Below are 81,450 nucleotides of genomic sequence, written 5' to 3'. Positions count from 1 at the left end.
CGCAACTTCCAGGCCAACTCGCAGATGATCTCGACCCAGGACCAGGTCACCCAGACGATCATCAATATTCGTTAACGGCTGGGATTGGTGATTGGGGATTGGGGATTCGTAAACGCTGGCTATTGCGACCTGGCAGAAGAGGGGCAGGGCCGGCATCCGTTTAGCGGAATACCGGCTCTTGCCAATCCCTAATCCCCAATCACCAATCCCAGCCGTTAACGAATATTGATGATCGTCTGGGTGACCTGGTCCTGGGTCGAGATCATCTGCGAGTTGGCCTGGAAGTTGCGCTGGGCCACGATCATGTTCACCAGCTGCTCGGTCAGGTCGACCGTGGACGATTCCAGCGAGCCGGATTCGATCTGGCCCAGGTCCGAGGTGTCTGGCGCACCGGTGCGGGCGGCGCCGGAGGTGTAGCTTTCGGCCCACATGTTGTTGCCCTGCGACTGCAGGCCCTGCGGGTTGACGAAGCTGCTCAGCGCAACCTGGCCCAGCGGCTTGTCGGCGCCGTTGGAGTAGCGCGCGAACACCACGCCGCTGGTGTCGATGCTGATCTCGTTGAGCTTGCCGCTGGCGTAGCCGTCCTGGCGGGTGTCGCGCAGCGCGAAGGCTTCGCCGTACTGGGTCGAGCCGCTGACATTGAGCCGCATGTTCAGCACGCCGGCACCGGTGCTGGGGGTGAACGGGTCCATCGTGATGATGCCGTTGGCCGGGGTGGTCAGCGAGCCGGTGTCGGAAAACTGCAGTGTGGTCGGCGCACCGACCGCCGCACCGTCCACGTAGTTGTGCACCTGCCATTCGTTCGGATTGGCGGTCTTGACGAAATAGGAGGTCTGCACGTGGCTGACGCCCAGCGAGTCATAGACGTTGATGCCGCCGGTGGAATGGCTGTAGGTCTTGTCGTCGGCCGGGCTGAACGGGGTCACCGTCGGTGCGGTGGCATTGCCGGGCAGGGTAAAGGCCAGGTTGACCGTGGAGGTCGACTTGGGCGGGCTGTCGGTGGTCAGCAACTGCAGGTCCGACAGGCGGCCCACGTCGAAGCCATTGCCGCTGGGGTTGGGAGCGAACACCTGCAGGCGTGCACCCTGCGGATTGACCACGTAGCCGTTGGCATCGGTCTGGAAGTTGCCGGCGCGGGTGTACATCTTGGCGCCATTGGAGGTCACGGTGAAGAAGCCTTCGCCGGAGACGGCCAGGTCCAGGCTGCGCCCGGTCGGGTCGATATTGCCCTGCGAGAACTGCTGCGCCACGTTGCTGACCCGCACGCCCGAACCCACCGCATTGCGCGACAGGCCGTAGCTGGTGCTCTGGAACATGTCGGCGAACTCGGCACGCGATTCCTTGAAACCGGTGGTGTTGACGTTGGCGATGTTGTTGGAGGTGACGTTCAGATCGGCATTGGCTGCGTTGATGCCGGACAACGAGGTATTGAAAGCCATGGATGAGTTCCTTTGAGTGTCGGTTGCCGGCTCAGCTGACGCGGAGCACGTTGGCGAGCGGGGACGTACCGAGCCCCGTCAGGTTGAGATACAGGCCGTCCGAGCCGATCGTGACGCTGTCCACCGGTGCATCGACATAGGTGGACAATTTGCTCTTGGAACCGGCGGTGTCGGTCTGGGTTGCGGTAATGCCGTACTTGCCGGCAGCCATGCGGTTGCCGTTGGCGTCGGTGCCATCCCAGGCGAACGACACCTCGCCGGCGGCGCTGGCCGGCACGCTGAGCTGCTTGACGAAGGCGCCGTTGGCATCGGTGATTTCGAAATTGACGAAGCCGGCCGAGGTCGCAGCGACCACGCCCTTGGCTGAGCCGGTGGCGTCGATCGCCACCTGCGCCGAGGGCACCAACACGTTGTGCCCGACCAGCGCCGCGCCCTTGAGCACCTGATCGCTGCTCTGCGCCGCGGAGAAGCTGCTGACCTTGGTGTTGAGATCGCCGATGCCCTGCACGGTGGAGAACTGCGCCAACTGGCCCAGAAACGCGCTGTTTTCCATCGGTTTGAGCGGATCCTGGTGTTGCAGCTGCTCGGTCATCAGCTTGAGGAAGTCGGCCTGGCCCAGGGACTCCTCCTTCTTTTTCGTGGATGCGGCGCTGCTGGTGCTCAGCCCAAGGCTGGCGTAGAGGTCACTGCCGATCGTGCTCATCTGGAATGGTCCGTTAGTAAAGGTCAGCTAGGAAGGGTCAGCGACCCATCGTGAGAGTCGCGAGCGCCAGTTCCTTGGCGGTATTGAGCATTTCCACGCCTGCCTGGTAATTGCGCGAGGCGGAAATCATGTTGACCATCTGCGAGACCGGGTCCACGTCGGGCGAGAACACGTAGCCGTCGGCATCGGCCAGCGGATGGCCGGGCTCGTAGCGACGGATCGGCGGCGCGTTGGTGGTGGTGATCTCCTTGACGTTCACCGAGGTCAGGCTGGGGTCCTGACGGTTTCGCTGGGCCTGGAAGATCGGCTCGATCGGCTTGTAGGTCGCTTCGGCAGAACCGGCCACCGAGTCGGCATTGGCCAGGTTGGAGGCGATGGTGCTCAGGCGGACCGACTGCGCGTGCAGCGCCGAGCCGGCCACATCGAAGATGGGAAGGTTGCTCATGACTTATTGGCCCGTGATCGCGGTGAGCATCGAGCGCACCTTGGATTCGAGGAAGCTCAGCGACGCGCGGTACTCCAGCGCGGCGCGGCCGTAGGCGGCGCGTTCTGCATCCGGATCGACGGTATTGCCGTCCAGGCTCGGCTGGTCGGATTCGCGGGTGATCTGGAACGGGTTGAGCCCGGCGCTGCCGCCCACTTCGTAATGCTTGGCGTCGGTGGCCTGCATCAGGCCGCCGTCCTGCACGCCCTGGGCCGATTTCAGCGCCGCTTCGAAGTTGAGATCCTTGGCCTTGTACCCGGGGGTGTCCACATTGCTCAGGTTGCTGGCAATGAGCTTCATGCGCTGCTCGCGCAGCGTCAACGCGTCGCCATGGACGCCGAGAAACGAAGAGAAGGGACTGGACACGGTGCTCTCCCGCGAAGTGTTGCCAGGGAGGAAGCAATGTTTGTGCCAATCGAGGCGGTACGGGCCGCGCAACGCGGAGAAAGATCGGCGCTGCCGACGCAGGGCAGCTGGCCGTCCGGAAGACGCGATGGACCCGTGTCCGTCACGACGGTCGCTTCAATCAAGGGTGGCAAGCCGGAAGGTCCGGCATTCCCTGGGGGACGGTCTGGCGTCGCAGGTATCGCTTCGGGCGCGCGTCGACGCACCGACGCAATTTCCGAGCCGCGGTACCCTTGCAGCCCGGCGCAGCGCCTTGTCCCTGCGATCGGCGCCGCTCCGGCGGCCGATCGACCTGCTCAGGCCGCTTCGGCGACCACTTTCAGGCGCGCCAGTACGTAATCGGCCAGTTCGTGGGCGCTGTACTTGGCCACGAAGGCGTTGGCGCCCACCTGCTCGACCATGGCGTTGTTGAACACGCCCGACAAGGAGGTATGCAGCAGCACGTACAGGCCTTGCAGGCCCGGCGTGCGCCGGATTTCCGTCGTCAGCGTGTAGCCGTCCATTGCCGGCATTTCGATATCGGAGATCACCATGGCATAGCGGTCGGCCGGGTTTTCGCCCGACGCGGCCACCTGCAGGAGGTGATCCAACGCCTGGCGGCCGTCGGACAACAAGGTCGCCGACACGCCCAACTGGTCGAGCACGCTGCGGATCTGCTGACGCGCCACCCGCGAATCGTCCACCACCAGTACCTGGAACTGGCGATCGTAGGCCACCAGCTGCAGCGATGGGTCCAGCTGCACGTCCTTGCTGACCTTGGCGATGTCGGCCAGCACGCTTTCCACGTCGATCACCTGGATCAGCTCGCCCTGGAACCGCGTTACCGCCGTCAAATAAGTGGCTTCGGCGCCAAGTTCCGGTGGCGGATGGATATCTTCCACCGCGATATTGACGATGCGCTCCACGCCGCTGACCAGAAACCCCTGGACCGAGCGGTTGAATTCGGCCACCACCAGGTAGCCGGGCCCGTTTTCCGAGTGCGAATCGCGCTCCGGATGGCCGATGGCCAGGCCCAGATCCAGTACCGGCACCGACCGCCCGCGCACGTCGGCAACGCCGGCGAACTCGGTAGGCAGGCCGGGCACCTGGAACAGCTCCGGCCGGCGCAGCACTTCCTGGACCTTGAAGACGTTGACGCCAAAAAGCTGGCGTCCGCCCAGCCGGAACAGCAGCAGCGCCAGTCGGTTGTGGCCAGCCAGTCGGGTGCGCTGGTCGATGCGGTTGAGCAGATCGTGGGTCATGGGGCAGATATCGACAGCGCCGCCGGGAAACTTGAGGACTTTGTGGTTGATCGGGGGCGCTGTCGGGATTCGGGATTCGGGAGTGGGGATTCGCTCGAGCGTCGGGATTCGGGATTCGGAAGTGGTGATTCGCTCAAGCGTCGGGATTGGGGGATTGGGGATTGGCTCAAGGGCGTGAATCAGCGCGTTGGTCAGGCCGTTGCTGCTTTTGCAGCCCTGTCGGAGACAGTTGGTCGGATAGATGCGCTGGCTGAAAGGGCCTTGGCACCGGCTAAATGCATCACCCGCGAGGCCGCTTTTACGAATCCCCAATCCCGACTCCCCAATCCCGGCAAAAAACAGGCACACCTCTTGCACTGCCTGTTCCGTCTTCCTCCGGATCTGGTCCCATGCGCCTGCTCCTGCTTGTCATCTTGTTGGCTGCCGCTCCGGCCTGGGCCCAGAGCTATCAGTCTGTCGATTCCATCCGCGCTGCGGCGCTGGCCACGGTCGGGCCGGATGCCGAAGCCGAGGCCACGCTCGATCCAGGTCTGCGCATGCCGGCCTGTCCGATCGCGCTGCAGGCCCAGCCCACCGGCACCAACACCGTCGAAGTGGCCTGCCCGCAGCCGGCCGGTTGGCGCCTGTTCGTGCCGCTGAAGGTGCGCCGCAACCAGGATGTGCTGGTGCTGCGCCGGGGCATCAGCGCTGGAGAAACCATCTCGCTGGCCGATATCAGTATCGAGAAGCGTGACGCCGCCCGCATCGTCGGTGCGGTGCTGGCCGATCCGGTGGCGGCGGTGGGCAAGACCGCCCGGCGCGTCCTGCCGGCCGGCTCGCTGCTCTCGGCCAACGATCTGGTGACGCAGCGGCTGGTCCGGCGCGGCGACACCGTCCCGCTGGTGGCGCGCAACGGCGGTCTGGAGGTGCGCATGAGCGGTCGCGCACTCTCCGATGCCGGCGAAAACGAGCGCGTTTCCGTCGAAAATTCCTCGTCCCGCCGTGTGGTGCAGGGGATTGTTGAAGCGAGCGGAACCGTTGTGGTCTCCAGGTAAAAATTCTCTATAAAGTTTTTTTTCTGGGTGCCGTTATCCCCTACGACCTGTAGAGGAGTTCCTGACATGACCCAGAAAATCGAAGGCAATCTACCGACCGCTGCCACCCTTCGTACCGCGGCCACGAGCAGCAAGATCGCTTCGGCCGGCGAAGATCGCGCGTCCCCGGTTGCCGCAACCCCGCCCACCGACAGCGTCAAGCTGACCGGCGAGGCGACCAACCTGCAGAACCTGCAGCGCGAGCTTTCGCAGTCCTCGGCGATCGACACCGGTCGCGTCCAGGCGGTGAAGGATGCGTTGCAGAACGGCAGCTACTCCATCAATCCGGATGCCATCGCCAGCCGCATGATGGATCTGAATCAGCAACTGGCGGGTTGATTCCCGACTTAAAAGGATGAACGTGAACGAGTTCCTGCAACGTCTCAGCGATGCGCTGGCCGGCGAGCGCCAGGCATTACTCGAGAACGACATCGATGGCTTGATGCGGCACACGCAGGACAAGCTGTCGGCGCTGCGCGCGCTTGAAGCAGCAATGCCCGAAGGCGAAGAAGACCGTCTGCGTGAGCTGGCCGAAGCCAACCGCGCCAATGGTGCGCTGCTGGCACGCCGCCGCCGCGAGGTGAACTGGGCGTTGCGGCACCTGGGGCGTACCGAAAGCGCGCCTTCGTACGATGCCAAGGGCCAATCCAACGTGCTGCGCGGCGGACGTTCACTGGCAGTGGCCTGAGCCAGCCATCCTGCGTCGGGCGTACGCACCGTGTGTGCTGCGCGCAGATCGATGCGGTGGCAGACGGCGATGCGGCGGTGCTGCCGTCGACAAGGCCGGCTGGTCGTCGTTGCAGTACCGACTCAGAAGAACGGCGTGGGGTGACCGCCGTGACATCACGCACGCGCGCCACTGCAGATCACTGGCCGCGCCTGCAAGTGGTGCATGAAGCCGTTTCAAAGACGGCTCTAAGACCAAGCGGCGATACGGCCGCCCAAGGGTTGGGCGTATATTGAGGCGTCCTTGCTGCCGCCCTGTCCCGTGACCGCCAAGTTTTTTCTCAATCAATCATTGTTGCCGTCTTCGACCATCCTGCGCGCATTCGGCGACCAGATGCTCGAGGGCGTGTTGCTGTTCCGCGCCGACGGGCAGCTGATCCTGGCCAACGCCGTCGCGCGTCAAAGCCTGTGCAAGGAAGATCCCGCCGACGATCGCAACCTGGGCGAGCGGATCTCGCAGGTCTTGCCGTCGGATGCACTGAATCAGGCACGCAGCAAGGGCAGTTGGACCGGCAGTCTGCCGGTGGCCGACCGGGTGGTCATCGCGCACCTGTATTACAACGAAGAGCAGGGCGTCGGCCACTTCCTCGCGTTGTTCCACAACATCGAAGGTCAGCAGGATTACGAGCGCGAGCTGCAGCAGCGTCATGCAGAATTGCGCCAGGCCTACATGCGCCTGAACGGGGCGCAGGACAAGCTGCTGCAGTCGGAAAAGATGGCCTCCATCGGCCAGCTGGCGGCCGGCGTGGCGCACGAGATCAATAACCCGATCGGCTATGTGCACTCCAATCTGGGTAGCCTGCAGGAGTACCTGCGCAGCCTGTTCACGCTGATCGAAGCCTACGAGCGCGCGCTGCAGGCGCCCGACCCCAAGGCCTTGATCCCGGAAATCGACGAAATCCGCAACCGCGCCGACATCGACTTCATCAGCCGCGATCTGCCGCAGTTGATGGCCGAATCGCGCGAAGGCATCGAGCGGGTGACCCGCATCGTGCGCGACCTCAAGGACTTCTCGTACTCGGACCGTTCCGAGTCCTGGAAGATGGTCGACCTGCACGCCGGCCTGGAATCCACGATCAACATCATCTGGAACGAGCTCAAGTACAAGGTCACCCTGGAGCGCAACTACGCCGAGCTGCCGCTGGTGGAGTGCCTGCCGTCCGAGCTCAACCAGGTCTACATGAACATGCTGCTCAACGCCGGCCAGGCGATTGTCGAGCGCGGCACGATCACCGTCACCACCGGGCGCGACGAAGCGGAAAACGTCTGGATCCAGTTCCAGGATAGCGGCGCCGGCATCGCCCCGGACCTGCTGCAGCGCATCTTCGACCCGTTCTTCACCACCAAGCCGGTCGGCAGCGGCACCGGTCTGGGCCTGTCGATCTCCTACGGCATCATCAACAAGCACCACGGCCGCATCGACGTGGAAAGCGTCCCGGGGCAGGGCGCCAGCTTCCGCATCGTGCTGCCGATCCGGCAGCCGAAGTAGCGCTGACGCGCCGGGAGTGGTTGTTCGGGATTGGGGATTGGCAAAAGCGGCCCTTGCTGTTGTTGATCGTCAATGAGCCATCTGACACAACGGCGCAGCGCCCGCTTCCAACCAATCCCGAATCCCCAATCCCTATTCCCGGCCGTTGCGCAGCTCGTCATGGGTGCGGAAGGCCTGGCGAATGTGCTCGCGCAGTTCGTCGTCGTTCCAGGGCTTGGTCAGGAAGCGGTAGATGGCGCCGCGGTTGATCGCCTCGGTCACCGTGGCCAGATCGGTGTAGCCCGACAGCACCAGGCGCACGGTGTCGGGGTAGAGCATCTTGACCCGGCCCAGGAACTCGGTGCCGCTCATATCGCTCATGCGCTGGTCCGACAGGATCACCTGCACGTCGTTGGTGGCCAGCAGGTCGAAGGCATCGCGCACGTTGCCGGCGGCCAGGATGCGGTAGCCGTCGCGGCGGAACAGGCGCACCAGCGAGCGCAGCACGTTTTCTTCGTCGTCCAGCAGCAGCAGCGTGCGGTCGGGGCGGCTTTCGGCGAACGATTCCGGGCGCAGATAACGCCGACGCAAGGCCATGCCGGCGGACTCGGCCGACATCGGTTCGCCGAACAGATAGCCCTGGAAGATGTCGCAATCGTTGCGTCGCAAGAAGCCCAGCTGCGCCTGCGATTCCACGCCATTGGCAATGACCGTCATGCCCAGCTGATGGCCCATCGCGATGATGGCGCGCGCGATCGCCGCCTCGCGGCTGCCGGCCGGCGCGCTCTTGATGAAGCTGCGGTCGATCTTCAGGCGGTCGACCGGATAGCGGACCAACGCGCTCAGGCTGGAATCGCCGGTGCCGAAGTTGTCCAGGCTCAGGCTGATGCCCTCGTTGCGCAGGTTGGCCATCGTCTCGTGGACGAAGTTGACGTTGTTGGTCAACGCGCTTTCGTTGATCTCCAGCGTCACGAACTGCGCCGGCACGCCGGCGGTCTGCAGCATCGCCATCACTTCGTTGAAGAAGCCCGGCCGCAACAACTGCAGCGTGGAGACATTGACCGCGATGCTGAAATCGTCGAAGCCCTGGTCGCGCCACAGCCGCGCCTGGCGCACTGCGTTCTGCAGTACCCATTCGCCGATCTGCACGATCACGCCCAGGCGCTCGGCGGTGCGCATGAAGCGCTCCGGCACCAGCATGCCCAGGGTGGGCGATTGCCAACGCAGCAGCGCTTCCATGCCGACGATGCGCCCGTCGCGCGCGCTGACCAGCGGTTGGTAGCGCAGGCGCAGCTCGCCATGCGGGATCGCATCGACGATCTGCCGCGCAATGATGCTTTCGCTATGCGCGTTGGTCGCGGAATTGCGCGTGTACAGGCGCACCGTGTTGCCGCCTTCGCGCGCGGCCTGGTAGCTGGCTTCCTCGGCGTAGTCGAGCAGGATCGAGAGCGAGGTCGAGTGTTCCGGACACAGGCTGATGCCGACCTTGCCGGTCATGAACAACGTGTACGGCAGCACCGACAGCGGCAATTCCAGCTGCTGGCGAATCTCTTCGGCAAAATCCTCCGGCAACGGGGTGTCGTCGCGGCGCACCGCCACGATGATCATCTCGTCGCTGCCGTGCCGCCACAGCTTGCCGCGCGTGCCCAGAAATTCCTGCAATCGGCGCGCGGCCAGCGTCAGCGCCTGATCGCCGACCTCGCCACTCATGTTCTCGTTGATCGAGGCAAAGTGGTCGATATCGACATGGAAGATCATCAACGGCTGGCCGCCGGAGGCGGCCGCGTCGACCAGGTGCAGCAATTCGGGATTGCCTGCGCCCAGGCGTGTCGGTTTGACGATTTCCAATCCGGGCGGGATTACGGGGCTCCACATGACTCAACGTCCACCATCTTCGTGGACGGACTCGCCGGCCGGGTGATAGGGCAGGCGCAACGTCACGCGCGTGCCTGCTCCGGGTGCAGAGTCTATCGCGAGCACGCCGCCGACGGTTTGCGCGCGCTCACGCATCACGATCAGCCCCAGTCCGCGCGGGCCTTCCGGCTCGAAGCCATCGCCGTCGTCGCTGACTTCCAGGCGGAAACTCTCGCTGTCGATCGACTGCAGGCTCATGCGCACTTCGCCTGCGCATGCATGCCGCAAGGCGTTGGTCAGGCTTTCCTGCGCAATCCGGAAGCAGGCCTGCTCGATCTCGTTGCCCGGGCGGACGTCGAGCGCCTGGATGTCCAGTTCCAGCCGCACCTGCGAGGCGCGGAACAGCATCGACGCCTGCCAGCGCAATGCCGCTTCCAGCCCCAGCGCGTCGAGTTGCGGCGGACGCAGCAGCATCGACAGGTTGCGCAGCTTGGTCACGGTGCTGTCGGCCAGCGACACCACTTCCAGCAGGTCTTCGCGGCGCGCGTCAGGATCCGGTTCGTCCAGCGCGGCATGCGCGGACAGCTTCATCGCCGTGATCGCCTGGCCGATATCGTCGTGCAGATCGCGCGAGATCGCGCGGCGTTCGTCTTCCTGCAGCGAGAACAGGCGCTTGGCCATGGCCTGCAGCTCGGCATTGCTCTCGGCCAGCGCGTCGCGGATGCGCTCGGGCTCGCTCAGGTCGCGCACCACCAGCAGCTTGCAGCTGCGCCCGCCATAGCGGATATCGCCGGCCGACAAGCCCGCATAGAACGTGCTGCCATCGCGACGGCGCATCGCCCGCGCACTGGACACCGGCTCATTGCGATCGCTGCCGGCGCGCAGATACTCGCGCACCACCGACAGGTCGGAATCGCCGACCAGTGTCTGCAGAGGCTCGCCCAGAATGGTTTCGCCCTGGAAGCCGAACTGGATCGAGCCGGCGGCATTGGCGTACATCACGTGTTCGTCGGCGAGGATCAGCACGCCGTCCGGCAGCACCCGCACCAGTTCGCGGAATTGTTCTTCGCGTTCGCGCAGCAGACGCCGCGACTGTTCGCGTTCGCTGACATCCTGCAAGGTGCCGTGCACATGCCGCGCGCCGCTGGGCAGGGTCACGCTCTCCGCGCGCAGATGCACGGTGCGCGGCTGCGAATCGCCGCCGGTGAGCGGCAGCAGCACATCGATCTGCACTTCTCCCCCGGTGCACATGTCTTCGATCATGCGTTCGATGCGCGTCTGGGTGGCGGTGTCGGACGCTGTCAGCAGCTCTTCCAGCCGATGTTCGCGGCGATGCATCGGCACGCTGCGCCCCAGGATGCGATAGACCGCCGACGAATAACGGCCGAGGCCGGTGGCGCGATCCAGTTGCCATGAGCCCAACCGCGCGATGCCTTGCGCCTCTTCCAGGCGCTCCAGCGCTTCGTCGCGCAGATGCTGCGCCTGGCGCTCTTCGCTGCGGTCCACCGTCACCACCAGGCGGGCAGGGCCGCTGGCCAGATGCAGCTGATTGCTGCGCACCTCGACATGCCGCAGCCCGCCGCGGGTCAGCAGATCTTCGTTCAACACGCAGGTGGTATCGCCCTTGCCGCGGATCTGCGCAATGATGTCTTCCAGCCGCGCACCATCGGCGTTGGGCCAGATCGCCTGCAGCGTCTGCTGCAGGAATTCGTCGCGCTCCCAACCGAAGAATTCCAGCGCCGCCGGATTGGCGTCGAGGATGCGCATGGTGGCCAGGTCGTAAATGAAGGCCGGGCTGGGCAGGGCCAGGAACTTGGCCTGCAGCAAGGCCTCGGACTGGGCCAATTGCGCATGCTCTTCCACGATCAAGCGCATGAAGCGCCGCAGCACCAGGTGGATCACGACGCTCGACACCAGCAGGAAGCTGGCGTCGGACCAGCGCTCCGGTACCGCCGCGCCAGCCAGGTGGAGCAATCGGTTGCCCAGCAGCAGCCACACCACGCCGATCAGCAGGTACAGCCCGGTCAGCGTCCACAGGCCTTGCTGCAGGCGTTCGGCCAGGCGAAGTCGGGAAACCGGAGGCGACGAGAACGCGGGCGCTGCGACAGGTTGGTGCATGGGTCCGCGGACGACCTCTGGAGCTGGCGATGCGGACATCTTAGCCGTAACTGATCCCGGTTCGGTCGCGCCCGAAACGCCCGCCTCAACTAATCCGCCGGGCGGCCGTTATCCATTGCGACCCCGAGGCAGGGGTCGATCCTTCGGAGTGTTCCAGAGTGGACTCAGGCGTCATTGCAAGCATGCTGCAGCACCCGCTGACCTCAGCGGTGGTGTTGTTGGATGCGCATGGCCAGCCCCTGGCGGCCAATCGCGTTGCGCAGTCCCTGGGGCTGCCGGCAACCCTTGGTGCGTATGCCGAAGTGCTGGAGAGCAGCCGCGTCCAGGTGGCCGAAAGCGGTGGCATGGCGGCCTGCGTATTGCCGGGAACCGGTGGCGGACGGCTGGAAGGCTGGCTGCGCGCGGTCTGCGACGAGCATGGCCAGATCATGGCCTTCACCCTGAGCATTCCCGAGCCGGTGGGCGCCGATGGCACCAGTCGCTGGGAAATGGGCCTGGACAGCGCCGACCACGGGTTGTGGGACTGGGATATCCCGGCCGACGTGGTCTACCGCTCCGAACGCTGGACCCGCATGCTCGGTTACTCCGAGCAGCCCCTGCCGAACAATCTCACCGCCTTGTCCGGGCTGATCCATCCCGACGACCACGCGCAGGTCAGCGCCGCCGTCCAGGCGCATCTGGACGGGCGTACCGATACCTACGTCGCCGAGTTCCGGCTGCGCCAGCACGACGGCCAATGGCGCTGGATCCTCGATCGCGGCCGCGTGGTCTCGCGTACCGCAGATGGCCGCCCGCTGCGCATGGTCGGCACCCATACCGACGTGCATCACCACAAATTACTCGAGCAGCAGCTGCGCGAGCAGCAGGCCCAGCTCGAAGAGGCCCAGCGCATCGCCAGCATGGGCAGCTGGAGCTGGGATTCGCTGAAAGACCAGCTGTGGATCTCGCAGGATTTCCTGCAGCAGCTCGGCATGACCCAACTGCGTCTGAGCGGGATTCGCGATCTGCTGCGCCTGCTCGCCCGGCCCTCGGTCGCGCAGCTGCGCGGTGCCTGGCGCAAGATCAAGCACGAAGGCCTGCCGGTGCATTTCGAGCTGGAGGTCAACGGCCTGCTCGGCGCAAATCCGCATCATCTGCGGGTCTGGGCGCAACCGGTGTTCGATGGCGACGGCAGTATGGTGCGTGTGCTGGGCCAGCTGCAGAACGTCACCGAGCAGCGGCAGACCGATGCGCTGATCCGCTGGCGTACCGAGTTGCTCAATCGCGTGTCCGCGTTGGGCAAGATCGGCGGCTGCGAAATCGAGGTCGATACCCGCCGCATGCAGTGGACCGAGGAGTGCTACCGCATCCACGGCCTGCGCAAGGAAAACATCACCCTGGAGCAGGCGCTGGCGCTGTACACCCAGGATTCGCGCGACGCCTTCGAAGCGGCGCTGCTGCGCATTTCCGATGGCGGTCTGCCCGAGCAGCTGGAACTGTGCTTCTACCGCAACTCCGGTCAGCGCATCTGGGTGCAGGTGCTGATCGAACTGGACCGTCGTGAAGGCCTGCCGCCACGATTCGTTGCCTTGTTCCGCGATGTCACCCGCGAGCGCGAAGCCAACGAACGCATCGAGCTGCTGGCGCACTACGACCGCCTGACCGGACTGCCGAACCGCTTCCTGCTGCGCGAGCAGGCAGAAAACGCCATTCGCGAAGCCCACGAGCGCGGCCAGGTGCTGGCCATGCTGCTGATCGATCTGGACGGTTTCAAGAGCATCAACGACTCGTTCGGCCATGCCACCGGCGACAATCTGCTCAAGCTCGCTTCGGCGCGCCTGCATCAGCATCTGCGCAACAGCGATCTGTTCGGCCGCTTCAGCGACGACGAATTCATCGTACTGCTGCGCGATCTCTCCGAGCCGGAGGACGCCGGCCACGTCGCGCGCAAGTTGATCAGCGCGCTGGGCGAGCCGCTACGCAAGGACCACGTCACCCTCAAGCTCGGCGCCAGCATCGGCATTGCGCTGCAGGGAGAGGGCCTGTCGGACTTCGACAGCCTGCTGCGCGCCGCCGATGCGGCGATGTACGCGGCCAAGGAATCCGGTCGCAATACCTTCCATTACTACAGCCAGGACGTGCTGCTGCGTGCGCAGCGCCGGCTGGAACTCGAGCATGCGCTGCAGGGCGCGCTCGAGCGCGAAGAGTTCACGCTGGTCTACCAGCCGCTGGTCAATACCGTGGGCGATGCGTCGCCGGCGATCGAGGCGCTGATGCGCTGGAATCGTCCTGGCCATGGTCCCTGCAGCCCGGTCGAATTCATCCCGATCGCCGAAGAGTGCGGCGAAATCGTGCGTCTGGGCGAGTGGGTGATCGGCGAAGCCTGCCGCCAGGCGGTGGTCTGGGATCGCGCCGGACTCAATTTCAGCCGCATCGCCGTCAACGTCTCGGCCGTGCAGTTGCGCGAACGCGGCTTTGCCGAGCGCGTGCTGGAAATCTGCCGCGACAACAGCTGGCCGCCATCGCGGCTGGAGCTGGAATTGACCGAATCTGCCCTGATTCGCGATTCGGATTCGCTGCGCCGTTGCTTCGAATTGTTCGAGCAGAACGGCGTGCTGCTGGCGGTGGACGACTTCGGCACCGGCTTTTCGAACCTGCATTACCTCAACCGCTTCCCGGTGCAGCGCCTGAAGATCGACCGCAGCTTCGTGCAAGGCATGCTCGACGATGCCAACACCGCCGAGGTCACCCAGGCCATCGTGCATCTTGGCCATGCGTTGGGCATGCAGGTCGTCGCCGAAGGCGTGGAGACCGTGCAGGAAGATGCCTTGCTGCGTCAGCAGGGCTGCGACGAGATCCAGGGCTATTTCTACTCGCGCCCGTTGTCGCCGCGCGACATGGCGCAGTGGCTGCGCGAGGCCGAGGCCGGCATGCGCCTGGGTGCACGCTTGGTGATCGCCAACTGAGGCGGGTCGTGCCATTGTCGGCCTGGTATCGCATCAATGATGGACTCAGCCTGCCGCACAACATGCAGATCGAATGGTCTGGGATCCGGCTGCCGCAGTTACCGAGTGGCCCGAATCGGCAAGCGGGCGGACGTTGAAATTCAGAAGAATGCCAAGTGCTGTTCAAGACTCGATGACGGCACTCTCAATGGTTCGTCCTGGATCGCGGAAGTGCTGGTAGACCAGCCGCCGGGACCAGTTCCTTGCTGCCCGGCAAGCGAACGAACCGAGCCTTTTCGCGCGGGAAACACTTGTCGGATTGGCCGGAAAAGTCGGCGTGTGCACGAGACACGTCGACTGACGACAGAACGGTTTGACCACGGACCAAAAGCAGGGCGGACACGCCGTCGCTCTCCCATGCTGATGAGTTGCCGCGCAACGACCAGGGTGCTCCCACCAATAGGGCGGCTTCTTCGTCGGTGGAATAAGGGCCAAGGATGCACACCCGATCCCATCCTCCGGGCGCGATCTGTGCCAAATCGACTTGCCCCGTCTCCGTCAGTTCAGCCTGGATCGAAGAGACAATACATCGCGATTCGCAAGCGACCAGGCAAAGCATCAACGACAGCGCAAGGCCGAAATTCTTCACGGTAAATCGATGCCTGGAATTGCACCGCGTCTCACGCCGGTGACTGGGTCGAAGAGAACTTCATCTGCCTGCAAAGGGCAGATGGAGCCGGCAAGGGCGTCGGGAGTGTTGACAAGCGGATACCGTACGCGCCCTGGTATTTATCTCACGAGGGCGTACGACGGGCACGTAGTGCATACCTGTTCGCCAGGCTCGCCTCCTTCGGCACGACGCTGCCAGAGTCAGGCTCCGTCAGCACTGCAGCCACTTGCGCGCGCCGGTGCATGATCCTTATCGCGAGCGTGCCGTGGCGGGTGCTTCCGGACCAGATCCTGGGCAAGCTGATATGGAAACGATGGGGCAGGGCATCACGCAAATGCCGGCGCTTTGACAGCCGGCATGCGTCACCATCGCACTCGTGAGGCGAGCAGGCCATAACCGACCGTCGGTGGCCTAGCGAAGTCTCGTCAGTCATAGATGCGTGCCGCACCAGTTGTACTGATTCCGTTACGTATCGCCCGCTGCAAGGCGCTGGCCGACAGCGCCATCGCCTGCTGTCTTGATTCGGAAGCAGACATGCTGCGCCGTGAAGGATCTTGCGCGCGTTGGGCACGAGGACCAGGGTGTCGTGCGGGCGGAGTGACTGGCGGGGGAACCTGAGATCGGGCAGTTCAAACAACCGGCGGGGGGCCCGCCGCGGGGGGGGTGGGGGGGGGGGGGGGGGGGGGGGAGACCCGGAGACGGGGCAGTTAAAACACCGGGGGGGGCGCCGGCGGGGGCGCGCCCCGCCGTTGACGGAGTCAGCGTGCCGACGCGCCGACGGCTGCGCCGTCCAGGCCGAGGTCCCACGCCACGGTCGCAAACAGCAGGTCGTCTTCGCTGCAATCGCGGCGCGGGTTGATCAGCGCCCTGACTTCCTCGCGTGCGGCCAGTTCCAGCCGTTCCAGTGCGGCCGGCAACCGTATCCGCCGCAGCACCGGCCTGGCCGCTTCGCTTTGCGCGATGCGCTGGGCATGGGCGGTGGCCAAGGCTGCTGCCTGCAGTGCGGCAGTGGGGTCGGCATCGGTGGTGGGGGCAAGAAGCGTCATGAGCGGAACACCGGGTCGTTACGGAACGACAAATCCCCGGAAGGCCGGGGAATGTCGGGATCAGAAGCTGCGGGGGGACATCGGTCTCAGAACAACTCGACCGTACCGGCACCCATGCCCTGCTGTGCGACCGGCTTGTGCGGCGGGCGTTCCCACTCCACACGCATGTCGCGCAGACGGCTGGACACCTTGGCCAGCGACGCAACCAGGTCGCTGTCGTACACACCGCCATTGCGATGCAGCAGCTCCTGCAGCGCCACCGCCTCGCGGTTGATCGCGGTGAGGCGATCGAGGTGGGTGTGGATCCCGCTCAAGGTCTGCGTGGCAATGTCTTCGAACTGCAGGGCACGCACCGCTTCGGCCACGCTGCCGTCGATGGACCGAGCGCACTCGGAGATTTCGCGCATGCCATCGCCCAACGAGGCGTTGATCTGAGCGACGTTCTCCAGCATGGCGGCCGATTCATGGCGCGCCTCGCGGGAGCGGTCCATATGACGCGAGGCCAGCTGCGAGACCGTTTCACGCACCTTGGCGATCGATTCCTTGGAGCTGTGGGCCAGCTTGCGGATCTGTTCGTTGAAGGTGGTGGAACGCTCGGACAGGTTGCGCACCTCGTCGGCGACCACCGCGAAGCCGCGACCGGCTTCACCGGCACGTGCTGCTTCGATGGCGGCGTTCAACGCCAGCAGGTTGGTCTGGTCGGCGATCGACTTGACGTCTTCCAGCAACGCGAAGATGCCATCCAGGTGCTGGGCCATCTCATCGATGTGATGGACGGTGTTGGTGCTCTGGCCGCTCACCTGTTCCAGCGCTTCCACCAATTGCTCCATGCGGGAGCTGGCGTGCTGGGCGAAGCGGGCGACGTCGACGCCGGCACTGCCATCGTCGCCTGCGCGGTCGACGATGCGGGCCAGTGCCTGGCTCTGCTGGCGCGACTTGCGGTTCATCGCTTCGAAGCTGCCACCAAGACCGGACACGGCCTGGCGGATCAGTTCGCGGGCACGCTCGACTTCCGAGCGCGAACCGTCGACTTCGTTGCTGACGAACGTACGCAGTTCGTTGAGCAGCTGGTCCTGCTCGCGCAGGATGCGGGTCTGGTCCGGGTTGCGCCGGAACTGGGAATACGTCACCCAGGCAGCGAAAACCAACCAACTAAGGGTCATGGTCGCCAGGATTGCCCAGCGCACCGAGGCGGGCCAGTCGAATCCGACAGCGAAGGGAAACAGCAAGGTCAGAGCCAAAGGAGCGGCTAGACGGATGAGTGGACGTGAATACATGGGCGTTCTCGGCAGAGTCACGGTTGCTGTATCGGCACTCCCCCCGTGGTCTTTAGCGACGATCGCCATCTCGTCCTGCCCATGCACTTGCGGCCAGCGAGCGCTAGCGCCCGTTGCGGGCGCCTGAAACCGCCTTGTCTGCCGCTCAGCGCAGCGCGCGGTCCACCGCTTCGCTCATCGCGCGTTTGGCAAACAGGAAGTCCCACAGGCTGCCCCCCATCTGCCGCCACAGCACCGCCGAGCGCACCGCTGCCAGCAACAATGCACGGATTTCCGCGACCACGCCTGCCTGGCCGAGGTAATGCGGGTTGCCCTGCACCATGACCTTGGGGCGCAGGTGGCTGATGGTCTGCGCGTATAGCCCGCCCAGCGAACTGAGCACATCCGGATGAGCGCTATCGTTCAGGTTCTGTGCCTGGCGGGCGGCGGACTCGATGCCGCCGGATACCGTGGAGACGGTCGTGGTGTCGCGTACGAAACGGCGCTCCAGCTGCAGCACCGCCAGCGCCAGGCGCGGCAGCACATCGTCCTGGGCCTGGTTGCGGAAATAGTTGTGCAACAGGCGCAGACCGGGCGCCACCGCCGCAGCAGAGCCGTACACGGCCTCCGGCGAGGCCGCATCCACCCGGAACACGCTGTCCATGGCGGTGCGCACGGTCGCCGCTTCCGAATGCCCGGTTTCGGCAATCCGCCGCACCTGCTGCAAGGCCTGTGCAACGCCGGCAAGCGCCAGCACACGGTGATCCATGGAAGAACTCATCAAGCCACACCCTCAAGAGGAAAAGAAGATCCCGCCAACTGGCGTTCCAGCGGCGCATCGGTGGCGGCAATGACCGCACCGCCCAGGCATTCCTCGCCGTCGTACAACACCAGCGACTGCCCGGGTGTCACCGCCCGCTGCGGTCGCTCGAAGCGTACCTGCACGCTGCCGTCGTCCTGCACATCCACCGTGCACGGCTCGTCCGGCTGCCGATAGCGGGTCTGTGCAGTGCAGCTGAAGCGGCGCGCAGGCGGTGCGCCGGTCACCCAGTGGGCCTGCTCGGATTGCAGCCAGCGCGATTGCAGCAAAGGGCTGTCGCGGTCCTGGTCCACGTACAGCACGTTGCTGGCCACATCCTTGCCGACCACGTACCAGGGCGCTGCCGCCCGGCCCCGCACGCCACCGATGTTCAGGCCTTCGCGCTGACCCAGGGTGAAATAGAACACCCCCGGATGGTCGGCGATGCGTTGCCCCTGCGGGTCGCGGATCTCGCCGCTGCGGGCGGGCAGGTAGCGCCCCAGGAACTCGCGAAAGTCGCGCTCGCCGATGAAGCAGATGCCGGTGGAATCCTTCTTGGCGTGGGTGGGCAGGCCGGCGTCCTGGGCGATGCGGCGCAATGTGCTCTTCTCCAGGTCGCCGATCGGGAACAAGGTCGCAGCCAGCTGGGTCTGCCCCAGTTGATGCAGGAAGTAGCTCTGGTCCTTGCCGCGGTCCGCCCCGCGCAACAGCCGCCAGCGTCCGCCGCGATGGGCCACCTGCGCGTAATGGCCGGTCGCGATGCGCTCGGCCCCCAGCGCCTGGGCGGCATCCAGGAAATGCTTGAACTTCACCTCGCGGTTGCACAACACGTCCGGGTTGGGTGTGCGCCCGGCGGCGTATTCGGCCAGGAAATGCTCGAACACGCCGCTCCAGTACTCGCCGGAAAAATCGCGAAAGTGGAACGGGATACCCAACACCCCGCAGACCGCCACCGCATCGCGCCGGTCATCTTCGGCGCGGCAATCGCCGCTGCCGTCGTCGGCCCAGTTCTGCATGAACAACCCGGCGATCGGCTCGCCTTGCTGCGCCAGTTTCCACGCCGCCACCGACGAATCCACGCCACCCGAGACGCCTACCACGATGCGCGGCGTACTCATGCGATGTGCCGCACCAAGGCCAGCGGGTGACGCTGCCCGGCCAGAAAGTCGGCCACCACTTCCCACACCAATGGACTGCGCAGCCGATCGGCCGCCTCGCGCAACGCATCCGGGGTCATCCACAGCGCACGCACCACCCCGGTATCCAGGCTGCGTTCCGGGTGATGGGTCACCGCCTCGCCGACGAACGCGAAGCGCAGGAAGCACTGCCCGCTTGGCGCCACCCACTGGTAGGTGCCGATGAAGTGGGTCAGCCGTACGTCCCAGCCGGTCTCTTCCAGGGTCTCGCGCACCGCCGCGTCCAGCAGGCTTTCGTTCGGCTCCAGGTGGCCGGCGGGCTGGTTCAGCAGCAGCCGGCCGGCGATGGTCTCTTCGACCTGCAGGAAGCGGCCGTCGCGCACCACCACGGTGGCCACGGTGACATCCGGGTGCCAGCGCTGTTCGGACGTGCTCATCGGTCGTGCTCCTGGGCGGGCGCGAGGCCGGCCACTGCGTCGGTCGCCGCATCGGTGCCAAGGCGACCCGCACGGCCGCGTGGTGCGGGCAGCGGCGCGCAGGCATGCCGGGATGCTGCGGAAGACGGCGCCAGTCGCAGCGCGGTCGGGGTATCGGTCATCAAGGGCCAGCCGGGGATATCGGAGACAAATTGTGCGGGCCGCGGCGCAAATCGTCCAATGCGTGCGGCGATGAACCGTATAATGGCCGGATGCCTCGGAAGACCTCTCACGAACACGATCATGGCCTCACGGTCGAAGCCAGCAAGCCTGAAGTGGCGCCACCGCCGCGTTACCAGGTGCTGCTGCTGAACGACGACTACACCCCGATGGACTTCGTGGTGACCGTGCTGCAGCAGTTTTTCAACCTCGATCTGGAGCGGGCCACCCAGGTGATGCTGCACGTCCATACCCGCGGGCGCGGGGTCTGCGGGGTCTACAGCCGCGAAGTGGCCGAATCCAAGGTGGCGCAGGTCAACGAATTTTCGCGCATGAACCAGCACCCGCTGCTGTGCACGATGGAACAGACCTGAGCGAGCCTGACGGTCGTTCCAGCAGCGCAACAGTGTGGCTGCGATCACGTGCTAACGCCGTCTGAACATGCCTATCCGATAGGGTTGTGGAAAATCCCGACAAAAGCCGCATATTGTTGGCAACAGCCGTTCGGAGTTACCAATGTTCAGCAAAGACCTAGAGCAAACAATCGGCCAGTGCTACAAGCGAGCACGCGAGGCGCGTCATGAGTTCATGACCGTCGAGCACCTGCTGCTCTCGCTGCTGGACAACCCCTCTGCGCAAGCCGTGCTCAAGGCCTGCGGGGCGGACCAGCTACGGCTGCACAACGATCTGGAACAGGCGATCGAGGCCTCGGTCTCGCGCCTGGCCGAGGACGATGGTCGCGACACCCAGCCCACCCTGGGCTTTCAGCGTGTGCTGCAGCGTGCGGTCTACCACGTCCAGTCCTCGGGCAAGAAGGAAGTCACCGGTGCCAACGTGCTGGTCGCGATCTTTGGCGAAAAAGACTCGCACGCGGTGTATTTCCTGAATCAGCAGGACATCACCCGCCTGGACATCGTCAATTACCTGTCCCACGGCATCGCCAAGCTGGGCGAGGACGGCGAGCAGCCGTCCGCGTCCGACAGCGAGCCCAAGAGCGAGGGCGGGGAGGGCGAGGCCAAGGGCGACGCGCTGGCCGAGTACGCCACCAACCTCAACGAGCAGGCGCGCAACGGCAAGATCGACCCGCTGGTCGGCCGCGCCGACGAGATCGAGCGGACCATCCAGGTCCTGTGCCGCCGCCGCAAGAACAACCCGCTGTACGTGGGCGAGGCTGGCGTGGGCAAGACCGCGATCGCCGAGGGCCTGGCCAAGCGCATCGTCGACAACGACGTGCCGGAAGTGCTCGCCGACGCGGTGATCTTCTCCCTGGACCTGGGCGCGCTGGTCGCCGGCACCAAGTACCGCGGCGACTTCGAAAAGCGCCTCAAGGGCGTGCTGACCGCGTTGAAGAAGGTGCCCAATGCGGTGCTGTTCATCGATGAGATCCACACCATCATCGGCGCCGGCTCGGCCTCGGGCGGCACCATGGACGCCTCCAACCTGATCAAGCCGGCACTTGCGTCCGGCGAGCTGCGCTGCATTGGCTCGACCACGTTCCAGGAATACCGCGGCATCTTCGAAAAAGACCGTGCATTGGCGCGTCGCTTCCAGAAGATCGACATCGTCGAGCCGACCGTCGGCGAGACCTTCGAGATCCTGCAGGGCCTCAAGCCCAAGTACGAAGCGCACCATGGCGTGACTTACGCAGACGACGCGTTGCAGGCGGCGGTGGACCTGTCGGTCAAGCATATCGGCGACCGTCTGTTGCCGGACAAGGCCATCGATGTGATGGACGAGGCCGGCGCGCGTCAGCGTCTGCTGCCCGATGGCGTGCGCAAGGAGCTGATCGACATCGAGGAGATCGAAACGATCGTGGCCAAGATGGCGCGCATTCCGGCCAAGCAGGTCAGCGCGACCGACAAGGACGTGCTGCAGCATCTGGAGCGCAACCTCAAGATGGTGATCTTCGGCCAGAACCCGGCCATCGAAACCCTGGCCGGTTCGATCAAGCTGGCACGTTCTGGCCTGGCCAATCCGGAAAAGCCGATCGGCAACTTCCTGTTTGCCGGCCCCACCGGTGTCGGCAAGACCGAGGTGACCAAGCAGCTCGCGCTGCAGCTGGGCATCGAGCTGGTGCGTTTCGACATGTCCGAGTACATGGAAGCGCATTCGATCAGCCGTCTGATCGGTGCGCCTCCGGGCTACGTCGGCTTCGATCAGGGTGGTCTGCTGACCGAGAAGATCGTCAAGACGCCACACTGCGTGCTGCTGCTGGACGAGGTGGAAAAGGCGCACCCGGACATCTTCAACATCCTGTTGCAGGTCATGGATCGCGGCATCCTCACCGACACCAACGGGCGCGAAGCCAACTTCAAGAACGTGATCCTGGTAATGACCACCAATGCCGGTGCCACGCAGGCATCGCGGCGGTCGATCGGTTTTACCAAGCAGGATCATTCCACCGATGCGATGGAGTCGATCCGCCGCGGGTTCACGCCGGAGTTCCGCAACCGTCTGGACGCGATCGTGCAGTTCCAGCCGTTGGGCTTCGACCACATCCTGCGCGTGGTGGACAAGTTCATCATCGAGCTGGAAATGCTGCTGCAGGAAAAGCACGTGTCGCTGTCGGCGACACCTACTGCGCGCGATTGGCTGGCCCAGCACGGCTTCGACCCGCTGATGGGCGCGCGCCCGATGTCGCGCGTGATCCAGGAGAAGATCAAGCGTCCGCTGGCCGACGAGCTGCTGTTCGGCAAGCTGGTGGAGGGCGGCCGGGTCAATATCGACGTCAAGGACGGCGAGCTGGTGGTGGAGGCGCATCCGGAACCGGAGCGCTTGTTGCCGGCAACGGTCGACTGATCGCTGTAACAGGCTGTTGGTTATGAAAAAGCCGCTCCGATGAGCGGCTTTTTTTATGTCTGGGCGGTCCGATGTTGTGCGAATAGCGAGTGACCGCCTGTGCCCGAACGCGCTCAGTGCAACATCCCGACTCTGCTATCAGAGGTGGCGACGCAAGATGGCCAGGGCGCGAGACAAGCAAGGCGCTGCCCGATCTGCTCAAGTCGAGCGTTTGGAGGGTTGTACCCGAGCGCGTGAGTCAGGTCGGCGCGATCGGACGTCTGTCAGCAGCCCACCGATTCCCTCTGCCCGGAGACCAAACAACGCGTTTGCCCACGCCTAGCTGGGATACGAGCCCCTCACCAAATTGCAGGCACGACAAAAAGCGGCCAATGGCCGCCTCGCGTCTCACACCAGAACCGCTTACTTCATGCGGTAGGTAATACGACCCTTGGTCAGGTCGTAGGGAGTCATCTCAACTTTGACCCGGTCGCCGGTCAGGATGCGGATGTAGTTCTTGCGCATACGGCCGGAGATATGGGCGATGATTTCATGCCCGTTTTCCAGCTTGACCCGGAACGTGGTGTTGGGAAGCGTCTCGCTGACGCTGCCTTCGAATTCAATGGAGTCGTCTTTCGACATGTAATCCTGTGCAATCAAAGCTGGCCCGGAAGGGCCGTAAGGGACGGCATTTTACGCCCCATCTCCCCGTGGTGCAAATTTTATGTTAAGCGGGCTTCACCCAACGCCGTCGCGGGCTGTTCGCCGTAGCGTTCGGACCAGCTGCCGGCCGGTTCCACCAGCGCAACCTGGCGTCGCACGTGCTGCAGAAACTCCGGGCGTGGCATGTGTTGCGCACCCAGGCTGAGCAGGTGCGGGTTTTCCACCTGCGCATCGATCAGCGGCCAACCGCGCGCATGCAGGTCGGCGGCCAGGGCGGCGAGTGCGACTTTCGAGCCGCCGCTGACTGCGCTGAACATGCTTTCCCCGAAGAACATCCGGCCGACCGCCACGCCGTAGATGCCGCCGACCAGGCGCGCGCCATCGAACACTTCCAGCGAGTGCGCGTGGCCGCGATGGTGCAGATCGACATACGCAGCCTGCATCTGCGCGGTGATCCAGGTGCCGTCCTGCCCGGGGCGCGGACTGGACGCGCAAGCGGCAATGACCTGCGTGAATGCGGTATCTGCACGCAGGGTCCAGCTGCAACTGCGCAACTGTCGCCTGAAGCGCGACGACAGGCGCACGCCATCGGTGCGAAAGACCATGCGCGGGTCCGGGCTCCACCACAGGAGCGGTTGCCCGTCCGAGAACCAGGGGAAGATGCCGTGCGCATACGCGGTGAGCAGCCGCTGCGGCTGCAGGTCACCGCCGATGGCGAGCAGGCCGTCGGGCTCGCGCAAGGCCTGTTCGACCGGTGGAAACGGACTGGCAGGGTCGGGTGACAGCAGGTGGGGCAGGGCGCGCGGCATCGGGTGAGTCTAGCGGTGCTGCGTGCGCGTGGCGCGCATCGGGTCAGTCGCGAAACGGGCTGTGGTTTGCCAGCTCGATCGCATGCCTGGCCACGGCCTCGCGCTCGTCGGCGCACCACTGCGCCAGCGGTTCACGGAAGCCGGGGTCGGCGATCCAGTGGCGGCTGCGCACCAGCGTCGGCAGAAAGCCGCGGGCAATCTTGTGCTCGCCTTGCGCGCCGGGCTCGAAGCGGGTCAGGCCCTCGCGCAGGCAGTATTCGATGCCCTGGTAATAGCAGGTTTCGAAGTGCAGCCCGGGCAGGGCGGCGCCGCCCCAGTAACGGCCATAGAGTGTGTCGCGGCCACGCAGGCACAGGGCGCCGGCAATTGCTTGCCCATCGAGGTCGGCCAGGAACATCACCAGCTGACGCGGCAGATGCTGCGCCAGGTGGCGCAGGAATTGCGGAGTCAGGGCTGGCGAATTGCCGTACTCGTTGAAGGTCTTGAGATAGAAGCCGTACATGGCCTCCAGGTCCGCCTCGCTGGCCTCATCGCCATGCACCACGCGCAGCTGCACGCCGGCGCGCTGCACCTTGCCGCGTTCCTGGCGGATGTTCTTGCGGCGCTTGTGGTCCATCGCCGCCAGAAAACTCTCGAAATCGCTCCAGCCGCTGGCGTTGTGCCAGTGGTATTGCAGGTCGTTGCGTTCCAGCCAATCGGCATCGAATGCGGCGTCTTCGTCGGCCAGATGAAAATTCACATGCGCCGAGGACAGGCTGCTGCGCTCCACCAGTTCGCGCATCGCGGCCAACAGGTCTCCGCGCCATCTGGGCGCGCCGAGCAGTCGCGGGCCGGTCACCGGCGAGTAGGGCACGCCGCACAGCCATTTGGGGAAATAGTCCTGCCCGTAGCGCGCGTAGGCATGGGCCCATGCATGGTCGAACACGAACTCGCCATGCGAATTGTTCTTCAGGTAGCCCGGCGCGGCGGCGACCAGCGTGTCGCCCTCCCAGAGGGTCAGATGCAGCGAATTCCAGCCCCAATCCGGGCGCAGGCAGCCTTCGCGTTCCAGGCCTTGCAGAAATGCAGCGCTGACGAAGGGGTGGCCGCCGTCGTGCAGCGCATCCCAGGCACCGGCAGGAAGCTCGTCCAGCCGGCGGCACCAGCGGGCCGTGACGTTCATGCGCACGGTCCACTGGTTTCGGCGCTGCCCGCACGGCGCGGCCGGCGGTCAGCAGCCACCTCAGGCGCTCTTGTCGAGGTAGCGCTCGGCATCCAGCGCGGCCATGCAGCCGAAGCCGGCCGAGGTGATCGCCTGGCGGTAGTGCTGGTCGGCGACGTCGCCGGCGGCGAACACGCCGGCCACCGAGGTTTCGGTCGCCGCGCCGTTCAGGCCGGAGCGGATTTCCAGGTAACCGTTGTTCATCGCCAGCTGGCCGTCGAACAATTGCGTGTTGGGATGATGGCCGATGGCGACAAAGAAACCGTGCGCGACGATCTCGCGGGTGCTGCCGTCGAGGGTGGACTTGACCCGCACGCCGGTGACGCCGGCGTCGTTGCCCAGCACTTCATCGATGGCGTGGTGCCAGACGGTTTCGATCTTGCCGGCGGCAACCTTGGCGAACAGCTTGTCCTGCATGATCTTTTCGGCGCGCAGCGTATCGCGGCGGTGCACCAGGTAGACCTTGCGGGCAATGTTGGACAGGTACAGCGCTTCTTCGACCGCGGTATTGCCGCCGCCGACCACCACCACGTCCTGGTCCTTGTAGAAGAAGCCGTCGCAGGTGGCGCAGGCGGACACGCCGCGGCCCTTGAAGGCTTCCTCGCTGGGGATGCCCAGGTACTTGGCGGTGGCGCCGGTGGAGATGATCAGTGCGTCGCAGGTGTACTCGGCGCTATCGCCGGTCAGCCGGAACGGGCGCTGCGACAGATCGGCGGTATGGATGTGGTCGAAGATGACCTCGGTCTCGAAGCGCTCGGCGTGCGCCTGCATGCGGTTCATCAGGTCCGGGCCCATCAGGCCGTGGGGGTCGCCCGGCCAATTGTCCACCTCGGTGGTGGTCATCAGCTGGCCGCCCTGCTGCAGGCCGGTGATCACCACCGGCTTGAGGTTGGCGCGGGCGGCGTAGACCGCGGCGGTCCAGCCGGCCGGGCCGGAGCCGAGGATCAGCAGGCGGGAATGCTTGGCAGGACTGGCAGAGGAGGCGCTCATGTATACTCGCGATCTAGGAATTGGTAGGGACGGCGCTGATTGCAGCGCCCCCGTGGCGGCATAGAGTGGCGGTCCCCACCCGGTGAATCAAGGCGGCGCGATGGAACTGCTTGAACCGCAGATGGCATGGTCCGCCCGTAACGCATGTTCGACGCCGCCTTGTGCGGCGTTTTTCGTTGGCCGCCGGGCATGCTGGCAACCGGCGCTCATTCAACTGCTGAAACCGTGGACTCAGTCGTTTATTATCAACCACTAACAGCATTTTTCTAAGGTCTGGCTACAGGTGGCAAAGCAGGTTCCCGAACGCAGCAAGCCCGCAGAGGGCAAATCGTCCTCGCGCAAGACGGCGGTGGCGGACAATCCGCGTCGGCAAAAGCTCTGGCGCGATCTGGCATTGATCGCGGTGGCGCCGTTGCTGCTGTATCTGCTGGCCAGCCTGTTCACCTACTCGGCGACAGATCCTGGCTGGTCGCGCACCGGCAATCTGGTCGCACCGATCCACAACATGGGGGGCAGATTCGGCGCGATGGCGGCGGATGTGCTGTTGCAGCTGTTCGGTTACGTGGCTTTCCTGCTGCCGGTGATCCTGGGCGCGGTGGCCTGGATCGCGCTGATCGGCGAGCGCGAGGAGCAGAGCCAGAGCGATCTCGGGCCGGCGTTGCGGCTGGTCGGCATGGTGGGCTTTCTGATCTCGTCGACCGGCTTTTTGCACTTGCGCCTGTTCCAGGGCGAGGTCGCCGAGGCTGGCGGCATTCTCGGCAAGCTGGTCAGCGGCTCGCTCAGCTCGGGCTTCGGCGCGTTGGGCGCCAATCTGTTCGTGGTGGTGCTGTTGCTGGTTTCGATCACGCTGGCGACCGGGTTGTCGTGGTTTGCGGTAATGGAGCGCATCGGTAAGTGGGTGCTTGCACTGGGCCCGTTGATGCAGCGCAAGACCCACCAGGCCACCGAGTGGCAGCAGACCCGCGTGATGCGCGAAGAGCGCGAGGAAGTGCGCAAGGTCGATGCGGTCAAGCAGGCCAAGCGCGAGCCGGTCAAGATCGAACCGCCGCCGGCACCGGTGGTGGAAAAGAGCGAGCGCGCCAAGCGCGATACGCAGATTCCGATGTTCCAGGGCGTGAGCACCGATGGCTCGGACCTGCCGCCGCTGGCCCTGCTGGACGACCCCAAGCCGCAGGCCAAGGGGTACTCGGAAGAGACGCTGGAAACGCTGTCGCGGCAGATCGAGTTCAAGCTCAAGGATTTCCGGATCGAGGCGCAGGTGGTCGGGGCCTATCCCGGTCCGGTGATCACCCGCTTCGAGATCGAGCCGGCGCCCGGCATCAAGGTCAGCCAGATCAGTTCGCTGGACAAGGACATCGCGCGCGGCCTGTCGGTCAAGTCGGTGCGCGTGGTGGACGTGATTCCGGGCAAGTCGGTGGTGGGTCTGGAGATCCCCAACGTCACCCGCGAGATGATCTTCCTGTCCGAGCTGCTGCGCTCCAAGGAATACGACAAGTCGGCCAGCCCGCTGACGCTTGCGCTGGGCAAGGACATCGCCGGGCGCCCGACCGTGGCCGACCTGGCGCGCATGCCGCACCTGCTGGTGGCCGGTACCACCGGCTCGGGCAAGTCGGTGGCGGTGAACGCAATGGTGCTGAGCCTGTTGTTCAAGGCCTCGCACAAGGAACTGCGGATGCTGATGATCGATCCCAAGATGCTCGAGCTGAGCGTTTATCAGGGCATCCCGCATCTGCTGGCGCCGGTGGTCACCGACATGAAGGAGGCCGCCAACGGCCTGCGCTGGTGCGTGGCCGAGATGGAGCGCCGCTACAAGCTGATGAGTGCGGTAGGGGTGCGCAACCTGGCCGGCTTCAACAAGAAGGTCAAGGACGCCATCGACGCCGGCCAGCCGATGATGGACCCGCTGTTCAAGCCCAACCCCGAACTGGGCGAGGCGCCGCGGCCGCTGGAGACGCTGCCGTTCATCGTGATCTTCATCGACGAATTCGCCGACATGATGATGATCGTCGGCAAGAAGGTCGAAGAGCTGATCGCGCGTCTGGCGCAGAAGGCGCGTGCGGCCGGTATCCACTTGATCCTGGCCACGCAGCGTCCGTCGGTGGACGTGATCACCGGCCTGATCAAGGCCAATATCCCGACCCGCGTGGCCTTCCAGGTCAGCTCCAAGATCGACTCGCGCACCATCCTGGACCAGTCCGGCGCCGAGGCGTTGCTGGGCAATGGCGACATGTTGTATCTGCCGCCGGGCACGGCGCTGCCGGACCGCGTGCATGGCGCCTTCGTCAGCGACGAGGAAGTGCATCGCGTGGTCGAGCATCTGAAGGCCAGCGGGCCGGTGTCGTACGTGGAAGGCGTGCTGGACGAAGTGCAGACCATGGGCGATGGCACCGTGGTGGGCGCAACCGGCTTGCCGGAGAGCAGTGGCGGCGGTGGGGATGAGTCCGACCCGCTGTACGACGAGGCGTTGCGCATCGTCACCGAAACCCGGCGCGCATCGATCTCCGGTGTGCAGCGTCGCCTGAAGATCGGCTACAACCGCGCGGCGCGCCTGATCGAGGCAATGGAAGCGGCCGGGGTGGTCAGCCAGCCTGAGCACAACGGCGATCGCACGGTATTGGCGCCGCCGCCGCCGAAGTAAGCGTCGTGGTCGACGTCGCTGCGTGGTGCGGCGGTTTGCGTTGGAATGCGGCGCAGCGGGAGCTCGGCGGTCAGCTGGGCTCGACTTGCGCAGGGTGCCCGCTTGATCGTCCTTGACCCGCTGGATTTGCCGGTGCGGGACGCCGCAAGCCGCATCTGCGTTGCGCAAATCGCCGCAACCAGCGCTGCCGTACGCACCGATGCGGCATTGTTGGAAGTCGATACCTGTCATTGCCGGGCACACCGGCTACCCTAGCTGACAAGTGCCGCTCCGGCCCGTCGTGATCGAGACCCATGCTGCGTCGTCCCTTGTTGCTGCTCGTGCTGTTGATCTGCGCTCCGCTGCTTGCCCAGGCGCAGCAGCACCCCGCGCCTGTCGCGGCGGCGCGCACCCAGGCCGATACCAATTACAGCTTCGTGCGCTATCGCGCCGACTACGAAGTGCGCGCCGATGCCAGCAGCGTGGAAACCGACGAATACGAAATCCTGCTCAAGACCAAGTCGGCGGTGGAGCAGTTCAGCCAGGTGCGGCTGAGCTATAGCGAAAAGATGGAGACGCTGGAGGTACTGGAGGCGTATACCGTCACCGCCGAAGGTCTGCGTCAGGACGTGGCGGCCGACAAGATCTACACCCAGGAAAGCTATTCCAGCGCCTCGGCGGCGATGTATGCCGACCGCAAGGTCAAGGTGGTGGTGTTCCCGAACCTGGCGCCGGGTGCGCGCATCGTCTATCGGGTGCGACGCGCGCAGAACACGCCGTATTTCCCCGGTTATTTCAGCCTTTGGGAAACCTTCAGCGTCTTCGCGCAGTACGACGATGCGGTGGTAACGTTGGTCGCGCCCAAGTCGCTGCCGATGCATCTGTCCGCGCGTGGTCTGCATGGCAGCACCAAGCCGGTGGTGCGTGGCGATCAGGCGCGATGGGAATGGCGCTACCAGCGTGCCACGCCGATGAAGAATCAGAACTGGAGTGCGGCGACCTGGGAGTTCAGCCCCACGCTGATGGCCAGCACCTTCGACAGCTGGTCGCAGATGGGTCTGGCGTACCACGTCAAGGGCGGGCGCGCCGCTGCGGTCACGCCGGCGATTCAAACCTTGGCCGACCAGGTGACCCGGGGAATCGATGAACCGCGTGCGCAGGCGGCGGCGCTCTACGCCTGGGTTGCGCGCAATATCCGTTACGTGGCGGTGTATCTGGGCAATGGCGGTCTGGAGCCCAACAGTGCCGACAGCATCCTGACCAATCATTACGGCGACTGCAAAGACCACACTGTGATTCTGGAGGCGCTGCTGGCGGCCAAGGGCATCGCCAGCACACCGGTGCTGATCGGCGCCGAAGGCGGTCCGACGCTGCCGGCAATCCCGGTGCTGGGGCGCTTCAATCACGCCATCACCTATATTCCTGCCTTCGATCTCTACGTCGATTCGACCAACCCGTACGCGCGCTTCGGCCAGCTGCCGGCCGGCGATCTTGGCGCGCCGGTCGTGCATACACGCGACGGTAAGGTCACCCAGACCCCGCCCAACGATCGCAAGGTCAACCGCTACGTTGCCCGTACCGAATACCGCTTCACGCCGCAGGGCGGCTTGCAGGGCCTGACGACCCTGGACAGCGGGCAGACCGGCGAAGTGGGGTTGCGCGCAATGTTCGTGCAACTCAATGCGCAGAACCGCAACCGCATCGAGGAATCGATCATTGCCCAGTCCGGTTTCGTCGGGACCGGGGATCTGCTGATCCAGGGCGATCCGCTGGATCTGGAGGCGCCGTTCAATTATCGCTACAGCTTCCTGGCCAACGATGCGGTGGATTTTTCGGTGGTCGGCGGGATGACCTTGCCGGACATGCCGGGTGCCGAGTCGACGCGCGGGATCTACACCACCACCTCGGCCGAAGACAACCTGACCCCGTTCTACTGCAACGACAGCGTGCGTGAGGAAACCTACGTAGTGACCTTCCCCGACACGGTGCCGATCATTGCCATCCCGCGTAGCAGCAAGTTCCGCAACGCGGCTGGCGAATACGCGGTGGACTGGTCGCGCCAGGGGCAGACGGTCACCGCGGTCCATCGTCTGCAACGTGCGGCGGTGCACGGGCCGCAGGCCTTGTGCCAGCCACAGGATTACCGTGCGTTTCGCGAGTTGTATCAGCAGGTGCGACGCGGCTTCCGCGGACAGATCGTCTACGGCGATCTGTCCAAGGTGCAGACCGCGCACTGAGCCAGGCCGCTGCCGCTGCATGAACGCGGCCGTCCGATAACGCTCGCCCATTCATCTATGAAGCTTCAGAATTGGCGTACTCCTTTCTGGAAGACCGCGATGCATCGCCAGTTCCGTTATGCCGTCCTCGCCACCGCCCTGTTCGCCGGCACCGCGTTTGCCGGTGCGCGCCAGGAGCTGGACACGTTCACCCGTGGTCTGAAGGGCCTGGATGGGCAGTTCAACCAGCAGGTCACCGATGCCAACGGACGGGTCAAGGAGCGTTCGAGCGGGCGGGTGGCATTGTCGCAACCGCGCCAGTTCCGCTGGGAATACGCCAAGCCTTACAAGCAACTGATCGTGGCCGACGGCAAGAAGGTATGGGTCTTCGATCCCGACCTGGAGCAGGTCACGGTGCGGGCGCAGGGCAACGAAGAGCAGAACAGCCCGCTGGTGGCATTGATCGACCCCGCGCGGTTGGACAAGCAATACGACGTCAGCGAAGAGGCGGCGCCGCGCGATGGCCTGCAGTGGCTGTCGCTGACGCCGAAGGTCGACACCGAAGCCAGCTTCCAGATGGCCTCGCTGGGCTTCGGCAAGGATGGCCTGGCCAGGATGGAAGTGGTCGATGCGGTGGGTCAACGCACGGCGATCAGTTTCAGTGGCTGGAAGCGCAACCCCGCATTCGCGGCCGAGACCTTCCGTTACACCCCCGCCAAGGGCGTGGATGTGGTGGGCGACGCGCAGTAACCCTGTCGTTGCGGGGCACTGATCTTTGTGTCGTCAGGCTGCGTTCCGAGCACCTTGCGCTCTGCCCGCGGACGTCACGCCTTCCTTGCGCGAAGGCGTCTGCGCGGCGCCTCCCGTGCTCCGGATGCGGTCGCCAACGCGCATCCTTGCCGCGAACGCCTCTCCGACCGTGCGAGGCCCCCGCTTGCGCGCAGCAACACATCGCTGCAATGCGATAACGCCCCGCCGCGATAGAATGCGCTGTGGCAAGAACCAGATCCACCATCGACGGTACCGCCGATCTGCTTAGCGTGGACGCCGACCATCTGCGCCCGCTCGCAGAGCGCATGCGTCCGCGGACGCTGGACGAAATGGTCGGCCAGAAGCGCCTGTTGACGCCCGACAGCGCGCTGCGTCGCGCGGTGGAATCCGGTCGTGTGCATTCGATGATCCTGTGGGGCCCACCGGGATGCGGCAAGACCACGCTCGCCTTGCTGCTGGCGCACTATGCGGATGCCGAATTCAAGGCGATTTCCGCAGTGTTGTCCGGGTTGCCCGATGTGCGCCAGGTGCTGGCCGAGGCCGCGCAGCGGTTCGCCAGCGGCCGTCGTACCGTGTTGTTCGTCGACGAGGTGCATCGCTTCAACAAGGCGCAGCAGGATGCGTTCTTGCCGCATATCGAACGCGGCACCATCCTGTTCGTCGGTGCGACCACGGAAAACCCGTCGTTCGAATTGAATTCGGCCTTGCTGTCGCGCTGCCGCGTGCACGTGCTGGAATCGGTGTCGCCGCAGGACATCGTCGAAGCGCTGCAGCGGGCCTTGCGCGACCCCGAGCGCGGGTTGGGGCAGGAGACGATCCGGGTCAGCGACGCGTCGTTGCTGGAAATCGCCAGTGCGGCCGACGGCGATGTGCGGCGTGCGTTGACCCTGCTGGAAATCGCCGCCGAACTGGCGGGCGGCGAGGGCGGGGAGATCACGCCACAGACGCTGCTGCAGGTGCTGGCCGACCGCACCCGACGTTTCGACAAGAACGGCGAGCAGTTCTACGACCAGATCTCGGCGCTGCATAAATCCGTGCGCAGCTCCAATCCGGATGCGGCGCTGTACTGGCTCACCCGCATGCTCGACGGCGGTTGCGACCCCGCGTATCTGGCGCGGCGTCTGACCCGCATGGCGATCGAGGATATCGGTCTGGCCGACCCGCGCGCGCAGAGCATGGCGCTGGAGGCCTGGGACATCTACGAGCGTCTCGGCAGCCCGGAAGGCGAGCTGGCCTTCGCACAATTGGTGCTGTACCTGGCCAGCACCGCAAAATCCAATGCCGGCTACGCAGCGTTCAATCAGGCCAAGGCCGAGGTGCGTGCGACCGGCACGCAAGAGGTGCCGCTGCATCTGCGCAATGCACCCACCAAGCTGATGAAGACGCTGGGTTACGGCCAGGACTATCAGTACGACCATGATGCCGAGGGCGGCATTGCGCTGGATCAGACCGGCTTTCCGGATGCGATGGGCGAGCGCGTGTACTACAACCCGGTGCCGCGCGGGATGGAGATCAAGCTGAAAGAAAAGCTGGATCGGCTGCGCGAGGCACGCGCGCAGGCGCGGGCTGACAAGGCCGGCAAACCCACGGCATAATCGCCCGCACAGGAGATGGCATTCCTCCTTGAACCGCACGCACTCTGCGCGCTGATGATGCCTGCCACCCCCGCCGGGGCGGCAGGTCTGTGCCCCGGCATCGCTGCTTGACTCAGGATGGATGACGCCGATGTCGCACGCTGTTTCTTCGAAGACTCTCCCCGATAGCGGGGTGCGCGCATGAATGCACCGGTGTGGTGGCAACAGCTGCTGCTGGCGATGACGGGCGGCGCGCTGGGTTCCGGTCTGCGTTTCGCGATTGGTGCATCGTTGGTCCAGCGCTTCGGTACCGGTTTTCCGTGGGGAACGCTGACGGTCAACCTGGTCGGTTCATTCGTCGCGGGTGTGTTGTTGGTCTGGCTGGATGCGCGCGGACCGTCGAGCTGGCCGCTGCGGGCCTTGTTGATCGTCGGCATGATCGGCGGGCTGACCACGTTCTCGTCGCTGATGATGGAATGCCTGGTGTTTGCGCGCACCGATCGGTCCACGATGATCGGCGTGTATCTGGCAGTGACGCTGGTGGCCGGGCTGGTGCTGGTGTTTGCGGGTGCGCGGACAGGCCAATGGCTGGTGGCGCGCTAGGCATTGGCCTGTGTTGAGGTACTGAAGGTTGCCGGCGAAGGCTTCCGGGCGGCGCATTGCGTGCGGCGGTTATCCCGGACTGTGCAACATTGCTGGCGCGGCAGTTGCCATGATGCAGCCGAGCGTTGCGGTCGCCAAAAAGGAGCGCGGTAAGGTCCAATCGGCGCACCCACTGGAGATGTCGGCTGGTGCAAGCGATTGCGCTCGCAGCGCACCTCCGGCCGACGACGGGTTGCAGTTGGGCATAAAGAAGGCGTGCTTGCGCACGCCTTCGGTCACTGCTGATCGCGTTTGCGAGATCGACACCCTGGCCGATCTCGTCAAACCCATGCTTACAGTGCTTCGATGATGCCCGCCGCGCCCATGCCGGTGCCGATGCACATGGTGACCATGCCGTACTTCTGCTGGCGGCGGCGTAGGCCGTGCACCAGCGTCGCGGCACGGATCGCGCCGGTCGCGCCCAGCGGATGGCCGAGGGCGATCGCGCCGCCCAGCGGATTGACCTTGGACGGGTCCAGTTCGCTGTCGCGGATGACCGCCAGGGCCTGCGCGGCGAAGGCTTCGTTGAGTTCGATCCAGTCGAGTTGGTCCTTGGTCAGGCCGGCCTGCTTGAGCGCTTTGGGAATGGCCGCGATCGGGCCGATGCCCATCACTTCCGGGCGCACGCCCGCGACCGAGAAGCTGACGAAACGGGCCAGCGGGGTCAGCCCGTAATCCTTGATCGCCTGCTCGGAGGCCAGCAGCACCGCACCGGCGCCGTCGCTCATCTGCGAGGAGTTACCGGCAGTGACGCTGCCGCCGAACTGGCCGTTACGGAACACCGGGCGCAGCTTGGCCAAGCCTTCGAGCGAGCTGTCCGGGCGCGGGCCTTCGTCGGTATCGACCAGCCGCTTGCGTAGCGCGATGACATTGCCTTGCAAGTCGGGCTGATGCGAAAGGATCTCGTACGGAGTGATCTCGTCGCGGAACTCGCCGGCAGCAATCGCAGCGATCGCCTTCTGATGCGAGGCCAGCGCGAAGGCATCCTGATCCTCGCGCGACACCTTCCACTCTTCTGCGACCTTCTCGGCGGTGATGCCCATGCCATAGGCGATGGCCACATGGTCGTCGGCGAACACGCTCGGCGACATGGCGACCTTATTGCCCATCATCGGCACCATCGACATCGACTCGGTACCGCCGGCCAGCATCAGGTCGGCATTGCCCAGACGGATCTGGTCGGCTGCCATCGCCACGGCCTGGATGCCGGACGAACAGAAGCGGTTGATGGTCTGGCCGGCGACGGTATTGGGCAGGCCCGCCAGCAGCACGCCGATGCGCGCCACGTTCATGCCTTGCTCGCCCTCGGGCATCGCGCAGCCGATGATGGCGTCGTCGATGCGCGACAGGTCGATGCCCGGCGCCTGCGCCACCACCGCGCGCAGTACGTGCGCCAGCATGTCGTCGGGACGGGTGTTGCGGAACACGCCCTTGGGCGCCTTGCCGACCGGCGTACGGGTGGCGGCGACGATATAGGCTTCTTGAATCTGCTTGCTCATGGCTATCTCCGATAGCCGGGATTGGGGAGTCAGGATTGGGGGTTCGCAACTGCGGATCCTGATTCCTGATGTTCCTGCCCGGCGGATGAATTTGGTGGAAGCGAGAATGTCGGAGGGCAGGGGAAGCCGCTGTTACGAATCCCCAATCCCAAATCCCAAATCTCAGTTCCTCAACGGCTTACCCGTCTTGAGCATGTGCCCAATCCGCGCCTGGGTCTTTTCCTGCTGGGCCAGTTCGACGAAGTGCTTGCGCTCCAGCTTGAGCAGCCATTCTTCGTCCACCAGCGCGCCGCGATCGACTTCGCCGCCGCAGACGACCGTGGCGATGCGGGTGGCGATTTCGTAGTCGTATTCGCTGATGAAGCGGCCTTCCAGCATGTTGACCAGCAGCATCTTGAAGGTGGCGATGCCGACGTCGCCGGCGACCTGGATGCGGCGTGCCGGCAGCGGGGCGCGGTAGCCACCCTCGGCCAGTGCGCGCGCTTCGGCCTTGGCGATGTGCAGCGCCTCGTAGCTGTTGAAGACGATCTTGTCGGTGGTGCGCAGCAGGCCCAGTTCCTGGGCGTTGACCGCCGAGTTGGAGACCTTGGCCATTGCGACGGTCTCGAAGGTCTTCTTCAGCTCGGCGAACACATCGCCGCCCGGACCTGCGGCGATCGATGCACGCACCGCGATTTCCTTCAACCCGCCGCCAGCCGGCAGCAGGCCGACGCCAGCTTCGACCAGGCCGATGTAGCTCTCCAGCGAGGCCACGGTCTTGGCGCTGTGCATCTGGAACTCGCAACCGCCGCCCAGCGCCAGCCCGCGCACGGCCGAAATCACCGGCACCTGCGCATATTTGATGCGCTGGCTGGTGGCCTGGAAGTTGGCGACCAGCGCTTCAAACGCGTCCACCTTGCCGGCCTGCAGCAGACCCAGTGCGCCGGCCAGATCGGCACCGGCGGAGAAGGGCTCCTTCTGCTGCCAGATCACCAGGCCGGCGAAGTCCTTCTCGGCGCGGCCGACGACTTCCTGCAGACCGTTGAGCACGTGGTCGGACACGGTGTTCATCTTGGTCTTGAAGCTGACCACGGCGATGTCATCGCCGTCGTGCCACATGCGCACGCCGTCGTTTTCGAACACCGTCTCGCCCGGCGAGAACGTCTCGCCCAGCAGCGGATCGGGGAAGCGCTGGCGCTTGTACACCGGCAGCGCCGAACGCGGCAGCTTGGCGTCGCGCGCCGGGCTGTAGGAGCCTTCGGCGCCATGCACGCCGTCGCGACCGTCGAACACCCAGTTCGGCAACGGGGCGCTGCTCATGCTCTTGCCGTTGGAGATGTCTTCGGCAATCCACTGCGCCACCTGCTTCCAGCCGGCGGCCTGCCAGGTCTCGAACGGGCCGAGCGACCAGCCGTAGCCCCAGCGGATCGCCAGATCCACATCGCGCGCGGTCTCGGCGATGTCGGCCAGGTGATAGGCGCTGTAGTGGAACAGGTCGCGGAACGTGGCCCACAGGAATTGCGCCTGCGGGTGCTGGCTTTCGCGTAGCTTGGCGAACTTTTCGGCCGGGTTCTTGATCTTGAGGATCTCCACCACCTCGGGGGCGGCAATGCGATCGGCGGCGCGGTAATCCTGCTTTTCCAGGTCCAGCACCACGATGTCCTTGCCCACCTTGCGGAAGATGCCGGCGCCGACCTTCTGGCCCAGCGCACCCTTGGCGATCAGCGCATCCAGCCACTTGGGCGACTTGAAATACTGGTGCCACGGGTCGTCGGGCAGGGTGTCGCCCATGGTCTTGATCACGTGCGCCATGGTGTCCAGGCCCACCACGTCGGAGGTGCGGTAGGTCGCCGACTTCGGGCGCCCGACCAGTGGGCCGGTCAGGCCGTCCACTTCATCGAAACCCAGGCCGAATTCCTGGGTGTGATGGATGGTGGACAGGATCGAGAACACGCCGATGCGGTTGCCGATGAAGTTGGGGGTGTCCTTGGCGTACACCACGCCCTTGCCGAGCGTGGTCACCAGGAAGGCTTCCAGGCCTTCGAGCACGGCCTTGTCGGTGCCCTTGGCCGGAATCAGCTCGGCCAGGTGCATGTAGCGCGGCGGGTTGAAGAAATGCACGCCGCAGAAGCGATGGCGCAATTGCTCCGGCAGTACGTCGGAGAGCTTGTTGATGCCAAGGCCGGACGTGTTGGACGCCAGCACCGCATGCTCGGACACGAACGGGGCGATCTTCTTGTACAGGTCCTGCTTCCAGTCCATCCGCTCGGCGATCGCCTCGATGATCAGGTCGCAGTCGCGCAGCTGTTCCAGGCCGCTCTCGTAGTTGGCCGGTGTGATCGCCTCGGCCAGCGCCTTGCTGGCGAGCGGGGCGGGGCTGAGCTTGCCGAGATTGGCGATGGCCTTGAGCACGACGCCGTCGGCGGGACCTTCCTTGGCAGGCAGGTCGAACAGCACGGTGTCGACGCCGGCATTGGTGAGGTGCGCGGCGATCTGCGCGCCCATGACGCCGGCACCGAGCACGGCGGCGCGACGAACTAGCAACGGATTGGACATAGCAATTAGCCTCTTGGTGGAACGTTTACGGTGTGGAATGAGCGCGGAAACCGGGTTCCGCGAAACGAATGAGTTCGCGCGCGGCCCGCGCACGGTGGTCGGCCTCGCTGACTCCTGCCGGGCGCTTGATCAGCCCGAAATCGGCCATCGCGTAGGTGAGCGCGCCGGCCAGAAAGTCCAGCCGCCAGTACAGCTCTTCCTTGCTCAGGCCCGGCACGCAACCGGCAATGGCCTTGCCGAATTCGCGCAGCACATGGCCGTAATGGTCGGACAGGAACTTGCGCAGGTTGTCGTTCTTTTCCGCATAGGCGCGGGCGATCACCCGCACGAAGGCGCCGCCGTTCTGGCGGTCCTGCGCCATCGCCAGGGCCGGCTCGACGAATGCGGCCAGCACCGCGGTGAGCTCGCCAGGCTGGGATTTCCTTGCCGCTTCCAGCTGTTGCAGTCGCGCAGCGGTCATTTCGTCCATGCGACGGCGGAACACCTCGTTGACCAGGTTTTCCTTGGAGCCGAAGTGGTAGTTGACCGCGGCGATGTTGACGTCGGCCTGGGTGGTCAGCTGCCGCAGCGAGGTGCCGGCAAACCCATGCTGGGCGAACAGCTCCTCGGCGGCACCGAGAATGCGGTCCTTGGTGGAGAAGTGGGCGGGCTTGGGCATGCGCTGGGGTCTGACTCAATCAAACGATTGTTTGAGTCTACGGGCTTGGTTGCAGGCAGGTCATGCGGCAATGCAGCACGATTCAGGGGGCGGTGTGCAAACACGCTGGCGACGAGATAGAATTGACCATCGCAAAGAAGCCTAAGCCCGCGTTTTGACGCGGGTTTTTTTCATGATAACCTCGGGCCTTCAGTGGCCCGCCCAACGGAGAATTCCCAATGGCGCTGGAGCGCACCCTGTCCATCATCAAGCCCGACGCCGTCGCCAAGAACGTCATCGGCGAAATCTACAGCCGCTTCGAGAAGGCTGGCCTGAAAGTCGTGGCCGCCAAGTACAAGCAGCTGTCGCGCCGTGAAGCCGAAGGCTTCTATGCCGTACACCGCGAGCGTCCGTTCTTCAACGCGCTGGTCGAGTTCATGATCTCCGGCCCGGTGATGATCCAGGCGCTGGAAGGCGAGAACGCCGTTGCCGCGCATCGCGACCTGCTGGGCGCGACCAATCCCAAGGACGCTGCGCCGGGTACCATCCGCGCCGACTTCGCCGATTCGATCGATGCCAATGCCGCCCACGGCTCGGACTCGGTCGAGAACGCTGCCAACGAAGTCGCTTATTTCTTCGCCGCAACAGAAGTGGTCTCGCGCTGAGGCCGAGAGAGTCGAATCGTGAATGAGGTCGTGATCCCCTCCGTGTTGCAGGACGTTCCTGTCCGTACCCCGGAACTGCGGAAGCAGAACCTGCTCGACCTCGATCGCGAGGGTCTGGAGCGCTTCTTCGCCGATACGCTCGGCGAGGCGCGCTACCGTGCCCATCAGGTGATGAAGTGGATTCACCACCGCTACGTCACCGATTTCGACCAGATGACCGACCTCGGCAAGGCATTGCGTGCGAAGCTGCACCAGCATGCCGAGGTGCTGGTTCCCAATGTCGTGTTCGACAAGCCGTCCACCGACGGAACCCACAAATGGCTGCTGGCCATGGGAACCGACGGCAAGAACGCCATCGAAACGGTCTACATCCCCGACAAGGGCCGCGGCACGCTGTGCGTGTCGTCCCAGGTCGGCTGCGGGTTGAACTGCACGTTCTGTTCGACCGCCACCCAGGGCTTCAATCGCAACCTCACTACCGCCGAAATCATCGGGCAGGTCTGGGTCGCTGCGCGCCATCTGGGTAACGTGCCGCACCAGCAGCGCCGCCTCACCAATGTGGTGATGATGGGCATGGGCGAGCCGCTGATGAATTTCGACAACGTCGTGCGCGCGATGAGCGTGATGCGTGACGACCTGGGCTACGGCCTGGCCAGCAAGCGGGTGACGCTGTCGACCTCGGGCCTGGTGCCGATGATCGACCGGCTCTCGACCGAAAGCGATGTCTCGCTGGCGGTCTCGCTGCACGCGGCCAACGACACGCTGCGCGAAAGCCTGGTGCCGTTGAACAAGAAATACCCCATCGCCGAGCTGATGGAATCCTGTGCGCGCTATCTGCGCGGCAACAAGAAGCGCGATTCGGTCACCTTCGAATACACCTTGATGAAGGGCATCAACGACCAGCCGGAGCACGCACGCCAGCTGGCCAGGTTGATGCGTCAGTTCGACAATGCGGTGCAGTCCAAGGACGCCGGCAAGGTCAACCTGATCCCGTTCAATCCGTTCCCGGGCACGCGCTACGAGCGTTCCGGAGAGACGGAGATCCGCGCATTCCAGAAGATCCTGCTCGACGCGCAGGTGCTGACGATGGTCCGCCGTACCCGTGGCGACGACATCGATGCGGCATGCGGGCAGCTCAAGGGGCAGGTCATGGACCGCACCCGTCGCCAGGCGGAATTCCGCCGCACATTGGAAGGGCAGGCCGATCGAGATGCGGCAGCGTGAACTCGCAGTAATGGCTGCCGTGGCGATCGCGCTGTGCGCGGTCGGTTGCGGTGGTCGCAATGCCAAGGCCGGGTCGGCCAAGCGCGTGGAAGAAGTCGCGCCGGTCTATTCGTTCCGCGACAACAAGGCCACCAAGGATCGTCTGGCGGTGCGGGAAAAGCTTGGCCTGGCCAGCAACCGGATGCAGACAGGCGACTATGCCGGCGCCGAAGAGCAGATCCGCGCCGCGTTGAAGAAAGATCCGCAGTCGGTGGATGCCATCGGCATGTTGGCCCTGATCCAGGGTGGTCGCGGCGATGTCGCCGGCTCCGGCGCATCCTATCGCCGTGCCGCCGAACTGGCGCCGCAACGCGGCGATGTGTTGAACAATTATGGTGCGTGGGTCTGCGCCAATGGGTCGCCTGCCGAGTCGCTGGTCTGGTTTGATCGCGCACTGGCCGACCGAACCTACGCATCGCCCGCGTCCGCACTCGGCAATGCAGGTGGTTGCGCACTCAAGGCGGGGCAGCCCGAGCGAGCGGCAAGCGATTTGCGCAAGGCGCTCGATATGGATCCGAGCAATCCTTATGCGTTGGAGTCGATGGCGCGGCTGGAGGCCGGGCGTCGCAATTATTTCGAAGCACGTGCCTTTATCGAACGCCGGCTTGCGGCTGCATCGGTAACGGCTTCCGTGTTACAACTCGCCATTCAGATTGAGCAAGGGCTAGGCGACAAGGTAGCTGCCAGCCGTTACCAACAGCGGTTGGTCAAGGAATTTCCTGACGCAGCGACCGCTAACCCCGGGGCCAATGCATTGTGATCAGTGATTCCAATCCGAACCCTTTCGAGCAGGAAAAGGGCTGCGGGCCGCAGTTGCGCGAGGCGCGCGAAGCAGCGGGTCTGAGTGTGGACGATGTCGCTGGCAAGCTACGCATGCCGGCGCACGTGGTGCGATCGCTCGAGCAGGAGGACTGGCAGCGCCTGGGCGCGCCGGTGTTCGTTCGCGGTCAGTTACGCAGTTATGCGCGGCTGTTGCAGGTGGATCTGGAGCCGTCGCTGCAACAGGCCAGCATCGCGCCGATCGAACCGGTGAAGCTGGTCAGCCATACCCATACCCCGCGTGCGCGCCGCATCCTCGAAAGCACCGCACGCAAGGCGATGTATGTCGTCATCACCGGCGTGTTCGCTGTGCCGGTCTGGTATGCGACACGCTCGCATCTGGATGGCAAGGGGCCGAATACGGTGTCGCTGGACAGCATGCCGGTCGCCGCGAAGACCGGTGCTCCCACCAACCCTGCAGCGCCGGCGGCCACGCCGCGCGAGCAGCCGGCACCGTACATCGCATCGATGACGCCGGTGCCGCGTGCAACGCCTGAGGCCGAGACAGCACCGGCAGTGGCGGACGCCGGCAAGAGTCTGTCGCTGAGTTTCAGTGGCGACAGCTGGGTGCAGATCCTGGCACCGGATGGCAGTGCAGTGGAAAAAGCACTGATCCGTGCCGGCGAGCGTCGCAGCTATTCGCCGGGGCAGGTGGGTCGCATCGTCCTGGGCAATGCGTCGGCGGTAGAGGTTCAGCAAGGCGGCAGTATCGTCGATGTGAAACCGTTCCAGCGCGCTAACGTGGCTCGTTTTGCGGTATCCTCCGACGGCTCCGTGGTACCTGCTTCCGAGTGAAGCGGACTGCGGTTTTTCATTTTTCCCTTTTGATGTTCCGCGCCTCCGGGATGACGGAGCGAGAGTACGCATGGCGATCGACGATCTGCTGGACGAACACGAACAAGGCGAACGCGTTCGTTCCTGGTTGAGAAAGAATGGCGCGGGACTGGTGGGCGGCGTCCTGCTCGGACTGGCCCTGATCCTGGGCTGGCAGTGGTGGCAGAAGCGCACCACGACCGAATTGGTCGAAGCCAACGCGCGGTACGAGGCGGTGGTGAAGTCGATCCAGGGCAAGGACCTGGACAAGGCGGCCAAGGACATCGTGGCGCTCGACGACGGCAAAGGCGGCATCTATGCCGAGCTGGCTGCGTTACGCCTCGCCAAGGCACAGGTCGATGCCGGCAAGAACGCCGAAGCGATCAAGACGCTGCGCGACGTACCTGCAGAAGGCGAGCTCAAGCACATCGTGCAACAGCGTCTGGCGCGCGTGCTGACCGAGAGCGGCAAGCCGGACGAGGCGATCAAGCTGCTGGCCGATGCGCAGGATCACGCCAGCCTGGAGATCCGTGCCGATGCACTGGTCGTCCAGGGCAAGACCGATGAAGCGCGTGCGTTGTACGCCAAGGCGTTGACCACGGTCGATGTGGCCTCGCCGCAGCGCCGGTTGCTGGAAACCAAGCTGATGGATGTGGGCGGCAAGGTGCCCGATCCGGCGGAGCAGATTTGATGAAGCAGGACACCATGTACAAGCGCATTGCGTTGATCGCCCTGATGGGCATGTCGTTGGCCGGTTGCAGCACGGTCAAGGGCTGGTTTGCCGGTAAGGATGCTGCCGCCAAGAAGGCGCAGGAACCTGCCGAGCTGGTCAAGTTCGAGCCGTCGGTCAAGGTCGACAAGATCTGGTCCACCGGCATCGGCAAGGGCGAAGGACACATCGGCGTGCGTCAGCGTCCGGCCGTTGCCGATGGCAAGGTCTATGCTGCAGCGATCACCGGCGGCGTGCAGGCGCTGGACCTGCAAACCGGCAAGCGCGTGTGGGAATACAAGCCCAAGAAAGAAGAGCGTAACGATCGCAAGTTCAAGCAGCGCCTGTCCGGTGGCCCCGGCGTCGGCGAAGGCCTGGTGGTGATCGGGACGCTGTCCGGCGACGTGATTGCGTTGAACCAGGCCGACGGCACCGAAAAGTGGCGTGCCAAGGTGCCCAACGAAGTGATCGCCGCGCCCGCCATTGCACAGAGCCTGGTGCTGGTGCGTAGCAACGACGGCCGCGTCAGCGCCTTCGATGCGGCGACTGGCGAGCGTCGCTGGTTCCATGCCGAAGAAGGCCCGACCCTGTCGGTGCGCGGCAATGCGCCGATCGTGACCGGCCCGGGCGTGGTGTTTGTGGGCAACGACAGCGGCACCTTGAGTGCGCTGGCGCTGCAGGATGGCCGCCCGTTGTGGGAACAGGCCATCGGCGTGCCGGAAGGTCGCACCGAGCTGGAGCGCATGTCCGACGTGGACGGCGCGCCGGTGCTGGATGGCACCACCCTGTACGCCACCAGCTTCAAGAACGAAACCCTTGCGCTGGAAGGCCCGAGCGGACGTCCATTATGGACGCGAGACCACGGTGGCGCTGGCGGCGTTGGTGTGTCGTCGGCCGTGGTGGTGGTGTCTGACAACGCCGGTTCGGTGTGGGGGCTGGACAAGAGCAGCGGCGCGGCGATGTGGTCGCAGGCTGCCTTGGCGCGTCGCTCGCTGACCGGTGTGGCCATCCAGGGCGACTATGCCGTGGTTGGCGATTACAAAGGATACCTGCACTGGCTGAAACTCAGCGACGGTGCACTGGCCGCGCGCGCTCGCGCTGGACGCGACACGCTGCTGGCGCAGCCGGTGGTCGTCGATGGCATTCTGCTGGTACAAAACACCGACGGCGATCTCACCGCCTTCCGGTTGGCACAATAAGGACCTTGCGATGCTGCCCCTGGTCGCCCTGGTTGGACGGCCCAATGTCGGCAAGTCCACCATCTTCAATGCGCTGACGCGCACCCGTGACGCGCTGGTCCACGACCAGCCCGGCGTCACTCGCGACCGTAACTACGGCGTCTGCCGTCTGGACGAGCAGCAACCCTTCATCGTTGTCGATACCGGTGGTATCGCCGGCGACGAGGAAGGACTGGCCGGTGCCACCGCACGTCAGGCACGTGCTGCCGCTGGCGAAGCGGATCTGGTGTTGTTCGTGGTCGATGGCCGCGAAGGCGCTTCTTCGCTGGATGACGAAATCCTGGCCTGGTTGCGCAAGTTGGCGCGGCCGACCGTGCTGGTCATCAACAAGATCGACGGCACCGACGAAGAGACCGTGCGCTCGGAATTTGCGCGCTACGGTTTCTCCGATGTGGTCGCGCTGTCTGCTGCGCACCGGCAGGGTATCGACGAACTGCTTGAGGAAGTCGGTGCACGGCTGCCAGAGGAAGGGTCCGGCGAGTTGCTGGACAACGATCCGGCGCGTGTGCGGATCGCCTTCGTGGGCCGCCCGAACGTGGGCAAGTCGACGCTGGTCAATCGCCTGCTTGGCGAGGAGCGCATGATCGCTTCGGAGGTGCCGGGCACCACCCGCGATTCGATCGCAGTGGACCTGGAACGCGATAACCGCCAGTACCGCCTGATCGATACCGCCGGCCTGCGCCGCCGCGGCAAGGTGGAAGAGGCGGTCGAGAAATTCAGTGCGTTCAAGACGCTGCAGGCGATCGAGCAATGCCAGGTCGCGGTGCTGATGCTGGACGCCACCGAAGGTGTGACCGATCAGGACGCGACGATTCTTGGCGCGATTCTGGATGCCGGCCGCGCCCTGGTGGTGGCGATCAACAAGTGGGATGGGCAGAGCGACTACCAGCGTGCGCAGGCCGAAGACCTGTTGTCGCGCAAGCTGGGCTTTGTCAGCTGGGCCGAAGCGGTACGGATTTCCGCGTTGCACGGCTCGGGTATGCGCGAGCTGTTCCAGGCGATCCATCGTGCGCATGCATCGGCCACGCATGAGTTCAGCACCAGCGAAGTGAATCAGGCGCTGGAAATCGCCTATGAGACCAATCCGCCGCCGAGCATTCGTGGCCACGTCTCCAAGCTGCGGTACGTGCATCCGGGTGGCGCAAATCCGCCGACCTTCATCGTGCATGGCACGCGCTTGAAGGTGCTGCCGGAGTCGTACAAGCGCTATCTGGAAAACTTCTTCCGCAAGCGCTTCAAGCTGGTGGGGACGCCGGTGCGATTCATCTTCCGCGAAGGTGCGAACCCTTACGAAGGCAAGAAGAATCCGCTGACCGACCGTCAGGTCGCACGCAAGCGGCGCCTGATGCGGCACGTCAAGGGCAAGTAAGCTTCTTTGACGTCTGCCACGGCGACGTGGCATCGATGGAGTGCAGCGGCATGTGCTGGGTAGCGGCGGGTGATGCGCCCGCACGCTGCATCCACCTGCAGGCCTGCAGGCAGGTGCCGGGCCGTCATGGCGCGCTGGTATCCTGCGTGCCATGAACGACTATCCCACCCGTATTGCTTACGCGCAGGCGTTGCAGATTCTGCACGCCGTCGCCGCTGCCCATCGTCCGCCCGACGAAACCATTGCCACCGCGCGTGCCGATGGCCGCATCTGCGCTGCCGACCTGATTGCGCCACTGGCCTTGCCGCCGTTCGCCAACAGTGCGATGGATGGCTTTGCGCTGCGGCATGCCGATCTGGCTGGTTCGCAGACGCGGCTGCAGCTTGTCGGCGAGCAGTTTGCCGGCGAGCACTGGGGCGGCACGCTTGCCGAGGGGCAGTGCCTGCGCATCACCACCGGTGCTCCGCTGCCGGCGGGTGCCGACACCGTGGTGCCCAAGGAGGACACCGAAGAGCGCGACGGTATGGTGACCGTTCAATCGGCGCCGAGTGCCGGTGCCTCGGTGCGCTTGGCCGGCAGCGATGTGCGTGCCGGCGATCTGGTGATCCAGACCGGACAGGTGCTGACGCCGGCGCGTATCGGTCTGGCTGCGGCGCTGGGCGTCTCGCGGCTGGCGGTGGCGCCGCGGCCGACCATCGCGGTGCTGGCGACCGGCGATGAGTTGGTGGAGCCGGGCATGCCGCTCGGCCCCGGCCAGATCTACAACAGCAATCGCGACATGCTGATGGCGCAGTTGCGGGCGCTGGGCTACGCGCCGACCGCGTGGCCGACCTTGCCGGACGATCCGCAGCGCATCCGTACCATGCTGGAAGATGCGGCCGCGGCCTTCGATGTGGTGATCACCTGCGGCGGCGTGTCGGCTGGCGAAAAGGATTACCTGCCGCGCCTGATCCAGGAGCTGGGGCGGATCCACTTCTGGCGTGTGCGCATGCGCCCGGGCATGCCGGCGGTGCTGGGGCAGATCGGTCGCTGCCTGGTGTTGGGCCTGCCAGGCAACCCGGTGTCTGTCCTGGCGACGTTGATCGCTTACGGTGTGCCGTTGCTGGACGGGCTGCAGGGGCGCAGTGAGCCGCGCCCGGTGTGGCACGCAGCCTTGGCCAGTGCCTGGGAAAAGCGCCACGAGCGCCTGGAATTCTTGCGCGGCAGGCTGGAGTGCGGCACCGACGGACGCTTGAGCGCGCAGCCGCATCGGGGCGACGCCTCGCATCTGCTGCGTGGAGCGGCCGACAGCAATGCGCTGATCGTCTTGCCGGAACAGGCGCGTCGCTTCGAGGCAGGCGAGATCGTGCGGGTGATTCCGTACGCGTTGTAGGCGTGCAGCAAGGCGAAACTGGCTTGGCGCGGCGTCGCCAAGCGCGGGTTGCGGTGCTGCGAAGGCTGGGTGGCTCCGCTTCGCATGCTTGTGAGCCTGGCGTGGAGCGCCAACGAGGCAGGCCGATCCACTCGATCAGCGAGTTTTCCAGCCCGATCTGGTTCGGGAAGGGTGATGCACCCTCGCACTTGCCGCCGACAGATCTGGGCGCCGATCACGCGTTGCGAATCTGCAACGCCGCTTCGGCAGGTGCGCTCAACTGACGGCGCCGCCGCAAAAGGACGCGTAGTCCGCATACCCGGGGAATGCGACACCCGGGGCGCACACCGGGCAATGCGGATCGGGCGGCAGGCGGATCTCGCGGAATCGCATCGACAGCGCATCGAAGCTGAGCAGGCGGCCGCTCAAGCTGTCGCCGATGCCAAGCAGCAACTTGAGTGCTTCGGTGGCCTGCAACAGCCCGATCACCCCGGGCAGCACGCCGAGCACGCCGGCTTCCGCGCAGCTAGGTGCAAATTCCGGCGGCGGCGGTTCGGGGAACAGGCAGCGGTAACAGGGCGCATGCCCGCGATTGCGGCCGGCATCGAATACGCTCACCTGACCTTCGAACTGTTGCACCGCCCCGTACACCAGCGGCTTGCCGAGCTTGATGCAGGCATCGTTGAGTAGATAACGCGCGGCAAAGTTGTCGGCGCCATCGACCACGACATCCACATCGCGCAGCAACGATTCCACGTTGTCGGCGCTGACGCGTGCCTGCACCGCCTCGACGTGCACGCGCGGATTGAGCGCGCCGATGCGCAGCGCCGCCGAGTCGACCTTGGCGGTGCCGACACTGTCTTCGGTATGCAGGATCTGACGCTGCAGATTACTGCGGTCGACGACATCGTCGTCGGCCAGACGCAGGTGGCCGACGCCTGCTGCAGCCAGATAGAACGCGGCCGGCGAGCCCAGCCCGCCGGCGCCGACCAGCAGCACGCGCGCACCTGCCAGCTGCCGCTGGCCTTGCACACCGACCTGGGGCAAGCGCAAATGTCGCGAATAGCGCTCCAGGAAATCCTGTTCGTCCGCCGGCATGCTCGGGCGCACCAACGGCAGGGCATCGCTCATCCACGCGGTGGTGCCGCCCGATACCGATGCAACCTGGGTGTATCCCTGCGCACGCAATCGTTCGGCTGTCTGCGCGGAGCGTCTGCCGCTCTGGCAGATCAACAGGATTTCGCGTTCCGGGTCGGGCAGATGCTGCGTGGGCGAGGTTTCCAGATCGTGTTGGGTAATCGCCAACGCGCCCTCGGCCTGGCCACTGGCGCGCTCATGCAGTTGCCGGATATCGATCAGCAGTGCGCCTTGCACGGCGCGTGCACGCGCATGGGCGGGGGAGATGTCATGGCTGCTCATGACGCTATTGTCGCGCAAACGTCGCGGTTTTGATGTGCAATGGCGCGCTCTGGGAATGGGACGTACGCAGGCCGATACCGCGGCCCTTATGCACTGGCGCCAGGAGCGTCTTGCAACGCCAGCCTGGCGTATGACTGCCGCATGGCCGATGCACGCGTGTAGGCGGGGAGCTTGCTCACCCCGGCACTCATGTCGAGCAGATCCCCCATGTTCATGACGTGGCTGGATGTCGTACTCAATGGCGAGCCCAACAACAAAGCAGCGCTGTGTTCCGAGGCGACCCAATCGCGGGAAGTTTTGACCAACAACATCATTCCGTCCTGGTCGGAGTGATGTCAGGCGTCAGATCGCCTTGCCGCAACGTCCTTGCACCCTTGGTTTCGCTCCTGCCTACGACCTGGCATGGAGCATTTGTCATCAGGCTCACCGGGGCAGCGGTAGCGTGGCCGCATGGCAATGCGGTTGAGATGCGTCAGACGGTGCGGCGGTTAGCTGAAGTGTGCGTTATCGCCTCAACGTTGATGCCGTCCGGGCTTGTCTGACCATTCTCTCCATGCGTTGCAGCCGCTTTCGATCAAGAGCAGCTAACAAAACTATTGCGCAGTCTCCAGGCGGGCGCGGCCGGTGCTCTGAACCCTGATGTACCACTCGTACACCCCGGTTCCTCCGCGCCGTCCACACCCGCCTGACGACTGCTCGCTATGTTTTGTTAGCCACTCTACAGAAGGAGATCCTGATGACCCACGACATCGATGTGCAACTGAAGCAACTGGCAGAACAATTACCTGAGATCCGCAGCGAGCATCCGGATGATTTCTGGGACGTGTTCCATGCCCGTACCGAAAAAATCACTGCTGCAGCGCGGTCGCCGGAAGAGGCGGCGCAAATCGTCAAGCGGATCGATGAAATCCTTGTCGCCAATCAGTTGGGGCCGGCAGATCCCGGGGCATGATGTCGCAGGTGCTGTTGTCGATCGCCAGGCCGTAGCATCGGCGTCCATGGCTCTCGGCTTCATCCGGTTCCTTATGCGCGATGTGCGTCCGACGGTTCGGCCTGTTGGCGAAATGTCTGGGACTGGCCGTGTTGCGTGTGCACATGCAGTGCAGAAAGGCGGCCTGCCACCCGCGTTAGCTGGCGGAAGAGGGCAGTCCGGGGATTCGACAGCGTGCCTGCCTTGGTCTTGCGCCTGTCGTGATCGGACGCCGTCAGTGACGCATGAGCGCGCTCTGATGTTGATGCCGCAGCTTCACGTGGCTTGAGCATCGGCTTCATGCGGGGGCCGCCATGCTGCGGCTTCACCACGCGCGTAGCGAGCTGGTATCCATGGCAAGCACCAAACGCAAGATCGCAACGTTCAACGTCAACGGAATCGGCAGCCGACTGCCGCATGTGTTGGAATGGCTCAAGCGCGAGCAGCCGGATATTGCGGGTTTGCAGGAGCTGAAGGCCACGCAAGCGGCGTTTCCTGAGAAAGCGATTCGTGATGCCGGCTATGGGGTGATCTGGCAGGGGCAGCGCGCATGGAATGGCGTGGCCTTGCTGGCGCGCGGCGCCGACCCTGTCGAGATTCGCCGTGGCCTGCCAGGGGACCTGAGCGACACACAGAGCCGCTATCTCGAAGCAGCGATCCACGGGGTGGTGGTGGGGTGCCTGTATCTGCCCAATGGCAATCCGCAGCCGGGTCCGAAATTCGATTACAAGCTCGCCTGGTTTCAGCGTCTTATCCGACATGCCAAGACACTGGTGGACTTGCCGCATCCGGTGGCCTTGATCGGCGACTTCAATGTCGTGCCGACCGATGCGGACCTCTATGATCCCAAGGGGTGGCGAAAGGATGCCTTGCTGCAACCGGAAAGCCGACAGGCGTTTCAGGTGCTGATGGAGCAGGGGTGGGCCGATAGTCTGCTGATCGCGCATGGCGATGCGCCAATCTATACGTTCTGGGATTATTTTCGCCAGCATTTCGCGCGCGACCGCGGCTTGCGCATCGACCATTTGCTGCTCAATCGCATACTGGCACCCGGCTTGCAGGATGCGGGCGTGGACAAGTGGGTGCGAGCTCTGGAAAAGGCCAGCGATCACGCGCCCACCTGGATCAGCGTGCGTGTACCGGACACCGCGGTTGAGGCGATCGAAGATCATGACGTTGCATCGACGGTACGCAAACGGATGACGACGAACAAAGCGCCCGCCCGCAAGACAGTGGCCAAGAAGGCGGTGACAGCGACTTCAAAGCGTGCTGTGAAGAAAAAAGATGCGGCAGTTGGGTCAGTCGCCAAGCCTGCGAAGGCTGGCAAGCAAGTAGCCAGGCAAAGCCCAAGGACGGGTGGGGAAACGTAGCAACGACGACCTGATTTGCGCAGTCCTTCGGGAATCGTGCGATGTAGTGACGATCGAGAAATAGGTCGCGAGATGAGCAAAACAGCGTTGCGACAGCATGTCAGCAGGCATGGCTGGCGAAGTGTCGTTGCCCGCATGTCAATCGCTGGGCATGGTGCCGTTTCGCACGGTAACGGCGGCGCTCCGAAGTGCAAAATACGCGGATGTGATCCTTCAATCGACATACGCTTTCGCGTTCGATGTTTGGCTGCGCCGCTAGGCGCTTCATGGCCCATACCGTCAAGCCCACGGGGCGTGCGTGAGCTGCTGTAGCGCACAGCCAGTCGTTGCTGGCGATAGACACGGCATCGTCAAGCCGATAGCCAGAGAACGGCAGCGATGCGCTGCCTGTATGGATGAACAGCTGACGCGACACGCAGTGCGTTTCATCGCAGACCCATTGCTCGTAGATCTGGCCGATCAGGGCCGCGATCAGGATAGCGCTGGCTAGCAGCCCAAGGGGTCGAAACAGCGCATGCGTCACAATGGGTGAGGACTGCAATGGCAGTCTGCAGCATGCGCTGTGGGTAGCGTCTTCGCGCGGGCTCAAGCCAGGTCGCGTAGACGTGGAGACTATGGTCGTGCGCCCGGCCACACGGCGTTGCGATGACGCAAGGCGTCGCGCTGTACCGGCTGCGCTGCAGGCCGGTATCCTAGCCAGGTCATTCATCGGTCGGCAGTGCATTGCTCATGATCAGCTACGCCGAAGCACTTGCCATCGTGCACCAGCAAGTCGCCACGCTAACCAGCGAATGGGTCGATAGCGCCAATGCCGAAGGCCGCGTGCTTGCGCAGGCGTTGTCGAGCCCGGCCGAACTGCCGCCGTTCGACAACAGCGCCATGGATGGGTTTGCCATCGCCACACAGGGGTTGGGTGCGGCAGCAGGCAGCGAGCATGCAGTGGTTGGCACCATCGCAGCAGGGACGGATGCGGCTGTGGCCGAGCTGGGTGCGGCGTGGGAGATCATGACCGGCGCCGGGGTACCTGCGGGCGCCGATGCGGTGGTGCCGATCGAGCAGGTGGATGTGCTTGCGCAGCATGATGCACGGCCCAGCCGTATCGGTCTGCGTGCCGATGTGCGTGCGGGGCAGCACATCCGCCGCCGCGGGGAAGATGTACGCCTGCATGATGTGGTGGTCGAGGCGGGGACGGTGTTGCGTGGCGCGCATTTGATGGTGCTGGCCGGTTTGGGATGCGCACAGGTCCAGGTGGTGCGGCGTCCGCGGGTTGCGCTGATCGCGACGGGCCGCGAGTTGATCAGCGACCCTGCGCAGCCGCTGCAGCCCGGCCAGATCCGTGATGGCACCAGCAGCTATCTGCGCAGCCAGGTGCACGCGGCCGGCGCGGCGTTGGTGTGGCAAGGCCAGGTGGGCGACGACGATGCAGCGTTCGATGCCGCACTCGCACAGGCGCGCGAGGCCGGCGCCGATGTGATCCTGAGTACGGGTGCGGTGTCGCGCGGTCGCTATGACTTTGTGCCCGATGCACTGGCGCGGCATGCAGCGCGCCTGCTGTTTCACAAGGTCGCCGTACGACCGGGCAAGCCGGTGCTGCTGGCGCGGTTTGCCGACGGCGTGTTGTATGCCGGACTGCCGGGCAATCCCATGGCAAGCGCAGCCGGGCTGCGGTTTTTTGTCGAACCGGCCTTGCGTGGATTATTGGGGATGCCGGCCGAGCGCGGCCTGCGCGTGGCCCTGGAGACGCCGATGCAGGCACGGCCGATCTGGCGCCAACATCTGCGTGCGCGCCTGTCTTGCAACGCGCTGGGCGCGCTATGCGTGCAGATCCTGCCCCAGCAGGAATCGTTCCGGGTAGCGCCGTTACTGCAGGCCAATGTGTGGGCGGTGCTGGAGCCGCAGGAGGACGCGGCTGCGCCATGCATGACGGCAGAGGTATTCGGGTTGGGTCATCTGCAATCGGCCGCTCCGGTGTTGATCGCATGAGCCGATATGCGGATCACACCTGCGTGTGCACTGCATGAGCGCGACATCTCCATGGACCGGCGTGGTGCTGGCCGGCGGGCGCTCGTCGCGGATGGGGCAGGACAAGGCTCTGCTGCTTTGGCGCGGGCGGCCATTGATTGCGCACATGCAGGCGGTGCTGCGCGATGCGGGCGCGCAGGACGTATTGCTCAGTGGCCGGCGCCCGGGTTATGACGGCATCGCCGACATGCAGCCGGATCTGGGCCCGCTCGGCGGGCTGGCCAGCGTGATCGGCCAGGTTGCCGATCTGACCACGCTGGTGGTGGTGCCGGTGGATATGCCACTGCTGTCCACCCAGTTGATAGCGCGTTTGCTGGCACCCGCACAGCAGCGCTGTGTCGCCTTCGACGAACAGATGTTGCCGATGCGTCTGTGCATCGACGCGACCGTGCGCGAGGCCTTGTCGACGTTGATGGTAGGCGAGGCATCGTCACGCTCGCTGCGCGCCCTGCAGCGTTCACTGAAGTGCCATCGCGTGGCTGTCACCGATGGCGAACGCGCCGCGTTCGTCAATTGCAATACGCCCGAGCAGTGGAGTCAGCTCATCCATGAAAATCCAGATTGAAGGTCAGCAGGTGCGGTTCCGTATCGACGAGGCCGAACTGGCCGCCTTGCTGGCCGGGCACAGCGTCGACAATCTCAGCCGCCTGCCAAGCGGGCAGGGCGCGCGACTGGTGCGGCATAGCGTGAGCCTGACCGGCGGTCACGCTGCGTGCAATTGCGCCACCGACCACTGGCAATTGCTGGTGCCGCGTGACGCGCTGGAAGAACACGCCCGCCAGCTCCCGAGCCGCGAGGGGTTGCGCTTCAGCTTCGATGCGGGCGCCGGGCATGCAGAACAGATGGCGCTGCACGTGACCTTCGATATCGATGTGCGCGACAGTGTGCGCAAGCGGTTTCCGAAGGAGTGAGCCGACCTGTTGGACGCGCCGCTGCCGAATGCGCGTGACTGGGCTGCACAGCAAGGGAATGCAGGAGGCGCCCATCCTGCGATTTGCGCAGTCCCGACACGGCCGCAGTGCGTTTGCGGGCCAGGGCGCCAAAGAACGTAGTGCGCAATCGTGGGGTGGGGGGATGATCCTCAGGCAGCGGAGTGCAGGCGTCATGCAGGCGCGCTCCGAGCACCGAGCGTGGCCGCTTGGTGGCTGCGTCGTCGTTTCTGTCAGCCGCCCTCAGTCACGGCGTGACCTGGTTGCAGCGTTCGGTGCAGATCCCCGGCACACGCTCGCAGGCCAATCCGTGTGCCTGCAGTGCGGCGTCGATCGGGGCCGTTGCCCCAGCGCAGTAGCCGGTGCCGCTGCGCAGCGCGACCACGTGCAAGCCTTCGCGCGCCAGTTCCAGCAGCAGCGCCTGTTGTGCCTGCGGCTCGGGCGGCAGTGCGCGCCGTGAGGCGTCGCGGCGTGCCAGTTCCAGGATCGCCTCCGGCACGTCCGCGCCAACGAGCAGCACATCGGCTAGGTTCATCGCACGCAACGCCTTCAACGTCAGCAGGCCCGGATCGCCGGGCCCGGTACCGACCAGTTGCACGCTGCCGCGCGCCGGGACGGTGCCGGCATCGTCCAGTGCCGCAGTGAAGGCCGCTTCGGCTGCGGCATCGTCGCCGGCTTGCAGCAGCAATGGCACCTGCCCGTCGATCACACGATCGAACCAACGCCTGCGCCGGTTCATATCGGGGAACTGGCTGCGGATCCGTTCGCGGTGGCGCGCGAACAGACCGGCGAAGCGGCCGACCGACGCATCCAGCTCGCGCTCGAGCCGCTCGCGCAGACGGCGCGCGAGCATCGGCGCCGCACCGGCCGACGAAATGGCGATGACCAGCGGGTCGCGATCCACGATCGCCGGCACCTGATACGTCGACAGCTCGGCATCGTCCACCACGTTGACCAGCCGCTGACGCGCGCCCGCAGCTGCGGCAACGCGCTGGTTCAAATCGGTGTCGTCGGTGGCCGCCACCACCAGCCAGACCGTGTCGATCCAGGCCGGATCGAACTCCCCGCCCAGCTGCTCGAAGCGCCCGGCGTACATGAGTTCTGCAAGCTCGGGCGAGAGCGCGTGCGCATACAGGCGAATCTGCGCGCCCGCCTTGAGCAGCGCGAGCACCTTGCGCGTGGCGACCTCGCCACCGCCGATCACCAGCACGGCGCGCCCCTGCAGGTTTGCGAACAACGGGAACAACGGCATCAGGCTCACTCCGAAAGATGACTCGCACCGACGGCATGTTGCATGGCACCATCGGCCCACGTCCACACGCCCCGCCGCCGCCAATGCGTGTTTTGCTGGTCAACGATACCGAAAAGCCCATCGGCGAACTGCGCCAGGCATTGACGCGTGCCGGTTACACGGTGCTCGACGATGTGGCATCGGTGAGTGCGTTGCTGCATGCAGTGCAGAGCCAGCAGCCGGACGTGGTGGTGATCGACGTGGATTCGCCTTCGCGCGATACGCTGGAGCAGTTATCGATGCTGCATACCCATGCGCCGCGCCCGGTGGTGATGTTTTCCGGCGATGGCGACGATGCCTTGATCCATGCTGCGGTGGGGGCTGGCGTCACCGCGTACGTGGTGGACGGCCTGGCACCGGCGCGGCTGGCGCCGATCGTGCAGGTAGCGCTGGCCCGGTTTGCGCACGAGAGCAGCATGCGCAAACGCCTGGACGATGTGCAGCAGGCATTGCAGGACCGCAAGCAGATCGACCGCGCCAAGGGTCTGCTGATGCAAAAACGTGGCCTCAGCGAGGCTGAGGCGTACGCCGCGCTGCGCCAGCAGGCGATGAAGCAGGGCGTCAAGCTGGCCGAAGTGGCGCGACGCATCGTGGCCATGGCCGAGTTGTTGGGATGAACAGATGAGCCAAGCCGAACTCCCCGTACTGCGCGTGGCCTACATGCCGCTGATCGATTGCGCGCCGTTGATTGCCGCACAGCGGCTGGGCCTGGATCGTAAGTACGGCCTGCAACTGGACCTGCAACGGCAGGCCTCCTGGGCCGGCGTGCGTGACCGTCTGCTGGCGGGCGAGGTGGAGGCGGCGCATGCGCTCGCGAGCCAGGTGTACGCCATCGATCTGGGCATTGCCGGGCCGCAATGCGCGATGGCGTTGCTGATGACGCTCAACCATAACGGCCAGGCGATCACCGTGGCACCGGCGTTGGCGCAGGCGCTGGGCGATGGCCAGAGCCTGCCGCAGGCGCTGCAGCGCCTTGGGCGACGCGCGGTATTTGCGCAGACCTTTCCCACCGGCACCCATGCGTTGTGGCTGTACTACTGGCTGGCCGCAGGTGGAGTGGACCCGATGCGCGATGTCGATGTGCTCAGCATTCCACCGCCGCAGATGCCCGAGGCACTGGCCAGCGGGCTGATCGATGGCTACTGCTCCGGCGAGCCGTGGGCGGCCGTGGCACAGGCGCAGGGTAGCGGCGTGCGGGTGATCGGCAGTGGTCGCCTGTGGCCCGGTCATCCGGAGAAGGTGTTGGCCTGCCGGCGCGAATTTGCGGCCTTGCAGCCGGAGCTGACCGAACGACTGACCGCCTGCGTGCTGGAAGCCTGCCGCTGGCTGGATGCTGCCGCAGCCAACCGCGCGCAATGCGCGCAGTGGCTGGCGGAGCCTGCGCACATCGGCGTATCGGCGACGCACCTGGCAGCATGCCTGGATGCCGATGCAGTTGATCAGGCGAGCGATGCCAGCGCGCTGGCCTTCCACCGCAATGGCACGGTGAACATGCCGTGGCTATCGGATGGCGAGTGGTTCCTGGGCCAGTTCCACCGCTGGGGATGGCACGACATCCACGACGACGATATCGCGCGGCTGCGCGACATCCATCGGTTGGACAACTTTCGCCTTGCTGCGGCACGCGTGGGTGTGGCCGTGCCGGATGGCGATCATCGGCGCAATCGGTTGTTCGATACACCGAGCGACGACTGACAGGGTTTTCGCGCAGGGCCCTTGCCCGGCCACCACAGCGGGACACGCCGTGTATCAATTCATGGAGGCCTTTGTTCGGAGTCCATGCCGCATAAGGTCCCCAATGGTAAGCAGGCAAGGGCACGTGGAGATGGTGCTGTGCGCGGTTTTCAACAGAGCGACCGAGCAACGGTCTGATGCGGTGTCCTCGCCGCTTGCGGGACCCTGTGGCGGCATGGATGCCGCCACGGAGCGTCCATGGATGGATTCACAGCGTGTCCCGCGAGCGGCGAGGGCACCGCATCATCGACGTCCCAGCGCATCACGGCGAGACGTATCGTTACCTCGTCTATTTCGAAATAATTGGATTGTGCGGATGATGCTTGCAGAGGGGGCCGATCGCTGTGGCTTTACTGCAGGGCCCTTGCCCGCCCACCGCCGCGGGACACGCCGTAAATCCATCCATGGAGGCTCTTATGCGGCATCCATGCCGCATAAGGTCCCGCAGCGGTAGTCGGGCAAGGACCATGCAAGATGGCCGGTGTGCGGGTCTTCAACAAAGCGACCGGCCAACCTTGTGGTGCGGTGTCCTTGCTGCCACGGAGCGTCCATGGATGGGGCGCAGCGTGTCCAGCGAGCGGCGAGGGCACCGCATCCTCGACGTACCTAGCGCATTACAACGAGACGCATCGTTCTCTCGTCTATTTCGAAATAGTTGGATGGTGCGGGTGATGCTTGCAGATGGCCGATCGCTGTGGCTTTCCTGCATGGCCCTCGCCCGCCCACCGCCGCGGGACACGCCGTAAATCCATCCATGGAGGCTCTTATGCGGCATCCATGCCGCATAAGGTCCCGCAGCGGTAGTCGGGCAAGGACCATGCAAGATGGCTGGTGTGTGGGTCTTCAACAACGCGACCGGCCAACGTTGTTGTGCAGTGTCCTCGCCGCTTGCGGGACCCTGTGGCGGCAGGGGTGCCGCCACGGAGCGTCCATGGATGGGGCGCAGCGTGTCCCGCGAGCGGCGAGGGCACCGCGCACCGCCCCCTCGACGCTCCCGGCAGTTTGCCTGCAGCCCTAGCGACGCAACGCCGCGACACACCATGTGTTTCGCAGTGGTTGGAGCGTGCAGCTGCAGCCCTGGCTCCGCCGCCTGGCTGCAGCTGGAGCGCTGAGTGCGGCATGGTGCTCTTGCCTTGGGAACAATCAAATGGACGGCGCACGCTATTGGTGCATGGCCGCACGAAAGACGGGAGTGGCAAGCCATCTTTGCCTGCCGAGACGCCCTTGCGGATTTTCGAGAAGTGCGCCGAAATTTCGATTTTTCAACGACTTGCGGCGATGCGGTGCACTGTTGAAAGAGTTGGCACGCTGATTGCGTAATGCTCACCTGCAGGCGCAACGGCGTGCCTGCAACAACACGTACACGGTGCAGCGGTTCAACGGCGATCCGCACGCACCAGGACAACGGCGTCCTTCCGGTTTACCGGAGGGGCGCCGTTTTTTTTGACCATCGCACTCGAAGAGGTCTCTATGCAGCGCTCGTTCTGGCGATCCGGGCACACGCCCACCTTGTTCGCATCCTTCCTGTATTTCGACCTGAGCTTCATGGTGTGGTATCTGCTCGGGCCGTTGCAGGTACCGATTGCGCAAGCGCTGGGATTGGACACGCAGCAGCGCGCCTTGATGGTGGCCGTGCCGATCCTGTGCGGCGCGGTGCTGCGCCTGGTGCTGGGCATGTTTGCCGATCGCATTGGTGCCAAGCGTGCCGGCATGCTTGCCCAGCTTGCGGTCATCGCGGCGCTGTTTGGTGCCTGGCAACTGGGCGTCGACAGCATGGGGCAGGTGTTGATGCTGGGCGTCTTGCTTGGCATTGCAGGCGCCTCGTTTGCAGTGGCATTGCCGCTGGCATCGCGCTGGTATCCGCCCGAGCATCAGGGCACCGCGATGGGCATTGCCGGTGCAGGCAATTCCGGCACGGTGCTGGCTGCGTTGTTTGCGCCGATGCTGGCCGCCGCATTCGGCTATCAAAACGTGTTCGGGCTGGCGTGCATTCCATTGGTGCTGACGCTGATCGTGTTTGCGTCGATCGCCAAGGAGGCGCCGACCCCGGTCGCACGCAAGCAATGGTCCGACTACGGCCGCGTGCTCGTGGGTAACCGCGATGCGTGGCGCTTCATGTTCTTCTATGCGATCACCTTTGGCGGGTTTTCCGGCTTTGCGAGCGCGTTGCCGGGCTACTTCCACGACCAGTTCGGCTTCGATGCACGTACTGCGGGCTGGGCCACGGCCGCCTGTGTGCTGGCTGGCTCGGTGATGCGGCCGCTCGGCGGCGTCATCGCCGATCGCGTCGGCGGCACCCGTGCCTTGCTCACCGTGTATCTGCTGGTTGCCACGCTGGTGGGCATCGCCGGGTTCGGTGCGGGTGGCGCCACGCTGACGTTGGCGTTGTTCGTGCTGACGCTGCTGTGTCTGGGCGCTGGAAATGGGGCGGTGTTTCAGTTGGTGCCGCAACGCTTTGGTCAGGACATCGGCGTCATGACCGGGTTGATCGGCATGGCCGGGGGCATCGGCGGATTTGCGCTGGCCGCGAGCCTGGGTGTGCTCAAGCAGCACACCGGCAGCTATGCAGTGGGCATGTGGCTGTTCGCGGCGTTCGCTTTGGGCGGCTGGGCGTTGCTGGCCGGGGTCAAGACCCAGTGGCGCAGCGAATGGTCCACCGCCGGCGCGGCGCGCGTCTGACATGTCGACAGGAATCCAGGCAATGAAGCAACCCAGACTCGTCGTCATCGGCAACGGCATGGCCGGCATCCGCACCGTGGAAGAATTGCTCAAGCTGATGCCGGGCATGTACCACATCACGGTGTTCGGCGCCGAGCCGCATCCCAATTACAACCGCATCCTGCTTTCGCCGGTGCTGGCCGGCGAGCAGGAGTTCGACGATATCGTGCTCAACCCGTTGCAGTGGTACCGGGACAACGGGATCCATCTGCACTTGAACAAGCAAGTCACGCGCATCGACCGCGTGCGTCGCCGCGTGATTGCCGCCGATGGTACCGAAGCCGAGTACGACCGGCTGCTGATCGCCACCGGCTCGGTGCCGTTCGTGTTGCCGATTCCCGGCAATGAATTGAAAGGCGTGATCGGGTACCGCGATATCCAGGACACCCGCACCATGATCGACACCGCGCGTACCAGGCAGCACGCGGTGGTGATCGGTGGCGGCCTGCTTGGCCTGGAAGCGGCCAACGGTCTGAAAGTACGCGGCATGGACGTGACCGTGGTGCATCTGGCTGGTTGGTTGCTGGAGCGCCAGCTCGACCCGGTGGCCGGCAATCTGTTGCAACAGGCATTGCGCGCACGCGGACTGGAGTTCCGTTTGAACACCGCCACCAGCGCACTGTTGGGCAACGCGCAGGGCGAGGTGATCGGGGTGAAGTTTGCCGATGGCAGCGAGATCCCCGCCGACCTGGTGGTGATGGCCGCCGGCATCCGCCCGAACACGCGCCTTGCCGAAGAGGCCGGCATCCATTGCTCGCGTGGCATCGTGGTCAACGACAGCCTGCAGAGTTTCGACCCGCGCGTGTACGCAGTGGGCGAGTGCGCAAACCATCGTGGCATTGCCTATGGCCTGGTGGCGCCGTTGTTCGAGCAGGCCAAGGTGTGTGCGAATCATCTGGCGCAGTTCGGCATCGGCATTTATCGCGGCTCGGTGGCATCGACCAAGCTCAAGGTCACCGGCATCGACCTGTTTTCGGCAGGCGATTTCATTGGCGGCGATGGCTGCGAGGAGATCGTGTTGTCAGACCCGGCCGGCGGCGTCTACAAGAAGCTGGTGATCCGCGACGATGTGCTGGTGGGTGCATGCCTGTATGGCGACACCAGCGACGGTGGCTGGTACTTCAAGCTGCTCAAGGACGGCACCCCGATCCAGGCGCAACGCGATCAGCTGATCTTCGGCGAAAGCGCGCTGGGTGACGCTGGTACCGGCGGCCAGGACCGCGCCAGCGCGATGTCCGACAGCGACGAAGTCTGCGGCTGCAATGGCGTGTGCAAGGGCACGATTGTCAAAGCCATCAGCGAGCAAGGCCTGTTCACCGTGGACGAGGTGAAAAAGCACACCAAGGCCGCCAGTTCCTGCGGGTCGTGCACCGGCCTGGTCGAACAGATCCTGATGAACTGCCTGGGTTCCAACTTCCAGGAAACCCCGAAAACCAAGGCGGTCTGCGCATGTACCGACCTGAGTCACGGCGAGGTGCGGCGCGCCATTGCCGAACACAAGCTGCTGACCCACGCGCAGGCCTATGCCTTCATGGAATGGCGCACGCCCAACGGCTGCGCCACCTGCCGGCCGGCGGTCAACTACTACATGCTGTCGACCTGGCCGCATGAGGCCATCGACGACCCGCAATCGCGTTTCATCAACGAGCGTGCGCACGCCAACATCCAGAAGGACGGCACCTTCTCGGTGATTCCGCAGATGAAGGGCGGGGTGACCAACGCCGGCGAACTGCGCCGCATCGCCGATGTCGCCGACAAATACGCGGTGCCGATGGTCAAGGTGACCGGCGGCCAGCGCATCGATCTGCTGGGCGTCAAGAAAGAGGATCTGGTGGATGTCTGGCGCGATCTGGGCATGCCTTCCGGCCATGCCTACGGCAAGTCGATCCGCACGGTGAAGACCTGCGTGGGCAGCGAGTTCTGCCGCTTCGGCACCCAGAACAGCACGCAGATGGGCATCGATCTGGAAACCATGCTGGCCAATATGTGGAGCCCGCACAAGGTGAAGCTGGCGGTGTCCGGGTGCCCGCGCAACTGCGCCGAATCCGGCATCAAGGACGTGGGCATCATCGCAGTGGATTCGGGTTGGGAGCTGCATGTGGGCGGCAACGGCGGCATCAAGACCGAGGTGGCGCGCTTTCTGGTCAAGGTGAGCACTGCCGAGGAAGTGCGTGAGTACACCGGCGCATTCCTGCAGCTGTATCGCGAGCAGGCGTATTACCTGGACCGCACCGTGCACTACATCGCGCGCGTGGGCCTGGACTACATCCGTGCGCAGGTGGTGGACGACGCAGCCAACCGACGTGCGCTGTACGAGCGCCTGCTGTATTCGCTGGAAGGCCTGGTCGACCCATGGAAGGCGCGCATCGCCGGCGAGCGGCGTCAGGAATACCAACCGCTGCGCATCGCTGCGCCAGCTGCGACGGTGGAGGAATGAGCATGCACAATCACGCATGGGTGCGCGTGTGCGCGCTGCAGGACTTGCCGGTGCTGGGCGCACGCGTGCTGGAGGTCGATGGACTGCCGGCGATCGCCATCTTCCGCACTGCCAGCGATCAGGTGTTTGCGCTGCGCGACCGTTGCCCGCACAAGGGTGGGCCGTTGTCGCAAGGCATCGTGGCTGGCGACACCGTGACCTGTCCCCTGCATGGCTGGGCGATCGGCTTGCAGAGCGGGCAGGCCTGCGCGCCGGACGTGGGCTGCGCGCCGCGCTATCCGATCAAGGTGGAGGCCGAGGCAGTGTGGATCGTCCTGCAGCCGGTAGAGCAGGACGATGCCGTGACCGAGCCGGCAACATGAGCGAAGGCCTGCAGCCACCGTCGCCTGCCAGCGCGGCGCAGCCACAGACGGCAGGGCCGATGCATCGCATCACGCGCTCGACCTGTTGCTATTGCGGCGTGGGGTGTGGCGTGCTGATTCACAGCACGCACGATAGCGATGGCGAACGCATCGTCGGCATCGAAGGCGACCCGCAGCATCCGGCCAATCACGGCCGCCTGTGCAGCAAGGGGCTGGCGTTGCCGCAGACCGTTGCAAGCACGCAGGGGCGCGTCCTTGCGCCGGAGTTGCGCCGGCATCGACAGGCATCGCGTGCGCCGGTGAGCTGGGATCAGGCGCTGCAGCATGTCAGCAGCAAGCTGGCCGCCATCATCCAGGAACATGGCCCGGATGCGGTGGCGTTCTATCTGTCCGGGCAGCTGCTCACCGAGGACTATTACGTCTTCAACAAGCTGGCCAAGGGGCTGATCGGCACCAACAACATCGACACCAATTCGCGCCTGTGCATGTCCAGCGCGGTCACCGGTTACAAGCTGGCGCTCGGCGCCGATGGCCCGCCGACCTGCTATGAAGATCTGGAGCTGGCGCACACCGTGCTGTTTGCCGGCAGCAACATGGCGTACGCGCATCCGGTGCTGTTTCGCCGGCTGGAAGACGCGCGTGCACGCAACCCGGACATTCGCTGGATCGTGATCGACCCGCGGCGCACCGATACCGCGGCCATGGCCGACCTGCACCTGGCGATCGAACCCGGCACCGACGTCGCCTTGTTCAACGGCATGCTGCATCACCTGATCTGGGAGGGTCTGGTGGATGCGCGCTTCGTTGCGGCAAGCACGCGGGAGTTCGATGCCCTCAAGCGGATGCTGTGCGAGTACACCCCGCGCATGAGCGCCGAGATCTGCGGAATCTCGCACGAGGACCTGGTGCAGGCGGCCGAGTGGTTCGGGCGCAGCCCGGCAGCGCTGTCGCTGTATTGCATGGGCCTGAATCAGTCGGCGCACGGCACCGACAAGAATCTTGCGTTGATCAACCTGCATCTGGCGACCGGACAGATCGGCAAGCCGGGCGCAGGGCCGTTTTCGCTGACCGGCCAACCCAATGCGATGGGCGGGCGCGAAGTGGGCGGCATGGCGACGATGCTGGCGGCGCACCGCGAAATCGGCAATGCGGACCATCGTGCCGAGTTGGAGCGGCTGTGGGGCGTGCCTGCGGGGCGCATCTCGTCCAGTCCCGGCGCGCCGGCGGTGGAGTTGTTCGAGCGGCTGCGCGCCGGCAGCCTGAAGGCGGTGTGGATCGTCTGCACCAACCCCGTGCACTCGATGCCGGACGTGGCGGGCATTCGCGCCGCACTGGAACAGGCCGAACTGGTGATCGTGCAGGACGCCTTCTCCGGCACCGACACCGTGCCCTATGCCGACGTCTTGCTGCCGGCGGCCAGCTGGGGCGAGAAGGACGGCACGGTGACCAATTCCGAACGCCGCATCACCCGCGTGCGCAAGGCGGTGGAAGCACCCGGGCAGGCGCGTGCCGATTGGTGGATTGCCAATGAAGTCGCCCGTCGACTGGAGGCGCGGCTGGCCCCGGCCACCGGCGCCGGCCTGTTCGCCTTCGACAGCACCGCACAGGTCTTCGACGAGCACCGTGGGTTGACGGTAGGGCGCGACCTGGACATCGGAGGGCTGGACTACGCTGTGTTGGACAATGGCCCGCAGCAATGGCCGTTCCCCGCAGGCGCCACGCAAGGGCTGGCGCGACGCTATCCCGATGGGGTGTTCGCCACGGCCGATGGCCGTGCGCGGTTTCATGCAACGCCGTATCGCAAGGTGGCCGAGGCCACGTCGGCCCGCTTTCCGATGCGCCTGCTCACCGGTCGCCTGCGCGACCAGTGGCATGGCATGTCGCGCACCGGGCGCGTGGCCGCGGCCTATGCGCACAGCCCGGACCCCTCGTTGCGCATGCACCCGGACGATGCCGCACGCCGCGGGCTGGTGGCCGGCGAGTTGGTACAGATCGCCAGTAAACGCGGTGGACTGGTGCTGCCGTTGGAACTGTCGGAAGAGCTGCGCTCGGGCACCGTTTTTGCCGCGATGCACTGGAGCGGACAGACGCTATCCAGCGGCGGCATCAACGAAGTCAGCACGCCGGCGGTGGATGCACGCTCACACCAGCCCGAGCTCAAGCACGCCGCCGTGCGTGTGGAGAAGGCGGTGTTCGGCTGGCACCTGCTGGCGGCACGCCGCGGCGATGCGCTGGCCTTGCAGCAGGCACTGCAACCGCTGCTGCGCGAGTGTGGCTATGCGAGCCTGCGCCTGAATGCCGAGCCATTGACCGATAACGCAGGGCAGTGGGCGGTACTGCACGCTGCCTGCGCGCGCGCGCCCGATGCCGCGTGGATCGATCGCCTGGTCGCTGCGCTGCAATTGCCCGCTGGCGCCGACGTCCTGGAGTACCGCGACCTGCGCCGTGGATTGATGCGCCGCGTCGGTTGGCGCATGCAGGACGGCCACAGCCATATCGATGGCCTGCTGCTGACCGCCGCACAACCCAGCGATGCCAATCAATCGCTGCTGACGGTCGCATTGGCCGGCAAGCCCTGGCCGGGTGCCCGGCTGGCGGTGTTCGCCCAGACGCGCGCCGCACCCAGCGACCCGATCGTCTGTACCTGCATGCATGTCTCGGCCGCTGCGATCCGCGCCGCCATCGACGACGGTGCCGACGTCGCCCAGCTCAAGCAACGCCTGGGCTGCGGCACCGTCTGCGGTTCCTGCGTTCCGCAACTGACCCGGCTGTGTCGCCAACCGCGGCTGGCCTGATGCACCTCACCCGTCCCTACACTGCGAGATCTCTCATGTCAGTCAGACCGTCCTGCGCGCGTGATGTGGTGTTGTTGTCTGCCGGCCCCGGCGATCTGGAACTGCTCACCATCAAGGCGGTCAAGGCGCTATCAGTGGCGCAGGTGCTGCTGCTCGACGACCTGGCCAACCCCGACATCGTCGAGCTGGCACCGCAGGCGCGCGTGATCCGCGTCGGCAAACGCGGGGGTTGCCGCTCCACGCCGCAGGAGTTCATCTGCCGGCTGATGCGGCGTTACGCGTTGCAGGGTTTGCGCGTGGTGCGGGTCAAGGGCGGTGATGCGTTGTTGTTCGGCCGCGCGGGCGAAGAGATCGACTTCCTGCGCCGCGCCGGCGTGGGCGTGCAGGTGATCAATGGCGTGAGCGCTGCGTTCGCGGCCGCAGCATCGCTGGAGGTGTCATTGACGCACCGCAGCCACTGCCATGGCATCACCTTTGTCACCGCGCACACGCACGACCATGGTGAGCCGAACTGGGGGGCGCTGGCGGCCAGCGGTACAACGCTGGGCATCTACATGGGATTGCGCCGCGCCGACGCGTTGGCCACGGCGTTGCTACTGCATCTTCCGGCCAGCACGCCGGCCGCCATCGTGCAGGCGGCCACGCGGCCGGAGCAGCAGCGCAGGCTGACCACGCTGGGCGAGCTGGGAACCACGGCGGCAGAATTACTGCCAGGTCTGCCCACCTTGCTGTTGGTGGGCGATGCATTGTCCGAGGCATCGCTGGCCTGCGACGATCGCGTCGGTGCGGCGCAGCAGCAGGCGGCTGGGTAGGCGTGGCGTCTCATGCCGCCTGGTATCGTGCGGCGTGGCATGCGCCAATCAGACGCGCATAACGGCGCCAGCGATTGTGTTGCAACAGCCTTACCCCGATGCGGGAAGTGTGCGGTCTTGATCGCTGATTGATCAGCCGCACAGCGCGTAGACGTATTGCACCCCTGCCTACGGCCGCGCGACGGCGCATGAAGCCGGCATCTACGATGCTCCAAGGACGCTCCTGCGGGCGCTACGCCTGCAGCAAGCGCGCTGCGCCCTGTCAGCTCATCTTGCGCATGCGTCCACTATCCGATACAGCAGGGCACAGTACCGGGCGCGTCGCTCCGTAGCGTGCGTCCCGCAGATGATGCCGTTCCCCAACATGCACGCGTGCATGCCACCCAAGCATCAGGCAGCCGTCGGCAGTCACTGCGCCACCACTGGTAGCGCTAACCACTCGCAATGCGCTGGAGCCATTGTTTGCCTGGCGAGGTGTGCAAGATTTGCGCAACGAGCGCAGCGGTTTTTTCCTGCATGTGCTCGTTTGCCACCATTTGGCCTGCATTTGCGGGTTGGCACGAATGTTGCGTTGAGCTCCTCACCGAATGACGTACCCGATGCATCGAGAGGAGGCACAGTGGAAGACGGACAGAACAGTACTCGTAGCCGGCGCGGCTTCGCCGCATTGGACCCGGAGAAGCGTCGTGTGCTGGCCAGCAGCGGCGGCAAGGCTGCGCACGCCAGCGGCAACGCACACGAATTCACTAGCGACGAGGCACGGGAAGCAGGTCGGAAAGGCGGCCAGGCAGTGAGCCGCGATCGCGATCATATGTCGCGTATCGGCAGCAAGGGCGGGCGATCCAAGCAGGCCAAGCCGCAGGAAGAATCCGCGTAATCAACGGCACGGCATGCAATCGCATGCCGTCGGTGATTCAGGGGGCGCAGGCCCTGCGCTGAAAAGCGCAGGGCCTGCTGTTTTTTTAGGGCGCAAGTCGCCTGGATGCATGCGCGCACAAACAATCGATTGCACCCGGATGACCTCGGTGACGGCGATTACCTCGGCGTCTTCACTAGTGCAGCCCTAACTGGTTGATGTGCAACGCGTTATTAACGCCTCGGAAATTTTTGCAGCTTTGGCTGCGCCCACTATCGATTGCAGGGCAAATTTTCCGGTTTCCGCTGCGGGGTGTTCCGGCGTCGGCAGAATTTGCAGACCTCGCAAGCGCTGCCACGCGGTGACGCTGGCGCCGAAACATCCTGCTATCGACGACAAGCAGCACATCAGGGACAGGACGGCCGCGCGCGGCCAAGCCATGCGGAACGACCGCCTCCAAGGCAATCGTCGAAGGCGCGATGGCCAGCCGCCTGTTCGATCACCCGGAGATCGGCACGTAGATCGCGTTGTCGGGCGCGGCCAGGAGGGTCGGATGTCGAGATACATCGCGTCTTCGCGCAGAATCTCCGGCAGGAGCCGCGATGGTGCATTGGCCGGTTGCGCATCCGCCCGAGGGGATCGAAAGGTGTGCGATTCGCGACGCCACCTCAGTCACCCCGCCAAGACGCAATCCGCAGGTGCCGATACGGTCGGCCCCACGAAGGCACGCGCTGCAGGGCTTTTTGCTTCTGCGCGGCAAGCGCTTACCCTTGACCGTTCTTTGGCAACGCAAGCGGATCATGACAACGCATCTCGATTATCCGATCGGTACTCCTGGCCAGCCGTGGGGCGATGGCGAACGCAGTGCATGGCGCGCGCGTCAGGCGGTGCAGCGCAGTTACGCAGCGGAGGTGGTACGGGTCATCGAGTCACTGGATGAGCGCTACCAACGCGTGCACTACGGCACCATCGACGCGGACCCTGCGCATTACCCGCTGCTGGCATTGCGCAGTGCCGTGTGGGACAGCACGCTGCCGTGCGCACTGGTGACCGGCGGCGTGCATGGCTATGAAACCAGTGGCGTGCAGGGCGCGCTGCTGTTCTTGCAGCAACGCGCTGCCGATTATGCGGGCAGGATCAACCTGCTGGTTGCACCGTGCGTCAATCCCTGGGGCTATGAGCGTGTCCAACGCTGGAACGCCGAGGCGATCGATCCGAACCGCTCATTTCGCGACAACAGTCCAGCCGCGGAATCGGCGGCCTTGATGCAACTGGTCGCCGCAACTGGCGGCAACATGCTGGTACATATCGACCTGCACGAAACCACCGACAGCGACGAAAGCGAGTTCCGTCCTGCGTTGGCGGCGCGCGACGGCATACCGTTCGTGCCTGGCAGCATTCCGGACGGGTTCTATCTGGTGGGCGATAGCCAAGACCCGCAAGCGGCGTTTCAACAGGCGGTGATCGCGGCGGTGGAGCAGGTCACCCATATCGCACCGGCCGATGCGCAGGGGCAGATCATCGGCGCGCCGGTCACCGGCCATGGCGTGATCAATTACCCGGTGCGACGCCTTGGCCTGTGTGCCGGGGTCACCGATGCGCGCTATCGCACTACCACCGAGGTGTATCCGGACAGCCCGCGCGCAACGCCGCAGCAGTGCAATGCCGCACAGGTTGCGGCGATTTGTGCGGCACTGGATTACGCGCTTTCACAGGCGTGAAACGACGCAGGCTGCTGCGCGTGCTCGCGACGTGCTCGAGCCGTCTGGTGCCGATTGCGGGCAGACGGTATCGGCAGGCAAGTGACCAGCGCAACCACTCGGCACTGCGTCAGGGCAGGCGCCGCTGCGCGTTGGCGTCCTGCACATAGGCTGCAACCAGGTGTGCCTCAATCGGCCTGGACAACAGATATCCCTGCGCCTCATCGCAGCCCCAGCTGCGCAGCAAGGCAATCTCGTCGGCATGCTCGATGCCCTCGGCAACGGTGCGGTAGCCCAGCGCGCTGGCCAGTCGCACCACCGCTTCTGCGCGCATCTGCATGCCGACCTTGTTGGCAATGCCGGTGACCAGCGAGCGATCCAGTTTGAGCACATTGACCGGCAGTTCGGTGAGGTAGCCGAAATTGCTGTAGCCGGTACCGAAATCGTCGATGGCCACGCTGACGCCAGCGTCGCGCAATGCGCGCAGCCGCGGAATGGCCTCGACATTGCTGCGCAACCAGCGGCCTTCGGTGATTTCCAGCTCGATCCGGGTGGTGGGGATGGCCAGGTCCTGGCAGCGATTGATCACATCGGCGGCTAGATTGATGTTGCCGAAATCGCGCGAGGACAAATTGATCGAGATGGAAAAATCCAGGCCTTGCGATCGCCACTGCGCCAGTTGCATCAATGCGCTTTCGATCACCCAGTTGGTGACCGTGCACATCAGCGCGGTCTTTTCGAACAACGGAATGAACTCGTCCGGGCCGATCGGGCCCAGGCTGGCATGCTGCCAGCGCAGCAGCGCTTCGAACCCGACGACCGACAGATCCTGCAGGTCGATGCGTGGCTGGAATACCAACCGGAAATCGCCAGCGTCCAGCGCCTTTTCCGCATCCAGCGCCAACCGATACGAGCGCTGGATCGCGTCGTCCTGCGATGCGCTATACCAGCACATCACCGCATTGTTGCTGATGGCATCGCCCAGCGATACCAGGCCCTTGCGCATCACATCGTTGGTATCCGGTTGTTGCGGTGCAAAGCGCACCACACCGGCATGGAACGTCAGCGACATCGGCACCCCGGCGGCATCCACCGGCTTGTGCAGCATGTCACGCAAATCCAGCAACAGGTCTTCCATCTCGTCGGGCGCTGAATTGAGCAGGAAAAACGCAAAGCGCATCGGGGCGACGTGATAGACGGTGGCCTTGCCGCGCAGGGCGCGGGTCAGTACGTAGCTGGCATGCCGGATCAGCTCTTCCAGCGGCTGCATCCCCAGCGCCTGGCGTGCCTCATTGGCCGCCTGGGTGTCGTAGACCTCGATAAAGGCCGCGATGGTCGGCACGCTGTGGCTGCCGAAGGCCAGGGCGTCCAGGTCCGATTGCAGCTGACGCGCGTTGAGCAGGCCGCTATGCGGCTCACGTCGGCCCGCACCGAACTGCAGCTCCAGCTGCGCAGCGGCCACGTTGGCAAACATCAGCAGCTGCTGATGCTCCTGGCTGGCAAGGCAGCGCTCGCGCGTGTCGATCACACAGAGCGTGCCGGTAATGCCTGCTTGCGGTGCACCGACCGGGACGCAGGCGATAAAGCGCGCAGGCAGCCCGGGGAACGCGGCGTCTCCGAGTTGAATCGGCTCAAGTGCGGCGTGTTCGATCAGCTCCGTCACCCCGTTGGCGGCGGCAGGTGCACGCTTGCACAATGCGATGGCTTGCTCGACCTGGTGGGTGCTGATGCCACGCGATGCGAGCACCCGCATGCGGCCGGCCTCGGTAATGGTCAGTGCCGCCGCGGGTGCGACCAGCGCATGGCAGAGCAGGCGAGCGATCTGTTCGAGCGGCTCCATCCCGCCGAGGTCGATCGGCACGCCGGACCAGTCGAATTGGCGATCCGGTGATTTGTCTCCCGAAGCAAGCGTCATGTCGTCAGGGTCCGTGTTGAAGATCACACACTGCAGGGGCTACTGGAAACAAACCGAGGTCATCACTAGGTGACGAACAGGACCAAGCTGACATCAAAATTGGCCATCCATGAGCAAGCACAGCATTGATCGATAGGCGCTGCGCGTCTCACTTCATGCCTGGCGACTACAAATACAGCATTCCACTGGCCAGCGTCGACCACCAAGTGGTTTTATCGACCCAAACGGACTCGTGAGGACCATTGGGAAGGCATGTCTTGTTGAGCAGTGCGGAATAATTGCGCGATTATTGATTAAGAAGGTTCGGCCCGCTGTCACGAAGACGGATATGCACCAGTTCGCTTGAAAATGCGGACTCGACTAATTAATTGTCGTGTGCATCCCGGAAAGTATGGGAATTGGGCGGTAGCGCCCGCCACGAATGCCTTTGCGTTGTCAAATAACAGCCATGGTCTAACGTTAAGCGGGCGCGAGTAAACAGGTGCGCAGTTTATGTCCGTGTAATAGAAGTGTTTTTGGTTAGTGATACTCAGCACAGTTAAATTGAGTCGATTCGCCTATTAATTTGGCAGCCCACTACCAAGGATTGGTATTAATCGATCTCGTCTTTAAACGATCAGCCTGAAGCGAGTCACGCTTCAAAATCGTGGAATCGCTTTATCCACCTACGTCTTTCGAAGGCGCGCATATCCGTGTGCGCTGATCTATCGCGGTCACTCAGGGGAGTCAGAATGAATCGTGCATTTGCGCTGGTCTGGAACGCAGCCATCGGCAATTGGGTCGTGACGCATGAGCTGGTGCGGCGTCGACGGAAGCCCGGCGCAACGCGTCGTGCATTGCCGGGTCTGGTGGTTCTGGTGGTGGGGGCCGCCGCTCCCGCATTGGCCTGGGGGGCATGTACGCCCGCATTGCCTGCCGCCGGCGCGACAGTCACCTGCAGCGGTCTGCCGATCACCAGCAATGCCTTTTCCAGCAGCGCGAATAATCTGACCATCAACGTGGCTTCTGGCACGCAGATGACCGCAGGCTTGCTGGGCGGTACCGCCATCGCGCTCACCGGTACCAATGCCACGCTCAACAACAGCGGCACCATCGATCCATCCGTACTTGGCTTGCTGTCGGTGTTGAGTACCGGCGTCAGCATGGGCAATGCAAGTTCGACATCGGTGGTTGCCAATAATCTTGCCAGCGGCACCATCTACGGGACTGGCGGGGTGCTGGGCGCCAACCTGCTCAATCTCGACGGTATGGCGTTGGGAATGACCTCTGCCAGCAATGGCGTCGTGCAGATCAACAATGCCGGATCGATCACCAGCCGGTCGCTGCTCAATCTTTCGTTGCTGGGCGCCGACACACCGGTGATCGCCGTCAGTGGCGGTGGCACCGTCAATGCGGTCAATACCGGCACCATCGAGGGCCGCGTCGGCTTCCAGAGTTCGGCCACCGGCAACAGTTTCGTCAATTCCGGCACCATCAACGGCAGCGTGTCGATGGGGGCCAACAGCACCAATACCTTCACCGCAGTCACGGGCGGTAGCATCAACCGCGCTGGCGGACTCGGACTGGAATTGCTTGGCCCAGGCGGTTTGCTGAGCTTTGCAAGCACCGGCGTGGTGGATGGCGGTGCGGGAGGAACCAACACGCTGATCCTGCAGAATTCAGCCACCGGAACCGGCAGCGGAGTGACCGGTGCCGGCACGGCAAGCACCGATCAGTACATCAATTTCGGCAGCCTGCGCGTCAATAGCGGTACCTGGGCCCTGGGCGGCGCGAGCAACTTTGGCAGCAGCGCGCTCAATGGCGGTGTCCTGCAATTTGCGACGCCTGCGCAATTGGGCACGACGATCGCGGCCAACGGCGGCACGCTCGAAGCCACCGCTGCCGGGCTGACGCTGGCACCGGCAGGTGGCATTGCGCTTGCGGCAGGCGGTTTGACCGTGCAGGGCACCAACGCGCTGACGATTGGCAGCACGCTGACGGGGGCGGGGGCACTGACCAAGGCCGGCACCGGCGGATTGAACCTCACCGGCAGCAATACCTTCAGCGGTGGCGTGAATTTGAATGCGGGCACACTGACCGCGGGCAACAACGCCGCGCTGGGAACAGGGACCGTCACCGCCTCCGGTGGGAGCCTGCTGGCCGGTGCCGCCCTCAATTTGGCCAACGCCTTTGTGTTGAACAGCAACCTGGGCATTGGCGGGACCAATACCGTGCGGCTCGGCGGTGTGGTCAGCGGAGTCGGTGCGCTCAACAAGAGCGGCACGGGCACGCTCACGCTTGGCGGCGCCAATACCTATTCCGGCGGCACCACGCTGAGCGCGGGCACCACGGTGCTGGAAACCTCCGGCGCGCTCGGCACCGGCACCGTCACTGCAGCAGGCGGGTTGCTGGACACCACCGCACCGTTGACCTTGAACAATGCGTTCGCACTCACGACCACGCTGGGCCTGGGTGCCAGTGGCAATGCACTCACCCTGACCGGTGCGCTTGCCGGCGCCGGCGGCATCAACAAGACCGGCACCGGGACGCTGGCGCTCGACGGCCTCAATACCTATACCGGCGGCACCACGCTGGCAGCGGGCACCCTGCAACTTGGGACCGCCTCCGCACTGGGCACCGGCGCGTTGAATGTCACCGGCGCCTCCAGCCTCAGCACCGGCGCATCGCTGGCAGTGAACAACGCCGTCAATCTTGCCGGGCCATTGACATGGACCGGCGCGCAGGCACTTACCCTTGGCGGCGCCATCAATGGCAGCGGCAGCCTGACCAAGAGCGGCGCCGGCGATCTCACCTTGAGCAATACCAACGGCTATACCGGTGGCACCACGCTGAGCAACGGGCGCCTGGTGGTCGGCTCCAATGCTGCACTGGGCACCGGTACCTTGACCGCCAGCGGTGGTGTGCTCGATGCAGGCACTGCGGTGACCTTGGGCAATGCGTTTGCGCTCACCGGCAATCTGGGCGTGGCCAGCAATGGCACCGCCCTGAACCTGAGTGGTTCGATCAGCGGCACCGGTGCGTTGAGCAAGCTCGGCACCGGCACGCTCACGCTCGGTGGTTTGAACACCTACAGCGGTGGCACCACGCTTGCCGGCGGCACCTTGCAGGTGACCAGTAACGGGGCGCTCGGCACCGGCGCACTCAGCCTTAGCGGCAACGCCAATCTGCAGGGCACGACGCCCACCACGCTGACCAATGCCGTCGCATTGAACAGCAACGCGTTGACGCTCAATGGCGCGCAGGCACTGACGCTGGGCGGTGGCATCAGCGGTGCCGGCAGCCTGGTCAAGACCGGTAGCGGCGATCTCATCCTCAGCGGCAACAATCTGTACACCGGCGGCACCTCGCTGAGCACGGGCAAGCTCGTCATCGGCAGCGACACGGCACTGGGTGTTGGCGCATTGACCGCAGCGGCCGGCACCACGCTGGATACCCTCGCGGTGAGCACGCTTGCCAATGCCATCGCGCTGACAGGGTTGGTCAGCATCGGCGGCAGCAACGCGCTGACGCTCAATGGCAGCATCAACGGTGTCGGAAGCCTGGACAAACTCGGCCCCGCCAGCCTGACCCTGACGGGAAACAACACCTACACCGGTGGCACGCTGCTGACTGCAGGCAGCCTGGTGCTGGGCAGCGATGCGGCACTGGGCACGGGCAGCCTCACCGTTGCCGGCGGCCAGCTCGATAGCACTGCTGCACGCGTGCTCGCCAACGACGTCGTGTTGACTGCCGATCTATCGCTCGGCGGCAGCCAGGACCTTGTGCTCAATGGAGGCGTCAGCGGTGCCGGCGGCCTGGTGAAAAACGGCGGCGCTGCGCTGACGCTGACCGGTGCAAATACGTTTGCCGGCGGCGTGGATCTCAATGCGGGCGCATTGCTGATCGCCAGTGGCGCGGCTTTGGGAAGCGGCGCGTTGACCGCTGCCAACGGCACGCAGTTGCAGGCGACCACCGCAGCGACGGTGGGCAATGACGTCGTCTTGAACGGTGCGCTGTCGCTGACCGGCAACAACGCGCTGGACCTGACCGGCACGGTGAGCGGTGCGGGCAGCCTGATCAAGCAGGGCACCGGCGCGTTGACGCTGACCGGCAACAATGGCTATGTCGGCGGCACGCTGTTGAATGCGGGTTCGCTGATCGTCGGCAGTGACACGGCGCTGGGTAGCGGTGCGCTCATTGCGGCCGATGGCACGCTGCTCAGCGCCGCGATCGCTGCAAGCTTGCAGAACGCCGTCACGCTCAATGGTGCGCTCGGCATCGACGGTCAGGCGCTCACGCTCAATGGCGTGATCGATGGTGCAGGCAGCCTGATCAAGAGCGGTACGCAGACGCTCACGCTCACCGGCAACAACAGCTGGGGTGGCGGGTTGCAGCTGCAGGCAGGCGGGTTAGCGGTCGGCAGCAACACGGCATTGGGGACGGGCACGCTCACCGCTGCGGGCGGCACGACGCTCGATGCCACCACGTCGGTGACGTTGGCCAATGCACTGGCCTTGAACGGCGCACTGACGCTGCCCGGCACGCAGGACATCGCGCTGGACGGCGTGATCAGCGGCGCCGGCAGCCTCGCCAAGCAGGGCACGGCAACACTGACCCTGGGCAATGCCAACACCTTCAGTGGCGGCGTCACCCTGGATGCCGGCCGGCTGGTGCTGGGCAACGCTGCAGCCTTGGGCGTGGGCGGACTCTTGGTCAGTGGCGCTACCGAACTGGATGCCAACACTGCGCTTGCTGTCGGCAATAGCGTGCAATTGAACAGCCAGCTCTCGTTGATCGGCAGCAACGACCTGGCCTTGAACGGCACCATCAGCGGCACCGGAAGCCTGGTCAAGAACGGCAGCACCACCGTGTCGCTCAATGGCAGCAACAGCTATAGCGGCGGCACCACGCTCAACGCCGGCACGATTGCGGTGGGGGCCGACAACGCGCTCGGTACCGGCAGCTTGTCGGTGACCGGCGATTCGGTGCTGAGCAATGCAATCGCGGTGGCCCTGAGCAATGGCATCGATCTGTCTGCAGCGCTTACCGTCGACAACGCGGCCGACATGCTGGCCAGCGGGACCATCAGCGGCGCGGGCGCGCTGACCAAGAGCGGCCTCGGCACCTTGACGCTGAGCGGCGCCAATACCTATACCGGCCCGCTGGCGATCCAGGCCGGCACCGTGGTGGCCAGCACGGCCGCATCGCTCGGCAACGCAAGCAACGTCGATGTGGCAGCCGGCGCATCCTTGAACCTGACCAACGGCGGATTGATCAACGCACTCACCGGTGCGGGTGGCGTCGATACCGATGCCGGCGCCACCCTGCAGCTAGGCAGCGGCACGTTCGCCGGCAGCCTGGGCGGTGGCGGCAATCTGGACAAGGTCGGCCCGGGCACCGTGAACCTGCTCGGCACCAGCGTGATCGGCGGCGCCACCCAGGTGAGCGGCGGCACCCTGGACGTGGTGGGCAGCCTCGGCACGAGCGCGTTGGCTGTCGCGGCTGGCGGCACGCTCACAGGTACCGGTCCCAGCGGCAGCATCGGCAGCGATGTGACCATCGGCAATGGCGGCCGGCTGGCATTGAGCAGCGGTGCGTCACTCAGCATGGGCGGGCTGACCTTGTCACCGGGCGCCTTGATGGACGTGTCGCTGGCGACGCCCAGCAACACGCGCCTGCTTGCGGTCAACGGCAATCTCACCCTGGACGGCACGCTCAATGTCATCGACATCGGCGGCTTCGGCTCCGGCGTGTATCGGTTGATCGACTACACGGGCGTGTTGACCAACAACGGCATGCTGTTCGGCAGCATTCCCGGCAGCGTCGATATCAGCCAACTGGCATTGCAGACCGCGATCGGCCAGCAGATCAACCTGGTGGTCAGCGCGCCGGGCAGCATCGTGCAGTTCTGGGACGGCGTGCAGACCACGGCCAACGGTAGCGTCGATGGCGGCTCGGGTGTGTGGGGCGCTGCCACCAACTGGACCGGCCAGGACGGCTCGGCCAACAGCACCTGGCAGGGCGATTTTGCCGTGTTCTCCGGCACTGCCGGCACCGTCGGCGTGCAGGGCACGCAGAACATCGGCGGCCTGCAGTTTGCGAGCGATGGCTACCTGTTGACCGATGCCGGTGCGGGCACGCTGGCGGTGACCAACCCGCTCACCGCAATCCGCGTCGACCCGGGAGCCACCGCCACGATCGATGTCGCCATCGCCGGCACCGGTGGCATAGAGAAACTCGACACCGGTACCTTGGTGCTCGACGCAGCCAACAGTTACACCGGTGGCACCTCGCTCGCTGGCGGCACGCTGGTGCTTGGGGACGCGCAGGCGCTGGGCATCGGCGCGTTGACCGCAGCGGCCGGCACCAGTCTCGATAGCAACCAGGCAGTGGCGCTAGGTAATGCGGTGGTGGTGAATGGCGCATTGAATCTGGTCGGCAGCAACGACCTGAGCGTGTCCGGGCCGGTCAGCGGTGCGGGCGGCTTGATCAAGAACGGCGCCACCACCCTGACACTCGACGGCAACAACAGCTACGCGGGCGGCACCGTGTTGAACGCCGGCACGCTGGCGGTGGGCAGCAACACTGCCCTGGGTGTCGGCAGCCTGTCGGTGCTGGGCAACTCCACCTTGAGCAATGCCATCGCGCTGGCGCTGGGCAACAGCGTCAACCTGGGGGCGGACCTGACCATCGCCAGCGCCGCGGATCTGGCACTGATCGGCACGCTCAGTGGCGCCGGTGCGCTCACCAAGATCGGGCTTGGCACGTTGACCTTGTCCGGCACCAACAGCTTCAGCGGCCCGGTGGCGGTGCAGGCCGGTGTGCTTGCCACCTCGGCCACCGGCAACCTGGGTGCCGCCAGCGCAGTGGATGTCGCCGCAGGTGCGGGGCTGTCGTTGGGCAGCAGTGCAGCGCTGGGCGCCGTGACCGGGCAGGGCGCAGTCGACATCCTCGGCGGCAACACGCTGCAGCTGGGCGTCAACAACGTCGGCAGCACCTTCGCGGGCAGCCTGAGCGGCGCCGGCAACCTGGACAAGGTCGGCACCGGCACGCTGCAGCTCACCGGTACCAGTGCGCTGGGCGGCACCACGCAGATCCTCGGTGGCACGCTGGATGTGGATGGCACGCTGGCCAGTGCTGGCGGCCTGAGCGTTGGCGCCGGTGGCAGCTTGAGCGGCAGCGGCGTGGTCGATGCGGCGGTCACCGTCAACAATGGCGGCCGTCTGGTGGTGAGCAGTGGCGCAGTGCTGACCACCGGCAGTTTGAGCATGGCGCCCAACGCCACGCTCGATGCGTTCCTGGGCATCCCGAGCCAGACCGGTGTGCTGGCGGTCAACGGCGACCTCACGCTGGATGGCACGCTCAACATCACCGACATCGGCGGCTTCGGCACCGGTGTGTATCGCCTGATCGACTACAGCGGTGCGTTGACCGACAACGGCCTGGGCATCGGCACGTTGCCCGGCACCGTGGACCCGACCCAACTGACGCTGCAGACCGCCCTGGCCCAGCAGGTCAACGTGGTGGTGCTGGCGCCGGGCAGCAACGTGCAGTTCTGGGATGGTGCGCAAACCGTCGCCAACGGCAGTATCGATGGCGGCAGCGCTGCATGGACGGCCGGCGGCACCAACTGGACGTCGATCGACGGCCTGACCAACGACACCTGGCGGAACAGCTTCGCGGTGTTCGCCGGCACTGCCGGTACTGTGGGCGTACAAGGCACGCAGGGCATCACCGGCATGCAGTTCGTCACCGATGGCTATGTGCTGACCGATGGCGGTGCCGGTGCGTTGAGCGCCAATGCCGCCAACACCATCATCCGCGTCGACCCCGGCGTGACCGGCACGATCGATGTCGCCATCGGCGGCGCAGGCGCACTGCAGAAACTCGACACCGGCACCCTGGTGCTCGACGCAGCCAACAGCTACACCGGCGGCACCTTGCTCGGGGGCGGCACGCTGGTGCTGGGTGATGCGCAGGCGCTGGGCACCGGCGCATTGACCGCAGCGGCCGGCACCAGCCTCGATAGCAACCAGGCAGTGGCGCTAGGCAATGCGGTGGTGCTGAATGGCGCATTGAATCTGGTCGGCAGCAACGACCTGAGCGTGTCCGGGCCGGTCAGCGGTGCGGGCGGCTTGATCAAGAACGGCGCCACCACCCTGACGCTCGACGGCAACAACAGCTACGCGGGCGGCACCGTGTTGAACGCCGGCACGCTGGCGGTGGGCAGCGACACTGCCTTGGGCAGCGGCACATTGTCGGTGACCGGCGATTCGGTGCTCAGCAACGCGATTGCCGCCGCGCTGGGCAATGCGGTCAACCTGGGCGCAGCGCTCACCGTCGACAATCCGGCCGATCTGACGTTGGCGGGTGCCATCGGCGGCAACGGCGCACTGATCAAGACCAACGCCGGCACGCTGACACTGGACGGCAGCAACAGTTACACCGGCGGCACCACGGTCAATGCCGGCACGTTGGCAGGCACTAGCGCGAGCTTGCAGGGCGCGATCGTCGACAATGCCACCGTGGTGTTCAACCAGGCAGCCGATGGCGTGTTCAGCGGTTCGATCACCGGCACCGGCAACGTGGTCAAGGATGGCGCAGGCGCGCTGTTGCTCAACGGTGCCAATGGCTACAGCGGCGGCACCACGATTGCGGCCGGCAGCCTGATCGGCGACAGCACCAGCGTGCAGGGCGACATCGTCAACGATGCGGCACTGGTGTTCAACCAGACCACCGGCGGGGTGTATGCCGGCGTGGTCAGCGGGACCGGCTCGCTGGAGAAGGCCGGCAGCGGCACACTGCAACTGACCGGTGCCAATGCCTATACCGGCGGCACGCTGGTGAGTGCCGGCAGCTTGATCGGTACGACCACCAGCCTGCAGGGCGATGTGGTGAACAACGCCACGCTGGTCTTCGAACAGGCCACCGACGGCGTGTTCAACGGCCTTGTCAGCGGTACCGGCAGCCTGGTGAAGCGGGGCGCCGGCGTGCTCAGGCTGGCCCGTCTCAACACCTATAGCGGCGGCACCTCCATTGTAGGCGGCACGCTGCAGGCCACCACCGCCAGCTTGCAGGGCAACATCCTCAACGACGCGGTGCTGGTGTTCGATCAGCCCGACGATGGCAACTTTGCGGGCAACATCACCGGCAGCGGTGCGCTGATCAAGGACGGTAGCGGTGCGGTCACGCTGGATGGCGTCAACGGGTATCTCGGCGGTACCACCATCAATGCGGGCACCCTGATCGGCGACACCGACAGCCTGCAGGGCAACATCGCAAACACCAGCGCGCTGGTGTTCGCGCAGAACGCCAACGGCACCTACGCAGGTACGCTGTCGGGCACCGGTAGCCTGGTCAAGGACGGCGTCGGCACGCTGCTGGTCACTGCAGACAGCAGCGGCTTCACCGGCCCGACCACCATCACGGCGGGCACCTTGAGCGTCGGCAACCCGGCCAACCCCGGTGCCGCGATCGGCGGGCCGGTGACGGTCGGGCCGGGCGGTACGCTGACCGGCAGCGGCAGCATCGGCAGCCTGACCACGTCCGGCGGCACCCTGGCCATCGGCGGCACCACCGGCACGATCAATGTAGGCGGCAACGCCACCATCGGCCCCGGCTCCACGGTGCAGGTCACCTCCGGCACGGGCGGCGTGGTGACCCCGGTGACGGTAGGCGGCGCGGCCACGCTGGCGCCGGGCAGCTCGCTGGTGCTGGTACGTGCGGCCGACCTGCCATTGTTCACCGAGATTCCGGTGATCAACGCTGCTGGCGGACTCACCGGGCAATTCACCAACGTCGTCTCCGACTACGCGTTTATCGATCCCAACGTCAGCACCAGCGCAACGGGGTTGTCGGTGTCGCTGGGGCGCAACACCGTCGGCATGGTGGATACGGTGACCACGCCCAACCAGCAGTCCGCTGCCGCAGCGGTCGACGGCCTGTCGATCAATAGCCCGGTGTATCAGGCCGTCGTCCGTCTGCCGGACGACCCGCAGGCAGTCGCCACCGCCTTCGCGTCGCTGTCGGGCGAAAGCCATGCCAGCACCGCGACCGCCATGCTGGACAGCCGCTTCCTCAACAGCGGCATCGGCAGTCATCTGCGTGGCGACAGCCAGGACACGCGCATCGGCGACACCACCGTGTGGATCACCGGGCGTAGCCTGCCCAATCGCGTCGACGGCGATGCCAACGCAATTTCAGTGCGCCGCGAAGAGAACGGCATCATGGCCGGTGCAGAACGCCGTATCGGCGAGCGTAGCGTGCTCGGTGTGGCGGTGGGCAGCCAGGACATCGAAAGCTGGTCGCGCGAGTGGGGCGACCGCTCCGATATCGACGGCACGCATGTCGGTGTGTATGGCCAGGCCGATTGGTCCGCATTCTCGCTGCAGGGCGCGGTGGACTATGCGGACTACAGCGTGGACGGCTCGCGCCGGGTCGTGCTGCCCGGCGTACTCGAGGAACGGCTCACCAGCCGGTACGACGCCACTGCGGTGACGGTGTCGCTGGAAGCGTCCTGGAATCTGCGCACCGGCAATGCGGTGTACAGCCCGTTCATTGCCGCCGACTACACCCATCTGAAGACCGATGGATTCACCGAGCGCGGTGGGATCGCAGGATTGTCGGTCGACAGTGGCAAGGACGCGTTCACCACCAGCACCCTGGGTGTGCGTGGACGTTGGGCGCTTGGCCAGCAGGCCGCACTCTATGCCTCGGCGGGGTGGCGGCATGCGTTCGGCGATCGCGCGGTGCAGCGCTCGGCTGGCTTCATCGGGACCGGCTCGGAGTTCTCGGTGCAAAGCGTCACGCTGGCCAAGAATGCGGCCATCGGCGAGTTGGGCGTCAGCCTGATCACCTCGCCCAGCAGCCGTATGTCGCTGTCGTTGCAAGGACTCAGCGGCGATGGACAGACCGCCTACGGCGGCCAGGTGACCTGGGGCTGGAGTTTCTGATCGGCTCTTCGCAGTGAATGACAAAGCCCCGGCATGCCGGCAATGCTGTTCAC

60 protein-coding genes, 1 other RNA gene and 1 riboswitch are annotated in these 81,450 nt (G+C 65.1%); of the genes, 37 read left to right on the top strand and 24 right to left on the bottom strand.

Translation table 11 applies throughout. From position 1 onward, the window contains the following. A partial coding sequence (locus Y887_RS21435; protein WP_157004323.1) for a flagellar basal body rod C-terminal domain-containing protein occupies positions 1–75 on the top strand: 75 nt, incomplete at its 5' end. Between the two features lie 140 nt (positions 76–215). Here Y887_RS21435 and flgE read toward each other — a convergent pair. The 5 genes from flgE to Y887_RS09290 form a co-directional block, all read right to left on the bottom strand. Further along, positions 216–1,439: a flagellar hook protein FlgE gene (gene flgE / locus Y887_RS09310; RefSeq protein WP_046964060.1), complete on the bottom strand. Its 1,224-nt coding sequence runs from the start codon at positions 1,437–1,439 to the stop codon at positions 216–218. Between the two features lie 31 nt (positions 1,440–1,470). Beyond that, positions 1,471–2,142: a flagellar hook assembly protein FlgD gene (locus tag Y887_RS09305; protein ID WP_046964059.1), complete on the bottom strand. Its 672-nt coding sequence runs from the start codon at positions 2,140–2,142 to the stop codon at positions 1,471–1,473. A gap of 37 nt (positions 2,143–2,179) precedes the next feature. Next, the gene (gene flgC / locus Y887_RS09300) at positions 2,180–2,587 is read right to left on the bottom strand and encodes a flagellar basal body rod protein FlgC (protein ID WP_046964058.1); all 408 of its coding nucleotides are present in this window, start codon (positions 2,585–2,587) and stop codon (positions 2,180–2,182) included. 3 nt (positions 2,588–2,590) lie between these two features. Then, complete coding sequence (gene flgB, locus Y887_RS09295; protein ID WP_046964057.1) at positions 2,591–2,992, bottom strand: flagellar basal body rod protein FlgB; 402 nt, start codon at positions 2,990–2,992, stop codon at positions 2,591–2,593. A gap of 335 nt (positions 2,993–3,327) precedes the next feature. After that, positions 3,328–4,272: a chemotaxis protein CheV gene (locus Y887_RS09290; protein ID WP_003482947.1), complete on the bottom strand. Its 945-nt coding sequence runs from the start codon at positions 4,270–4,272 to the stop codon at positions 3,328–3,330. A 389-nt stretch (positions 4,273–4,661) separates the two neighbouring features. On the opposite strand from Y887_RS09290, the gene flgA reads away from it, so the two are divergent. The 4 genes from flgA (at position 4,662) to Y887_RS09270 (ending at position 7,560) form a co-directional block, all read left to right on the top strand. Continuing rightward, positions 4,662–5,306 carry a flagellar basal body P-ring formation chaperone FlgA gene (flgA, locus tag Y887_RS09285; RefSeq protein ID WP_017154646.1) on the top strand — a complete coding sequence of 215 codons (645 nt, stop codon included), beginning with the start codon at positions 4,662–4,664 and terminating at the stop codon, positions 5,304–5,306. A gap of 66 nt (positions 5,307–5,372) precedes the next feature. Further along, on the top strand, positions 5,373–5,684 hold the full coding sequence (gene flgM, locus Y887_RS09280) for a flagellar biosynthesis anti-sigma factor FlgM (RefSeq protein WP_014503328.1): 312 nt from the start codon (positions 5,373–5,375) through the stop codon (positions 5,682–5,684). Positions 5,685–5,700: 16 nt separating this feature from the next. Next, the gene (locus Y887_RS09275) at positions 5,701–6,033 is read left to right on the top strand and encodes a flagella protein (RefSeq protein WP_046964056.1); all 333 of its coding nucleotides are present in this window, start codon (positions 5,701–5,703) and stop codon (positions 6,031–6,033) included. A 300-nt stretch (positions 6,034–6,333) separates the two neighbouring features. Next, the gene (locus tag Y887_RS09270) at positions 6,334–7,560 is read left to right on the top strand and encodes an ATP-binding protein (RefSeq protein ID WP_046964055.1); all 1,227 of its coding nucleotides are present in this window, start codon (positions 6,334–6,336) and stop codon (positions 7,558–7,560) included. 132 nt (positions 7,561–7,692) lie between these two features. Here Y887_RS09270 and Y887_RS09265 read toward each other — a convergent pair whose 3' ends face one another. Both Y887_RS09265 and Y887_RS09260 read right to left on the bottom strand, forming a co-directional pair. After that, entirely contained in the window at positions 7,693–9,414 is a 1,722-nt protein-coding gene (locus Y887_RS09265) for an EAL domain-containing protein (RefSeq protein WP_046964054.1), read from the bottom strand. A 3-nt stretch (positions 9,415–9,417) separates the two neighbouring features. Continuing rightward, positions 9,418–11,550 carry a sensor histidine kinase gene (locus Y887_RS09260; protein WP_046964053.1) on the bottom strand — a complete coding sequence of 711 codons (2,133 nt, stop codon included), beginning with the start codon at positions 11,548–11,550 and terminating at the stop codon, positions 9,418–9,420. A gap of 119 nt (positions 11,551–11,669) precedes the next feature. Between Y887_RS09260 and Y887_RS09255 the strand changes: the two genes are divergently transcribed. Beyond that, the gene (locus tag Y887_RS09255; RefSeq protein ID WP_181113320.1) at positions 11,670–14,456 is read left to right on the top strand and encodes a bifunctional diguanylate cyclase/phosphodiesterase; all 2,787 of its coding nucleotides are present in this window, start codon (positions 11,670–11,672) and stop codon (positions 14,454–14,456) included. 184 nt (positions 14,457–14,640) lie between these two features. On the opposite strand, the gene Y887_RS20225 is transcribed toward Y887_RS09255, so the two are convergent. The 6 genes from Y887_RS20225 to Y887_RS09230 all read right to left on the bottom strand — a co-directional run bounded on the left by Y887_RS20225 (position 14,641) and on the right by Y887_RS09230 (position 19,779). Continuing rightward, complete coding sequence (locus Y887_RS20225; RefSeq protein ID WP_146093442.1) at positions 14,641–15,084, bottom strand: hypothetical protein; 444 nt, start codon at positions 15,082–15,084, stop codon at positions 14,641–14,643. Between the two features lie 779 nt (positions 15,085–15,863). Further along, entirely contained in the window at positions 15,864–16,151 is a 288-nt protein-coding gene (locus tag Y887_RS09250; RefSeq protein ID WP_046964051.1) for a hypothetical protein, read from the bottom strand. An 86-nt stretch (positions 16,152–16,237) separates the two neighbouring features. Beyond that, complete coding sequence (locus tag Y887_RS09245) at positions 16,238–17,428, bottom strand: methyl-accepting chemotaxis protein (RefSeq protein ID WP_046964050.1); 1,191 nt, start codon at positions 17,426–17,428, stop codon at positions 16,238–16,240. Positions 17,429–17,573: 145 nt separating this feature from the next. Then, positions 17,574–18,188: a high frequency lysogenization protein HflD gene (gene hflD / locus Y887_RS09240; protein ID WP_046964049.1), complete on the bottom strand. Its 615-nt coding sequence runs from the start codon at positions 18,186–18,188 to the stop codon at positions 17,574–17,576. Continuing rightward, positions 18,188–19,324 (bottom strand): tRNA 2-thiouridine(34) synthase MnmA, encoded by a 1,137-nt coding sequence (mnmA, locus tag Y887_RS09235; RefSeq protein WP_046964048.1) that lies wholly within the window; start codon positions 19,322–19,324, stop codon positions 18,188–18,190. Before mnmA ends, hflD begins: the two co-directional genes overlap by 1 nt. Further along, positions 19,321–19,779 carry an NUDIX hydrolase gene (locus Y887_RS09230; RefSeq protein ID WP_046964047.1) on the bottom strand — a complete coding sequence of 153 codons (459 nt, stop codon included), beginning with the start codon at positions 19,777–19,779 and terminating at the stop codon, positions 19,321–19,323. The genes mnmA and Y887_RS09230 overlap by 4 nt, the downstream gene beginning before the upstream one ends. A gap of 251 nt (positions 19,780–20,030) precedes the next feature. Here Y887_RS09230 and clpS point away from each other — a divergent pair, with 251 nt between their 5' ends. Both clpS and clpA read left to right on the top strand, forming a co-directional pair. Then, entirely contained in the window at positions 20,031–20,351 is a 321-nt protein-coding gene (clpS, locus tag Y887_RS09225; RefSeq protein ID WP_016901748.1) for an ATP-dependent Clp protease adapter ClpS, read from the top strand. A gap of 142 nt (positions 20,352–20,493) precedes the next feature. Continuing rightward, the gene (gene clpA, locus Y887_RS09220; RefSeq protein WP_046964046.1) at positions 20,494–22,776 is read left to right on the top strand and encodes an ATP-dependent Clp protease ATP-binding subunit ClpA; all 2,283 of its coding nucleotides are present in this window, start codon (positions 20,494–20,496) and stop codon (positions 22,774–22,776) included. 402 nt (positions 22,777–23,178) lie between these two features. Here the strand turns inward: clpA and infA are convergent, their stop codons facing one another. The 4 genes from infA to trxB form a co-directional block, all read right to left on the bottom strand. Further along, complete coding sequence (infA, locus tag Y887_RS09215; RefSeq protein WP_002813418.1) at positions 23,179–23,397, bottom strand: translation initiation factor IF-1; 219 nt, start codon at positions 23,395–23,397, stop codon at positions 23,179–23,181. Positions 23,398–23,477: 80 nt separating this feature from the next. Further along, positions 23,478–24,227 (bottom strand): leucyl/phenylalanyl-tRNA--protein transferase, encoded by a 750-nt coding sequence (gene aat / locus Y887_RS09210; RefSeq protein WP_046964045.1) that lies wholly within the window; start codon positions 24,225–24,227, stop codon positions 23,478–23,480. A gap of 43 nt (positions 24,228–24,270) precedes the next feature. Next, positions 24,271–25,389, bottom strand: coding sequence for a GNAT family N-acetyltransferase (locus tag Y887_RS09205; RefSeq protein WP_046964044.1), 1,119 nt, complete (start codon positions 25,387–25,389; stop codon positions 24,271–24,273). Between the two features lie 60 nt (positions 25,390–25,449). Then, entirely contained in the window at positions 25,450–26,418 is a 969-nt protein-coding gene (gene trxB / locus Y887_RS09200) for a thioredoxin-disulfide reductase (RefSeq protein ID WP_046964043.1), read from the bottom strand. A 283-nt stretch (positions 26,419–26,701) separates the two neighbouring features. On the opposite strand from trxB, the gene Y887_RS09195 reads away from it, so the two are divergent. From Y887_RS09195 to crcB, 5 genes are all read left to right on the top strand, one after another. Beyond that, on the top strand, positions 26,702–29,056 hold the full coding sequence (locus Y887_RS09195) for a DNA translocase FtsK (protein WP_046964042.1): 2,355 nt from the start codon (positions 26,702–26,704) through the stop codon (positions 29,054–29,056). A 293-nt stretch (positions 29,057–29,349) separates the two neighbouring features. Next, entirely contained in the window at positions 29,350–31,272 is a 1,923-nt protein-coding gene (locus tag Y887_RS09190; RefSeq protein ID WP_046964041.1) for a DUF3857 domain-containing transglutaminase family protein, read from the top strand. Positions 31,273–31,329: 57 nt separating this feature from the next. Beyond that, complete coding sequence (lolA, locus tag Y887_RS09185) at positions 31,330–32,001, top strand: outer membrane lipoprotein periplasmic chaperone LolA (RefSeq protein ID WP_046964040.1); 672 nt, start codon at positions 31,330–31,332, stop codon at positions 31,999–32,001. A 326-nt stretch (positions 32,002–32,327) separates the two neighbouring features. Beyond that, positions 32,328–33,617, top strand: coding sequence for a replication-associated recombination protein A (locus Y887_RS09180; RefSeq protein ID WP_181113329.1), 1,290 nt, complete (start codon positions 32,328–32,330; stop codon positions 33,615–33,617). Between the two features lie 2 nt (positions 33,618–33,619). Further along, positions 33,620–33,688, top strand: a riboswitch (Fluoride riboswitch). A gap of 109 nt (positions 33,689–33,797) precedes the next feature. Then, positions 33,798–34,199: a fluoride efflux transporter CrcB gene (gene crcB, locus Y887_RS09175; protein ID WP_046964038.1), complete on the top strand. Its 402-nt coding sequence runs from the start codon at positions 33,798–33,800 to the stop codon at positions 34,197–34,199. 332 nt (positions 34,200–34,531) lie between these two features. Here the strand turns inward: crcB and Y887_RS09170 are convergent, their stop codons facing one another. The 3 genes from Y887_RS09170 to Y887_RS09160 all read right to left on the bottom strand — a co-directional run bounded on the left by Y887_RS09170 (position 34,532) and on the right by Y887_RS09160 (position 38,930). Then, positions 34,532–35,737 (bottom strand): acetyl-CoA C-acyltransferase, encoded by a 1,206-nt coding sequence (locus Y887_RS09170; RefSeq protein WP_046964037.1) that lies wholly within the window; start codon positions 35,735–35,737, stop codon positions 34,532–34,534. 162 nt (positions 35,738–35,899) lie between these two features. Beyond that, the gene (locus Y887_RS09165) at positions 35,900–38,272 is read right to left on the bottom strand and encodes a 3-hydroxyacyl-CoA dehydrogenase/enoyl-CoA hydratase family protein (RefSeq protein WP_046964036.1); all 2,373 of its coding nucleotides are present in this window, start codon (positions 38,270–38,272) and stop codon (positions 35,900–35,902) included. Between the two features lie 25 nt (positions 38,273–38,297). Then, positions 38,298–38,930 carry a TetR/AcrR family transcriptional regulator gene (locus Y887_RS09160; protein ID WP_046964035.1) on the bottom strand — a complete coding sequence of 211 codons (633 nt, stop codon included), beginning with the start codon at positions 38,928–38,930 and terminating at the stop codon, positions 38,298–38,300. Positions 38,931–39,148: 218 nt separating this feature from the next. Here Y887_RS09160 and ndk point away from each other — a divergent pair, with 218 nt between their 5' ends. From ndk to Y887_RS09120, 8 genes are all read left to right on the top strand, one after another. Next, complete coding sequence (gene ndk / locus Y887_RS09155; RefSeq protein WP_002812972.1) at positions 39,149–39,574, top strand: nucleoside-diphosphate kinase; 426 nt, start codon at positions 39,149–39,151, stop codon at positions 39,572–39,574. A gap of 18 nt (positions 39,575–39,592) precedes the next feature. Further along, positions 39,593–40,798: a dual-specificity RNA methyltransferase RlmN gene (rlmN, locus tag Y887_RS09150; RefSeq protein ID WP_046964034.1), complete on the top strand. Its 1,206-nt coding sequence runs from the start codon at positions 39,593–39,595 to the stop codon at positions 40,796–40,798. Positions 40,799–40,808: 10 nt separating this feature from the next. Further along, entirely contained in the window at positions 40,809–41,597 is a 789-nt protein-coding gene (gene pilW / locus Y887_RS09145) for a type IV pilus biogenesis/stability protein PilW (protein ID WP_046964033.1), read from the top strand. Then, entirely contained in the window at positions 41,594–42,451 is an 858-nt protein-coding gene (locus tag Y887_RS09140; protein ID WP_046964032.1) for a RodZ domain-containing protein, read from the top strand. The genes pilW and Y887_RS09140 overlap by 4 nt, the downstream gene beginning before the upstream one ends. 70 nt (positions 42,452–42,521) lie before the next feature. After that, positions 42,522–43,160: a YfgM family protein gene (locus Y887_RS09135; protein ID WP_046964031.1), complete on the top strand. Its 639-nt coding sequence runs from the start codon at positions 42,522–42,524 to the stop codon at positions 43,158–43,160. Continuing rightward, complete coding sequence (gene bamB, locus Y887_RS09130) at positions 43,160–44,377, top strand: outer membrane protein assembly factor BamB (protein WP_046964030.1); 1,218 nt, start codon at positions 43,160–43,162, stop codon at positions 44,375–44,377. The genes Y887_RS09135 and bamB overlap by 1 nt, the downstream gene beginning before the upstream one ends. Before the next feature lie 10 nt (positions 44,378–44,387). Continuing rightward, positions 44,388–45,785, top strand: a complete 1,398-nt coding sequence (der, locus tag Y887_RS09125) for a ribosome biogenesis GTPase Der (protein WP_046964029.1) — start codon at positions 44,388–44,390, stop codon at positions 45,783–45,785. A 151-nt stretch (positions 45,786–45,936) separates the two neighbouring features. Then, the gene (locus Y887_RS09120; protein ID WP_046964028.1) at positions 45,937–47,157 is read left to right on the top strand and encodes a molybdopterin molybdotransferase MoeA; all 1,221 of its coding nucleotides are present in this window, start codon (positions 45,937–45,939) and stop codon (positions 47,155–47,157) included. A gap of 255 nt (positions 47,158–47,412) precedes the next feature. Here Y887_RS09120 and moeB read toward each other — a convergent pair whose 3' ends face one another. Next, positions 47,413–48,555, bottom strand: a complete 1,143-nt coding sequence (moeB, locus tag Y887_RS09115; RefSeq protein ID WP_046964065.1) for a molybdopterin-synthase adenylyltransferase MoeB — start codon at positions 48,553–48,555, stop codon at positions 47,413–47,415. A gap of 639 nt (positions 48,556–49,194) precedes the next feature. Here moeB and Y887_RS18955 point away from each other — a divergent pair. The 3 genes from Y887_RS18955 to xth all read left to right on the top strand — a co-directional run bounded on the left by Y887_RS18955 (position 49,195) and on the right by xth (position 50,895). Further along, positions 49,195–49,270, top strand: a non-coding RNA gene (locus Y887_RS18955) — sX9 sRNA. A 21-nt stretch (positions 49,271–49,291) separates the two neighbouring features. Then, positions 49,292–49,507, top strand: a complete 216-nt coding sequence (locus Y887_RS09105) for a hypothetical protein (protein WP_046964026.1) — start codon at positions 49,292–49,294, stop codon at positions 49,505–49,507. A gap of 371 nt (positions 49,508–49,878) precedes the next feature. Then, on the top strand, positions 49,879–50,895 hold the full coding sequence (gene xth / locus Y887_RS09100; RefSeq protein ID WP_046964064.1) for an exodeoxyribonuclease III: 1,017 nt from the start codon (positions 49,879–49,881) through the stop codon (positions 50,893–50,895). A 100-nt stretch (positions 50,896–50,995) separates the two neighbouring features. Here xth and Y887_RS21080 read toward each other — a convergent pair whose 3' ends face one another. Then, positions 50,996–51,436 (bottom strand): hypothetical protein, encoded by a 441-nt coding sequence (locus tag Y887_RS21080; RefSeq protein ID WP_181113326.1) that lies wholly within the window; start codon positions 51,434–51,436, stop codon positions 50,996–50,998. Positions 51,437–51,624: 188 nt separating this feature from the next. On the opposite strand from Y887_RS21080, the gene Y887_RS09095 reads away from it, so the two are divergent. From Y887_RS09095 to Y887_RS09085, 3 genes are read left to right on the top strand one after another with little or no spacing between them, the layout of a single operon-like run. Further along, on the top strand, positions 51,625–52,878 hold the full coding sequence (locus Y887_RS09095; RefSeq protein ID WP_046964025.1) for a molybdopterin molybdotransferase MoeA: 1,254 nt from the start codon (positions 51,625–51,627) through the stop codon (positions 52,876–52,878). Positions 52,879–52,912: 34 nt separating this feature from the next. Next, positions 52,913–53,482 carry a molybdenum cofactor guanylyltransferase gene (mobA, locus tag Y887_RS09090; protein ID WP_046964024.1) on the top strand — a complete coding sequence of 190 codons (570 nt, stop codon included), beginning with the start codon at positions 52,913–52,915 and terminating at the stop codon, positions 53,480–53,482. Further along, positions 53,466–53,828, top strand: coding sequence for a hypothetical protein (locus tag Y887_RS09085; protein ID WP_046964023.1), 363 nt, complete (start codon positions 53,466–53,468; stop codon positions 53,826–53,828). Before mobA ends, Y887_RS09085 begins: the two co-directional genes overlap by 17 nt. 265 nt (positions 53,829–54,093) lie before the next feature. Here the strand turns inward: Y887_RS09085 and Y887_RS09080 are convergent, their stop codons facing one another. After that, entirely contained in the window at positions 54,094–55,098 is a 1,005-nt protein-coding gene (locus tag Y887_RS09080; RefSeq protein WP_046964063.1) for an NAD(P)-dependent oxidoreductase, read from the bottom strand. Between the two features lie 83 nt (positions 55,099–55,181). Here Y887_RS09080 and Y887_RS09075 point away from each other — a divergent pair, with 83 nt between their 5' ends. The 9 genes from Y887_RS09075 (at position 55,182) to Y887_RS09035 (ending at position 68,572) form a co-directional block, all read left to right on the top strand. After that, entirely contained in the window at positions 55,182–55,754 is a 573-nt protein-coding gene (locus Y887_RS09075) for an ANTAR domain-containing response regulator (RefSeq protein ID WP_046964062.1), read from the top strand. A gap of 4 nt (positions 55,755–55,758) precedes the next feature. Then, positions 55,759–56,832 carry a CmpA/NrtA family ABC transporter substrate-binding protein gene (locus Y887_RS09070; RefSeq protein ID WP_046964022.1) on the top strand — a complete coding sequence of 358 codons (1,074 nt, stop codon included), beginning with the start codon at positions 55,759–55,761 and terminating at the stop codon, positions 56,830–56,832. A 1,548-nt stretch (positions 56,833–58,380) separates the two neighbouring features. Next, a complete protein-coding gene (locus tag Y887_RS09065) occupies positions 58,381–59,550 on the top strand; it encodes a nitrate/nitrite transporter (protein ID WP_181113334.1) in 1,170 nt (389 codons plus the stop codon). 58 nt (positions 59,551–59,608) lie between these two features. Continuing rightward, positions 59,609–62,026 (top strand): nitrite reductase large subunit NirB, encoded by a 2,418-nt coding sequence (nirB, locus tag Y887_RS09060; RefSeq protein WP_245879479.1) that lies wholly within the window; start codon positions 59,609–59,611, stop codon positions 62,024–62,026. Beyond that, the gene (gene nirD / locus Y887_RS09055) at positions 62,023–62,388 is read left to right on the top strand and encodes a nitrite reductase small subunit NirD (protein ID WP_046964019.1); all 366 of its coding nucleotides are present in this window, start codon (positions 62,023–62,025) and stop codon (positions 62,386–62,388) included. Before nirB ends, nirD begins: the two co-directional genes overlap by 4 nt. A 59-nt stretch (positions 62,389–62,447) precedes the next feature. Beyond that, positions 62,448–65,183 (top strand): nitrate reductase, encoded by a 2,736-nt coding sequence (locus tag Y887_RS09050; protein ID WP_046964061.1) that lies wholly within the window; start codon positions 62,448–62,450, stop codon positions 65,181–65,183. A 65-nt stretch (positions 65,184–65,248) separates the two neighbouring features. Further along, complete coding sequence (gene cobA, locus Y887_RS09045) at positions 65,249–65,995, top strand: uroporphyrinogen-III C-methyltransferase (protein ID WP_181113337.1); 747 nt, start codon at positions 65,249–65,251, stop codon at positions 65,993–65,995. A 619-nt stretch (positions 65,996–66,614) separates the two neighbouring features. Continuing rightward, positions 66,615–66,872 (top strand): KGG domain-containing protein, encoded by a 258-nt coding sequence (locus Y887_RS09040; RefSeq protein ID WP_005990975.1) that lies wholly within the window; start codon positions 66,615–66,617, stop codon positions 66,870–66,872. A 779-nt stretch (positions 66,873–67,651) separates the two neighbouring features. Then, positions 67,652–68,572 (top strand): M14 family metallopeptidase, encoded by a 921-nt coding sequence (locus Y887_RS09035; protein ID WP_046964017.1) that lies wholly within the window; start codon positions 67,652–67,654, stop codon positions 68,570–68,572. Positions 68,573–68,681: 109 nt separating this feature from the next. On the opposite strand, the gene Y887_RS09030 is transcribed toward Y887_RS09035, so the two are convergent. Further along, the gene (locus Y887_RS09030) at positions 68,682–70,493 is read right to left on the bottom strand and encodes an EAL domain-containing protein (protein WP_046964016.1); all 1,812 of its coding nucleotides are present in this window, start codon (positions 70,491–70,493) and stop codon (positions 68,682–68,684) included. Positions 70,494–71,197: 704 nt separating this feature from the next. Here Y887_RS09030 and Y887_RS09025 point away from each other — a divergent pair. After that, positions 71,198–81,397, top strand: coding sequence for an autotransporter-associated beta strand repeat-containing protein (locus Y887_RS09025; protein WP_046964015.1), 10,200 nt, complete (start codon positions 71,198–71,200; stop codon positions 81,395–81,397). Positions 81,398–81,450: the final 53 nt, after the last annotated feature.

Origin of the sequence: Xanthomonas pisi DSM 18956 (genome assembly GCF_001010415.1) — a bacterium.
GTDB classification, from domain to species: Bacteria; Pseudomonadota; Gammaproteobacteria; order Xanthomonadales; family Xanthomonadaceae; genus Xanthomonas; species Xanthomonas pisi.
This window is presented reverse-complemented; position numbering and strand designations above follow the sequence as displayed.

What these genes read in the sequence shown, in the direction of transcription:
- clpS (WP_016901748.1), top strand. Translation starts at nt 20,031, where the DNA reads ATGCCTCGGAAGACCTCTCACGAACACGATCATGGCCTCACGGTCGAA.
- Y887_RS09265 (WP_046964054.1), bottom strand. Translation starts at nt 9,414, where the DNA reads ATGTGGAGCCCCGTAATCCCGCCCGGATTGGAAATCGTCAAACCGACA.
- mobA (WP_046964024.1), top strand. Translation starts at nt 52,913, where the DNA reads ATGAGCGCGACATCTCCATGGACCGGCGTGGTGCTGGCCGGCGGGCGC.
- der (WP_046964029.1), top strand. Translation starts at nt 44,388, where the DNA reads ATGCTGCCCCTGGTCGCCCTGGTTGGACGGCCCAATGTCGGCAAGTCC.
- nirB (WP_245879479.1), top strand. Translation starts at nt 59,609, where the DNA reads ATGGCCGGCATCCGCACCGTGGAAGAATTGCTCAAGCTGATGCCGGGC.
- flgC (WP_046964058.1), bottom strand. Translation starts at nt 2,587, where the DNA reads ATGAGCAACCTTCCCATCTTCGATGTGGCCGGCTCGGCGCTGCACGCG.
- hflD (WP_046964049.1), bottom strand. Translation starts at nt 18,188, where the DNA reads ATGAGTTCTTCCATGGATCACCGTGTGCTGGCGCTTGCCGGCGTTGCA.
- Y887_RS09260 (WP_046964053.1), bottom strand. Translation starts at nt 11,550, where the DNA reads ATGTCCGCATCGCCAGCTCCAGAGGTCGTCCGCGGACCCATGCACCAA.
- nirD (WP_046964019.1), top strand. Translation starts at nt 62,023, where the DNA reads ATGAGCATGCACAATCACGCATGGGTGCGCGTGTGCGCGCTGCAGGAC.
- lolA (WP_046964040.1), top strand. Translation starts at nt 31,330, where the DNA reads ATGAAGCTTCAGAATTGGCGTACTCCTTTCTGGAAGACCGCGATGCAT.
- Y887_RS09075 (WP_046964062.1), top strand. Translation starts at nt 55,182, where the DNA reads ATGCGTGTTTTGCTGGTCAACGATACCGAAAAGCCCATCGGCGAACTG.
- Y887_RS09190 (WP_046964041.1), top strand. Translation starts at nt 29,350, where the DNA reads ATGCTGCGTCGTCCCTTGTTGCTGCTCGTGCTGTTGATCTGCGCTCCG.
- infA (WP_002813418.1), bottom strand. Translation starts at nt 23,397, where the DNA reads ATGTCGAAAGACGACTCCATTGAATTCGAAGGCAGCGTCAGCGAGACG.
- Y887_RS09290 (WP_003482947.1), bottom strand. Translation starts at nt 4,272, where the DNA reads ATGACCCACGATCTGCTCAACCGCATCGACCAGCGCACCCGACTGGCT.
- mnmA (WP_046964048.1), bottom strand. Translation starts at nt 19,324, where the DNA reads ATGAGTACGCCGCGCATCGTGGTAGGCGTCTCGGGTGGCGTGGATTCG.
- Y887_RS09025 (WP_046964015.1), top strand. Translation starts at nt 71,198, where the DNA reads ATGAATCGTGCATTTGCGCTGGTCTGGAACGCAGCCATCGGCAATTGG.
- Y887_RS09085 (WP_046964023.1), top strand. Translation starts at nt 53,466, where the DNA reads ATGAAAATCCAGATTGAAGGTCAGCAGGTGCGGTTCCGTATCGACGAG.
- flgM (WP_014503328.1), top strand. Translation starts at nt 5,373, where the DNA reads ATGACCCAGAAAATCGAAGGCAATCTACCGACCGCTGCCACCCTTCGT.
- bamB (WP_046964030.1), top strand. Translation starts at nt 43,160, where the DNA reads ATGAAGCAGGACACCATGTACAAGCGCATTGCGTTGATCGCCCTGATG.
- Y887_RS09230 (WP_046964047.1), bottom strand. Translation starts at nt 19,779, where the DNA reads ATGAGCACGTCCGAACAGCGCTGGCACCCGGATGTCACCGTGGCCACC.
- trxB (WP_046964043.1), bottom strand. Translation starts at nt 26,418, where the DNA reads ATGAGCGCCTCCTCTGCCAGTCCTGCCAAGCATTCCCGCCTGCTGATC.
- Y887_RS09170 (WP_046964037.1), bottom strand. Translation starts at nt 35,737, where the DNA reads ATGAGCAAGCAGATTCAAGAAGCCTATATCGTCGCCGCCACCCGTACG.
- Y887_RS09070 (WP_046964022.1), top strand. Translation starts at nt 55,759, where the DNA reads ATGAGCCAAGCCGAACTCCCCGTACTGCGCGTGGCCTACATGCCGCTG.
- Y887_RS09205 (WP_046964044.1), bottom strand. Translation starts at nt 25,389, where the DNA reads ATGAACGTCACGGCCCGCTGGTGCCGCCGGCTGGACGAGCTTCCTGCC.
- moeB (WP_046964065.1), bottom strand. Translation starts at nt 48,555, where the DNA reads ATGAGCAGCCATGACATCTCCCCCGCCCATGCGCGTGCACGCGCCGTG.
- Y887_RS09165 (WP_046964036.1), bottom strand. Translation starts at nt 38,272, where the DNA reads ATGTCCAATCCGTTGCTAGTTCGTCGCGCCGCCGTGCTCGGTGCCGGC.
- crcB (WP_046964038.1), top strand. Translation starts at nt 33,798, where the DNA reads ATGAATGCACCGGTGTGGTGGCAACAGCTGCTGCTGGCGATGACGGGC.
- Y887_RS09275 (WP_046964056.1), top strand. Translation starts at nt 5,701, where the DNA reads ATGAACGTGAACGAGTTCCTGCAACGTCTCAGCGATGCGCTGGCCGGC.
- aat (WP_046964045.1), bottom strand. Translation starts at nt 24,227, where the DNA reads ATGCCGCGCGCCCTGCCCCACCTGCTGTCACCCGACCCTGCCAGTCCG.
- Y887_RS09080 (WP_046964063.1), bottom strand. Translation starts at nt 55,098, where the DNA reads ATGCCGTTGTTCCCGTTGTTCGCAAACCTGCAGGGGCGCGCCGTGCTG.
- Y887_RS09180 (WP_181113329.1), top strand. Translation starts at nt 32,328, where the DNA reads ATGCGTCCGCGGACGCTGGACGAAATGGTCGGCCAGAAGCGCCTGTTG.
- Y887_RS09105 (WP_046964026.1), top strand. Translation starts at nt 49,292, where the DNA reads ATGACCCACGACATCGATGTGCAACTGAAGCAACTGGCAGAACAATTA.
- Y887_RS09135 (WP_046964031.1), top strand. Translation starts at nt 42,522, where the DNA reads ATGGCGATCGACGATCTGCTGGACGAACACGAACAAGGCGAACGCGTT.
- Y887_RS09250 (WP_046964051.1), bottom strand. Translation starts at nt 16,151, where the DNA reads ATGACGCTTCTTGCCCCCACCACCGATGCCGACCCCACTGCCGCACTG.
- flgA (WP_017154646.1), top strand. Translation starts at nt 4,662, where the DNA reads ATGCGCCTGCTCCTGCTTGTCATCTTGTTGGCTGCCGCTCCGGCCTGG.
- Y887_RS09050 (WP_046964061.1), top strand. Translation starts at nt 62,448, where the DNA reads ATGCATCGCATCACGCGCTCGACCTGTTGCTATTGCGGCGTGGGGTGT.
- Y887_RS09035 (WP_046964017.1), top strand. Translation starts at nt 67,652, where the DNA reads ATGACAACGCATCTCGATTATCCGATCGGTACTCCTGGCCAGCCGTGG.
- Y887_RS09160 (WP_046964035.1), bottom strand. Translation starts at nt 38,930, where the DNA reads ATGCCCAAGCCCGCCCACTTCTCCACCAAGGACCGCATTCTCGGTGCC.
- xth (WP_046964064.1), top strand. Translation starts at nt 49,879, where the DNA reads ATGGCAAGCACCAAACGCAAGATCGCAACGTTCAACGTCAACGGAATC.
- ndk (WP_002812972.1), top strand. Translation starts at nt 39,149, where the DNA reads ATGGCGCTGGAGCGCACCCTGTCCATCATCAAGCCCGACGCCGTCGCC.
- Y887_RS09120 (WP_046964028.1), top strand. Translation starts at nt 45,937, where the DNA reads ATGAACGACTATCCCACCCGTATTGCTTACGCGCAGGCGTTGCAGATT.
- Y887_RS09305 (WP_046964059.1), bottom strand. Translation starts at nt 2,142, where the DNA reads ATGAGCACGATCGGCAGTGACCTCTACGCCAGCCTTGGGCTGAGCACC.
- Y887_RS09095 (WP_046964025.1), top strand. Translation starts at nt 51,625, where the DNA reads ATGATCAGCTACGCCGAAGCACTTGCCATCGTGCACCAGCAAGTCGCC.
- clpA (WP_046964046.1), top strand. Translation starts at nt 20,494, where the DNA reads ATGTTCAGCAAAGACCTAGAGCAAACAATCGGCCAGTGCTACAAGCGA.
- Y887_RS09245 (WP_046964050.1), bottom strand. Translation starts at nt 17,428, where the DNA reads ATGTATTCACGTCCACTCATCCGTCTAGCCGCTCCTTTGGCTCTGACC.
- pilW (WP_046964033.1), top strand. Translation starts at nt 40,809, where the DNA reads ATGGCTGCCGTGGCGATCGCGCTGTGCGCGGTCGGTTGCGGTGGTCGC.
- flgE (WP_046964060.1), bottom strand. Translation starts at nt 1,439, where the DNA reads ATGGCTTTCAATACCTCGTTGTCCGGCATCAACGCAGCCAATGCCGAT.